At 71.6% G+C, this 115,343-nt stretch carries 91 protein-coding genes and 2 pseudogenes (1 of these 93 only partly in view); 57 read left to right on the top strand and 36 right to left on the bottom strand.

Translation table 11 applies throughout. The features are described 5' to 3' along the window. The 4 genes in view from QEZ54_RS21480 to QEZ54_RS21465 are tightly spaced (at most 30 nt apart) and all read right to left on the bottom strand, a layout consistent with a single transcriptional unit that may run on beyond the window. Positions 1-546 carry the beginning of an ABC transporter ATP-binding protein/permease gene (locus QEZ54_RS21480; protein WP_281306476.1) on the bottom strand. It extends 1,341 nt beyond the left edge of the window, so the window shows 546 of its 1,887 coding nt (coding positions 1-546); it begins with the start codon at positions 544-546; the stop codon falls past the left edge of the window. A 5-nt stretch (positions 547-551) separates the two neighbouring features. Continuing rightward, positions 552-1,526 carry a hypothetical protein gene (locus QEZ54_RS21475; protein ID WP_281306475.1) on the bottom strand — a complete coding sequence of 325 codons (975 nt, stop codon included), beginning with the start codon at positions 1,524-1,526 and terminating at the stop codon, positions 552-554. A 30-nt stretch (positions 1,527-1,556) separates the two neighbouring features. Beyond that, on the bottom strand, positions 1,557-5,000 hold the full coding sequence (locus tag QEZ54_RS21470; RefSeq protein ID WP_281306474.1) for an AMP-binding protein: 3,444 nt from the start codon (positions 4,998-5,000) through the stop codon (positions 1,557-1,559). Further along, on the bottom strand, positions 4,997-6,781 hold the full coding sequence (locus QEZ54_RS21465) for a hypothetical protein (protein WP_281306473.1): 1,785 nt from the start codon (positions 6,779-6,781) through the stop codon (positions 4,997-4,999). Before QEZ54_RS21465 ends, QEZ54_RS21470 begins: the two co-directional genes overlap by 4 nt. 343 nt (positions 6,782-7,124) lie before the next feature. Between QEZ54_RS21465 and QEZ54_RS21460 the strand changes: the two genes are divergently transcribed. Genes QEZ54_RS21460 through QEZ54_RS21450 form a run of 3 tightly spaced genes read left to right on the top strand, consistent with a single transcriptional unit; the run spans position 7,125 to position 9,714 of the window. Then, on the top strand, positions 7,125-7,802 hold the full coding sequence (locus tag QEZ54_RS21460) for a response regulator transcription factor (RefSeq protein WP_281306472.1): 678 nt from the start codon (positions 7,125-7,127) through the stop codon (positions 7,800-7,802). Next, positions 7,799-9,154 carry a HAMP domain-containing sensor histidine kinase gene (locus QEZ54_RS21455; protein ID WP_281306471.1) on the top strand — a complete coding sequence of 452 codons (1,356 nt, stop codon included), beginning with the start codon at positions 7,799-7,801 and terminating at the stop codon, positions 9,152-9,154. Before QEZ54_RS21460 ends, QEZ54_RS21455 begins: the two co-directional genes overlap by 4 nt. Then, a complete protein-coding gene (locus QEZ54_RS21450; protein ID WP_281306470.1) occupies positions 9,151-9,714 on the top strand; it encodes a GerMN domain-containing protein in 564 nt (187 codons plus the stop codon). Before QEZ54_RS21455 ends, QEZ54_RS21450 begins: the two co-directional genes overlap by 4 nt. Before the next feature lie 4 nt (positions 9,715-9,718). Here QEZ54_RS21450 and QEZ54_RS21445 read toward each other — a convergent pair whose 3' ends face one another. Beyond that, the gene (locus QEZ54_RS21445) at positions 9,719-9,913 is read right to left on the bottom strand and encodes a hypothetical protein (protein WP_281306469.1); all 195 of its coding nucleotides are present in this window, start codon (positions 9,911-9,913) and stop codon (positions 9,719-9,721) included. Between the two features lie 183 nt (positions 9,914-10,096). On the opposite strand from QEZ54_RS21445, the gene QEZ54_RS21440 reads away from it, so the two are divergent. Further along, entirely contained in the window at positions 10,097-10,687 is a 591-nt protein-coding gene (locus QEZ54_RS21440) for a TetR/AcrR family transcriptional regulator (RefSeq protein ID WP_281306468.1), read from the top strand. A gap of 68 nt (positions 10,688-10,755) precedes the next feature. Further along, entirely contained in the window at positions 10,756-11,283 is a 528-nt protein-coding gene (locus QEZ54_RS21435; protein WP_281306467.1) for a hypothetical protein, read from the top strand. A 55-nt stretch (positions 11,284-11,338) separates the two neighbouring features. Here the strand turns inward: QEZ54_RS21435 and QEZ54_RS21430 are convergent, their stop codons facing one another. Both QEZ54_RS21430 and QEZ54_RS21425 read right to left on the bottom strand, forming a co-directional pair. Continuing rightward, the gene (locus tag QEZ54_RS21430; RefSeq protein ID WP_281306466.1) at positions 11,339-12,121 is read right to left on the bottom strand and encodes a hypothetical protein; all 783 of its coding nucleotides are present in this window, start codon (positions 12,119-12,121) and stop codon (positions 11,339-11,341) included. A 234-nt stretch (positions 12,122-12,355) separates the two neighbouring features. After that, on the bottom strand, positions 12,356-13,600 hold the full coding sequence (locus QEZ54_RS21425) for a M23 family metallopeptidase (RefSeq protein ID WP_281306524.1): 1,245 nt from the start codon (positions 13,598-13,600) through the stop codon (positions 12,356-12,358). Positions 13,601-13,894: 294 nt separating this feature from the next. Here QEZ54_RS21425 and QEZ54_RS21420 point away from each other — a divergent pair, with 294 nt between their 5' ends. Further along, positions 13,895-16,696 carry a BTAD domain-containing putative transcriptional regulator gene (locus QEZ54_RS21420; RefSeq protein ID WP_281306465.1) on the top strand — a complete coding sequence of 934 codons (2,802 nt, stop codon included), beginning with the start codon at positions 13,895-13,897 and terminating at the stop codon, positions 16,694-16,696. A 24-nt stretch (positions 16,697-16,720) separates the two neighbouring features. On the opposite strand, the gene QEZ54_RS21415 is transcribed toward QEZ54_RS21420, so the two are convergent. Beyond that, complete coding sequence (locus QEZ54_RS21415) at positions 16,721-18,859, bottom strand: diguanylate cyclase (RefSeq protein WP_281306464.1); 2,139 nt, start codon at positions 18,857-18,859, stop codon at positions 16,721-16,723. Positions 18,860-19,025: 166 nt separating this feature from the next. Between QEZ54_RS21415 and QEZ54_RS21410 the strand changes: the two genes are divergently transcribed. The 7 genes from QEZ54_RS21410 to QEZ54_RS21380 are packed head-to-tail and all read left to right on the top strand — an operon-like array spanning position 19,026 to position 25,943. After that, positions 19,026-20,027 (top strand): hypothetical protein, encoded by a 1,002-nt coding sequence (locus tag QEZ54_RS21410; protein WP_281306463.1) that lies wholly within the window; start codon positions 19,026-19,028, stop codon positions 20,025-20,027. Position 20,028: 1 nt separating this feature from the next. After that, positions 20,029-22,314 (top strand): molybdopterin oxidoreductase family protein, encoded by a 2,286-nt coding sequence (locus QEZ54_RS21405; protein WP_281306462.1) that lies wholly within the window; start codon positions 20,029-20,031, stop codon positions 22,312-22,314. Further along, positions 22,314-22,961, top strand: coding sequence for a 4Fe-4S dicluster domain-containing protein (locus QEZ54_RS21400; RefSeq protein ID WP_281306461.1), 648 nt, complete (start codon positions 22,314-22,316; stop codon positions 22,959-22,961). Before QEZ54_RS21405 ends, QEZ54_RS21400 begins: the two co-directional genes overlap by 1 nt. After that, positions 22,958-23,479: a Rieske 2Fe-2S domain-containing protein gene (locus tag QEZ54_RS21395; protein WP_281306460.1), complete on the top strand. Its 522-nt coding sequence runs from the start codon at positions 22,958-22,960 to the stop codon at positions 23,477-23,479. The genes QEZ54_RS21400 and QEZ54_RS21395 overlap by 4 nt, the downstream gene beginning before the upstream one ends. Further along, positions 23,476-23,778: a hypothetical protein gene (locus tag QEZ54_RS21390; RefSeq protein WP_281306459.1), complete on the top strand. Its 303-nt coding sequence runs from the start codon at positions 23,476-23,478 to the stop codon at positions 23,776-23,778. Before QEZ54_RS21395 ends, QEZ54_RS21390 begins: the two co-directional genes overlap by 4 nt. 23 nt (positions 23,779-23,801) lie before the next feature. Then, positions 23,802-24,977, top strand: a complete 1,176-nt coding sequence (locus QEZ54_RS21385) for an MFS transporter (protein ID WP_348650561.1) — start codon at positions 23,802-23,804, stop codon at positions 24,975-24,977. A gap of 36 nt (positions 24,978-25,013) precedes the next feature. Beyond that, positions 25,014-25,943 carry a phosphotransferase gene (locus tag QEZ54_RS21380; protein WP_281306457.1) on the top strand — a complete coding sequence of 310 codons (930 nt, stop codon included), beginning with the start codon at positions 25,014-25,016 and terminating at the stop codon, positions 25,941-25,943. Between the two features lie 17 nt (positions 25,944-25,960). On the opposite strand, the gene QEZ54_RS21375 is transcribed toward QEZ54_RS21380, so the two are convergent. Both QEZ54_RS21375 and QEZ54_RS21370 read right to left on the bottom strand, forming a co-directional pair. Next, positions 25,961-26,389, bottom strand: a complete 429-nt coding sequence (locus tag QEZ54_RS21375) for a hypothetical protein (RefSeq protein WP_281306456.1) — start codon at positions 26,387-26,389, stop codon at positions 25,961-25,963. An 85-nt stretch (positions 26,390-26,474) separates the two neighbouring features. Beyond that, positions 26,475-27,218, bottom strand: coding sequence for a class I SAM-dependent methyltransferase (locus tag QEZ54_RS21370; protein ID WP_281306455.1), 744 nt, complete (start codon positions 27,216-27,218; stop codon positions 26,475-26,477). A 100-nt stretch (positions 27,219-27,318) separates the two neighbouring features. On the opposite strand from QEZ54_RS21370, the gene QEZ54_RS21365 reads away from it, so the two are divergent. Next, a complete protein-coding gene (locus QEZ54_RS21365; protein ID WP_281306454.1) occupies positions 27,319-27,888 on the top strand; it encodes a TetR/AcrR family transcriptional regulator in 570 nt (189 codons plus the stop codon). Positions 27,889-27,890: 2 nt separating this feature from the next. Then, complete coding sequence (locus tag QEZ54_RS21360; RefSeq protein ID WP_281306453.1) at positions 27,891-29,291, top strand: nitrilase-related carbon-nitrogen hydrolase; 1,401 nt, start codon at positions 27,891-27,893, stop codon at positions 29,289-29,291. Between the two features lie 55 nt (positions 29,292-29,346). On the opposite strand, the gene QEZ54_RS21355 is transcribed toward QEZ54_RS21360, so the two are convergent. After that, on the bottom strand, positions 29,347-32,904 hold the full coding sequence (locus tag QEZ54_RS21355) for a ThuA domain-containing protein (RefSeq protein WP_281306452.1): 3,558 nt from the start codon (positions 32,902-32,904) through the stop codon (positions 29,347-29,349). A gap of 451 nt (positions 32,905-33,355) precedes the next feature. Here QEZ54_RS21355 and QEZ54_RS21350 point away from each other — a divergent pair, with 451 nt between their 5' ends. From QEZ54_RS21350 to QEZ54_RS21315, 8 genes are all read left to right on the top strand, one after another. Beyond that, positions 33,356-34,879, top strand: coding sequence for a sugar ABC transporter ATP-binding protein (locus QEZ54_RS21350; RefSeq protein ID WP_281306451.1), 1,524 nt, complete (start codon positions 33,356-33,358; stop codon positions 34,877-34,879). Beyond that, complete coding sequence (locus QEZ54_RS21345) at positions 34,876-35,880, top strand: ABC transporter permease (RefSeq protein WP_281306450.1); 1,005 nt, start codon at positions 34,876-34,878, stop codon at positions 35,878-35,880. Before QEZ54_RS21350 ends, QEZ54_RS21345 begins: the two co-directional genes overlap by 4 nt. Next, on the top strand, positions 35,877-36,884 hold the full coding sequence (locus QEZ54_RS21340; RefSeq protein ID WP_281306449.1) for an ABC transporter permease: 1,008 nt from the start codon (positions 35,877-35,879) through the stop codon (positions 36,882-36,884). The genes QEZ54_RS21345 and QEZ54_RS21340 overlap by 4 nt, the downstream gene beginning before the upstream one ends. A gap of 47 nt (positions 36,885-36,931) precedes the next feature. Further along, positions 36,932-38,116 (top strand): ABC transporter substrate-binding protein, encoded by a 1,185-nt coding sequence (locus QEZ54_RS21335; RefSeq protein ID WP_281306448.1) that lies wholly within the window; start codon positions 36,932-36,934, stop codon positions 38,114-38,116. 71 nt (positions 38,117-38,187) lie between these two features. Further along, complete coding sequence (locus QEZ54_RS21330; protein ID WP_281306447.1) at positions 38,188-39,051, top strand: sugar phosphate isomerase/epimerase family protein; 864 nt, start codon at positions 38,188-38,190, stop codon at positions 39,049-39,051. Between the two features lie 78 nt (positions 39,052-39,129). Beyond that, positions 39,130-40,161 (top strand): LacI family DNA-binding transcriptional regulator, encoded by a 1,032-nt coding sequence (locus QEZ54_RS21325; protein WP_281306446.1) that lies wholly within the window; start codon positions 39,130-39,132, stop codon positions 40,159-40,161. Between the two features lie 287 nt (positions 40,162-40,448). Beyond that, positions 40,449-41,213 carry a glycoside hydrolase family 16 protein gene (locus tag QEZ54_RS21320; protein WP_281306445.1) on the top strand — a complete coding sequence of 255 codons (765 nt, stop codon included), beginning with the start codon at positions 40,449-40,451 and terminating at the stop codon, positions 41,211-41,213. Between the two features lie 55 nt (positions 41,214-41,268). Further along, positions 41,269-42,498 (top strand): phospholipase D-like domain-containing protein, encoded by a 1,230-nt coding sequence (locus tag QEZ54_RS21315; RefSeq protein ID WP_281306444.1) that lies wholly within the window; start codon positions 41,269-41,271, stop codon positions 42,496-42,498. 46 nt (positions 42,499-42,544) lie between these two features. Here the strand turns inward: QEZ54_RS21315 and QEZ54_RS21310 are convergent, their stop codons facing one another. The 7 genes from QEZ54_RS21310 to QEZ54_RS21280 all read right to left on the bottom strand — a co-directional run bounded on the left by QEZ54_RS21310 (position 42,545) and on the right by QEZ54_RS21280 (position 51,889). Next, complete coding sequence (locus tag QEZ54_RS21310; protein WP_281306443.1) at positions 42,545-44,011, bottom strand: rhamnulokinase family protein; 1,467 nt, start codon at positions 44,009-44,011, stop codon at positions 42,545-42,547. A 3-nt stretch (positions 44,012-44,014) separates the two neighbouring features. After that, complete coding sequence (locus QEZ54_RS21305; RefSeq protein ID WP_281306442.1) at positions 44,015-46,054, bottom strand: bifunctional aldolase/short-chain dehydrogenase; 2,040 nt, start codon at positions 46,052-46,054, stop codon at positions 44,015-44,017. A gap of 3 nt (positions 46,055-46,057) precedes the next feature. Continuing rightward, on the bottom strand, positions 46,058-47,224 hold the full coding sequence (gene rhaI / locus QEZ54_RS21300; protein ID WP_281306441.1) for an L-rhamnose isomerase: 1,167 nt from the start codon (positions 47,222-47,224) through the stop codon (positions 46,058-46,060). Positions 47,225-47,304: 80 nt separating this feature from the next. Continuing rightward, on the bottom strand, positions 47,305-48,282 hold the full coding sequence (locus tag QEZ54_RS21295) for a substrate-binding domain-containing protein (protein ID WP_281306440.1): 978 nt from the start codon (positions 48,280-48,282) through the stop codon (positions 47,305-47,307). A gap of 93 nt (positions 48,283-48,375) precedes the next feature. After that, on the bottom strand, positions 48,376-49,392 hold the full coding sequence (locus QEZ54_RS21290; protein ID WP_281306439.1) for an ABC transporter permease: 1,017 nt from the start codon (positions 49,390-49,392) through the stop codon (positions 48,376-48,378). Next, positions 49,389-50,354, bottom strand: a complete 966-nt coding sequence (locus QEZ54_RS21285) for an ABC transporter permease (protein WP_281306438.1) — start codon at positions 50,352-50,354, stop codon at positions 49,389-49,391. The genes QEZ54_RS21290 and QEZ54_RS21285 overlap by 4 nt, the downstream gene beginning before the upstream one ends. After that, positions 50,351-51,889 carry a sugar ABC transporter ATP-binding protein gene (locus tag QEZ54_RS21280; RefSeq protein ID WP_281306437.1) on the bottom strand — a complete coding sequence of 513 codons (1,539 nt, stop codon included), beginning with the start codon at positions 51,887-51,889 and terminating at the stop codon, positions 50,351-50,353. Before QEZ54_RS21280 ends, QEZ54_RS21285 begins: the two co-directional genes overlap by 4 nt. A 246-nt stretch (positions 51,890-52,135) precedes the next feature. Here QEZ54_RS21280 and QEZ54_RS21275 point away from each other — a divergent pair, with 246 nt between their 5' ends. The 4 genes from QEZ54_RS21275 to QEZ54_RS21260 are packed head-to-tail and all read left to right on the top strand — an operon-like array spanning position 52,136 to position 55,988. Next, the gene (locus QEZ54_RS21275) at positions 52,136-53,161 is read left to right on the top strand and encodes a LacI family DNA-binding transcriptional regulator (RefSeq protein ID WP_281306436.1); all 1,026 of its coding nucleotides are present in this window, start codon (positions 52,136-52,138) and stop codon (positions 53,159-53,161) included. 3 nt (positions 53,162-53,164) lie between these two features. Beyond that, entirely contained in the window at positions 53,165-53,908 is a 744-nt protein-coding gene (locus QEZ54_RS21270) for a (Fe-S)-binding protein (protein ID WP_281306435.1), read from the top strand. A 17-nt stretch (positions 53,909-53,925) separates the two neighbouring features. Beyond that, positions 53,926-55,365, top strand: coding sequence for a LutB/LldF family L-lactate oxidation iron-sulfur protein (locus QEZ54_RS21265; protein WP_281306523.1), 1,440 nt, complete (start codon positions 53,926-53,928; stop codon positions 55,363-55,365). Further along, positions 55,362-55,988, top strand: a complete 627-nt coding sequence (locus QEZ54_RS21260) for an LUD domain-containing protein (protein WP_281306434.1) — start codon at positions 55,362-55,364, stop codon at positions 55,986-55,988. The genes QEZ54_RS21265 and QEZ54_RS21260 overlap by 4 nt, the downstream gene beginning before the upstream one ends. A 44-nt stretch (positions 55,989-56,032) precedes the next feature. Here QEZ54_RS21260 and QEZ54_RS21255 read toward each other — a convergent pair whose 3' ends face one another. Further along, on the bottom strand, positions 56,033-57,988 hold the full coding sequence (locus QEZ54_RS21255; protein WP_281306433.1) for a family 43 glycosylhydrolase: 1,956 nt from the start codon (positions 57,986-57,988) through the stop codon (positions 56,033-56,035). 11 nt (positions 57,989-57,999) lie between these two features. Beyond that, complete coding sequence (locus QEZ54_RS21250) at positions 58,000-60,363, bottom strand: family 43 glycosylhydrolase (RefSeq protein ID WP_281306432.1); 2,364 nt, start codon at positions 60,361-60,363, stop codon at positions 58,000-58,002. Positions 60,364-60,595: 232 nt separating this feature from the next. On the opposite strand from QEZ54_RS21250, the gene QEZ54_RS21245 reads away from it, so the two are divergent. Both QEZ54_RS21245 and QEZ54_RS21240 read left to right on the top strand, forming a co-directional pair. Continuing rightward, the gene (locus QEZ54_RS21245; protein WP_281306431.1) at positions 60,596-62,029 is read left to right on the top strand and encodes an L-fucose/L-arabinose isomerase family protein; all 1,434 of its coding nucleotides are present in this window, start codon (positions 60,596-60,598) and stop codon (positions 62,027-62,029) included. 342 nt (positions 62,030-62,371) lie between these two features. Further along, entirely contained in the window at positions 62,372-62,506 is a 135-nt protein-coding gene (locus QEZ54_RS21240; protein ID WP_281306430.1) for a hypothetical protein, read from the top strand. Positions 62,507-62,664: 158 nt separating this feature from the next. Here the strand turns inward: QEZ54_RS21240 and QEZ54_RS21235 are convergent, their stop codons facing one another. After that, a complete protein-coding gene (locus QEZ54_RS21235) occupies positions 62,665-63,645 on the bottom strand; it encodes a WYL domain-containing protein (RefSeq protein WP_281306429.1) in 981 nt (326 codons plus the stop codon). On the opposite strand from QEZ54_RS21235, the gene QEZ54_RS21230 reads away from it, so the two are divergent. Together QEZ54_RS21230 and QEZ54_RS21225 are read left to right on the top strand one after the other, a co-directional pair. Beyond that, complete coding sequence (locus QEZ54_RS21230) at positions 63,620-64,648, top strand: alpha/beta hydrolase (protein WP_281306428.1); 1,029 nt, start codon at positions 63,620-63,622, stop codon at positions 64,646-64,648. The two genes, QEZ54_RS21235 and QEZ54_RS21230, sit on opposite strands and share 26 nt — an antisense overlap. 225 nt (positions 64,649-64,873) lie before the next feature. Then, a complete protein-coding gene (locus tag QEZ54_RS21225) occupies positions 64,874-65,371 on the top strand; it encodes a hypothetical protein (RefSeq protein WP_281306427.1) in 498 nt (165 codons plus the stop codon). A 111-nt stretch (positions 65,372-65,482) separates the two neighbouring features. On the opposite strand, the gene QEZ54_RS21220 is transcribed toward QEZ54_RS21225, so the two are convergent. Next, the gene (locus tag QEZ54_RS21220) at positions 65,483-65,854 is read right to left on the bottom strand and encodes a hypothetical protein (RefSeq protein ID WP_281306426.1); all 372 of its coding nucleotides are present in this window, start codon (positions 65,852-65,854) and stop codon (positions 65,483-65,485) included. Positions 65,855-65,935: 81 nt separating this feature from the next. Continuing rightward, positions 65,936-66,061: a hypothetical protein gene (locus tag QEZ54_RS21215; protein ID WP_281306425.1), complete on the bottom strand. Its 126-nt coding sequence runs from the start codon at positions 66,059-66,061 to the stop codon at positions 65,936-65,938. Positions 66,062-66,190: 129 nt separating this feature from the next. On the opposite strand from QEZ54_RS21215, the gene QEZ54_RS21210 reads away from it, so the two are divergent. Beyond that, complete coding sequence (locus tag QEZ54_RS21210) at positions 66,191-66,919, top strand: class I SAM-dependent methyltransferase (protein WP_281306424.1); 729 nt, start codon at positions 66,191-66,193, stop codon at positions 66,917-66,919. A 143-nt stretch (positions 66,920-67,062) separates the two neighbouring features. On the opposite strand, the gene QEZ54_RS21205 is transcribed toward QEZ54_RS21210, so the two are convergent. After that, positions 67,063-70,776 carry a family 78 glycoside hydrolase catalytic domain gene (locus QEZ54_RS21205; RefSeq protein WP_281306423.1) on the bottom strand — a complete coding sequence of 1,238 codons (3,714 nt, stop codon included), beginning with the start codon at positions 70,774-70,776 and terminating at the stop codon, positions 67,063-67,065. Between the two features lie 241 nt (positions 70,777-71,017). Here QEZ54_RS21205 and QEZ54_RS21200 point away from each other — a divergent pair, with 241 nt between their 5' ends. The 3 genes from QEZ54_RS21200 to QEZ54_RS21190 are packed head-to-tail and all read left to right on the top strand — an operon-like array spanning position 71,018 to position 73,745. Beyond that, a complete protein-coding gene (locus QEZ54_RS21200; RefSeq protein ID WP_281306422.1) occupies positions 71,018-71,347 on the top strand; it encodes a hypothetical protein in 330 nt (109 codons plus the stop codon). Between the two features lie 17 nt (positions 71,348-71,364). Then, positions 71,365-73,176: a M91 family zinc metallopeptidase gene (locus tag QEZ54_RS21195; RefSeq protein ID WP_281306421.1), complete on the top strand. Its 1,812-nt coding sequence runs from the start codon at positions 71,365-71,367 to the stop codon at positions 73,174-73,176. Next, entirely contained in the window at positions 73,173-73,745 is a 573-nt protein-coding gene (locus tag QEZ54_RS21190) for a hypothetical protein (protein ID WP_281306420.1), read from the top strand. The genes QEZ54_RS21195 and QEZ54_RS21190 overlap by 4 nt, the downstream gene beginning before the upstream one ends. Positions 73,746-73,779: 34 nt before the next feature. Here the strand turns inward: QEZ54_RS21190 and QEZ54_RS21185 are convergent, their stop codons facing one another. The 3 genes from QEZ54_RS21185 to QEZ54_RS21175 all read right to left on the bottom strand — a co-directional run bounded on the left by QEZ54_RS21185 (position 73,780) and on the right by QEZ54_RS21175 (position 77,483). Continuing rightward, positions 73,780-75,786 carry a family 43 glycosylhydrolase gene (locus QEZ54_RS21185; protein WP_281306419.1) on the bottom strand — a complete coding sequence of 669 codons (2,007 nt, stop codon included), beginning with the start codon at positions 75,784-75,786 and terminating at the stop codon, positions 73,780-73,782. A gap of 116 nt (positions 75,787-75,902) precedes the next feature. Next, positions 75,903-76,451 carry an AAA family ATPase gene (locus QEZ54_RS21180; protein WP_281306418.1) on the bottom strand — a complete coding sequence of 183 codons (549 nt, stop codon included), beginning with the start codon at positions 76,449-76,451 and terminating at the stop codon, positions 75,903-75,905. An 18-nt stretch (positions 76,452-76,469) separates the two neighbouring features. Then, entirely contained in the window at positions 76,470-77,483 is a 1,014-nt protein-coding gene (locus QEZ54_RS21175) for a carbohydrate binding domain-containing protein (protein ID WP_281306417.1), read from the bottom strand. A gap of 169 nt (positions 77,484-77,652) precedes the next feature. On the opposite strand from QEZ54_RS21175, the gene QEZ54_RS21170 reads away from it, so the two are divergent. Beyond that, positions 77,653-78,132: an RICIN domain-containing protein gene (locus QEZ54_RS21170; RefSeq protein ID WP_281306416.1), complete on the top strand. Its 480-nt coding sequence runs from the start codon at positions 77,653-77,655 to the stop codon at positions 78,130-78,132. A 202-nt stretch (positions 78,133-78,334) separates the two neighbouring features. Further along, on the top strand, positions 78,335-79,966 hold the full coding sequence (locus tag QEZ54_RS21165; RefSeq protein ID WP_281306415.1) for a serine/threonine-protein kinase: 1,632 nt from the start codon (positions 78,335-78,337) through the stop codon (positions 79,964-79,966). Between the two features lie 3 nt (positions 79,967-79,969). Here the strand turns inward: QEZ54_RS21165 and QEZ54_RS21160 are convergent, their stop codons facing one another. The 4 genes from QEZ54_RS21160 to QEZ54_RS21145 all read right to left on the bottom strand — a co-directional run bounded on the left by QEZ54_RS21160 (position 79,970) and on the right by QEZ54_RS21145 (position 83,246). After that, entirely contained in the window at positions 79,970-80,923 is a 954-nt protein-coding gene (locus tag QEZ54_RS21160; protein WP_281306414.1) for a phosphatase PAP2 family protein, read from the bottom strand. 78 nt (positions 80,924-81,001) lie between these two features. Continuing rightward, complete coding sequence (locus QEZ54_RS21155) at positions 81,002-82,177, bottom strand: MAB_1171c family putative transporter (RefSeq protein ID WP_281306413.1); 1,176 nt, start codon at positions 82,175-82,177, stop codon at positions 81,002-81,004. Continuing rightward, entirely contained in the window at positions 82,174-82,686 is a 513-nt protein-coding gene (locus QEZ54_RS21150; RefSeq protein ID WP_281306412.1) for an ImmA/IrrE family metallo-endopeptidase, read from the bottom strand. Before QEZ54_RS21150 ends, QEZ54_RS21155 begins: the two co-directional genes overlap by 4 nt. Before the next feature lie 95 nt (positions 82,687-82,781). Beyond that, the gene (locus QEZ54_RS21145; protein WP_281306411.1) at positions 82,782-83,246 is read right to left on the bottom strand and encodes a helix-turn-helix domain-containing protein; all 465 of its coding nucleotides are present in this window, start codon (positions 83,244-83,246) and stop codon (positions 82,782-82,784) included. A gap of 154 nt (positions 83,247-83,400) precedes the next feature. Between QEZ54_RS21145 and QEZ54_RS21140 the strand changes: the two genes are divergently transcribed. Continuing rightward, positions 83,401-84,798: a hypothetical protein gene (locus tag QEZ54_RS21140; protein ID WP_281306410.1), complete on the top strand. Its 1,398-nt coding sequence runs from the start codon at positions 83,401-83,403 to the stop codon at positions 84,796-84,798. Positions 84,799-84,825: 27 nt separating this feature from the next. After that, positions 84,826-86,235, top strand: a complete 1,410-nt coding sequence (locus QEZ54_RS21135) for a hypothetical protein (RefSeq protein ID WP_281306409.1) — start codon at positions 84,826-84,828, stop codon at positions 86,233-86,235. Between the two features lie 186 nt (positions 86,236-86,421). Here QEZ54_RS21135 and QEZ54_RS21130 read toward each other — a convergent pair whose 3' ends face one another. Next, on the bottom strand, positions 86,422-87,366 hold the full coding sequence (locus QEZ54_RS21130) for an SDR family NAD(P)-dependent oxidoreductase (RefSeq protein WP_281306408.1): 945 nt from the start codon (positions 87,364-87,366) through the stop codon (positions 86,422-86,424). A gap of 82 nt (positions 87,367-87,448) precedes the next feature. Between QEZ54_RS21130 and QEZ54_RS21125 the strand changes: the two genes are divergently transcribed. The 9 genes from QEZ54_RS21125 (at position 87,449) to QEZ54_RS21085 (ending at position 96,562) form a co-directional block, all read left to right on the top strand. Beyond that, complete coding sequence (locus QEZ54_RS21125) at positions 87,449-88,021, top strand: TetR/AcrR family transcriptional regulator (protein ID WP_281306407.1); 573 nt, start codon at positions 87,449-87,451, stop codon at positions 88,019-88,021. A gap of 105 nt (positions 88,022-88,126) precedes the next feature. Then, the gene (locus QEZ54_RS21120) at positions 88,127-88,690 is read left to right on the top strand and encodes a TetR/AcrR family transcriptional regulator (protein WP_281306406.1); all 564 of its coding nucleotides are present in this window, start codon (positions 88,127-88,129) and stop codon (positions 88,688-88,690) included. Continuing rightward, a complete protein-coding gene (locus QEZ54_RS21115; RefSeq protein ID WP_281306405.1) occupies positions 88,687-89,415 on the top strand; it encodes an ABC transporter ATP-binding protein in 729 nt (242 codons plus the stop codon). The genes QEZ54_RS21120 and QEZ54_RS21115 overlap by 4 nt, the downstream gene beginning before the upstream one ends. Beyond that, positions 89,412-90,182, top strand: coding sequence for an ABC transporter permease (locus tag QEZ54_RS21110; protein ID WP_281306404.1), 771 nt, complete (start codon positions 89,412-89,414; stop codon positions 90,180-90,182). The genes QEZ54_RS21115 and QEZ54_RS21110 overlap by 4 nt, the downstream gene beginning before the upstream one ends. Before the next feature lie 272 nt (positions 90,183-90,454). Continuing rightward, positions 90,455-91,429: a calcium/sodium antiporter gene (locus tag QEZ54_RS21105; protein ID WP_281306403.1), complete on the top strand. Its 975-nt coding sequence runs from the start codon at positions 90,455-90,457 to the stop codon at positions 91,427-91,429. 94 nt (positions 91,430-91,523) lie between these two features. Then, a complete protein-coding gene (locus tag QEZ54_RS21100) occupies positions 91,524-92,003 on the top strand; it encodes an SRPBCC family protein (RefSeq protein WP_281306402.1) in 480 nt (159 codons plus the stop codon). Between the two features lie 271 nt (positions 92,004-92,274). After that, positions 92,275-93,960, top strand: coding sequence for a SpoIIE family protein phosphatase (locus QEZ54_RS21095; protein WP_281306401.1), 1,686 nt, complete (start codon positions 92,275-92,277; stop codon positions 93,958-93,960). Further along, positions 93,957-95,030, top strand: a complete 1,074-nt coding sequence (locus QEZ54_RS21090) for a cobalamin-dependent protein (protein ID WP_281306400.1) — start codon at positions 93,957-93,959, stop codon at positions 95,028-95,030. Before QEZ54_RS21095 ends, QEZ54_RS21090 begins: the two co-directional genes overlap by 4 nt. Before the next feature lie 137 nt (positions 95,031-95,167). Next, positions 95,168-96,562 (top strand): thrombospondin type 3 repeat-containing protein, encoded by a 1,395-nt coding sequence (locus QEZ54_RS21085; RefSeq protein ID WP_281306399.1) that lies wholly within the window; start codon positions 95,168-95,170, stop codon positions 96,560-96,562. Between the two features lie 221 nt (positions 96,563-96,783). Here the strand turns inward: QEZ54_RS21085 and QEZ54_RS21080 are convergent, their stop codons facing one another. Continuing rightward, positions 96,784-102,888 carry a fibronectin type III domain-containing protein gene (locus tag QEZ54_RS21080; protein WP_281306398.1) on the bottom strand — a complete coding sequence of 2,035 codons (6,105 nt, stop codon included), beginning with the start codon at positions 102,886-102,888 and terminating at the stop codon, positions 96,784-96,786. 479 nt (positions 102,889-103,367) lie between these two features. Here QEZ54_RS21080 and QEZ54_RS21075 point away from each other — a divergent pair, with 479 nt between their 5' ends. Then, positions 103,368-104,324, top strand: coding sequence for a S1 family peptidase (locus QEZ54_RS21075; RefSeq protein ID WP_281306397.1), 957 nt, complete (start codon positions 103,368-103,370; stop codon positions 104,322-104,324). A 320-nt stretch (positions 104,325-104,644) separates the two neighbouring features. On the opposite strand, the gene QEZ54_RS21070 is transcribed toward QEZ54_RS21075, so the two are convergent. Then, positions 104,645-106,036, bottom strand: a complete 1,392-nt coding sequence (locus QEZ54_RS21070) for a DUF1254 domain-containing protein (RefSeq protein ID WP_281306396.1) — start codon at positions 106,034-106,036, stop codon at positions 104,645-104,647. Positions 106,037-106,403: 367 nt separating this feature from the next. On the opposite strand from QEZ54_RS21070, the gene QEZ54_RS21065 reads away from it, so the two are divergent. The 5 genes and pseudogenes from QEZ54_RS21065 (at position 106,404) to QEZ54_RS21045 (ending at position 111,720) form a co-directional block, all read left to right on the top strand. Continuing rightward, the gene (locus QEZ54_RS21065) at positions 106,404-107,087 is read left to right on the top strand and encodes a hypothetical protein (protein WP_281306395.1); all 684 of its coding nucleotides are present in this window, start codon (positions 106,404-106,406) and stop codon (positions 107,085-107,087) included. 48 nt (positions 107,088-107,135) lie between these two features. Next, a pseudogene (locus QEZ54_RS21060) lies at positions 107,136-108,236 on the top strand (solute carrier family 23 protein); the annotation flags it as partial. Positions 108,237-108,646: 410 nt separating this feature from the next. Beyond that, positions 108,647-108,778 (top strand): annotated as a pseudogene (locus QEZ54_RS21055) (molybdopterin-dependent oxidoreductase); the annotation flags it as partial. 457 nt (positions 108,779-109,235) lie between these two features. Next, positions 109,236-110,039, top strand: a complete 804-nt coding sequence (locus QEZ54_RS21050; protein WP_281306394.1) for an S-methyl-5'-thioadenosine phosphorylase — start codon at positions 109,236-109,238, stop codon at positions 110,037-110,039. A 394-nt stretch (positions 110,040-110,433) separates the two neighbouring features. Next, on the top strand, positions 110,434-111,720 hold the full coding sequence (locus QEZ54_RS21045) for an EAL domain-containing protein (protein ID WP_281306393.1): 1,287 nt from the start codon (positions 110,434-110,436) through the stop codon (positions 111,718-111,720). A gap of 3 nt (positions 111,721-111,723) precedes the next feature. On the opposite strand, the gene QEZ54_RS21040 is transcribed toward QEZ54_RS21045, so the two are convergent. Continuing rightward, positions 111,724-112,023 carry a hypothetical protein gene (locus QEZ54_RS21040; protein WP_281306392.1) on the bottom strand — a complete coding sequence of 100 codons (300 nt, stop codon included), beginning with the start codon at positions 112,021-112,023 and terminating at the stop codon, positions 111,724-111,726. A 145-nt stretch (positions 112,024-112,168) separates the two neighbouring features. On the opposite strand from QEZ54_RS21040, the gene QEZ54_RS21035 reads away from it, so the two are divergent. Together QEZ54_RS21035 and QEZ54_RS21030 are read left to right on the top strand one after the other, a co-directional pair. Beyond that, a complete protein-coding gene (locus tag QEZ54_RS21035; protein ID WP_281306391.1) occupies positions 112,169-113,173 on the top strand; it encodes an N-acetylmuramoyl-L-alanine amidase in 1,005 nt (334 codons plus the stop codon). A gap of 181 nt (positions 113,174-113,354) precedes the next feature. Continuing rightward, positions 113,355-113,876: an NlpC/P60 family protein gene (locus QEZ54_RS21030; RefSeq protein ID WP_281306390.1), complete on the top strand. Its 522-nt coding sequence runs from the start codon at positions 113,355-113,357 to the stop codon at positions 113,874-113,876. Positions 113,877-113,912: 36 nt separating this feature from the next. Here QEZ54_RS21030 and QEZ54_RS21025 read toward each other — a convergent pair whose 3' ends face one another. Next, positions 113,913-114,089: a hypothetical protein gene (locus QEZ54_RS21025; RefSeq protein ID WP_281306389.1), complete on the bottom strand. Its 177-nt coding sequence runs from the start codon at positions 114,087-114,089 to the stop codon at positions 113,913-113,915. A gap of 300 nt (positions 114,090-114,389) precedes the next feature. Here QEZ54_RS21025 and QEZ54_RS21020 point away from each other — a divergent pair, with 300 nt between their 5' ends. Further along, positions 114,390-115,043, top strand: coding sequence for a TetR/AcrR family transcriptional regulator (locus tag QEZ54_RS21020; RefSeq protein ID WP_281306388.1), 654 nt, complete (start codon positions 114,390-114,392; stop codon positions 115,041-115,043). The last annotated feature ends 300 nt before the right edge of the window (positions 115,044-115,343 follow it).

The following is a 115,343-nucleotide window of genomic DNA, read 5'->3' as shown; positions in this document are numbered from 1 at the left end:
CGCCCACGGCCCCAGCACCAGCGCGACCACCACCGTGAACCCGGCGACCTGCGTGTACGGCCCGACCAGCGCGATCAGCCCGGCGTAGGCCGCGCCCGGGGTGCGGAACGCGAACCGCAGCTCGTGCCCGGCCTCGCCCAGCTCGTCGAGCACCGCCGGGTCCTCCAGCGGCGTGATCTCGCGGGTCGACAGCGACGCGTGGATGAGCCGCCGGTACATGTGCCCGTCGACGCGGCGGCTGAGCTGCTCGCCGATGGCCTTCTGCGCCGCCTCGGCCAGTTGCAGCGCGATCAGCGCGCCGCCGGCGGCGGCCAGCGGCCACCACAGTTCGGCCTGCCCGGCGGTGCCGCGCAGCACCGGGCCGATCCGGCCGACGGTCGTGCTGACGGCGACGGCGAACACGACCGGCAGCACGCCGCGGAACACGCTGAGCGCCAGCGCCACGGCGGTCCCGGCCGCCCCGGCGGCGGGCAGCTGCCGGGCGATGCGCAGCCGGGCGGCGGCGGCCTCGCGCAGCTGCCCGGCGCTGGTGGTGGAAGTGGTCACCGCGGTCAGCCGAAGATCTCGTCCCGCAGGGGCGCGGGCAGCTCCAGCTCCCGGGCGCAGCGACGCATCGACACCTCGTAGGACTCGGTGACCTCGGGGCTGTCGGCGGCGGCGAGTTCCGCGTCGGTCAGCACCGTCACCGGCCGGTCCCGGAAGCGGTACTCGTCGGCGTTGCCGTGCAGGCCGGGGACGATGTAGGGCTCCGGCTCGACCGGGTGGTGGATCTTCGACTGGTCGGAGTTGAGGTCACCGGCCGCGCCCCAGCCGGTGAGCATCTGCGGCCGGTACAGGTGGCCGATGCCGAGGCGGTCGAACAGCCGCGACACCGTCTGCTCGGGGGCGCGGCTGCACTCGTACGGGAAGTGCGTCACCGCCAGGCCCTCCGCCTCGGCGTAGGTGCGCATCCGCGCGTAGTTCAGGGTGCTGAGCACGAAGTTCTCCACCACCCGGGTCCGGCCGATCTTGCCCGCCCACTTGGCCATCCACGAGTCGAGGCTGGCCCGCGGCTGCCGGTCGAGCACCAGCAGTCGCAGCCGGTCGACCGGCCAGCCGGCTTCGATGAGGCAGCGGGCCGGGTTGAACAGCGCCTCGAACGGCACGTACGGCCCGGCCATCTCCTTGGCGAACAGCACCGGTTCGCCGTCGGGCAGCTTCCACGGCGACCCCTCGCCGCCGGTCAGCGCGAACCGGCCGATGGTCTTGACCGGCTGGTAGTAGGCGCTGGCTCCGGCCATGCCGAACAGGTTCGTGACCGCCGTCGACCCGACCCGGCACCGTCCCCAGCCGAGCACCAGCAGCGGGTAGTCGCCCGGGGCGCGCCCGGCGAACCCGTCGCGCAGGGTGCGCACGATCTGGGCCGTGACCTCGTCGACGGTGGTGGTGACGACCTGGTAGCGGCCGTCGGGTGGCAGCGGGGTGCCGCCCAGGGCGGCGTCGCCGTCGGCGGCCAGGCGATGCAGCAGCGGGTACGGGTCGGTCATGTTGGCTCCAGGCGGTCGGGGTGGGCGGGTTCAGTCGAGGGCGAGCAGGGCGGCGACGTCTTTGACCGGTACGGGACGCGACACTGCCTCGCACAGCAGGGTCTCGATGCCCCGCAGCGCCCGCAGGCACGTCTCGGCGGGGACCCGCCGGGTGTCGGCCAGCAGGTGCAGGGCGCAGCCGCCGGCCAGGTGGGGCATCGCCACGAAGAACGTCATGTCGTGGCGGGCGACGGCGGCGACCTGCCGCACCGTGGTGTGCCGCGCCAGCTCCGCCAGTGCCGCCCGGTCGCGAGGGCCGGGCACCGGGTCGAAGTCGCGGCCCATCCGGGAGTCGTTGAAGTACACCGACTGGTCGGCCTGCGGGCCCTCGGCCGCGATCAGGTCGTCCAGGGCCTGCGGCGGGTAGGTGGCGTGGAAGTAGGACTCGGTGGAGTCGCGGTAGCAGCGGCGGACGGCGTCCTCCAGGTCGCCGTCGCCGACGTCGAAGACCAGCAGCGCGTTCTGGGCGATGCCCGTGGCCAGTTCCCGCTGCCGGGGGGTGTTGCGGTTGCCCGCGATGAGTTTGACCACGGCCCGGTCCCTGCCGGTCAGCGCCGCCTGGGTCAGCAGCACCGCGGTCAGCACCACCGTGGACGTCGACGCTCCGGTGCGCACGGCCAGTTCGGATGCGGCAGCGGCCACGGCCGCCGACTCCATCCGCCAGGTGACCACGGGCAGCTCGCCGCCGTCGTGGTCCGGGCCGTCGAAGATCCGATGCGGTACCAGGGGCAGCCGTTGCCGCCAGTGGTCCAGGGACTGCCGGGCGCGGCGCTGCCCGGCCGGTGACGCCTCGTAGGCGGCCTGGTCCAGTGGCTGCCAGCCCGGCGCGGGCAGGGCCCGTTCGCCTTCGACGAGGACGCGCAGCTCGGCCAGCAGCAGCTCCAGCGACCAGCCGTCCAGCGACACGTGGGAGGCGGCCACGGCGACGGCTTCGACCTGGCCGTCGACGCGCAGCAGCGCGAACCGCACCGGCCACTGCCGGTCCAGGTGGAACGCCGCGGCGGCCAGTTCAGCGGCGGTGGCCTCGGCGGTCGCGTCGAGTTCGGCGGCGGTGGTGTCGACGATCTGCGGCTCGTACGCGCCTTCGGGCCGCAGGTGCTGGTGGGGGCCGTCGGGGCCGTCGGTCATCAGGCTGCGGAGCACCTGGTGCCGCAGGATCAGCTGGGACCAGGCGGTGGCGACCCGTTCGGCCGGGACCGGGGCCGACAGCCGCAGCACCCGTTTGATGTTGAAGTTCGCGCTGGCCTCGCCGAACCACTGCATGGGCCGGAACATGGCCGTCTGGCCCCAGGTCAGCGGGGCGGAGGCGGCCGACGTGCCGCTGAACCGGGCCTGGATCGCCGCGCCGGAGACCACCGGTGTCACGGCCGCGGAGTCGGTGGGCTGCTCCGCCCGGTTCACGGTGCCGACCGCCGGGGCGGGCGCCGGGTCGGCGTCCAGCGCGGCGGCCAGCGACCGGACGGTACGGCGGTCGAACAGGTCGGCGATGCCGACCGACAGGCCGAGCTCCTCGTCGAGCCGGGTGACGACCTCGACGACCCGCATCGAGTCCCCACCCAGTTCGAAGAAGTCGTCGTCGGCGCCCAGCCGGTCCACGCGCAGCACCCGGGCGACCACCGCCGCGACCGCCGTCTCCAGGTCACCCGCCGGGGCCGTGTACACGGTGCTCAGCGCGGGGCGCACCGTCGGGGTGTCCGGCAGCCGCCGGGTGTCGACCTTGCCGTTCGGGGTGAGCGGATACCGCGCCACGTACAGGAAGCGGCTCGGCACCGACGCCTCGGGCAGCAGCCCGGCCGCGTGGGCGCGCAGGGTGGCCGCCGCGGGTGGCGGCTGCTCCTCCGAGCGCAGGTAGGCGACCAGTTGCAGGTCGTGGCCGTCGGGCTCGGCGATCACGACCGCTTCGGCGACGCCCGGACAGCGGCGCAGCGCGTCCTCGACGGCGGGCGGTTCGACGCGCTGGCCGCGGATCTTCACCTGCCGGTCGGCCCGGCCCAGGACGTCCAGCACCCCGTCGGGTCGCATCCGGCCGAGGTCGCCGGTGCGCAGCAGCCGGGTGCCGTCGCCGGCCGGGTGCGGGATCCACCGCTGGGCCGTCAGCGCGGGCTGGCCGTGGTAGCCGCGGCCGATGACGGCCCCGCCCAGGCAGATCTCGCCCGCCTCGCCCAGCGCCACGGGCAGGCCCTGCTCGTCGACGATGTGCACCTCGGCGTTGGGGATCGGCGCGCCGACGGGCAGCCGCCGCCCGACGCTGCGGTCGGCGCCGATCCAGTACCACGTCGCGCCGACGGTCTCGCTCATGCCGTAGTGGTTGCCGAACCCGGACATCGGGCTGCCGGTGATCCACTTGTCGAACTCGGGGGTGAGGTAGAGCGGCTCGCTGCCGATCATCACTTGCCGGGCCACGTCGTCGACGCCGCCCAGGGCGGTCATCGCCCGTACGTGCGAGGGGGTCAGCTTCAGGAAGCCGCACGGGGCCGAGGCGGTCAGGGCGATCAGGTCGTCGAACGCGACCGGCTCCGGGGCGACCTCCAGTTCCCAGTCCGCGACGAGTGCGGTGAACAGCGTCATCACCGAGCCGACGAAGTACAGCGGGGCGTGCAGCACGGCGCGCTCGCCCGGCTGGAACGCGAACTCCTCGGCGCACCAGGCCACGTAGTTGACCAGCTGCCGGTGGGTGCCGAGCACGCCCTTGGGCGCGCCGCTGGTGCCGGAGGTGTACATGATGAACGCCAGGTTCTCGACCTGGCAGCCGCCGTCACCGCCGTCACCGGACGGGTCGGGCAGGTCGGTGACGTCCAGCACCGCCGCCGGGTAGCCGGCCGGCACCAGCGCGGCGTGCGCCGGGCCGGTGAGCAGGACCGGGTCGCCGGCGTCGGCCAGGATCCGGGCCCGCCGGTCGGCGGGGTCGTGCACGGACAGCGGCAGGTACGCCGACCCGGACGCCAGCACCGCGAGGATCGCCACGACGGCCTCGACCGAGCGGGGCAGCAGCACCGCGACCGGTGTCTCGGGGCCGGCGCCGTGCGTCCGCAGCACCCGCGCGGTACGGCGTACCCGCGCCAGCAGCTCACCGGCGGTGACCTCGACTCCGGCGCAGCGCACCGCGATCCGGCCGGGATCGGCCGCCAGCGCCCGGTCGATCAGCACGTGCAGCGGCGTCTGGTCGACCGGGCGGCGCGGCCCGGCGGCGATCGACAGCACGGAGTCGACCGCGGCGTCGGCCGGCTGGGGCCGCGCACCGGCGACCGTGCCGACGCCGGCTGGGCGCAGCGCGGCCGGCCGCAGGTCGGTCCACAGCCGGGTGATGTGCTCCAGGCACACCTCGGTCTCGCCGGTGAAGACAGGTGTCCATCCGCCCGGCACCGGCCGGTCCGTCGGCCACAGGGAGTACTGGTCCTGGCCGTTGACGACCACGTGCCGCTGGCTCTGGTTCACGCCGGCGCGCCGATCGCCCGCTCCGCGGCGGCCAGCCGGTCGACGGGTTCGCGCCAGGACTCCTTGGCGTACCAGTCGCCGCTGAAGGCCGTGATCGTCGGGGTCCAGCCGCCGTGGGCGTCGGCGTAGGCGGCGATCTCGCGCCAGAACACGTCCACCAGCGCCGAGTAGCGGCAGGCGACCCGCAGGTCGGCGAGGGTGAACGGCGGGCCTTCCATCCGCACCAGCCGGATGTCGAACGCGCCGCGGTACTGGCGTCCCCCGACGGTGAAGGGCTGGCGCCACATCGCGGCGCCGGGCGCCCGCAGCGTGTAGCGGACCCGGGCGGTGGTGTGGCCGCCGTGGCGCAGGTCGCCCCATTCGCCGATGTCGGGCACCAGCGGCGGGAAGAAGTAGTGCCGCTGGCGGGGTACCTGCGCCCGGTCGAAGTTGCCGGGCACGAAGTGCCAGCGGTTGTACATCATGCGCTGGGCGACCTGCCAGAGGATGTCGGTGACGGCCGGGGCGGGCAGGTCGGCGGCCATGTCGGGGCTGGGCAGCACGCAGCAGAAGAAGTCGGGCTTCTTCAGCTCGGCCACCTCCTGGCCGTACTCTCCGGCGGCTCCGTCCAGGCGGGACAGGTCCCGCACCCCGCTGGACATGCCGTAGTCGGCCCGGCCGTCGATGACCGCGCCGAGCACGATGCCTTCCAGGATCCGCGCCAGTTCGCCGTCGTCGCCGACGGCGTGGGCGGTCCGCAGCGCGGCGGCGGTGGCCTGCCGCACCCAGGTGGCCGCGTCGGTGTCGGCGGCCGGGCCGTCCAGGCCCCCGGCCAGCGAGAGCAGCGTCTCGGGCAGCTCCGCCTGGGTGCGCTGGCCCTGGTCCCAGGGCATCAGGTACTCGTCCTTGGCGTAGGTCAGGCCGTTGACGCGCCGGTAGCGCATCTGGCCGCCGCCGTCGACGAGTTCGACGAGGTCGCCCGCGAGCGCCGCCAGCTCGGCCAGGGTCGCGGTGCTCAGCCGGCCGTCGGCCTGCTCGCCGAGGGCGTTCAGGTACGCGGCGCAGCGGGTGGTCAGGGTCCGGCGCAGGCCGACGGCGCTGAGCTGGCGTCCGTTGAACTCCTCGAACCGGACCGCCCGTCCCGTCCGGAACAGCAGCTGGATCGCGGCGACGAACAGCCGCTCCTCCGGGCTCCAGTCGGCCGGCGGCCGCCCGCGCAGCGCGGGCAGCACGCCGTCGCGGATGAGGGTGCTGGAACCGGAGTCGGAGCGGGAGAAGACCCGCCGCTGGATGTAGACCAGGACGGTCTCGACCCGTTCGACCCAGTCGACGACCTCTTCCAGCCGCTCGGGCAGGGTGCCCTCGGCGTGCCAGGTGTGCAGCATGTGGTCGAGCTCGTGCCGCTGGTGGTCCTCTTCGGCCTGTGCCGGGAGGTACTCCTCGTCGATCATCTCGATGATCCACTGCGGCAGCGCGAGTTCGGCGACCACCTCGTCGGCGGGCGCCTCACCGGGTTCGTGGACGGACAGCTTGCCCAGTGCCGAGTGGCACAGCACGAACTGGGCGGGCGGCGCGTCGGCGCCCGGCGCGGTCAGCCGCAGCTGCGGGCGGCCGAGCAGGTGCCGGACGATCGCCTGTTCCCGCAGGGTGAGGCCGTCGAACGCGGAGCGGAACGGAATCTTGCCGCCCATCGTGAGCAGGCGCAGCACCGCGGCCTGGGCGCTGCCGCCGAACAGCGCGGCGGCGTCGCGCACGTCGCCCAGCTCCTGGCTCCACTGGTCGAGTTTCGTCGTTCGTCTCACGTTCCCACCTTCGGCGACCGGACATGGCGAGGCCAGGCGGCGTACGTGGGCGGCGAGGCAGGCGAGGGCAACCGCCGCGCGGTGCTCGGTTCTCTGCGCACGGCGTCGAGGCAGCCGACCTGGGAAGTGGAGTCCGCAGCAGTACTGCGGTCGCAAAGAGACGTCGTTCCACCCCGATGTGGGAACGCTCCCGCCATGCAGTCTCGATCATATGAGCAGATGTGTCAATGTCATTAACAGTGATCTTCGCAACCGAATCAGGTCCTATGACTATTTCATGACAATTACCGGCAACTCGGCCCGGCGTCAGTCCGGGCCGACACCACCGGGTCATGATGCGGTGGTGGCGGCTGTGCTGGTGATCGAGGATGACGACCGGATCCGGCTCGCGCTGGCGATGGCGCTGGAGGACGAGGGGTACGCGGTCCGGGCCACCGCCACCGCCGAGGACGGCCTGGCCCGGCAGCGGCGCGAACCCGCCGACACCGTGCTGGTCGACCTGATGCTGCCCGGCCTGGACGGCATCGAGTGCATCCGCAGGCTGCGCCGCGACGACGACGTGCCGATCGTGGTGGTCAGCGCCCGGCAGGACACCGGCGACATCGTCGCTGCGCTGGAGGCCGGCGCCGACGACTACCTGGTCAAACCGGTCGCCACCCCCGAGCTGTCGGCCCGGCTGCGGGCGCTGCGCCGCCGCGCCGGGCTGCCCGCGCCCCGGATCGAGCAGGCGCTGGTCTTCGGCGACCTGCAGCTGCGCCCCGCCGCCGGTGAGGTGTCCCGGCGCGGGCGGGCGATCGCGCTGACCCGGACCGAACTGCGGCTGCTGTGCGAGCTGGCCGCCAACGCCGGGCACGTGCTCAGCCGCCAGCAGCTGCTGGAGCGGGTGTGGGAGTACGACTTCGGCGACGAGCGCCTGGTGGACGTCCACATCGCCCGGCTGCGCCAGAAGATCGAGGACGATCCGGGCGTGCCCCGGCTCATCGTCACGGTCCGGGGCCTGGGCTACAAACTCGTCCGATGAGGCGCCCCGGGCTGCGGGCGAAGGTCACCGGCGGGTTCGCCGTCGGCGCGCTGCTGGTGTCGGCGGCGATCGCGGTCGGGTCGTACCAGCTCACGCAGCGTTTCCTGCTGGCCGAGCGGGAGGACGCGGCGGTGCGCACCGCCATGGTCGACGTCGGGATCGTGCAGGCGGCCGTGGACGGGGACGACCCGGGGGTGCTGCAGGTGCTGCGGTCGCTGGACACCGGGGGCAACCGGCGGGTGCTGATCCGCCGCGACGGGCACTTCTACTCGCGTACCGTCGACGCGGGCCTGACCACCAGCATCCCGGCCAGCCTGGTGGCGCTGGCCGAGCACGGGCGGGGCGGGGTGCAGCGGACCCGGATCAGCGGGCGTACCGCGCTGGTGGTCGGGGTGCCGGCCGGGGCGACGATCACGCTGTACGAGATCGACTTCATGCAGGAGCTGGACCGCTCACTGAAGATCCTGGCCCTGATCCTCGCCCTGCTGGCCACCGCCACCACCGGCGCGGGCGCCCTGCTGGGCTGGTACGCCGCGCGGCGAGTGCTGCGGCCGCTGGCGACCGTGGCCGACGCCGCCCGCGAGATCGCCGCCGGTGACTTCAGCGCCCGCCTCGACCCCGACACCGAACCCGAGCTGGCCCGGTTGACCGCGTCGTTCAACCAGATGGTCGAGCAGCTGGCCCGTCGGGTGGAGCGCGACCGGCGCTTCGCCGCCGACGTGAGCCACGAGCTGCGCTCTCCACTGCAGACCATCGCCGCGGCCGCGAGCGTGCTGCACAACCGCCGCACCAGTCTGGACGAGCGCACGGCCACGGCGGTCGGGCTGCTCACCGACGAGGTGGGCCGGTTCCAGGCGCTCGTCACCGACCTGCTGGAACTGGCCCGGGGCGACCAGCCGCCGGAGGTGGCCCCGGTCGACGTCGCGGCGCTGGCCCGGCAGGTCTGCCGGGCGCGGGGGCTGGCCGCGGACCTGGTCACGGTCGAGGCCGGGGCCGACCCGCAGTGGCGGGTGGACCGCCGCAGGTTCACCCAGGTGCTGGCGAACCTGCTCGACAACGCCCACGCCCACGGCGGCGGCGCGGTCGCGCTGCGCATCGGGCACCAGCGCGGCACGCGGGTGCTGGAGGTCGACGACGCCGGGCCCGGGGTGTGCCCGGCCGACCGGGATGTGATCTTCGGCCGGTTCGTGCGGGGCGCGTCGGCGGGCGCCCGGGGCGGCAGCGACGGCACCGGTCTGGGCCTGGCGCTGGTCGCCCAGCACGTCACCGCGCACGGCGGCCGGGTCAGCGTGGGCGAGCGCCCCGGCGGCGGCGCCCGGTTCCGTATCGAACTGCCTCAGGAGCGGCGATGATCCGCGCGTACGCCACCGCGGCCTGGCTGAGCGGCCTGGCCCTGTCCGCCGCGGCCTGCGGCGTGCCGACCGAGGACAGCGCCCGTCCGCTGGCCCCGACCGGTGACGCCCAGGCGTTCACCGAGCCCGTCGCCCGCGCCGCCGGACCGGCCAGCGAGCACCTGTACCTGGTCAACAACGGTTCCTTGATCAGGGTCGAGCGCAAACTGTCGGCGCCGCCCTCGATCCAGCAGCTGGTGTCGGATCTGATGGCCGGCCCGACCGAGGCCGAGGAGGACGTTGGGTTCACCAGTGCCCTGCTGGGCACCCACATCATCGGCGCGGTCGAGGCCAGGGCCACCACGGCCGTGGTCGACCTGTCCAGCACCCGCGAGGACACCGGCCGCAACGACGACGTGCTGGCCTTCGCCCAGGTCGTGTGCACCCTCACCGCCAGGCCGGGGGTGAAGCGGGTGGCCTTCACCCGGGAGGGCCACCCGGTCGGCGTGCCGCGCGCCGACGGCGCGCTCACCGACACCCCGCTGACCTGCGCCGACTACACCAGCCTGCTCACCTGGTGAGCCGTCACATCATGTGCCAGACGCCGTACGAGCACTCCATGTAGCGGCCGCTGAGCTCGCCCGCCCAACCGTGCGGATACCAGGCGCCGTTCCATTCGCACATGGTCGCGGGCTTTCCCGCCTGCGCCGGGACCGTGGTGGCGGTCAGTCCGGCCACGGCGGTGACGACAACGATGAGCAGCAACCGCAGGGTACGCACATCGACCTCCTCGAAAGTATTCCCCCAGGCAAACATATCCTCGCATGCATCGATGCATATGGGTATGGCGCCGCATCCGCGAAGATCACGCCAGGCCGCCTCGCACAAACAGAATGGCTCCTCTCCTTGCGGATCGCGACAAACAGAGTAATCATTCTGTTTGTATCCGTACCGGAGGTGGACGTGCCCAAGCTCACCGACGCGCGCCGACAGATGCGGCGCGGTCAGATCAACCAGGCCGCTCTGCGCTGCTTCGTGCGCAACGGCATAGAGCGCACCTCCATCGCCGACATCACGGCCGAGTCGGGCCTGTCACCCGGTTCGATCTACGCGCACTACCGCAGCAAGGCCGAGATCGTGCAGGCCAGCGCCCAGCACCTGCTGCAACGACGGCTCGACACCCTGACCGGATTCGCCGCCAGCGACGTGCCGCCGAGCCCGGCGCGGCTGCTGGACCACCTCGCCGCCGCGATCGACCCGGACGAGGCCCGCGTCGGCCTGCAGACCTGGGGCGAGGCCACGACCGACCCCGCCATCCGCGACATCGTCGTCACGATGACCGACCGCATGCGCGACGCGATCGCCGCCGCCTGCGCGGCCTGGCTGGTGAAGGTCCACGGCGGCGACCCGGCCGAGGTGCCCGCCCGCGCGGCCGGGCTGGCCCGCCAGCTCATGGCTCTCTACCAGGCTCAGCTCATCCGCAGCGCCCTGTCCGCCGAGTCCGGCGGCGGCCACGGCCCGACAGACGGCGACCTGCTGGCCGGGGCGGCCTGATCCGCGTCCGACCGCACCACCGCCCGGTCGTCCGGCCCGGCACGACCCCTCACGAAAGGCCCCCCGCCATGCGCGACCCCGACAAGCCCTACTTCAGCTTCCGGACGGCGGCCATCCTGCCGATCGTCCTGTTCCTGCCGTCACTGGTCTCCTTCGCCGTCAGCGAGCCCGGCGTCGTCTGGCCGGAGTACTCCGGCGTCTTCTTCCACCTGGCGATCCTGTTCCTCATCGCGCGGATGGACGCACCCGTCTGGGCCAAGGCCGCCGGCTACGGCTGGATCACCCTCGACGTGCTCACGGGCATCATGGCCATCAACGGCGTGCCATACGAGACCACCTGGCCGGTCCGCCTCGGCGGCCACGTCTTCGCCGGGATCTGGATCGCCCTCAGCTCCGTCTACGCCCGCCACGCCGCCATCCGCGCCGTCGGCGTACTCACCGGCGTGTGGCTGGGCGGGTACTCCTTCGTCGCCGACATCGCGCCCGAGGAGGTCATCTACCCGGCCGGGCTGCTGATCATCGTCTGGTTCGCGCTGCTGGCCGCCCGGTACCGGCCGGCCGAAGCGCCCGAACCCGGCCTGGCCGCCGCCGCGTGATCAATGCCCGGGGCGGGCCGCCACCGCGGTTCGCCCCGGGCACCCCGGCGGCGGATCAGCGGGACGCGCCGACCCGGGTCCGCACCGGGCGCGACGGGCGCGCCGGGACGGGCAGCGCCGCTTCGGCTCCGCTTCCGGCCTCGGCGAGGCGGCGCTGCAGGTAGTCGGTGGCCGCGTAGGCGAACAGGACCGCGCCGAGCATCTCCATCAGCTCCTCGGCCGAGGCCGCCAGCAGGTACTGCAGGTACGGCAGGCCCGCCTGCATCTCGCCGGTGTCGGGATCGCGGCCCAGGAACGCGCCGACGGCCTCCATACCCATCGCGCCGCCGACGTAGACGCAGCCGGCCAGCACGATCAGCCACCGGGTACGCACGGGCAGATGGAAGAGGAAGCGCAGGTACGACACCGCGAACGCCAGCACCAGCGGGGCGACGAACACCATCCACGACAGGTACGACGCCGAGCCCAGTTCGAGCACGCCGGACCGGCTGGCCACCTCGTGCGCCTGGGCGACCTCGTCCAGCGACAGCACGGCGAAGACCAGGCTCAGCGCCCGCCAGTGCCGCACGTACCGCCGTCCGGCGGTCCTGGCCTCGGTGCCGATCTGCCACAGCACGCACGCGGCGAGCATCAGCACCGCCGAGGAGAACCAGGTCGGCAGGTTCTTCTCCTTGTCCACGTTGAAGAACATGGTGAACCAGCCGAACCGCGGGAAGGGGTCGTGGATGCCCAGGCCGTGGTAGATCGCGTTGCTGCCGAGGCTCAGGACGTGCAGCACCGCCACCGCGATCAGCAGCCGGCGTACCAGCCGGTCCGCGTGCGGGAGTCCGATGTCCATTCCTGCCTCCTGGCTTCAGCGGGCGGCGGCCGCGTCCGGTGCGGACACGGCGGTGGCCCAGCGCCAGCCACTGTCGCACCGGTGCGGCACCGCGGTGCCGATAATTCATGTGATAACGGACGATTGTCACATGAATGTCATACTTCGGCTCGTTGACGCGCTCCCCCGCCTGCCGGGTCACCCGGTGGTGGCGGCCGCCGCCCGGCCCCCGGCGGGACCGGACGGCGGGCCGGCTCAGTTCGGGTAGAGGTACTTCACGCCGTTCAGGGCGAGCACGCTGGTACGCGAGCCGGTGACGCCGGAGTTGAGGTTGCGCCAGCCGTTGTAGCTGCTCGCCTCGTGCACGTAGCCGCCCGCCATCGTGTAGATCAGCTTCTCGCCGTTGCTGTACGCGGCGGCGATGGTCGCACTGGACACCCCGGAGATGCCGGTCCAGTTGTTCGCCCAGCCGGCGTTGCTGGCCGCCTCGTACACGGAGCCGCCGTTGACCACGTAGAGGATCTTCACGTTGCCGGCGGCGATGGCGGCCACGGCGGAGCCGGGCACCCCGGTGTTGAGGTTGCGCCAGCCGTTGGCGCTGTGCGCCTCGTGCACGTAGCCGCCGACGATGCTGTAGATGTACTTCACCCCGCCCAGCTGGATCACCGAGATGGACGAGCTGCCCACCCCGCCGATGCCGGTGTTGAGGTTGCGCCACCCGTTGGCGCTGCTGGCCTCGTGCACGTAGCCGCCGATGACGGTGTAGACGTACTTGACCCCGTCCAGGGTGATCGCGGCCAGCGCGGTGCCCTGCGCGCCGTTGATGCCGCTGTTCAGGTTCGCCCAGCCCGCGTTGCTCGCGGCCTCGAAGACCTGGCCGTTCTTGAGGCTGTAGAGGATCTTCACGCCGTTGAGCTGGATCGCGGCGGTCGCGGTGCCGGTCACCGGGCCGTAGCCGCCGGAGACCGGCAGCATCCGCCAGCCGTTGGCGCTGCTGGCCTCGTACACCTGCGTGCCGTTCTGGCAGTTGGCGCTGGTCGCGTTGCGCGCCGCCGACACCGCGCCCTCGACGTAGATGGGCCCGGTCGCGGAGCTGCCGTCGGAGGTGATGCCCGACGGTGAGCCGTTGAAGTACGCCTCGGTCTTGCCGCCGTCGCGGCTCACCTCGTAGTGCAGGTGCGGGCCGGTCGAGTTGCCGGTGCTGCCGACCCGGCCGAGCTGCTGGCCCTGCGCCACGGACTGGCCTGTGCCGACCATCGGCGACTCGATCATGTGCAGGTACGTGCTGCGCCAGCCGCCGCCGTGATCGACGACCACGTAATTGCCGCCGCCGCTGCCCCAGCCCGCGAACGCGACCGTGCCGGCCGCCGAGGCGAGGATGGCGCGGCCGCTGCTGCCGCCGCCGGTGAACGTCATGTCGATGTCGTAGTCGTCGTGACCGTGGTAGGTGGCCAGCCGCCACGTCTCTCCACACGGGAACGGCAGCTGGAAGAAGGGCATCGGACCGGCCGCGCGGGCCGGGCCGGCGCCGACGGCCGGTACGGCCAGCAGCACGGCGCACACCCCGGCGAGGGCGCGCGTGACTCTTCGGGACATGGGGGTCGCCTTTCGTTCAGGCCGCGGCCACCGGCCTGACCACCGAAGGGAGGCAGGACGTCGGAGCGCCCGCGTACACATCGATACGGCCCGGGATGTCGGGCGCGCCGGATGGTACGGTGACCGGCCTACAACCCGTGCACATCGCCGTACAACCGGCTGGCCACGGCCACCGGCGCCCTGCACGCTGAGGTGAGGATGTCCGTCCACTTCGACCTTCTCGGCCCGCTGACGGTGTCCCGCGACGGCCACCCGGTCGCGCTCGGCCCGACCAAGCAGCAGCAGATCCTCGCCGCGCTGCTGCTGCGGCCGACCGAGGCGGTCAGCACCGACGAACTGGTCGTGCTGCTCTGGGGCGACCAGCCCCCGGTGTCGGCGGCCGCCAACGTCCGCACCTACGTGCGCGGCCTGCGCCAGGCGCTCGACGAGGGGCAGCCCGGCGAGCGCCGCCTGGTCACCACCCCCGGCGGCTACCTGCTGCGGGTGGAGCCGAACGAACGGGACCTGGACCGGTTCGACGCCGCCGCCGCACGGGGCCGGGCGGCGCTGGCCGCCGACGACCCGGCGGGCGCGCAGCCGGAGCTGGCCGCGGCCCTGGGCGTGTGGCGCGGACCCGCTTTCGCCGGGCTGCCGCTGCCCCGGCTGCTGACCGGGCGGGTGGCCCAGCTGGAGGAGCGGCGCCTGCTCGCCGAGGAGGACTACGCCGCGACCCGGCTGGCACTGGGCGAACCGGCCGCGGTGATCCCGCGGCTGCGGGCCCTGCTGGAGCGGCATCCGCTGCGCCAGCGGGCCTGGGCGCAGCTGATGACCGGGCTCTACGGCATCGGCGACGTGTCAGCCGCGCTGGCCGCGTTCCGGCAGGCCCGGCAGGTGCTCGCCGAGCAGACCGGGATGGACCCCGGACCGGAACTCGTCCGCCTGCACGACGACATCCTGCACCAGCGCATCGTGCCCCGGGCCGCCGCGCCGAAGCCGGAGCCCGTCGGGCCGCCGACGGCGCAGGCCCCGCCGCGCCAGCTCCCGCTGGCCCCACCCGGCTTCGTGGGCCGCGCCGCCGAGCTCGCCCGGCTCGACGACGCCCTGGCCGCCCCGGCGGGCGGACCGGCCGCGGTGGACATCACCGCCATCAGCGGCATGGCGGGCGTCGGCAAGACCACGCTCGCCCTGCACTGGGCCCACCGCGTGGTCGACCGCTTCCCCGACGGCCAGCTGTACGTGAACCTGCGCGGATACGACGACGCCGACGCCGTGTCCCCGGCCGACGCCCTGGTCGCCTTCCTGGAGGCGCTCGGGGTGCCGGTCAACCGGATCCCGAGCAGCACCGACGCCCGCGCCGGGCTCTACCGCGGGCTGCTCGCCCCGGCCCGGATGCTCATCGTGCTGGACAACGCCCGCGACGGCGCGCAGGTGCGCCCGCTGCTGCCCGGCGCGGGCCGGTGCGTCGTCGTGGTGACCAGCCGGGACCAGCTCGGCGACCTGGTGGCCGCGGCGGGCGCGCGGCCGCTCACCCTGGACGTGCTCACCGCCGCCGAGTCGGTGAGCATGCTCAGCAGCAGGATCGGCGCCGCCCGCGTCGCCGCCGAACCGGCGGCCACCGCCGAGATGGTGGAGGCGACCGGGCGCCTTCCGCTGGCGCTGTCCATGGTGGCCGCGCGGGTGGCCGCCAAACCGGCGTTCGCGCTGGAGACCGTCGCCGCGCAGCTGCGCCCGGCCGAGGACCGGCTGGGGGCGCTGGCCGACGGTGACGTCCGGCGCGTGTTCTCGTGGTCGTACCGGGCGCTGAGCGAGCAGGCGGCGCGGCTGCTGCGGCTGCTCGGGCTGCACCCGGGGCCGGACCTGACCGGTGACGCGGCCGCCGCGCTGCTGGGCGTCACCCGCGCGGCGGTGCTGCCGCTGCTGGGCGAGCTGACCCGGCTGCACCTGCTCGCCGAGCACCTGCCGGGGCGCTACAGCGTGCACGACCTGCTGCGCTCGTACGCGTCGGAGCTGGCGCGCTCGCGCGAGCAGGTCGACGAGCGGCAGGTCGGCCACGCCCGCATGTACGACCACTACCTGCACAGCGCCCACCCGGCCGCGGTGCTGCTCCAGCCCACGTGGACCCCGGTCGTGCCGCTGCCGCCGCTGTCGGACGCCTACGTCGCCGCCACCGACCGCGCCGCCGCGGCGGCCTGGTTCCACGCCGAGCACGCCGTGCTGCTGCGGGTGCTGCGGCAGGCCGCCGAGACCGGCTTCGAGCGGTACGCCTGCCAGCTCGCCTGGGCGCTGGCGGCGTACCTGGCCCCGCACGGCCTCTTCCAGGAGCAGCTGGCGGCCCAGCAGGCGGCGCTGGCCGCGGCCGAGCGGATCGGCGACCGCGAGGCGCAGGCCCTGGCCAACCGGATGCTCGCCCGCGCGCTGATGCGCCTGGGCGAGCACGACGCCGCCGAGCACCGGGTGCGCCGGGCGCTGGAGCTGTACGAGGAGCTGGGTGACCTCGACGGCCTGGCCCTGACCCTGCGGCACTACACCGAGCACTGCACCGAGCGGGGGCGGCTGGAGGAGGCGCTGGCGCACAGCGTCGAGGCGCTGCGGGTGTCGCAGCTGCTGGGCAACCGCTACGCCGAGGCGCGGGCGCGCAACACCATGGGCTACCTGCGCGCCCTCAACGGCGACTACCGGCAGGCGGCCGAGGACTGCGCGCGGGCGCTGGCCGAGCAGCGGCAGATGGGCGACCGGGTCGGCCAGGCGGCGACGCTGGACAGCCTCGGCTTCGTGCACCTGCGGCTGGGCGATCCCGGCCGCGCCGTCGAGTGCTTCGAGCAGTCGATCGAACGCTTCCGCGACTCCGGCAACCGGTACCACCAGGCGCTGACGCTCTTCCGGCTCGGTGCGGCGCACGAGGCGGCGGCCGATCTCGCCGCGGCGGCGCAGGCCTGGCGGGAGGCGCTGTCGATCTTCGAGGAGCTGGGCGACCCGGCGGCGGACGAGGCACGGCGGCGCCTGGCCGGGGTCACCGGCTGAGCCGATGCCCGCCGCCGACGGTGTTCAGGGCGAGGCGGGCGTGCCGAGATCGGCGGGCGGGCCGGGCGCCGGGGACGCCTCGATCAGCCCCTCGTCGACGAGCGCGAGGAAGGCGTCGACGACGACCGGGTCGAAGCGGACGCCGCGGTCGCGCAGCAGGCGCCGCCGGGACTGGACGCGCGCCTCGCCGCCGGGCGCGGCGGTGGCCCCCAGCGCCCACGCGTCGCAGACGGCGATGATCCGGGCCTCGATCGGGATGTCGGCCCCGGCGCTGCCGGTCGGGGCGCCGGAGCCGTCGTACCACTCGCGGCGGGCCGCGACCAGCTGGGCGAGGTCCGGGCGGTCGGCGAGTTCGACCAGCAGCCGGGCGGCGCACTGGGCGTCCCGCCCGCCGGAGTCGGGGTCCGCCGGGGCGGCGCCCGGGGCGGCGAGGTCGAGGATCCGGCCGATGTCGCGGACCCGGGCGGCGGCGGCCGTGTTGCGCTGCGCCGTCTCGTCGAGCCCCAGCCGCCGGGCGGTCAGCCGGGCCCAGTGCGAGACCGCGGCGCCGGGGCTGCCGTCGCCGAGCGCGCGGTCGATCCGGTCCGACATCCACACCAGCGCGGCGGGCAGCCGCAGGTCGGTGTCGAAGACCTGCGGGGGCTGCCAGGCCGAGGTGACGACCTGGTCGCGGCCGAAGTCCTTGGCCCGGTACACGGCCGTGTCCGCGGCGTTGACCAGGGCGTCGATGTCGACGTGGCCGTCGTCGGCCGGCTCGGCGGTCGCGACGCCGACGGAGGCGGTTAGGCCGATGCGGTCGCCGCCGGGCACCGTCACGGGGGCGCCGGCGACCGTCGCGCGCATCCGCTCGGCCAACTCCACCGCGCCCGCCTCGTCGGTGCCCGGCAGCAGGCAGACGAACTCCTCCCCGCCGTAGCGGCAGACCAGGTCGCTGGCCCGGGAGGCCCGGCGCAGCCGCTGCGCTATGTCAATCAGTACGGCGTCGCCGACCAGGTGCCCGTAGGTGTCGTTGACCGCTTTGAAGTGGTCCAGGTCGACCAGGACCAGGCTGAGCGGGGTGCGTCGGCGGGTCGCCCGCTCGGCCTCCAGCCCGATCATCTCCTGGAAGAACCGCCGGTTGTGCAGTCCGGTGAGCTGGTCGGTGACGGCGGCGGTACGCAGCTGCTGGGTCAGCCGGGTGCGGTCGCGGGCCGCGACGACCTGGCGCACCAGCAGCCCCAGCAGCAGCAGGACCGACACGGTGAGCGTGACCTCGCTGAGCCTGCCGACGAGGATCAGGTCGGCGGCGGCCAGCCCGCCGACGGCCAGCACCGCCACCACGGCGGGCAGCAGGGTGATGTCGGGGTCGAGGATGCCGGGCTTCTCGGTCTCCCTGCGGCGGGCTGCCACCACGGCGGCCAGGCACAGCAGCACCGCCTCGGCCTGCCAGCCGAGGTTGACCCAGCTGGAGCTGGCGTACTCGCGCACCACGGTGATGTAGGCGTAGGACGCGTCGGTCACCGCCGACACGCCGAACCCCGCACCGACCAGGATCATCGAGGTCGGGATGCCCTTGGACCCGCTGAGCAGCACCGCGACCAGGATGCTGACGATGCTCACGGACAGCACCGGATAGATGAAGGTGACCAGGGTGGCGGCGTTCCAGTCGCTGGGCAGCAGCGGCCCGATGACCAGCTGCCAGCCGATGGCGGCGGCCCCGGCCGCCACCAGCAGCGCGTCGATGAGGCCCTGGGTGCGGCCCACCAGCACCAGCCCCAGGCCGATGACGATCGCCGACAGCGCGCACACGTATGACCCGAGGTAGGCCGCGTCGGCGACCGACGGAACCGGGGCGCCGTCAGGGCTGACGTACGTGTAGACCGCCCAGATGGACTCGCCCAGCAGCCACAGGAGGTTCGACCCGACCAGCAGCCGCCACGCGGTCCGGACCCGCTGGCGGGTGCGGCGGGCGGCCCAGATGCTCAGCCCCGCAGCCACCGCGATGGGCCCGAGGTAGAGCACCTCGCCGACGAAGCGGGACGCGTCAGGCGAGTGCCGGGTGGCGATCAGCAGCAGGGCATAGAGCACCAGCCAGGCAGCCCCGGCCAGGGCAGTGCCCAGCTCGACCCGGTCGACGGCTGGATGGCGCGACGGGGCCGTGCTCGCCTCTTCGCCGGTCGTCACGATCTCCTTGACTGCTGCGTGGAAAATCCCCCTTCTACAATTGTGCACGAAATGTCGGCCATCAGGTCCGGGTGGCGAAGCCCGTACCGGCGCATGACCGGCTCGGTCCGGGACTTCGGTTCACAAAGCGCATGTCCAGAAGAAGCCGTTTTAATACGATCTGGTTATGCGTCCCGTGATCGCCGGCATCGTGACAGCACTGGTCCTGTGCGCGGCGGTCTACACGGGCAGCCGCGGACTGCGCAGCTTCGACTCCGCCCTGGTCCCCTACGCCGTGGCCAGTGTCTTCCTCGCCTTCGGGATCGCCTACCGGTACACCGTGTGGATCTCCTCACCGGGCGCGCGCCGGCTGTTCCGCAAGGGCTGGGGCGCGGCGCTGTCGTGGCGGAACCTGCGCCGGGCGCCCACCGCGCTGCCCCGCATGATCGCGACATACCTGGGGTTCCAGAAGTTCCTCGGGGCCCGGTCGCGGGCGCGCTGGGCCGCGCACCAGCTGCTGTTCTGGGGCTGCCTGCTCGCCGCGGCGATCACGTTCCCGCTGGTCTGGGGCTGGTTCACCTTCACCTCCGACACCGGGGCCGGGCCGACGTACACGATGAACGTCTGGGGTTTCGGGGTGCTGCGCTTCGACGCGCTGTCGATCCTGGGCTGGCTGCTGTTCCACGGCCTGGACATCGCCGCCGTGCTGGTCATCGCCGGGGCGACGTACTTCCTGGTCCGGCGCATGCGCGACCGCGAGGCGAGCACCGGCCAGCGGTTCGGCTACGACTTCGTGCCGCTGCTGGCGCTGATCGTCATCTCGGTCACCGGGCTGCTGCTCACCTTCTCCAGCACGCTGCTGCACGGCGGCGGCTACGAGTTCCTGGCCGTGCTGCACATGGCGGCGGTGGTGCTGACGCTGCTCTACCTGCCGTTCGGGAAGTTCTTCCACATCGTGCAGCGCCCGGCCGCGGTCGGCATGCAGCTGTTCAAGTACACCGGCGCCGGGCAGGTGCAGCCCTGCCGGGTCTGCGGCGAGCCGATCGACACCGCCGAGTACGTCGACAACCTGCGCGCCACCATGCGCGACCTGGATCTGCGCTTCGACGCGATGGCCCTGACCTGTCCCCGGTGCAAACGGCTGCAGCGGGGCCAGGCGTACCGGACCGAGGTGAAACGAGGCTTCTGACGTGACCATCCCACTCGATCCGACGATCACCCCGCCGGGCACGTCGCGCTTCCGCGACGCGGGCGGGGTCCCCGCCGACCGGTGGCGGGCCGTGCGCGGCGAGGAGACGCTGGTCGCCACGCACTGCTGCTTCTGCGGTGTGCAGTGCGGGATGTACCTGCGGGTGCACGACGGCAAGGTGTTCGGCGTCGAACCGCGCGACCACGACATCAACCGGATGCGGCTGTGCCCGAAGGGGCTCAACGCGTACCAGCAGGTCAATCACCCGGACCGGCTCACCGCTCCGCTGCTGCGGCGCAGCCGCACCGACGACCTGCGCCCGGTCTCCTGGGAGCAGGCCCTGGACCACGCCGCCGACCAGATCCAGCGCGTCCAGGCCGCGTACGGCCGCGACGCGTTCGGGATGCTGGGCGGGGCGAGCCTGTTCAGCGAGAAGACGTACCTGGTCGGCAAGTTCGCCCGGGTGGCGCTGCGGACCCGGCACGTGGACTACAACGGGCGGCTGTGCATGGTCAGCGCGGCCGGGGCGAACAAGCTGTCGTTCGGCATCGACCGGGCCGCCAACCCGTTCGCCGACATCCTGCTCACCGACTGCCTGCTCATCGCCGGGTCGAACGTGGGCGAGTGCTTCCCGGTGATGACGCAGTACCTGTGGGGCGCCCGGGACCGGGGTGCGACGCTGATCGTGGTCGACCCGCGCGAGACCAGCATCGCCCGCACCGCCGACATCCACGTGGCGCTGCGCCCAGGCACCGACTCGGCGTTCTTCAGCTCGGTGCTGCACGTGGTGGTCACCGAGGGCCTGGCCGACGAGGCGTACGTCGCCGCGCACGCCACCGGCTGGGAGGAGGTCCGTCAAGCCGCCGCCGAGTACCCGCCCGAGCGGGCGGCGCAGATCTGCGGCATCCCGGCCGCGCAGATCACCGAGGTGGCCCGCATGTTCGCCACCGCGCCCAAGGCGATGGCCTGGCACGCGCGCGGCATCGAGCACCACACCCAGGGCGTGGAGAACTGCCTGACCGTCATCAACCTGTGCGTGGCCACCGGCAACCTCGGCCGGCCCGGCGCCGGCTACGGCACCATCACCGGGCAGGGCAACGGCCAGGGCGGCCGCGAGCACGGCCAGAAGTCCGACATGCTGCCCGGCGGACGGTCCATCAGCGACCCCGTGCACCGGGCGCAGGTGGCACGGATCTGGGGCATCGACGAGGCGGACCTGCCGCAGGCGGGCACCTCGATGATGGAGATGGTGCACCAGATGGGCCGCGGCGAGATCCGCGGCCTGCTGGGCATCTGCAACAACCCGTTCGTGTCGCTGCCCAACTACGCCGTGGTCAAGGCCGGGTACGACGCCCTGGACTTCCACGCCCAGTGCGACTTCTTCCTGTCCGAGACCTCCGCCAACGCGCACCTGGTGCTGCCGGTGACCACCTGGGCCGAGGACGACGGGGTGATGGCCAACGCCGAGGCGCGCGTGGTGCGCCACCGCAAGGCCCAGGAGCCCCTGCCGGGGGTACGCACGGACACGTGGGTCATGTGCGAGCTGGCCCGCCGCCTCGGCGTCGGCGACAAGTTCGCCTTCACCGGCTCCGAGCAGGTGTTCGAGGAGCTGCGCGTCGCCTCGCGGGGCACCGTCAACGACTACTACGGCATCACCTACGCCCGGCTCGACGAGACCGGCGGGATCAGCTGGCCGTGCCCGACGGTGGACCATCCGGGCACGCCCCGGCTGTTCGAGGACGGGCAGACCTGGCACGCGGACAAGAAGATCCACATGCAGGCGGTGCGGTGGCATCCGCCGGCCGACCCGTACGACGACGAGTACCCGATGACGCTGACCACGGGCCGTACCGTGGCGCACTTCCTGTCGGGCAACCAGACCCGGCGGCTGGGCGGGCTGGTCGAGCAGACGCCGCGCCCGTGGGTGGAGGTGCACCCGTCGCACGGCTACGCCTCCGGGGACCCGGTCACCGTGGTCACCCGGCGCGGTGCGGCGACGTTCCCGGCGCTGGTCACCGACGCGATCCGGCCCGACACGGTGTTCGTGCCGTACCACTGGCCGTACCCGGTGGCCGCCAACGAGCTGACCATCGACGCGCTCGACCCGCGCTCGAAGATCCCCGAGTACAAGGTGTGCGCGTGCCGGATCCAGCCCGCCGCGCACGTCACCGCCGTGCCCGCGCCGCCGGTGCCGCCGGGCCACGAGTCGTACGCCGCGACGCAGGTATCGCGCGGCGACCAGCACCCGCCCACCTCGTCCCAGGGAAGGGGCACGTCAGAACCATGATGGGACGCACCATCATCATCGACCCGGGCCGCTGCATCGGCTGTCAGGCATGCGTGTCCGCGTGCCGGGAGTGCGACTCGCACCGCGGCAAGTCGATGATCCACCTGGACTACTTGGACGCCGGGCACAGCGTCGCGTCCATGCCGACCGTCTGCATGCACTGCGAGGACCCCCTCGCACCGTGCGCGCAGGTGTGCCCGGCCGAGGCGATCCTGGTCACCCCGGACGGGGTGGTGCACGACGCGGACAAGAGCCGCTGCATCGGCTGCGGCAACTGCGTCAACGCCTGCCCGATGGGCGTACCGAAGATCGACCTGAAGGCGAAGCTCCAGTTCAAGTGCAACCTCTGCTACGACCGGACCTCGTACGGCCTGGCGCCGATGTGCGCCACTGTCTGCCCGACCGGCTCGATCTTCTACGGCACCGTCGAGGAGCTGCGCGCCGAGCGCCCGAACGTGGCCGTGGCCAGCACGTTCGACTTCGGAGGCAACCTGCTCACCACCGGCGTGGCCATGGTGGTCCCCGCCGACCGGGGCGACGTGCCCGTGCCCGGCGGCGTCGGGCAGCCCGCCGGGCCGACCCCCGGCCCGCAGCCGTTCGGTTCTGTGCCCACCTCCGCCGACAACGTGCTGGGAGAGCCCCTGTGAGCCTCGACGAGCAGGCACCCGCCGAGAGCGTGGCGCAGCTGCGCGAACGCATCGCCGCCGACTCGCTGACCAGCCGCCGCGACTACCTGCGCCTGGCCGTCACCGTCTCCGGCGGCCTGGCCGTCGGCACGGCCGCGGTCGCGTCCGGGCTGTTCCACCGGCACGGCGACGGCACCGCCGCGCCCAAGCTCGTCGCCGAGCGGCTCGAACCGGGCCAGTCGGTGGCGTTCAGCTACCCCGGCGAGGAGGACCGGGCGGTGGCGCTGCGGATGGCCGACGGGACGCTGGCCGCGTACTCGTCGGTCTGCACGCACCTGGCCTGCGCGGTGCTGTGGCGGGCCGACCAGGGTGAGCAGGGTGAGCTGTACTGCCCCTGCCACGAGGGCGTGTTCGACCCGCGGACCGGCCAGGTCATGGCCGGTCCGCCGCCGCGGCCGCTGCCGCGGGTGCTGCTGGAGGAGCGCGGCGACGGCATCTGGGCCGTCGGCACGCTGCGATCGGGACAGGAGTCGGCGTGAGCGAGCAGCGTTATCCCCTGATCAGACCGACCAGCGGGTACGGCGACCCGCGCGTGCGCAGCACCGGACCCGGACCCGGCGCAGGCGCCGAGACCGATCCGGAGCGCTCGGCGATGCTGTCGGGTCGGGTGGCGCTGGTGCTGTCCATCCTGGTCGGGCAGTTGTGGGCGATCGGGGTCGGACTCAACGCCTGGATGATGGGCCAGACCCGCACCGCCTGGTGGACCGCCGCGTTCAGCGTCGCGTCGTTCCTGGTCGCGCTGGGGGCGTGGCGCATCGGCGATCGGCGCGACCGGTGAGCGCCCCGAGCCGGACCGGCGCGGTGACGCCGGTCCAGATCGTGCCGCGCGGGGCGTACCTGAACCTCATCCTCGCGGCGCTGGGCTTTCTGATCACCGCGTGGGCGTGGGGTCTGATCTCGCCGCTGTCGGCGTACTACAAGCAGACCCTCGGCCTGACCTCGTTCCAGCAGTCCGTCCTGGTGGCGGTGCCGGTGCTGGTCGGCTCGCTCGGCCGCATCCCGGTGGGCGCACTGACCGACGTGCTCGGCGCGCGCAAGGTGCTGCCCGCGATCGCGCTGCTCACCATCCTGCCGGTGCTGGCGCTCACGGTCGCCGGGAAGTCGTACCCGGCGCTGCTGGTCACCGGGTTCTTCCTGGGCCTGGGCGGCACCCCGTTCGCGGCGGCGATCCCGCACGGCAACGGCTGGTTCCCGCCCGCCAAGCGCGGCATGGCCCTGGGCGTCATCGGCATGGGCATGGGCGGCACCGCCATCGCCGCGCTGCTGACCAAGCCGATGCTCCAGATCGGCCCGAACGCCCAGTTCTACCTGGCCGCGGCGGTGCTGGCGATCTACGGGGTGGTGGCGTGGCTGGTCCTGCGGGACCCGCCAGGGCGCACCGTGCCCGCCGAGCCGTTCACGCAGCGCTTCACCGACGCCGCCCGGCAGCCGATGACCTGGCCGCTGGCCCTGCTGTACGCGGTCACCTTCGGCGGCTACGTCTCGTTCGCCGTGTACCTGGTCACCTACCTGCAGACCGCGTACGGCCTGGAACAGGGCGACGCCTCCTTGAAGGCGGCCGGGTTCACGCTGGTCGCGGTGGTGCTGCGGCCGCCCGGCGGCTGGCTGTCCGACCGGGTCGGCCCGGCGCGGGTGCTGGCCGGGTGCCTGGCCGTGGTGGTGGTCATGGCCGCCTGGCAGGCGTTCACCCCGGCGCTGTACCCGTGGGCGACGCTGACCCTGCTGATCATGGCCGGTGCGCTCGGCGCCGGGGCGGGTGCGGTGTTCGCGCTGGTCGCCAAGGTCGTCCCCAACGCGAAGATCGGCTCGGTCACCGGCATCGTCGGTGCCGTCGGCGGCCTCGGCGGCTTCGTGCCGCCCCTGGTCATGGGCGCGGTCTACGGCGCCATGGGCCAGTACGGCGTCGGCCTGCTGCTGCTGTCGCTGGTCGCGCTCGCCGCACTGATCTACACCTGGTCCATCCGCACCCGCGACTGAGTCTGCGACAGACGGCCGAACCTGCGAGAATGCGGCGTGTTCACACCTCGTGCCGCCTGGACCGACGCACCGGAGCAGCTGCGGGCGGCCGTAGCCGACGCGCTCGGCTGCGCCATCACCGGGCATACGGATCTGCAGGGCGGCATGTCGCCCGGACCTGCCGCCGCGCTGCGGTTGACCGACGGCCGCACGGTGTTCGTCAAGGCGATGTCGGCCGAGGTCCGGGCGCATAACCACCTGCTGGTCGGCCGGGAGTCGGTGGTCCTGGACCTGCTGCCGGAGTCCGTCCCGGCGCCCCGCCGCCTGGCGACCGTCGAATCAGGAGCCTGGATCGCGCTCGTCACCACCTGGGCCGCCGGAGCCGCCGGCGAGCTGTGGAGCGACGCGTCGATCGACGCCGTCGTGGCCGCGTGCCGAACTACGAGCGGGCACCGCGCCCCGGAGGGTCTGCGCCCGGTCGTGGAGCGGATCTACGACTTCGACGGCTGGGAGCGCGTCGTGGCGGCCGGACCGGCCGACGAGTGGGAGGCGGCGTACGCGCGACGGGCCGCCGACCTGGCCGTCGGCTGGGCGCGGTGGACGGCCGGTGACGCGCTGGTCCACCGCGACATCCGGGCCGACAACACGGCGGTGGACACGGCGACCGGCTCGGCGACTCTGCTGGACTGGGCGTACGCCGCCGCCGGGGCGCCCTGGCTGGATCTGGCGCAGTTGGCGGCGGACATCGTCGCGACCGGCCACATGCTCGGCGGGCAGGTGGCCGCGGACCGTGCGTACCGGCTGATCCAGACCCTGCCCCCCGAAGCCGCCCGCTACGTGGTGGCACTGACCGGCATGTGGCGGATCCGGGCCGCGACGCCCCAGCACAGCGTGCTGCCGACGATCTCGGCCTGGCGCCGCGAGCGAGTGCGGGCGCTACGCCCGCTGGTCACCCGCCTGATCACCGACCGCGTCGGCGCGGCCTGACGGTCCATCCGCCGAACTCAGACTGCGACGACGACACCCGCACCGCCGGTCAGCCCGATCGACGCCTGCGCCCGCTGCGGCGCGGGTGGGGTCCTCGCGCCGAACGTGCACAGCGCGAGCACCACTGTCAGCCCCGCAAGCACGGCCGCGCTACGCCGCCAGCCCCGCAGCAGCCACGTCGCCAGTGCTCCGGCCGCCTGCGCGCCCAGCATCACGTTCAGGGCGAGCACCAGGTTCCCATGCCTGCGCAGACTCTCCTCGAAGGGCACCACGCTGCTCGGGTCGAGGGCGTTCCTGCTGATGCCGAACATCCCCTGCAGAAGGAACCGGTTCGCCGCGTAGAGCCACACCGGAACCAGCAGGAAAGCCAGCACGTAAAAGGCTCCGGCCCGATAGTTCAGCGGCTCGGCGGGTAACGCGTCGAGGTCGTGGTCAGGTGTGCTCACGCGGTCCAGTGTCGGATACGGACGCATCTCGTGGGGGCCGCGCCCGGCTGGACCCGACCCCCGGTGAGCTGCCGCCGATGAGGTGCTAGCCGTCGAGCGGTTTGCGCCATACCGAGACGTGGCTCTCGCTGTCGGAGGTGAACGGGGATCCGTCCCAGTCGGCCACCCGCTGCTCGAACTCCAGCCCGGCCAGCCGCGCCATCAGGTCGCACTCGGCGGGCCAGATGTAGCGGAAGTTGCTGTAGCCGTAGCTGGTCCTGCCGTCGGCGAACCGTCGGTAGTGGTGCGAGGTGCCCTGCTGGGTGACCATGTCGTAGGTGTCGAAGCCGACGTGGTGGTCGGCCACCTCGAACGGCACGGCCGCCTGGCCCGGCGGGAACCGCCGGATGCCGGGCACCCACAGCTCGATCACGAAGCGGCCGCCCGGTGCCAGGTGCCGGGCGGCGTTGCGGAAGCACTCGACCTGCTCGTCCTGGGTGCGCAGGTTGCCGATGCTGTTGTACACGACGTAGACCAGCGAGAAGCTGCCGGGCACGGTCGCGGTGGCCATGTCGCCGACGACGACCGGCAGGTCCGCCTCGGTCATCTTGCGCCGCACCCGGTCGGCCATCGGCTGCGACAGCTCGATGCCGGCGACGGGGACGCCGCGAGCGGCGAGCGGGACCGCCACGCGTCCGGTGCCGATCGCGAACTCCAGTGCGGGTCCGGACCCCGCCAACCGGGCGAGGAAGTCCACGGTGGGTCCGAGCACGTTCGGGTCGAACTTCTCGGCCGACAGGTCGTCGTAGTGCTCGGCGTCGTCCTCGGTCCACAGATCGCTACTCGTCATGCGTCCGAGCTTGGCCACCCTGCCCGGTGCCCGCCACCCAATTTGGAACGGTGCCCCGGCGGACCTTTACGTGTACACCGTATACGTATACGGTGTACACGTGCCGGACCGAACGAGTACCAAGCAGCGTGTCATCGAGGTCGCGACCCGGATCCTGGAGCAGGAGGGGGCCGAGGCGGTCAGCGTGCGCCGCATCGCCGCCGAGGTCGGCGTCACCCCGATGGCGCTGTACCGCCACTTCCCCAACCGGGAGGAGCTGCTGGCCCACGTCGCCACCGCCAGCTTCGCCCAGGCCGCGCGGCAGTGGGCGCTCATCGAACGACCCACCCTGGTCGAGGCGGCCGACGCCCTCATCGACTTCGCCCTGGCCCGACCGCGCCTGTACGAGTTCATGTTCACCGCCCGCCGCGAAGGCGCCCGGCAGTACCCGGAGGACTTCCGGGAAGGCCGCTCCCCCACCGGCGCCATCCTCGCCGCCGCGATCGAACGCGACATGGCGGCGGGCCGCCTCAGGAACGACGACGTGCACGAGGTCGCGCTGACGCTGAGCGCCCAACTGCACGGGCTCATCCAGCTGTACCACGGCGGCCGGATCAACCTGACCGAGCCGCAGTTCCGCGCGCTGTGCCACCGCTGCCTCGACCGCATCCGCGAAGGGATCGCCGGCTAGACATGAAGACACCCCTGATAGCCGTCGGCTGCGCAGCCGCCACGGCCGCCCTGCTGTACTTCGGCACCGGCCTGCACCCGGTCCCGCTGCTCACCTGGCTCGCCGCACTGCCCGTCCTGTGGGCCGCCCCTCGGCTGCCCTGGTGGGGCGCGCTGCTGGTGGCGCTGGTCGCCGGGGCGGCGGGCGCGACGAACCTGTGGTCGTACTTCATGCGCGACCTGGCCACACCGGTGCCGCTGGCCGCCGGGCTGGTCCTGCTCACCGGCGTCACCCTCGGGCTGTCCACCATGGCCTTCCGGGCGCTGGTGCTCGCCGAGCGCCCGGTGGCGGCGGCACTGGCGGTGCCCGCCGTCTGGGTCACCGTGGAGTGGCTGGTCTCGCTGGGGCTGCCGCACGGCGCGTGGTGGAGTCTGGCGTACACGCAGAGTTCCTGGAGCATCGTCCGCCAGGCGGCGGCGTTCGGCGGCGTCTGGGCCGTCTCGTTCCTGCTCCTGCTGACCCCGGCGGCGCTGGCCGCCGCCCGCCGGTCCACCGTCACGCTGCTCGCGGTGGTGCTGGTCACGGCCGCGGGCCTGGGCCTGGCCCGGCTGGCCACAGCGCCCGCGGGCCCGACGGTCCGGGTGGGGCTGCTCGCCGTCGGCCAGCCCGCTGATCCGGTACGCCTCGACTCGCCCTCCGGTCCACCACTGCTCGACGCCTACGTGACCGAGGCCCGGAACCTGGCCCGCCGGGGCGCCACGACGATCGTGCTGCCGGAGAACGTGCTCCGCCTGCCCGAGGAACGACTGGAGCAGCTCACCGGCCCGCTGTCCGAACTCGCCAGGTCCGAGCACGTGACCGTGGTCTTCGGCGCGAGCATCGGCAGCGCCAACACCGCCGTGGTCATCGAGCCCGACGGCCGCCTCCAGCGCTACGTCAAGCAGCATCTCGTCCCCGGTCTGGAGGACCACCTGACGCCCGGCCACGAGCGGGCGCTACTGGCCGCCGATCCCCGGATCGGGGTCCTGATCTGCAAGGACCTGGACTTCCCGAGCGCGGTCCGGCCCTACCGCGGCGACGGCGCGCGACTGCTCGCGGCGCCCGCCTGGGACTTCGTCCGCGACGGCTGGCTGCACAGCCGGATCGCGGCCATGCGCGGCGTCGAGAGCGGGCTGGCGATCGCCCGGACGGCACGGTCGGGGCGGCTCACGGTAAGCGACTCGCGCGGCACCGTGCTCGCCGAGGCGGACTACCGGCCGGACGGGGTCGCCTCGCTGGTGGTCGACGTCCCGCTGGCTCCGGTCTCCACTGTGTACGGCGGCATCGGCGACCTGTTCGCGTGGCTGTGCGCGGCCGCTGCCGCCCTGCTGGCCGCCCTGGCGGTCCGCACCGCCGGACGGCGCCCGGGACCACCGCTCGGATGAGGTGACGGTCCCGGGCGCCGGCCCGGGCGCCCAGGGGTGACCGGGCCGGCGGGTCTCATACCTGGGTGAGCCGCCACTGCTGGTTGGCGCCGGTGTGGCAGGCCCACTGGATGACCGCCGCGTTGTCGTCGGTCGAGGCGCCGTTCACGTCCAGGCACTTGCCGCTGTGCACGGCCTTGAGCTGGTACACCCCCGTGGTCGAGGTGGTCACCGCCTGCCACTTCATGTTGTTGTTGGTGGTGCAGGTGAGCTGCACCAGGGCCGCCCCGTCGGCGGTCGAGCCGCCCGACACGGCCAGGCACTTGCCGCTGTGCACCGCCTTGAGGTAGACGTAGCCGCCGCCCGCGTCGACAGCCTGCCAGCGCTGGTTGTTGCCGCCGGTGGCGGGCCACTGCACCACGGTCGCGTTGTCGGCCGTGGACACCCCGGTGACGTCGGCCAGCTTGCCGCTGTGCTGGGCCGTCATCGTGTACGTCTTGCCCGCGATCCCGGTCGGGTTGGTGCCCACCCCGGCTCCGGCGAAGGTGAACGAGTCGACGTCGAAGTTGTTGTCCACGCTCGACTTGAACACCATGTACAGCTTGTGCGTGCCCGACAGCGCCGCCACGTTCGCCGACGCCTGCTGGACGTAGGTGTCCCAGCCGCCGGTCGCCGCGATCGGGTTGGTCGCCAGCAGGGTGCCGGTCGGGGAGTCGGCACGCAGCTCGATGCTGCCGCCGCCGGTCGGCGAGGAGACCCGGTAGCTGACGCTGGTGATCCCCTGCACGCTCATCGGATCGAACATGATCCAGTCGTTGTTGCTGACGTCGCCGATGCGGTTGCCGCTCTCCGCACCGCCCTGGGCGACGACCCGGATGCCGGACTGGCCGGTGAAGTACTCCGCCTGCTTGTGCTTGGGCTGGAGCACCACGTTGGCGTAGCCGGTCAGCCGCGCCACCGACCCGTTGCCGTTGTCCTGGTAGCGGGAGTTGAGCAGGTAGAACAGGTTGGCCCCGTCCGGGTGGCCGCCGAGGTTGCCGGTGTCGATGGTGCCGGCGCAGCCGGGCAGGTCGGTGGTGGGGTGGGCGTGGTCGTCATGGCCGAGCGCCGGGTTGGTGAACACCTGCGTGCAGTTGATGGTGCCGTCCTGCGCGTCGGTGACGCTGACGGTGTAGGCGACGTTCTGCCCGAAGTCGAGCATGCCGCCGTTGGGCGGGGAGGTGATGGTGACGACCGGGGCGTTGTTGCCCACCGTGATCGGCACGTTGACGAACGAGGAGCGGCCGGTGTTGTCGGTGACGGTCAGCTTCGCGGTGTAGTTGCCGTTGGTGGTGTACGTGCGGGTCGGGTTCGCGGCGGTGGAGTCGGTGCTGCCGTTGCCGTCGAAGTCCCACGCGAACGAGATGGTGTCCCCGGCGTCCGGGTCGTAGGAGCCGGCGCTGGAGAACGCCACGTTCAGCGGGGTGAGCCCGTTGGTCGGGGTGCCGGTGGCCTTGGCGACCGGGGCCCGTCCGCCGTGCACGTAGTCGATGCGGTACAGCCCGGAGTCGTTGTTGCCGCCGCCGAACTCCGATCCCCATTCCAGCACGTACAGCGAGCCGTCGGGACCGAAGCGCATGGCCATCGGCTTGATGAAGCCGCCGCCCGGCAGGAACGGGTTGATCTTCACCAGGTTGCCCGAGGCGTCGAAGTGGATCTCCTTGAGGTAGTTGCGCGACCACTCGTAGAAGAAGTGCACTCCGTTGTAGTACGCCGGGAACTTCGTCGCCGAGGTGCTGGCCGCGTTGTACCGGTAGACCGGGCCGCCCATCGGCGCCGCGCCGCCCTCGCCCAGTTCCGGGAACGTCGGCGAGACGCCGTAGCCGTACCAGATCTGCGGCTGGACCAGCGGCGGCAGGGTGCGCAGGCCGGTGTTGTTCGGCGAGTCGTTGACCGGGGCGTTGCAGTTGAACTTCGCCCCCACCACGCCGGTGTCGGGGTTGTACGGCGCGTAGGCCTGGTTGTTGCCGTGGCAGAACGGCCAGCCGAAGTTGCCCGCCTGCTTGATCACGTTCAGCTCGACCAGGCCCTCCGGGCCCCGGTTGGTGGTCGGGCCGCCGCGGTCCGGTCCGTAGTCGGCCAGGTTCACCCAGCCGGTCTGCATGTCGACCTCGAACCGGAACGGGTTGCGGAAGCCCATCGCGTAGATCTCGGGCTTGGTCTGGGCGGTGCCCGGCGCGAACAGGTTGCCGCTGGGGATGGTGTAGGTGCCGCCGCTCTCCGGGTGGATCCGCAGCAGCTTGCCGCGCAGGTCGTTGGTGTTGCCGGCGCTGCGGGCCGCGTCCAGGAAGCTCTTGCCGGCCCGCCAGTCCAGCGGCGCGTAGCCCTGCCAGGCCGGATCGAGGTTGGGCGGCGAGTCGTCGCCGGTGGACAGGAACAGGTTGCCGTTGGGCCCGAACGCGACATAGCCGCCGGTGTGGCCGGGCTCGCTGAACGTGCGGTCGCGGTACGCGGGCACGCTCAGCAGGACCTTCTCGCTGGCCAGGTCCAGGGTGTCCCCGTTGACGGTGAACCGGGACAGCCGGTTGACGTCGGTGGTGCTGGCCAGCGGCGAGTAGTACAGGTAGATCCACTTGTTGGTGGCGAAGTTCGGGTCGAGCGCCATGCCGACCAGGCCGTCCTCGCCGCCGGTGTACACCGACAGCTGGGCCGCCTGCACCGTCTGCTGCTGGGCGGGCTTGAACACGTTGACCTTGCCGCCGCGCTGCACGTAGAAGACCCGGCCGTCGGCGGCGATGTCCAGCGCCATCGGGTCGACGGTGTTGGAGTCCAGGGTGACCTTCTCGAAGTTGCTCCACACCGTGCCGCCGCAGTCGCCGGGCAGGTTGCCGGCCGCGTACCGCACGCCGCCCAGGATGTGGTTGCGGAAGTTGGTCTCGCTGTAGGAGGCGTCGTCGTGGCCCATCGCGGTCGCCCAGACCTTGCCGCCCTCGGCCTGCCGGCACCAGGAGATCGGGTGGTCGGGGCCCATCGCCGCGCCGCCCGGGTTGTAGGTGCGCTCGTCGGCGGTCACCAGCACGTGCACCTGGCCGCGGGCGTTGACGTCGAAGTTGTACCACTCCTCGGTGCGCTGCCAGTTGTCCGGCAGGCCGGCGGTGGACGGGTGGGCCTTGTCGGCGACCCTGGCCCAGCCCTGCAGCGAGCCGGGTGAGTGCTCGGGCATGTGCGCCCCGCCGTTGATGGTGGCGTCCCACCACGGGAACGCCGACTCGATGCCCATGTCGGTGGCGTTGTGGATGGCGACGATGCCCTTGCCGCTGCGCAGGAAGTTCTGCGTGGCCGTGCGCTGCGCGTCGTTGTCGAAGACCATGCCGGAGGTCTGGAACATGACCAGCACGTCGAAGGTGTTGAGGTTGGCCGTGTTCAGCACGGTGGAGTCCTCGCTGAACACCACCTCGAAGTTGTTGGCCGCGGCGAGCTGGTTGAACATCGTGATGCCCGCGGCGATGGATCCGTGCCGGTAGCCGGCGGTCTCGCTGAACACCAGTGCCCGGAAGGCCGGTGCGGCCGAGGCGGTGCTGGTGGGCACCACGCTCACGGCCACTGCGGTGACCAGCGCCAGCAACGCGCCGAGGACAGGTTTGCGGCGGCTCATGCCGTCTCCTTAATGGTCCTGAAAGGACGGTCGGGGTCCGTCATGCGTCCGCCGCGACGCACGACCGTGCAGCGCTCCGATGCCGAAGCGGGCCTCGACATCGACGTGCGTCAGTTCTGAACGGGAGCGCGATGCCGAGCATGGCCCGATCGAGCGGGCGACGTCAACATTCTGTCGATGCCAGTTCCAAAAGAATCAACGAAAGTTTGTTGTGCGCCAGGCAAAACTACGGTCGGCACGGAGAAAAGACCGAGAACGCTCTACATCGCTCCTGGTAGATGCATCAATGCTGAACCGTGACCATTTCACGCTGGTTACGGGCTTGCTAGATCGAGCATCAACGTTTAACGTCCGACGCCAAGACTTCCGATCGGCGGAGCAAAAGTTCTTGCCACACCAGCGAAAGTTCGACGGCGCTCCGGCCCCAACCCGAACTGATCGAGGAGGTGCAGTGCAGCCAGACAGTGACAGCGACCGGCCGCTGCTGCGGATGCGCGGGGTCGGCAAGGCGTTCTTCGGGGTACGGGTGCTCGACGGCGTCGACCTCGACCTGCACCCCGGCCAGGTGCACGCACTGGTCGGCGAGAACGGCGCCGGCAAGTCCACCCTCATGAAGATCGCCAGCGGGGTGTACCAGCCCGACGCCGGCACCCTGGAGCTGTCCGGGCAGCCGGTGACGCTGCCGGACCCGCGCGCCGCGCAGACCGCCGGGATCGGCATCATCCACCAGGAGTTCAACCTGCTGCCCGAGCGCACCGTCGCGGAGAACGTCCACCTGGGCCGCGAGCCGCTGCGCCGCGGGCTGGTGGACCGCCGGGCCATGCAGGACCGCACCGCCGAGCTGCTGGCCGGCGTCGGCGAGACCGCGATCGAGCCGCAGGCGAAGGTCGGCCGGCTGAGCGTGGCGCAGCAGCAGGTCGTCGAGATCGTCAAGGCGCTGGCGCTGGACGCGCGGGTGCTCATCATGGACGAGCCCACCGCCTCGCTGGCCGAGCACGAGGTCGAGCTGCTCTACCGGCTGGTCCGCCGCCTGCAGCAGCGCGGCATCGGCATCCTCTACGTCTCGCACCGGCTCACCGAGGTCTTCGACCTGTCCAGCCGGATCACGGTGCTCAAGGACGGCCGCCGGGTGACCACCCTCGACACCGCCCAGGCCACCCCGGACATCCTGGTCCGGCACATGGTCGGGCGCGAACTGTCGCACTACTTCCCCGAGCGCGCCGCCCCCGGCCGCGCTGGCGCGGCGCGGCTGACGCTGACCGCCGCCGGCAACGACCGGCTGCGCCCGGTCGACCTCGAACTGCGCGCCGGCGAGGTCCTCGGCGTCGGCGGGCTGCAGGGCTCCGGCCGGTCCGCCCTGGCCCGGGCCGTGTTCGGCATAGACGGGTTCCGCACCGGGCAGCTGCTGCTCGACGGGGTGCCGGCGCGGGTGCGCTCGCCCCGGCAGGCGGTGCGGGCCGGCATCGCCTACGTCACCGAGGACCGCAAGGGCGAGGGCCTGGCACTCAGCCAGTCGGTGCTCGACAACGCCCTGCTGGCCCAGCGCGCCGTGCGGCCCCGCTGGTACGGCCGCACGGCTCGTACCACCACCGTGCGCGAGCTGCTCGACGCCGTCGAGGTGCACGCCGCGGGCACCGGTCAGGAGATCCGCTACCTGTCCGGCGGCAACCAGCAGAAGGTGATCCTGGCCCGCTGGCTGGCGATGAACCCGCGGGTGCTGCTGTTCGACGAACCCACCCGCGGCATCGACGTCGGCGCGAAGGCCGCGATCCACGACCTGATCCGCAGGCTCGCCGACGACGGCGCCGCGGTTCTGATGATCTCTTCGGAGCTGCCGGAGCTGATCGGGATGAGCGACCGCATCGTCGTGATGCGCGACGGCGCGATCGCCGGCGAACTGCCCGCCGGGGCGAGCGAGGAGGCCGTGATGAGCCTGGCCACCGGGGCCACCACCAGCACGGAGGCGCCCGCATGAGCACGGATTCCGTCCGCACCCGGCTTCGGCTGCCCCACCTGGACGCCACCAACGGCGTATGGCCCGCGCTGGCGGTGGCCCTGATCGTCGGCGGCGTCCTGGTCACCCTCGACGGCAGCTCGCCGTTCAGCGAGTCCAGCACCATCAGCCTGCTGCAGCGGGCCGCGGGGCTGGGCATCGTCGCGGTCGGGCAGACCATCGCGATCCTGGCCGGCTCCCTCGACCTGTCCGTGGCGTACGTGATCAGCCTGACCTCGCTGGTCGCCGCCGAGACGATGGCGGGCGCCGACGGCATGGTGCTGCCCGCGATCCTGCTCGTGCTGGCCGTGTCCGCCGGGATCGGGCTGGTCAACGGACTGCTGATCACCAAGCTGCGGATCAACGCGTTCATCGCCACGCTCGGCGTCGGCCTGCTCATCAAGGGCTACCTGGAGCAGGGGTACGCCGGACCGGCCGGCAGCGTGCCCGTCTCGTTCCAGCACCTGGGCTACGACCGCCTCGGTCCCGTGCCGCTGTCGTTCCTGCTGTTCGCCGCGGTCGCCGCCGCGGCCTGGTTCACGCTGCGCAGCACCCGCTACGGCCACCACCTCATCGCGACCGGCGGCGGGCTCGACGTGGCCCGGCTGTCCGGGGTGCGCACCGACCGGGTGCTGATCCGCACCCACGTCATCTGCTCGCTGTGTGCCGGGATCGCCGGGCTCTACCTGGCCAGCCGGCTGGGCGCGGGTGCGCCCCGGGTCGGCGCGGAGGGCGGCTACGACCTGGAGTCGATCGCCGCCGTCGTGCTCGGCGGCACCGTGCTCGCCGGAGGGCGGGGCGGGGTCACCGGCACCGTCGGCGGGGTGCTGCTGCTGGCCGTCATCGACGGCGTGTTCAACCAGCTCGAAGTCGACTCCTTCTTCAAGCAGATGGTGCGTGGCGTCGTCATCGTCGCCGCCGTCGCGGTGTACGCGCTGCGCCTGCGCCGCACCTCCGACCGGCGCAAGGCGGTTACCGCATGAGCACCGAACTGGCCCCGCCCACCGCCCCGGCCGTCGCCCCGGGGCTGGGCCGCGGCGGGCGAAGCGGCTGGGGTGCGGGCAGCATCCGGCCCGTGCTGATCATCCTGGTGCTGCTGCTGATCGCGGTAGGCGTCCGCCAGCCCGACTTCTACGACCCGCCGGTGCTGCTGGCCTTCCTCAAGCGCGCCGCGCCGCTGATCATCCTGGCCGCCGGGCAGTACTTCGTCATCGTCGCGGGCGACTTCGACCTGTCGGTCGGCTCCCTGGTCACCGCCGAGGTCGTGATCGCCGCCCGGCTCATCGACGGCGACCCGGCCGCGACCTGGCCCGTCATCGCGCTGCTGCTCGCCTTCGGCCTGCTCGTCGGCCTCGTCAACGGCACCGTCACCACGCTGCTGCAGGTGCCCTCGTTCATCACCACGCTCGGCATGTACCTGGTCCTCGTCGGCGCGGTCTACACCTGGACCGGCGGCTCACCGCGCGGGGCGCTGTCGGAGGAGTTCCGGATGCTCGGCCGCCGCGGCATCGACGGCGTACCCGTGCTGGGACAGCTCCCGTACGCGGTGCTGGTGCTGGCCGGCGTCGCGGTCCTGGCCGTGCTGGCGATGCGGTCGGACTTCGGCAAGGTGCTGCTCGCCGTCGGCGACAACCCGAGGGCGGCCCGGGTCACCGGGGCCCGCACCGCCCGGGTGCGCACCATCGCTTTCCTGGCCAGCGGCCTGTGCGCGGCCGTAGCGGCGATCCTGCTCGGCGGCTTCGGCGGGGTGTCCTTCCAGGTCGGGCAGGGCCTGGAGTTCACCGCGATCACGGCGGTGGTGCTCGGCGGGGTGGTCCTCGGCGGCGGGCGCGGCTCGGTCGCCGGGGCCATGCTCGGGGCGCTCACCCTGCAGACCCTGCTCACGCTGCTCAACCTGCTCGGCGTCGCCGGCGCGCTCAGCTCCGCCGTGCAGGGCCTGATCATCCTCGTCGCCGTCGCCGTCGGCACGCTGCGCCGCCGCGCCTGAACGCCCCACCGCACCGCCTGACTGAACTGACACCGAAAGGAACGCCCATGAGGAGAAGCACACCCGTCCTGCTGGCCGTGTGCACCGCCGTGGCGGTGGGCCTGGCCGCCTGCACCAGCGACGTGCCCGGCGCCTCGCCCAGCGCCGGGCCCACCGGGGCCGGCACCGGCGAGACGTCGAAGTTCTTCGTCCAGGCCGACCACGACAACGAGCTGGCGCTGCGTACCAAGACCGCCACCGGGCCCGCGGACAAGCCGTGGGAGCAGGCCCTCGAGCCGACGACCGTGGACACCGCCAAGTACAAGAAGGCAGGCCCGTACCACCTGTGCTTCTCCAACGCGGGGGTGGGCAACCCGTGGCGGCAGGTCGGTTTCAAGAACATGCAGGCCGAGGTGAAGCTGCACCCGGAGATCAAGACGTTCACCGTCACCGACGCGGAGAGCAAGGACGACAAGCAGATCTCCGACATCACCGACCTGCTCGGCAAGGGCTGCGACGCGCTGATCGTCTCCCCGAACACGACCGCGACCCTGACCCCGGCCGTCGAGCAGGCCTGCGCGAAGATCCCGGTCATCGTGTTCGACCGCGGCGTCAACACCAAGTGCCCGGTCACCTTCATCAACCCCATCGGCGGGTACGCGTTCGGCGCGACCGGTGCGGAGTTCCTCGCCGACAAGGTCAAGCCGAAGGGCAAGATCCTGGCGCTGCGCATCCTGCCCGGCGTCGACGTGCTCGAAGCCCGCTGGGGCGCGGCGAAGGTCGTCTTCGACAAGTCCGACCTGGACGTGGTCGGCGTCGAGTTCACCGACGGTGACGCGGCCAAGACCAAGACCATCGTCACGAACTACCTGCAGCGCTTCGGCGACATCGACGGCATCTGGATGGACGCGGGTGCCACCTCCGTCGCGGCCGCCGAGGCGTTCGAGGACGCGGGCAAGCCGTTCCCGGCCATCGTCGGGGAGGACCAGCAGGACTTCCTCAAGATGTGGCAGGACAAGAAGCTCACCGCGATCGCCCCGACCTACCCCACCTACCAGTGGCGCACCCCGGTCATCGCCGCCTTGCGGATCCTCAACGGTGAGGCCGTGGCGAGCCCCTGGAAGCTGCCCCAGCCGACCATCACCCAGGACAACCTGAGCCAGTACGTGCAGGCCGACATGCCGCCGCTGCACTACGCCATGTGCGGCTGCGCCACCCTGCCCGGCTACCCCGGGGACTGGGGCGGCAAGTAACCCCTCGTACCGACACGGCGGCCGCCTCCCTGCGGGGCGGCCGCCTTTCTCGCCTGCGAAAGAGGTGCACCGTGTTCGCCATCGGCGCCAACCCGTGGATCTGGACGTCACCCGTCGACGACCGCGCCCTGCGTGAGCTCCTCCCCCGGATCGCGGCCTGGGGCTTCGACGCCGTGGAGATCCCCGTCGAGAATCCGGGCGACTGGTCCCCCGGCCCGGTCCGCGACCTGCTCGCCGAGCACGGGCTGGCCGCAGCGGCCGTGCTCGCGGTCACCCCGCCCGGCCGGGACCTGGTCTGCACCGACGCCGCGACGGTACGCGGCTCGCAGGACTACCTGCGCCACCTGGTCGACGCGGCCGCCGTCCTCGGCGCGCCCAGCGTGTGCGGGCCGGTGTACGCCGCCGTGGGGCGGCTCTGGCGCATGTCGCCCGACGAGCGGTCGGACTGCTACCGGCAGCTGCGCTCGGCGCTGGAGCCGGTCGCGGAGTACGCCGGCGAGCGGGGCGTCGCGATCGGGATCGAGGCGCTGAACCGGTACGAGACCTCGGTCGTCAACACCATGGCACAGACGTTGGAGGCGATCGACGGCCTGCCCGGCCACATCGGGATCATGCTCGACAGCTACCACATGAACATCGAGGAGTCCGATCCGTACGCCGCGGTCGCCCTCGCCGGGCCGCGGATCGTCCACGTCCAGGTGTCCGGCAGCGACCGGGGCGCGCCCGGCAGCGACCACCTCGACTGGCCGCGCTGGCTGGGTGCGCTGGCCGCGACCGGCTACCGCGGCCCGATCTGCATCGAGTCCTTCACCGGCGAGAACGAGGCCATCGCGGTGGCCGCCGCCATCTGGCGCCCTCTGGCCCCCACCCAGGACGCTCTGGCCACCGCGGGCCTCGCCTACCTGCGCCAGGTGACCGCCGCGCTCCATCCCTGACGGTCCGCAGGCGCCGGGCCTGCCGCGGCTGCCCTACGATGGGTCCGCTGATCCCGTGATGAAGGACCGGTCCCGCTCATGGACACCGCGCCGCCCGCCCGCCTACCCACCCTCGACGACGTGGCCGAGCGGGCGGGAGTGTCGCGTTCGGTGGCGTCCCGGGCGATCAACAATGTCGGCAATGTCAGCGCCCCGAAGCGGGCGGCGGTGCAGCGCGCGGTGCGGGAGTTGGGCTACGTCCCGAATCCGTCCGCCCGGGCGCTGGCCACCAACCGGGTCGGCGCCGTGGTCCTGGCGGTCGCCACCGACGTGCCGGGCATCTTCGCCGACGCCTTCTTCGCCCAGGTCATCTACGGCATCAGCGTCGCGCTGGAGCCCACCGACTTCACGTTGACCCTGGTGCTGGCCGGGCGGCCCGAGGGCCGGGACAAGCTGCGGCAGATCGTGCGGTCCCGCCGCGCCGACGGCATCATGCTGATGAACCTGCACGGCGATGATCCACTGGTCGGGCTCGCCGAGCAGACGACGGTGCCGGTCGTGTTCGGCGGGCGGCCGCTACGCGGCGAACCCCGCTGGTACGTCGACACCGACAACCGGGGCGGGGCACGGCTGGCCACCGAGCATCTCGTCGAGGCAGGCTACCGGCGGATCGCCACCATCACCGGGCCGCTCAGCCTCGAAGTCGCCGAGGCGCGCTACCGCGGCTTCCGGGACGCGATGGCGGTCGCGCAGCTGCCGGCCGAGCGGGTCGAGCACGCCGACTTCAGCGAGGCAGGTGGCGCGGCGGCGATGACCCGGCTGCTGCAGGCGCATCCGGACCTCGACGCCGTGTTCGCCGCGTCGGACAACATGGCCGCCGGTGCGCTGCGGATCCTGCGCGCCCACGGCCGCGCGGTCCCCGGCGACGTCGGCGTCGTCGGCTTCGACGATCTGCAGACGGCGCAGCACACCGATCCTCAGCTCACCACCGTCCATCAGCCCATCGGAGCGCTCGGCGCGGAGATGACCCGCATGCTGCTGTCCATTCTGGACGGCGCGCAGCCGACGCCGCTCATCCTGCCGAACCGCCTGGTCGTCCGCGGCTCGACGCGCCCGGCCGCCCACGGCTGAACGGCACAGGGTGGACGTGATCCGGACGAAGACTGGTAGCGCTTCCAGTCTGAAAGCTACCGGAGTACCGCCGTCGCACAAGTGCCAAGTTGTGTCGCGATACACATAGCTGCTCTTGACAGTGTTTTAATCCATGCACATCATTGCGATGACGCCGCAGGATCGCCGGAAGCCACTGGAACCCCTTCCAGTAGCCGTTCACCCGCCCGGCCGCCCGCCGCCCCGGTCCGCAGTCCCGTCGATGGCGCACCGCTTGCCCGCGGTCGCCTCCAGAGATGGAGCAGGCAATGAGACTCCTCACCCGCACCCTCGTGGCCGCCGCGCTGGCGCTCGCCGCCGTCAGCGCCTCGGTCCACGCCCCGTCCCCCGCCTACGCCGCGATCGGCGGCAGCTTCACCGACAACTTCGACTCGTTCAACACCGGCCGCTGGCACAAGGCGGACGGCTGGAGCAACGGCAGCATGTTCAACGTCGGCTGGCGCGCCGACCACGTCTGGACCAGCGGCGGCGTCACGGGCATCAACCTGGACACCGCGACGTGCCCAGGCGGCTGCTCCGGCAAGCCCTACGCCTCCGGGGAGTTCCGGACCAACGACCTGTACTCCTACGGCCGGTTCGAGGTACGGATGAAGGCGGTCAAGCGCTCCGGCACGGTGACCTCGTTCTTCACCTACACCGGGCCGAGCGACAACCAGCCCTGGGACGAGATCGACATCGAGATCCTCGGCAAGAACACCACCCAGATGCAGACCAACTACTTCACCAACGGCGTGGGCGGACACGAGAAGGTCATCAACCTCGGATTCGACGCCGCCGCCGGATACCACAACTACGCCTTCGAGTGGTGGAACCAGGGCACGATCAACTGGTTCGTGGACGGCCGACTGGTCCACCAGGAGACCGGGTCGCGCGGTCCGCTGCCCACCCGTCCCCAGCGCATCATGGCGAACCTGTGGCCGGGCATCGGCGTCGACGGCTGGCTCGGCCCGTTCAGCTACCCGGGCACACCGCTGACCGCCCGCTACGACTCGGTCACCTACACGAAGTACTGACGCCGCCACCGGCGAGGATTGACAGGCGAAGCTTTTTTTCACAAGATCGATCACCATGAAGCTTTTCTCATCCGCAGGTCGCGCCCGCCGGGCGGCAGCCGTGCTGGCGACGGTCACCGTCGCCGGCACCCTGCTCGTCGCGGCACCGGCCGCGGCCGCGGTCCACAGCGCGTCGGCCACCATCGGCGGCTACCCGGTGTGGGCCCACTTCACCAACCCGACCGCAGGGCGGGACTACACGATCATCAACGAGCTGCAGCGGCTCATCGACCGCGCCCCGGCCGGGTCCACCATCAAAGGCACGATCCACTCCCTCAGCATCGACTCGGTGGCCGACGCGCTGCTGCGGGCGCAGACCCGAGGGGTGACGGTCATGGTCGTCATCGACGGCAAGAACGCGCCCTCGACCGACCCGGCCGTCACCACGATCAAGAAGCTCGCCAACCACAGGTTCTGCACCAACGCCAGCGGCGGCAACGGGTGCATCAGCACCAGCGCCGACGGCGACATGCACACCAAGATGTTCACCTTCACCGCCACCGTCGATCCGGCCGGTGTCGCGCGCAGCAGCGTCTCCTGGTTCGGGTCGGCCAACCTCACCTACGCCACCGGCACCGACGCCTTCAACAACACCATCACCGTGTACGGCGACGCCGCGCTGATGAACGGCCTGAACGCCAACTTCTCCGACCTGTGGAACCGCCGCCACTACTCCGGCGACGACTACTACGACAGCGCCTCCGGCCGCGGCTACTACCAGGCGACCGCCGCCGACGCGTACGCCTCGCCCGAGGGCGAGGGCCAGACCGACACGATCGCGACCCGGCTGAACGACCTGACCCCGAACAGCAACTGCCGGCTGCGCGTCGGCATGGCCTCGGTCACCAGCGGCCGCCCCAAGGTCGTCGACGTCGTGAAGGCGTACCGGGCGGGCGGCTGCGCCGTCTGGATGGCCGTCGGGACCGACTCCGCAGGCGGTGTCGCGATGACCCAGTCGGTCTACAACGACCTGCTCACCGCCGGGGTCAACATCCGGCGCAAGGACGACATCCACAACAAGTTCTTCCTCGCGTACGGCAGCTACGGCGGCACCTACCAGTACCGCGTCTACACCGGCTCGCAGAACTGGACCCAGGACGCGCTCAACGAGAACGACGAGATCTTCGTCAAGATGGGCCCGGAGACCGGCAGCGTCCACCCGCTCTACGACGCGTACTACACGCACTTCAACGAGGCGTACAACACCGGCGTGACCTGTACGAAGAGCAACTACCCCTGCCGCTGAGGCACGCCGCCGCCGGGTGGTCGCCCGGCGGCGGTGCTCCGGTCCGCTACAGGTGGATTCTGGCTTCGGCGAGCTGCCAGGCCTGCGCGTCACCGCTGGCCGTGTACGCGACCACCGACGTGTGCGCGCGGACCAGGCCGCGCAGCTCGTCCAGCCCGCCGGTCACCGCCCCGAGCGCCCGCGCCTGGACCAGCGTGTTGCCCAGCGCGGTGGCCTCCACCGGCCCGGCCAGCACCGGCAGCCCGCAGGCGTCCGCGGTGAGCTGGCACAGCAGCGCGTTGCGCGCCCCGCCCCCGACGACGTGCACGACCTCGACGTCCTGCCCGGACAGCGCGCGCGCCTGGCGCACCGCCCGGGCGTGCGCGAGCGCCAGGCTGTCCAGGATGCACCGGGTCACGGCGGCGGGCGACCCGGGCACCGGCTGGCCCGTACGCCGGCAGGCCTCCCGGATCCGCGCGGGCATGTCGCCCGGCGGCAGGAACACCGGGTCGTCCGGGTCGATCACGGCGGCGAGCGCGGGCTCGCCCGCCGCCGCCCGCAGGAGCGCGTCGAGGTCCGTCGCGGTCCCCGCCGCGTCCCAGGTGCGCACCGACTCCTGCAGGAGCCACAGGCCCATGACGTTGCGCAGGTAGCGGACGGTCCCGTCGACGCCGGTCTCATTGGTGAAGTTCGCGGCCCGGCTGGCCTCGCTGAGCACCGGTGCCCGCAGTTCGACCCCGACCAGCGACCAGGTTCCGCAGGACACGTACGCGAACCGCGGCGTCGCCGCCGGGACGGCCGCCACCGCCGACGCGGTGTCGTGCGAGCCCACCGCGATCACCGGCACCGCGCTGGACAGCCCCGTCTCCTCGGCCACCGCGGGCAGCAGCCGCCCGATCTCCTCGCCCGGCTGCCGCAGCCGCCCCAGCAGCGCCGGGTCCAGCCCCAGCGCGGCCAGCAGCTCCCTGGACCAGGTACGCGAGGTCGCGTCCAGCAGTCCCGTCGTGGACGCGTTGGTGATCTCCGCGCCGCCGTTGCCGGTCAGCCAGTAGGCCAGCAGGTCCGGCAGCAGCAGGACCCGCCGCGCCTGCGCGAACGCCGGGGTGTCCCGGGCCGCCACGAGCTGGTAGACCGTGTTGAACGGCAGGTTCTGCAGCCCGGTGGTGCGGTAGAGGTGCTGGGCGCCGACCTGGGCGTGGACTGCCTCCATCACCCCGGCGGTGCGGCGGTCCCGGTAGCTGACCGGGTTGCCGATCAGGGCTCCGGTGCCGTCGAGCAGCCCGTAGTCGACGGCCCACGAGTCGATGCCGATCCCGTCCAGTCCGTCGGCCGTGCGGGCAGCCGCGGTGAGCCCGTCGAGGACGCCCTGGTAGAGGGCCAGGGCGTCCCAGTGCAGGGTCGCGCCGAGGCGGACGGGCCGGTTGGTGAAGCGGTGGACCTCGGTGAGGTCGAGCCGGTCCGGGCCGACCTGGGCGAGGATGACCCGGCCGCTGGAGGCGCCGAGGTCGGCCGCGGCGACGGTTACGGTGGCCATGGCTCAGCGCAGGAATGCGGCGGCGACGCCGGCGTCGACGGGTACGTGCAGGCCGGTGGTGTGCGAGAGGTCACCGGCGACGAGGGCGAACACGGCGTTGGCCACATGCTCTGGCAGCACTTCGCGTTTGAGCAGCGTCCGCTGGGCGTAGAAGGCGCCGAGTTCGGACTCGGGTACGCCGTAGACGGCGGCCCGCTGCGCGCCCCAGCCCCCGGCGAAGATCCCGGAGCCGCGGACGACCCCGTCGGGGTTGACGCCGTTGACCCGGATGCGGTGCTCGCCGAGTTCGGCCGCGAGCAGCCGCACCTGGTGGGCCTGGTCTGCCTTCGCCGCGCTGTAGGCGATGTTGTTGGGCCCGGCGAAGACGGAGTTCTTGCTGGAGATGTAGACGATGTCGCCGCCCATGCCCTGGTCGATCATGGTACGGACGGCTTCGCGGGCGACCAGGAACGACCCCTTGGCCATCACGTCGTGCTGCAGGTCCCAGTCCGCCTCCGTGGTCTCCAGCAGCGGTTTGGAGATCGACAGCCCGGCGTTGTTGACGACGAGGTCGACGCCGCCGAAGGCCAGCGCGCACGCGTCGACCATCGCGGTGACGGCGTGCGCGTCGGTGACGTCGGCGCCCACGCCCACCGCGACGTCCGTACCGCCGATCTCGGCGGCGACGCGGTGCGCGGCGTCCGCATCGCGGTCGGCGACGACGACGCAGGCGCCCTGCGCGGCCAGCCGGTGCGCGATGGCGCGGCCGATGCCGGAGCCGCCGCCGGTGACCAGCGCGATCCGGGCGGCCAGCGGTGCGGGTTTGGGCAGCCGGGCGAGTTTGGCCTCCTCCAGCGCCCAGTACTCGATGCGGAACTTCTCCGACTCGTCGATGGGCTGGTAGGTGGAGACGGCTTCGGCGCCGCGCATCACGTTGATCGCGTTGACGTAGAACTCGCCCGCGACGCGGGCGGTCTGCTTGGTGGCGCCGAACGAGAACATGCCCACGCCCGGGACCAGCACGATGGCGGGGTCGGCGCCGCGCATCGGCGGCGAGTCGGGTGCGGCGTGGCGGGCGTAGTAGCGCGCGTACTCCTGGCGGTAGTCGGCGTGCAGCTCCGTGAGGCGCGCGGTCGTCTCTTCCAGCGACGCCGTGGGCGCCAGGTCGAGGACCAGGGGCTTCACCTTGGTACGCAGGAAGTGGTCCGGACACGACGTGCCCAGGCCCGCCAGCCGGGGGTGGCCCTCGCGGGACAGGAAGTCGAGCACGACGTCGCTGCCGTTGAAGTGTCCGACCTGCGGCCGGTCGGTGCTGACCAGGCCCCTGACGACGGGCGCGAGGGCGGCCGCGCGTGCCAGCCGCTCCTGCTCGGGCAGCGGCTCATAGCCGGGCACGATGGCGCCGAACGGCTCCGGCTTGCCCCGTTCGTCGAGGAACGCCTGCGCTCGGGTGATGATCTCCAGCGTGTTCGCTTCGCACTCGTCGCTGGTGGCACCCCAGGCGGTGATGCCGTGCCCGCCGAGGATCACGCCGATGGCCTGCGGGTTGTCCCGGTGCAGCTGGGCGATGTCGAGGCCGAGCTGGAAGCCGGGGCGCCGCCACGGCGTCCACAGCACCCGGTCGCCGAAGCACTCCTGGGTCAGCGCCTGGCCGTCGGCGGCGGCGGCGAACGCGATCCCGGCGTCGGGGTGCAGGTGGTCGACGTGCGCGGCGTCGACGAGGCTGTGCATCGCGGTGTCGATCGACGGTGCCGCGCCGCCGCGCCCGTGCAGGCAGTAGTCGAACGCGGCGACCATCTCGTCCTCGCGCTCGACGCCCGGGTAGACGTCGGCCAGCGCCCGTACCCGGTCCAGGCGCAGCACGGCGAGCCCGGCCGGGGTGAGCGTGCCCAGGTCACCGCCGGAGCCCTTGACCCAGAGCAGGTCGACGTCGGTGCCGGTGACCGGGTCGCGGTCGGTGCCCTTGGCGGAGGTGTTGCCGCCCGCGTAGTTGGTGTTGCGGGGGTCGGCGCCGAGCCGGTTGGAGCGGGCGACGAGTTCGGCGGGCGTGCTGTCGTACGGCATCGGTCAGGCTCCCCATCCGGCCTGCTGGCCGCCCACGCGCTCGGTCTCGATCCGCTGCTGGTAGCCGCTGCGGTGGTAGGCGGCGATCGGGTCGGGGTCCAGGCCCGCCTCGGCCCGCATCTCGGCCAGCAGCGGGCGTACGTCGGTGGCGTAGGCGTCCATGAGCACCGCGTGCGCGGCCAGCACGTCGCCGCCGGACTGCGCGGCGGCGAGCGCGTCGGCGTCCACGAGCAGCGCCTTGGCGGTGGCCTCCTGGACGTTGAGGACCGAGCGGATCAGCGCGGGCACCTTGGCTTCCAGGTTGTGGCACTGGTCGAGCATGAACGCGACGTTCGCCTCGGGCGCGATGGCGTCGGCCCGCACCAGCTCGTGCATGATCCGGAACAGCTGGAACGGGTCGGCCGCGCCGACCATCAGGTCGTCGTCGGCGTAGTTGCGGCTGTTGAAGTGGAAGCCGCCCAGCTTGCCGAAGCGGCGCAGCACGGTGACCAGGAACTCGATGTTGGTGCCCGGGGCGTGGTGGCCGGTGTCGACCAGCACCTGCGCCCGGTCGCCCAGGGCGACGCAGTGCGCGTAGGAGGTGCCCCAGTCGGGCAGGTCCATGCTGTAGAAGTGCGGTTCGAACAGCTTGTACTCCACCAGCATCCGCTGATCGGGGCCGAGGCGGTCGTAGGTCTGCGACAGCGCGTCGGCCAGGCGGTCCTGGCGGGCGGCGATGGAGTCCTGGCCAGCGTAGTTGGTGCCGTCGGCGAACCACAGCGACAGGATCGACGAGCCGGTGGCGTCCATGATGTCGACGCATTCGAGCAGGTGGTCGAGGGCCTTGCGGCGGACCCGGGGGTCGGGGTGGCAGACGCTGCCCAGCTTGTAGTCGTTGTCCTGGAACACGTTCGGGTTGATCGCGCCGATGGCGATGCCCTGGTCGGCGGCGAAGCGGGCCAGGTCGGCGAAGTCGTCCACCCGGTCCCACGGGATGTGCAACGCCACGCTTGGCGCGGCGCCGGTCAGCCGGTGCACCACCGCCGCGTCGGCGATCTTCTCGTACGCGTCGCGGGGCACCCCCTGCTGGGCGAACACCTTGAACCGGGTGCCCGAGTTGCCGTACGCCCAGGACGGCGTCTCGATCGGCATGGCCCGCAGGGCCGCTTTGACGGCAGCGTGGTCGTTCATCATCGTCTCCTGTGCTACGCCGAACGGGGCAGGAGGTGGTGCGGGCGGTGCGGCTCGCGCCGCCCGCACCACGGCCCGCGTTACTTGATGGTGGCGACGTTTTCCTTGGTGACCAGCAGGACCGGGTTGAAGACCTCCCGCTCGGCCGCGTTGCCGAAGGTGATCGCCTCCTTGTTCAGGGCCTGCCCGGCGAGCTTCACGGTCAGGGCGCCCATCGCGGTGGGGTCCTGCGCGACGGTGGCGGCCAGGCCGCCGCCCTTGATCGCGGTCAGCGCCTCCGGGTCGGCGTTGAAGCCGACGGTGACGATGTCGGTGACCGGGTTCTTCCCGGCGTCCTTGACCGCGTTGGCGGCGGCGACACCCATCGGGTCGTTGCAGGAGAACACCCCGGCGACGTCGGGGTTCTTGGCCATGATGTCCTTCATGACCTTGTAGCCCTCTTCGGCCTTGGAGTTGCCCGACAGCTCGGCGACGACCTTGAACCCGGCCGCCTCGATCGCCTCCTTGAACCCGGCGTTGCGGCGGGCGGCGTAGACCGCCGACGGCTCGCAAGTGATCGAGGCGACGTTCTTGCTGGTCTTGCCGTTGGCCGCGATCTGCTTGGCCATGTACTCGGCGGCGAGCTTGCCGCCCCCGGCGTTGTCGGAGATGACGATCGCGTCGTACGGCGCGCCGCCGCCGCCGATGTCGTCGACGATCACCGGCACGCCCTTGGCCTTGGCCTTGGCGATGATCGGGCCGAGCGCGCTGGGCTTGAACGGGCTGATGATCAGCACGTCGACGCCCTGGTCGATGAGCGCCTGGGCGCCGGTGACCATCTCGTTCTCGTCGCTCTTCTCGTCGTGCAGCTTGAACTCCCAGCCCTTGGCGGTGGCCGCCTCGCGGGTGCCCTTCTCCATCTTCTGGAAGAACTCGTACTGCATGTCGTAGACGGAGAAGCCGACGACGATCTTGTCGTCCTTGGGGGCGCCGGGGTTGTCGGCGTTGGAGTCGGTGCAGCCCGCCAGGACCAGCGCGCCGACCGCCACGAGCGGGACGAAGACCTTTTTGAGCATCATGCGATGCTCCTTCCGTGCGAAACGTGGACGGATACGTGGGTTAGTACGTTTCAATTTCGCCGTGCACGCGACGCCGGGGCGCCGCGCTGTGGTTCACCGGGCCAGGCCCGGTCTGGGCGTTCGCCCGCCCTGTCCGGTCACCGCGCGCCGCAGGGATCCGGGCGCGGCGAAGCGGGTACGGAGCCCGTCGATGGTCAGGGCGACGATGAGTACGCCGCCCAGCACGATGCGCTGGTAGGCCGACGGCACCCCCTGACTGACGAGCATGTCGTTGAGCACGCTGACCAGCAGCACCGCGGAGAAGGTGCCGATGAGCGTGCCCTTGCCGCCCTTGAGGCTGGTGCCCCCGAGGACGACCGCGGCGATGACTTTGAGTTCGAACCCGTCCTGGGCGGAGCCGTCGGCGGTCCACACCCGGGTGATGTAGGTCAGCGCGGCGATCCCGACGCTGAGCCCCACCAGGGCGAAGACGAAGAACCGCAGCCGGGTCGCGGAGATGCCGCAGAACCGGGCGGCCTCCGGCGAGGAGCCGTAGGCCAGCACCCGGCGCCCGGTGGCGGTGCGCCGCAGCAGCACCCAGGCCCCGCCGTAGACGGCGAGCATGATGACGAAGGGCAGCGGCAGCCCGGCCACGTTCAGTCCGCCGATCTTCACGAACGGCGAGCCGATCTGGTCGTAGGGCAGGGTTTTGGGGCCGTCCTGGGTGAGGATGTAGGCCACGCCCCGGAACACGAACAGGGTGCCGAGGGTGGCCACGAACGGCGGCACCCGCAGCCGGGTGATCAGCCCGGCGTTGACCAGCCCGCACGCGAGCCCGGTGGCAAGCGCCGCCGCCACGGCCAGCGCGGTGCCGCCGGCGGCGTACCCCATCAGCGACACCACGCTGCACAGGGCCAGCTGGCCGCCGACGGACAGGTCGAACGCGCCGCTGGCGATCGCGAACGTCATCCCGGCCGCGACGATGCCGAGGTAGGCGCTCTCGCGCAGCACCGACTGGGCGTTGTCGAGGCTGAAGAAGTCGGGGGTGACCACCGGCGCGACGGCCAGGAGCAGCAGCAGGATCGCGGTGATGCCCCAGGTGTCCCAGAGCTTGCCCAGGGAGGTGTTCATGACGTCGCCGCCTCTCGGGCCGGGGTCGCGATGGCGGTGGCGTCGGCGCGGCGCAGGCCCTTGAGCGCGAGCGCGGCGATGAGCAGCAGCCCGACGCTGATCCGCTGGTAGGCCGGTGGGGTGTTGAGCAGGTTGAGCCCGTTGCGGATGGTCTCGATGAGCACCGCGCCCAGGACGGTGCCGACGATGGACGCCCGCCCGCCGAGCAGCGCGGTGCCGCCGATGACGACGACGGTGATCGCGTCGAGTTCGAAGCCGAGGCCCAGCTGCCCGTTGCCCTTCTGCAGCTGGCTGGAGATGAGCAGGCCCCAGGCGCCGCCGGCGGTGCCGACCAGCACGTACACGGCGATGCGGATGCGGTCGACGGGCAGGCCGGAGACGCGGGCGGCCTCGCGGTTGGATCCGATCGCGCACACCCAGCGGCCGAACCGGGTCCGGTTCATGGCCCACCAGGCCGCCGCGGTGGCGGCGACGACCAGCACGATCGGCATCGGTACGCCCAGCGGGCGCCCGCCGACCAGGTACTTCAACCCGGCGGAGCTGATGATCTGGTCGTGCCCGCCGGAGTACGCCAGCGACACGCCCCGGACGATGACGAGCGTGGCCAGGGTGGCGATGAACGGCGTGACCCCGAGTTTCGTCACGACCAGGCCGTTGGCCAGGCCGATCACGGCGCCGACGCCCAGCGCGAGCGCCAGCGCGACGGCCAGGGGCTGACCGGCGATCAGGGCGCTGCAGCAGACCACTCCGGCCAGGGACACGGTGGAGCCGATCGACAGGTCGAACTCCCCCATCGCCAGGCAGAACGTCATCGCCAGGCCGGGCAGCGCCACGATCCCCGCGGCGACCAGCACGTTCTCGATGTTTCCACCGGTCAGGAAGCTGTCGGTGGCGACCGCGAGCACGATGACCACGGTCAGCAGGGGCAGCACGAGCGGTGCCCGGCGCAGCAGGGCGGTCATGACACGGGCTCCGGCGAGAAGATCCGCCTGCCGGTGCTGGCGCACGTCATGACGTTCTCCTCGGTGCGGTCGGCGCCGGTCAGGTGCCCGGCGACCCGGCCACCGGCCAGGACGTACACGCGGTCGCTGATGCCGAGCAGCTCGGGCAGGTCGCTGGAAATCATGATCACGCCGGCTCCCTCCGCGGTGATCTCGTTGATGAGCTGGTGGATCTCGACCTTGGCGCCGATGTCGACGCCCCGGGTGGGCTCGTTGAGGATCAGCAGCCGGCCGCCGGGCGCCAGTGCCCGCCCGAACAGGACCTTCTGCTGGTTGCCCCCGGACAGCTGCCCGATGAGCTGGTCCGGGCCGGTGGCGCGGACGGCCAGCCGGTCGCGGTAGGTGGCGAAGACGCCCGACTCCGCCGCCGGGGACAGCAGCCGACCGAGCGCGCCGCGGACCTTGTCCAGGACGGAGACGGTGAGGTTGTCGCGAACGCTGAGGTCGGGCAGGATGCCGGCCGCCTTGCGGTCCTCGTGCAGGAACCCGATGCCCGCGCGCATCGCGTCGGCGGGGCCGTCGGGGCGGTAGGGTGCGCCGCCCAGCAGCATCCGGCCGCCGGTCACGGGCAGGGCACCGAAGACCACTTGGGACAGTTCGGGCTGGCCGGCTCCGGCGACGCCGCCGATCCCGACGATCTCCCCGGCCCGTACGGTGAGCGACACCTCGCGCAGCTGGCGGCCCGCGCTGACCCGGTCGAGCTCCAGCACCACGTCGCCGGCGACGGCGTCGCCCCGGGGGAACAGCGCCTCGACGTCGCGCCCGACCATCCACCGCACCAGTTCGTCGGTGCTGGTCTCCGCCAGCGGCACGGTCCGCACGTGGCGGCCGTCGCGCAGCACGGTGACCCGGTCGGCGACCGCGAACACCTCGTCGAGGCGGTGGCTGACGTAGATGACGCTGCGCCCCTCGGCGCGCAGGCGGCGCACCACGTCCAGCAGCCGGGTGACCTCGTCGGCCGACAGCGCGGCGGTGGGCTCGTCCATGACGATGATGCGTCCGTCCACCGACAGCGCCTTGGCGATCTCGACGAGCTGCTGCTCGGAGACGGTCAGGCTGCTCACCGGTGCGGTCGGGTCGATGGCGACGCCGAGGACGGCGAACAGCTCCGCGGCGCGGCGGTTGATCTCGGCGTAGCGGATGCCCCGGGTGAGGGGGTGGACCGGCTCGCGTCCGGAGAAGACGTTCTCGGCGACGGTGAGGTCGGGGTAGAGGTTGAACTCCTGGTAGATCACCGCGATGCCCGCGTGGACCGCGTCGGCGGGGCGCCGGGGGCGGTAGGCGGCTCCGTCGAGGGTGACCGCTCCGGCGCTGGGCCGGTGCAGTCCGCCGAGGACCTTCAGCAGCGTGGACTTGCCCGCGCCGTTCTCGCCGACCAGGGCGTGGACCTCGCCGGCCGCCACGTCGAAGTGCACCCCGTCCAGCGCCCGTACGCCGGGGAACTCCACGGTCAGGCCGTCGACCCGCAGCAGCGCCGGTGTTCCGGTGTCCGCCACCGCCGTCCTCCCTTCGCAGCAACCTGCGCTAAGATCGAATTGAATCGTTTCGGGCTCGAGTGGAACGTACGCTACGATCCGGTTGCCGGGCTGTCAACAGTCCAGTCCCAACAACCGCTCCCAGCGCCCGTTTCGTTGGCACGCGACAAGATCCGGGGCACGGTTGACACGTTTCAGTTCCGGCGTACGCTGAAGCCGCTCCGGGCCCCGGGGCGGTCCCGCCCACCGTCACACCACCGAGGAGCCATGGCCACCGTCAGCATCAAGGAGGTCGCCCGCCGGGCCGGGGTCTCCATCGGGACCGTGAGCAACGTGCTCAACCACCCCGACGCCGTGGCCGTCGCCACCCGCCGCCGCGTGCTCGACGTCATCGCCGAACTCGGCTACGTACGCAACGACTCCGCCCGCCAGCTGCGCGCCGGTCGCAGCCGCACCGTGGCGATGGTCGCCCTCGACCTGGGCAACCCGTTCTTCACCGACGTCATGCGCGGCGCCGAGATCGCCGCCGAGACCGCCGGGGTCAACGTCATGATCTTCAACAGCGGCGAGGACGTCACCCGCGAGCGCCGCCACCTGGACATCCTCAACGAGCAGCGCGTCCTCGGGGTGCTGATCACCCCCGTCAACGAGACCCACGACGCGCGCCTGGACCAGCTGGTCGAGCACGGCATCCCGGTGGTGCTGGTCGACCGGGGCTCGGGCAGCCACCACCGCTGCTCCGTCGCGGTCGACGACGTCCTCGGCGGGCAGCTCGCCGCCGACCACCTGCGCGAGCTCGGCCACCCGCGGGTCGCGTTCGTCGGCGGCCCGCTGTCGATCCGCCAGGTGTCCGACCGGTACGCCGGGTTCACCGCCGCGCTGGCCGGCGGACCGCAGATCCGGCTGGTCGCCACCACCAACCTCACCGTCGCGGCCGGACGCGCCGCCGGCCAGGAGATCGCCGACCTGCCGGCGGCCGAGCGCCCGACGGCCGTGTTCTGCGCCAACGACCTGCTCGCCCTGGGCCTGCTGCAGGAGATGACCAGCCGCGGCGTGCGCGTGCCGCACGACGTCGCCATCGTCGGCTACGACGACATCGAGTTCGCCGCCGCCGCGGCCGTGCCGCTGTCCTCGATCCGCCAGCCGCGCGAGCAGCTCGGCCGCGCCGCGACCCAGCTGCTGCTGGAGGAGGTCAACGAACCCGACAAGCACCAGCACCGGCACGTCGTGTTCCGCCCCGAACTGGTGGTACGCCAGTCCAGCGAGCCCGTGCCGACCAAGCGCAGGAAGTAGCGCATGCGCATCGCCCTGTTCGTGACGTGCCTGTCCGACACGCTGTTCCCGCAGGTCGGGCAGGCGACCACGGCGCTGCTGGAGCGCCTCGGGCACGAGGTGGTCTTCCCGCAGGGCCAGACCTGCTGCGGCCAGATGCACCTCAACACCGGCTACCAGCGCCAGGCGCTGCCCCTGGTCGAACGCTTCGCCGACGTGTTCGCCGACGCCGACGCGATCGTCGCCCCCTCGGGGTCCTGCGTCGGCTCCGTGCGCCACCAGCACGCCGCCGTCGCCCGGGGCCTGGGCCGCAGCGGGCTCGCCGAGCGGTCGAACGCCGTCGCGGCGAAGACGTTCGAGCTGTGCGAGTTCCTCGTCGACGTGCTCGGGGTGACCGATGTGGGCGCGTACTTCCCGCACCGGGTGACCTACCACCCCACCTGCCACTCGCTGCGGATGCTGCGGGTCGCCGACAAGCCGCTGCGGCTGCTGCGGCAGGTACGCGGCCTGAACCTCATCGAGCTGCCCGACGCGGAGCAGTGCTGCGGCTTCGGCGGCACGTTCGCGCTGAAGAACGCCGACACGTCCACCGCGATGCTGGCCGACAAGATGACCCGGGTGCTGGCCACCCGCGCCGAGGTCCTCACCGCCGGCGACTCCTCGTGCCTCATGCACATCGGCGGCGGGCTGGGCAGGCTGTCGGCCGGCACCCGTACCCTGCACATCGCGGAGATCCTCGCCGCCACCGAGACGGGTGCCGGCTCGTGAGCGAGGTCTTCCTGGGCATGCCCGCGCACGCCCCCGCCGACGTGGCCGCCCTGCACGCGGCGCGGCCGTTTCCCGCCGCCGCCCGCGACGCGCTGGCCGACCCGCAGCTGCGCCGCAACATCGGCGCCGCCACCGCCACCATCCGCGGCAAGCGCGCGCACGTCGTGGCCGAACTCGACGACTGGGAGCAGCTGCGCCTAGCCGGCCAGGCCGTCAAGGCCGCCACCATGTCGCGACTGGACGAACACCTGCGGCGGCTGGAGCAGGAGGTCACCGCGCGCGGCGGGACCGTGCACTGGGCCCGCGACGCCGCCGAGGCCAACCGGATCGTCACCGGCCTGGTCCGCGCGACCGGCGCCGACGAGGTCGTCAAGGTCAAGTCGATGGTGACGCAGGAGATCGGACTGAACGAGGCGCTCGCCGAGGCGGGCATCGCCGCGTGGGAGACCGACCTCGCCGAGCTGATCGTCCAGCTCGGGCACGACACGCCGTCGCACATCCTGGTCCCGGCCATCCACCGCAACCGCGCCGAGATCCGGGAGATCTTCCTGCGCGAGATGCCCGGCGCGGACCCGGCGCTCACCGACGACCCGCGCGCGCTGGCCATGGCCGCCCGCGCCCACCTGCGCCGCAAGTTCCTGACCGCCCGGGTCGCCGTGTCCGGCGCCAACTTCGCGGTGGCCGACACCGGCACGCTGCTCGTGGTCGAGTCCGAGGGCAACGGCCGCATGTGCCTGACCCTGCCGGACACCCTGATCACGGTCATGGGCATCGAGAAGGTCGTGCCGACCTGGGCCGACCTGGAGGTGTTCCTGCAGCTGCTGCCGCGCTCGTCCACCGGCGAGCGGATGAACCCCTACACGTCGGCGTGGACCGGGGTCGTCCCCGGTGACGGACCGCAGGAGTTCCACCTGGTCCTGCTCGACAACGGGCGTACGGCGGTGCTGGCCGACGAGGTGGGCCGGGAGGCGCTGCACTGCATCCGGTGCAGCGCCTGCCTGAACGTGTGCCCGGTCTACGAGCGCACGGGCGGTCACGCGTACGGGTCGGTGTACCCGGGTCCCATCGGGGCCGTGCTGACGCCGCTGCTCACGGGTACGGCGGGCAACCCGTCGCTGCCGTACGCGTCGACGCTGTGCGGGGCGTGCTTCGACGCGTGCCCGGTACGCATCGACATCCCGTCGCTGCTGGTGCACCTGCGCTCGCGTACCACTCAGGAGCGGGCGCTGCCGTCGGCCGAGGCCGTCGCGATGGCCGCCGCGTCCTGGGTGATGGCCTCGCCCTGGCGCTTCGGGTGGGCGGGCAGGCTGGCCCGGCTCGGGCGGCTGTTCGCCCGGCGCGGCCGGATCCGTCGGCTGCCGCCGCCGCTGTCGGCATGGACCACCGCCCGCGACGCGCCCGCACCACCGCCGCAGACCTTCCGCGACTGGTGGCGTGAGAACAGAGGACAGCCGTGACGCACGCATCGGCCCGCGACGAGGTGCTGGCCAGGATCGGCCATGCCCTGTCCGGCACCCCCGCCCCGGTCGAGGTGCCTCGCGCCTACCGGCGCACCGGCGAGCATCCGCCCGGCGCGCCGGAGCTGCTGCGGCTGCTGACCGACCGGCTCGTCGACTACCGGGCGACCGTCCACGCGGCGTCGCCGCAGACGGTGGAGCCGGTGCTGGCCGCGGTCCTGGGCGGGCTGGATCGGGTGGTCGTGCCGCCTGGCCTGCCGGTGGGGTGGCGGCCCGCGGGTGCCGTCGTCGACGACGGGACCCTGTCCCCCGCCGAACTGGACCGCGTCGACGCCGTGCTCACCGCGTGCACCGCGGCGGCGGCCGGCACCGGCACCATCGTCCTGGACGGCTCCCCCGACCAGGGCAGGCGTGCCATCACCCTGGTCCCGGACCGGCACGTGTGCGTCGTCCACGCGGCGCAGGTGGTGCAGACCGTGCCTGAGCTGCTGGCCCGGGTCGACCCTCGGCGGCCGCTGACGTTCATCAGCGGCCCGTCGGCGACCAGCGACATCGAGTTGCAGCGGGTCGAGGGGGTCCACGGTCCCCGTACCCTCATCGTGGTGCTCGTCGCCGACGGGTGACGGCCGCCGAGGTCCTCCTCGGCGGCCGTCCATGGCTCACGGGTTCACTTGTAGTAGCAGGACTTCACCGTGCCGAAGATCGGGTCGCCGCCGAACGCGGTCTGGTTGCACCCGGTGCTGCCGGTCGCGGTCCGGTAGAGGAACGCGCCGTTGGCGCCGTAGGCGACCGCCTTCGTGCCGGTGAAGGTGCAGGTGCCCGTCTCGCCGACGGCGCAGGCGGTCCAGCCGTTGCCGGACGGCTGCGGCGAGGTGTCGCAGTGCTTGACCGTGCCGAAGATCGGGTCGCCCCCGAACGCGGTCTGGTTGCAGCCGATGCTGCCGGTCACCGTCTTGTACAGGTAGGAACTGCTCGCCCCGTACCGGACCACGGCCGTACCCGACACCGAGCAGGTGCCGTTCTCGGCCGCGGCGCAGTAGGTCCAGCCGCCGCCGGTGCCGCTGCCGACCGTGGTCTGGAACTTCAGGCTCCGGTTGGTCTCGGCCGTCCAGTTGACGCTGCTGTTCTTGTACGCGCTGCCGCCCGACGGGTAGGGCGCGTTCTCGTTGAACGCCCAGCCGTACAGGCCCGACGTGGTCGTCGAGCGGGCCACGATGCCGTACCGGGTGCCCGCCGTGACGGAGATGTTCGGGTAGACGGTGACCGAACGGGGTGACCAGCCGATCGACGCGGCGGGGACGGTCACGGTGTAGAGCGCCGAGCCGGTGGGCTGGAACGACGCGTCGGCCTGGTAGATGTCGAAGGTCAGCCCGGCGTTCGGGTTGCCGGTCTGGAACGTGGTCAGCGACGCGCTGGTCAGCGTGCCGCTGCGGGACGGCACGAAGGTCTGGATGCGCGACACCGGGCCGATGTCGGCCCAGCGGCGGAAGCCGTCCACTCCGTCGTGCTGGTCCAGATCCGGGACGGTGTCCTGCACCCCGGCCGAGCCGGTGGTCAGCGCGAGGGTGACCGTGTTCTGGCAGGTCATGCTGCTGATCGCGGAGCCGGAGAAGGTCAGCGGGGCCCAGTAGAAGTTCGCGAGCGCCTCGTTCGGTGCCGCGCTGTTCCACAGGTCGCTGCCGTAGAGGTAGGCCGTGCCGCTGGTCAGGCTGATCGGCGTCACGAACGACGGCTGCCCGCCGCACGAGTTCGTGCTGATCTTCGTGCCGCTGGACCAGGTGCCCAGCGGCGAGCTCGCCGTACGGTAGGACGTCCCCGTGCCTGAGCAGTAGCCGCAGTTCGGGTCGGAGTAGGTCAGGTAGTAGGTGCCGTTGCGCTTGAACAGCGCCGGTGCCTCGGTGGAGCCGGGCGTCACCCGGACGTGGCTGCCGGTGCCGGACAGGTAGCTCGCGTCGAGCCGCTCGACGACGATCCCGCCGCCGCTGACCCAGTCGGTGTAGGCCAGGTACGCGGTGCCGTCGTCGTCGACGAACGTGTCGTGGTCGCCGTTCTTGAGGCCGCTCGTGGCCCCGCCGCTGTTGACCGCCACCGTCGGGTCGGCCGCCTGGGTGAACGGTCCGGTCGGCTGGGTGGCGGTGAAGACGTGGAAGCCGCTGGTGTTGTCGTAGCTGTTGATCCACAGTACGTACTTGCCGGTGCCGCTGTTGTAGACGACGTGCGGGCGGTAGCAGCCGTAGGTGCTGCCGTTGCAGCGCGTCTGCCAGGTCGCGGTGGTGGCGTCGAAGAGCTGGCCCCGGTCGGTCCAGTGCACCAGGTCGGGTGAGGAGTACACCTTGAACCCGCAGAAGGGCGTCCCGGCGGCGTTCCACTGGTAGCCGCAGTCGTAGCTGGTGCCGTAGAGGTAGTAGACGCCGCCGAACAGGGCCAGGTCGCCGTCGTGGGCGTCGACCGCGTTGCCCGCGGTGTCGAAGCGGATGGTCTGGTTGCCGGCGGCGTCGAAGTTGGTGATGGTGGTCGTGTAGGCGGCGCTCGCCTGCTGGGCGGGCCCGGCGAGCAGCTGCGCGGCGATCAGCACCAGCAGCGCGCCCGCGTGGGCGAGCCGGGTTCTGTGCGTTCTGGACATGGGGACTCCACTCAGGGGGCGAGGTAGCAGTTCTTGGCGACGCCGTAGACGGGATCGAGGCCGAAGGCCGTGTTCGTGCAGGGCGTGCCGCCGGACAGCGACCGGTAGGTGAAGCGACCGGCCGCGCCGTAGGCGACGGTGCGGAATCCGCTGAACGCGCAGGTGCCGTTCTCCGCCGCGCACGCCGCGCCGTAGCCGACCGGTCCGCCGGTCGGCACGTAGCAGGCCTTGGCGCCGTCACCGGGTGGGGTGCCGCCGAAGCTGGACGCCGAGCACAGGACCGGTGCGCCGGCCTGGCGGGTGTGGAAGCTGCCGCTGGTGCCGTACATGACGGTCGAGGGTCCGGTCACCGCGCAGGTCGCGCCCTCGGCGGCGCACTGCTGCCAGCCGCCCGCGGGCGCCGCGGTGCTCGCGAGGTAGCAGGATTTCAGCACGCCGGGCAGCGGGTCACGGCCGAAGGCCGCGACGCCGCAGGCGGTCCCGCCGCTGGCCACCCGGTACGCGAAGGAGCCGCCGGAGCCGTACGCGACGGTCCGGGTGCCGGTGAACGAGCAGGCAGCGCCTTCGGTGGCACACTGGGCGTACCCGGACGGCCCGCCCGCCGGTGCCACGTAGCAGGACTTCAGCACCCCGACCGCCGGGTCGCCGCCGAACGCGGCGATCCCGCACGGCGTGCCGCCCGTGACGGTCGCGTACCGGTAGCCTCCGGCCCCGTAGGCCACGGTGCGGGTGCCGGTGAACGCGCACGTGCCGCCCTCGCCCGCGCAGTAGGTGTACCCGGCGGGCAGCCCTTCGGGCACGTACGCCCCGGTGGTGTTCACGTCGGTGGTGAACTTCAGGTCGCGGGCCGGTTCGGCCGTGAAGCCGCCGCCGCTGCTGGTGCTGTAGCTCTCCGACCCGCCCGGGTACGGGTTCGCGTCGTTGTACTCGAACCCGTAGCACCCCTGCGTGCTGCTGGTGTGCAGCCGCGCGGTGTAGCTGTGCCCGGCGGTGACCGCGACGTCGGGGTGCACGGCCAGCACCGAGGGTGCCCAGCCGACGGTGGCCGGGGCCAGCGCCGACGACTGCAGCAGCGCCCCCGTGGCGGTGTCGACGATGTCGACGGTCAGCGGCAGGTTCGGCTGGCCGCGCTGGAACGTGGTGACGGCGACGCTGGTCAGCAGGCCCGTGCGGGACGGGGTGAAGCTCTGCTGGCGCCACACGTTGCCGGCGATGTCGCAGTAGTGGCGGAAGCCGTCGAAGCCGCTGTGCTGGTCGCGGTCCGGTGCGGCGGTGTAGGCGCCGGTCGGCGCGCCGGGCAGGGTCACGCTGGCGGTGTTGTCACAGGTGAAGTTCTGCAGCGTGCCGGCGCCGTCGAAGGTGAGCCGGCCGAGGTGGAAGTTGGCCAGGGACTGGTTGGGGTTGCTGCCCGCGGGCAGGTTGGCGACCCACCGGTCGGAGACGAAGTAGTAGTCGGTGCCGCCGGTGCGGGTGATCGGCAGGACGGCCAGCGGCTGGCCGCCGCAGTTGTCGGCGTTGACGATGCGGGACCGGTTGCGCGGCTGCGGCCGGTTGTTGTTGATGTCGAACCCGTTGGGGTCGTACCACACGCCCGACCAGGGGCCGAGCATCGAGGCAGCGGTGACCTCGCCGGTGGACCCGGCGCAGTAGGCGCAGGTCGGGTCGGACATGAGGATGTGGTAGACGCCGTCGCGCCTGAACGCCGCGAACGCTTCCACGTTGCCGAGTCCGAGGCGGACGTACTGGCCGGTGGTGTTCAGGTAGTCGGGGGTGAGCTTCTCGACGACCAGGTCGGCGGTCAGCCCGGCGCCGACGATCGTGGTGTTGTGGATGACGTACGCGCTGCCGTCGCTGTCGGCGTACAGGGCTTCGTCGACGGCGCCGCCGACGGCCAGCGTCGGGTTGGTCCGGCGGGTGAACAGGCCGGTCGGCGTGGGGCTGGTGAAGACGCCGTAGCTGTTGCCGATGCCCATGTCCGCCCACATGACGTAGGCGGCGGTGGCCTGGTTGTAGATGACGTGCGGGCGGAAGCAGTACTGGCACTGGCCGGGTGCGACGATGTAGCCGCGATCGGTCCAGTGCACCAGGTCCGCCGAGCTGTAGGCCTTGAAGCCGCAGAAGCCGCCGCTGTTGGGGCCGGCGTTGTAGGTGTAGCCGCAGGTGTAGCTGGTGCCATAGAGGTAGTACAGGTCGCCGACCTGCAGCAGGGATCCGTCGTGGGCGTCGAGGGCGTTGCCGTCGGTGTCGAATCGGCTGAGCTGGTTGCCCGCGCTGTCGTTGTTGGTCACGGTGATGGTGACGTCGGCGCGTGCCGCAGCGGGTACGAGCCAGATCACCGCCATGACCGCGCAGGCCACTGCCAGTAGTCGCCGCATGGGGTACTCCTTCGATGTGGTGGGACGGCCACAAGAGCACATGCAGTTATTGAAACGTTTCAGGAGCGAATGTTTTCAGCCTAAGGTCGAAAACGTGAACGGGTCAAGGCCACAGGCTCACAACCCGGATCGTCGCGCCGGATATCCGAAGGATGTTCTTGACAGGACAGTCGCGTCGCCCTACCGTCGTGGCTCAAACTTGAAACATTTCAAAGCTGCGTCAGGAGCCAGCATGCTGACCGAGCCGCACTCCGGCCTCACCCGGATCGCCCCCCGCAAGACCCGCGTCGGCCTGGTCTCGGGCGGCCTCGGCGCGTACTGGCCCCAGTTCCCGGGGCTGCTGCCGCAGCTGCAGGAGTCCGCCCGGCGGGTGGCGCAGCGGCTGTCGCGGCTGGACTGCGAGGTGATCGACGCCGGGTTCATCTCGGATCCGCAGGACGGTGCGGCAGCTGCCGAGACCCTGCGGCGGGCCGACTGCGACCTCGTGATCGGCTTCCTCACCACGTACATGACCGCCAACATGCTCGTGCCCGTGGCCCAGCGCACCGGCGCCCCGGTGCTGCTGCTGAACCTGCAGCCCACCGAGGCGATGGACCATGCCACCTTCGACACCGGCGCGTGGCTGGCCTACTGCGGCGCCTGTCCCCTGCCGGAGATGACCAACGCGTTCCGCCGCTGCGGCATCGACGTGCGCTCGGTCTCCGGATACCTCGAATCAGACGCGGCCTGGCTGCGCATCGAGCGCTGGATCAAGGCGGCGGGCGTGCGGGCGGCGTTCCGGCACGGCCGGCACGGGCTGCTCGGCCACCTCTACCCCGGCATGATGGACGTGTCGACCGACCCGACCCTGGTCTCGGCCCAGCTCGGCGGGCACGTCGAAATTCTGGAGATCGACGATCTGCGGGTACGGACCGAGAAGGTCACCGAGGACGAGACCCTGGCCCGGATGGACCTGGCCCGGGAGGTGTTCCAGCTCGACGGCACCGTCGCCGACGACGACTTCCGCTGGGCCGCGACCGTGTCGGTGGCGCTGGACCGCCTGGTCGAGGACTTCCAGCTGGACTCCCTGGCCTACTACCACCGCGGCCTGGACGGCGAGACGCACGAACGCGTCGGGGCCGGGCTGATCCTCGGCGCCTCGCTGCTCACCGCGCGCGGCATCCCCGCCTGCGGCGAGTTCGAGCTGCGTACGTCGCTGGCGATGCTGCTCATGGACCGCCTGGGCGCGGGCGGCTCGTTCACCGAGCTGCAGGCGCTCAACTTCACCGACAACGTGGTGGAGATGGGCCACGACGGCCCCGCGCACCTGGCGATCAGCTCGGGCAAGCCGATGCTGCGCGGGCTGGGCGTCTTCCACGGCAAGCGCGGCTGGGGCGTGTCGGTCGAGTTCGACGTCAGCCACGGGCCGGTGACGCTGTGCGGGCTGGCGCAGGACCGGTACGGGCGGTTCTCGCTGGTCGCCTCTGAGGGCCGGGCGGTGCCAGGTCCCCTGCTGGCCATCGGCAACACGTCGTCGCGGATCGACTTCGGCCGCGACCCGGGCGAGTGGACCGACGACTGGTCGGCCAGCGGCATCGCCCACCACTGGGCGCTGGGCACCGGCCACCGCGTCGCCGAACTGCGCGCGGTCGCCGAACTGCTCGACCTGCCCATCACCGTCGTCTGAGAGCGCATCCAGCATCGCCCGAGACGACCGCCGGAAGACCGTCGAGACCCGGTCGGCCTGCCCGAAACGCTCGCCGACCGGATCCGCACCGACGTCGCCCGTTCCAGCCGACCCGTTCGCGGCCTCGGCGGCAAAGGGCGTGGTCGATTTGCGGGCAGGGTTCACATCATCGGGTGATGGATACGCTCGACACCGTTTGGTTTCCGACGAACCTGGACGCAACGGCGGAGAGGGCGAGTTCCTCGATCGGCTTCGGTGGAAGCGGCCGGGTGGACCGCCGATGGGCTCTGCGATGGCCCTCCAGGATGGGCGGTTCAAGGCGGCGGCGACGATAATGCGGCAATGTCGCGGATACCGGCCGAGTTCGTACCACCGTGGAGTCTTGAGCCCGCCAGCGTGTTCGACATCGTGTGCCTCGGCCTGATGCTGCTGGCGATCGTTGTCTGGGTTCTGTGGATGGTGACGCGCAAGAACTGATCGCCTCCACCGACGCCAGTCAATTCGGGAACCACTCGTCGCGTCTCGGGTGGCTGACGTTCTTGAGAACCGGAGACACCTGCTGATCGTGAGTGTGCGTCGGCCTGGCCTCCGACCAACTGCCCGAAGACCATCGATGTCGTGCCTGAGGACCTCGGTCATCGTTCTGCCGTACCACGTCCGTGCCGGTCTGAGCCGTATCGCTCGACGAGCGTGCCGCCGATCGAGGCCAGGTGGTCTCGCACAGCCGGAGGACCGGTCACCTCGATCCAGTCGACCAGCCCGGCAAGCTCGCCGGCGAGCTTGTACTCGTCGTTGCCGCGGATCACGACGTCGATGCGGCCGTCGGCCGTGGCACCTCCCACCACGAGCCGACCGCCGAACCCCATCCGGAGCACGCCCACCGCGTGGGGTGCGCACACCGCCCGGGCCTCGACGGGTGTTCGCATGCGGTCGACCTCGTCCGCGATCTCCCGCCAGCTCTCGGCAAGGTCGAAGTCATCGGGCCGGTCCACGGGATCGCCGGTCGGGTCGACGGACGACACGCGGTCGACCCGGAAGGTCCGCCTTCCGGCCTCGGTGCTGGAGACGAGGTACCACGACGGACCTTTGGCGACGATGCCCAGCGGGTGGACGGTTCGCTCGGTTTGGCTGCCTTCGCGGTCGACATAGCCGAGCCGGACCTGGACGCCGCGGATCACCGCGTCCTGAAGGTCGTCGAGGAAGCGAGGCGGTCGGGGCTCGACACGGCTCGACCCCCACCGCTGCGGGTCCAGGACGAGCGACGACGCCGCCGCCTCGGCCTGCAACCGGAACGGCTCCGGCAGGGCACGGACGAGCTTGCGCAGCGCCGCTCTCACGGCCGGCGTGACAGCCGCGGCAGGGCCCGCGACCAGGAACAGGGCGCGGGCCTCACCCGCGGTCAACCCGGACAGGTCGGTGCGGGCGCCGCCCAGGAGGCGCCAGCCGCCGCCCCGGCCCTGCACGGAGTACACCGGCACGCCGGCCATGCCCAGGGCGTCGAGGTCGCGGCGGGCGGTGCGCTCGGAGATCTCCAACTCCCGGGCTACCTCCGCCGCGGTGACCTGCTCGCGGTGCTGCAGCAGGAGGAGGATGGCCATCAACCGGTCGGCTCGCACACCGGCAACACTCGCACACGAAACCGGTCAGGAGGTGACCGGTATTCGTCGGCACGATGCCGACATGACGATCGATTTTCCCGAGCCCACCCTCATTTCGGTCAACGGTGTGGACCTCGAAGTCTTCGAAGCGGGCCGAGAGAATGCCGGAAGGCCCGTCGTGCTCTGCCACGGCTGGCCGGAGCACGCCTTCTCCTGGCGCTACCAGGTGCCGGCCCTGGCCGCGGCGGGCTACCACGTCATCGTCCCGAACCAGCGGGGTTACGGCGGCTCGTCCCGCCCCGCCGAAGTGACGGACTACGACATCGAGCACCTGTCGGGTGACCTGGTCGCCCTCCTCGATCACTACGGCTACGAGGACGCCGTCTTCGTCGGCCATGACTGGGGCGCGTTCGTCGTCTGGGGCCTGGCCCTGCTGCACCCGGACCGGGTCAACGCGGTGGTAGCGCTGAGCGTGCCCTACCAGGAGCGCGGAGAGGTGCCCTGGATCGAGTTCATGGAGGCCGTGCTCGGCGCCGACTTCTACTTCGTCCACTTCAACCGGCAGCCGGGCGTCGCCGACGCCGTGCTCGCCGAGAACACGGCCCAGTTCCTGCGGAACCTGTACCGGAAGAACGTGCCCCTCGCGGAGCCTCAGCCGGGTAATGCGTTCATCAACCTGGCCAGAGCGCAGGCCCCGCTCGGTGACCCCGTCATGAGCGACAGCGAACTGGCCGTCTTCGTCTCGGCCTTCGCATCGACTGGGTTCACGGGCGGTATCAACTGGTACCGGAACCTGGACCGCAACTGGCGCCTGCTGGCTGACGTGGACCCGATCATCCGCAAGCCCGCCCTCATGATCTACGGCGACCGCGACATGGTCGCGAAGGCTGAAAGACTGTCGGAGTTCGTACCGGATGTGGAAGTGGTCAGCCTGGACTGCGGTCATTGGATCCAGCAGGAGATGCCGCAGGAGACCACCGAGGCGATGCTGAAGTGGCTGGACCAGCGGGATGCCGCCTAGCATTCCGGCACGACGTCCGCTCTACGATCCACTGTGGGCTGGCGGATCGTAGTCGCTGGTCAGGCCTCCTGCGCTGCGGGTTGGTGGCGTCAGCCGCCAACCCGCTGTCTCAACCCACCTCCGAGCCAGGACGATGCCTCGAAGATCCGGGCGTTGCGGTGCCGGGCGGCGCCGCGCAGAATGTGAGCCACTCGACGTCGATCATCACCTGGCACGGGAGCCCTGTTGCGTCGCATCATCGTCCTGGCCGTCACCGCGGCGGCGGCCCTGTCCCTGGCGGCCTGCTCGGAGCCGACCGGCACCGCGTCCGCGCCGGGCCTGACGGGCGCCCCCTCACCCCGCCCCAGCAGCACGGTCTCGGCCGAAGCCCGACAGATGGCGCGCCTGACCAGCACGGCCTGCACCGATACCTTCGCCGCCTACAAGCTGAGCCAGGATCCGAAGGTGCTGGGCGAGCTGGAAGCCGCCCGCCGCGACAAGGGCAAGGCGAAGGCGGCGCTGACCGCCTGGCGCGAGCGGCTGTCCGGCTACTCGGCCACACTGACCGCCGCCGAGGCCAAGCCGGTGGACCCCAAGCTCAAGGAGCGGCTGGCCGACGAGCTGGCCGCCGTGCGGCAGCTGCTGGCGAAGGGGACGTCGGTGCAGGGCGCCGTCGACGCCATGGCGACGTCGGCGTACCAGAACCTCGGTGTGGAGCTGATCCGCTACTGCGCGGCGCTGTAGCGGATCAGGCGGCACGTCGCGGATGCCGGCCGACTTCGTCGACGGCTGCCCGGTACATGAACTCGCTTTTCGTAGCGGGCGGCAACGGCCCTGACTTGCTTACCCCTGACGTCAGCTCCTTTGTCGGCGTTCAATGGCAGCTCGGACGGCCAAGCGTCCCGCTGCCGAAAACGCTGAAACACTCGAGTCGGCATCGTGCGACCTGGCGCTGGTGAGCGTGGCCCGGACTCCCGCGCCCGCGAAGGCCGACGGCACGCCGCTGCTTGCCACCTGGCTGTTCAGTTCATCGCGAAGGCCGGCCGCGACCGCGGCAGCGAACTCGGCACGAAGCGGGTGGGCCAGGCTGACGAACTCGAACCCGGTCGTCCTGCCCTCAAGCTGCTCGATGTCGACCACGATCTCGGCATAGACCGGCCGCGCCCCGGTGCTGGGCGAAAGACGCACACGAATACCCAGTACCGGTCCACTGAACAGGGACGACATGACGTACTCCCGACGACTCGGCGACTTCCCCGGACCCTACCGGTCGAGACCAGGTGGCGACTTCTCGCGCTCAACGCCTGATCACGCGCTCCGCCCGAACCCCGCCCGGGGGTCACGCCGCTGGTCCCACCAGTCGCGCAGGAAGCCCTCGGCGTACCCGGCCGTGCAGAACCCGTACGGTCGGTCGACGATCCGCGTTGCGATCATCAGCGGATAGCAGGGGCGCCCGTAGTCGGCCTACCCGGTGGGGAGCGTCACCGGCAAGGGACACGAGTCGATGTAGGGGCCACGGGATCCAGGCAGGCTCACTAAGCTGAACCGGCGGAAGGAGGCCGGATGAACCGCGACATCCGCGACGTCGAGGACGTGCTGCGGCTGCTGGACGGGCTGCTCGCACCCGGTGCCGACCGGTGGACGCCCGGCGGCGGCGCCGACTGGTGGGACGGCTTCTACGCGGACCGCGACCGGCCCGTGCCGTTCTTCGCCGACAAGCCCGACGAGAACCTCGTGTCGTACCTCGACCGCGGGCTGGTCGCTTCCGGCCGCGCCCTGGACCTCGGCTGCGGCCCCGGTCGCAACGCACTGCACCTGGCCGCCGCGGGCTTCCAGGTCGACGCCGTCGACCTGTCCCCCGCCGCGATCTCCTGGGCCCGTGACCGGGCCGCCGCGGCCGGGCTCGACATCGCGTTCCACTGCGGCGACGCGTTCGCCCAGACGGCCCCGTCCGGGCCGTACGACCTCATCTACGACTCGGGCTGCTTCCACCACCTGCCGCCGCACCGCCGCGTCAGCTACCGCGCCCTGCTCACCCGGGCCCTTGCCCCCGGCGGCCACTTCGGGCTCAGCTGCTTCGCCGCCGGGGCGATGGGCTCCGAACTGCCCGACGCCGAGCTCTACCGGCACGGCGGGCTGCAGGGCGGCGTCGCATACACCCCGGAGGCACTGCGCTGGATCTTCGCCGACCTGACCGAGGTCGAGCTGCGCCGCATGCGCGACGAGCCCGCCGACTCGCCCCGGTTCGGCGAGCAGTTCCTGTGGACCGCCCTGTTCCGCCGCGACGGCTGACCCGGTCCGATGTCTGGCGCTGATGGCGCCGGAGGTCCGATGGCCAATGTGCGGCCATCGGACCTCCGGCGTCAACGCCCGAGCACCCGGTCAAGCATTTGTGGTGGTTTCAGGGTTCAACGGGTTGGCACGGACTCGCGATGTCAGGCGGGTGCGGTGAAGGTGTAGCTGCCCGAGGGCAGGTAGTAGGACGCCGCGCCGGAGCCGTAGCCGAAGGGCACCGCCTGGGCCGGGGCGCTCACCACGGCCGCCGACGTCGCGGGGACCTTGACCAGCGCCGTCACACCCGCGGGCACGGTGACCCGGAGGGTGAACGTGCCGCCGCTGCTGGTCCAGTCGCTGACCGCCTGGCCGTACGGCGTCTCGTACGCCGACTTCGCCGAGCTCAGCCCGCCGCCGGGACGCGGCGCCACCAGCAGCGACTGGTACCCCGGGCTCGCCGGGCCGAGCCCGCCGACCTGCCGGTAGAGGAAGTCGCCGGCCGACCCGAGCCCGTAGTGGTTGAACGAGTTCATCCCGACGTCCTGGAAGCTGCCGTCGGTGCGGATGCCGTCCCAGCGCTCCCAGATCGTGGTCGCGCCCCGCCCGAGCATGTACCCCCAGCCGGGGTACGACGTCTGCAGCAGGATCTGGTACGCGATGTCGGCCCGGCCGTTGTCGGCCAGCACCGGCAGCAGGTTCTCCACGCCCAGGAACCCGACGGTCAGGTGCCCGCCCGATGCGGCCACCTTCGCCACCAGCTTGTTCACCGCCGGTCCGACCAGGTTGGCCGGGAGCAGCCCGAAGGCCAGCGCCAGTACGTACCCGGTCTGGGTGTTGCCGGCCACGGTGCCGTCACCGGCCACGAAGCGGCTGGTGAACGCCGCGGCGACCTGGTCGGCGAGGGTGCCGTAGCTGGACGCTTCGGCCGTGTGCCCGGTCGCGGCCGCCATCTTCGACACCATCCGCGCCGAGTGGGCGAAGAACGCCGTCGAGATGATGTTGCGGGCGGTGTCGTCGTTGACGTTGAGCCAGTCGCCGTAGCCGCCCTGGTCCCGGATCAGGTCCGCGGCGGCCGTGCTGCGCAGGTAGTCCACCCAGCGGGTCATGGCGGTGAAGTGGTCCTCGATGACCTGGGTGTCGCCGTAGCGCTGCCACATCGTGTAGGGCACGATCACCCCGGCGTCGCCCCACCCGGCCGTGCCGGCGCCGCAGCACACGTACGGCGCGGTGTCGGTGAACGCGCCGTTGGACTGCTGGGCGTCGGTGAGGTCGTCGGCGAACTTGTCCAGGAACCCGGTCACGTCCACGTTGAACGTCGAGGTGGCCGCGAAGCTGGCGATGTCACCGGTCCAGCCCAGGCGCTCGTCCCGGTTGGGGCAGTCGGTGGGGATGGACAGCATGTTGGACCGCTGGCCCCATACGATCGCGCTCTGCATCTGGTTGATGAGGCTGTTCGACGTGGTCAGCGTGCCCAGGGCGGCGCCGGACGTCCAGGCGGCCTGGCCGGTGATCGCACGCGCGGTCGGCGTGCCCGGGAAGCCGGTCACCTCGACGTACCGGTACCCGTGCACGGTGAACCGGGGTTCGAACAGCTCCTCGGCGCCCGTGCCGGCCAGCGTGAACCGGTCGGTGGCCAGGCCCGGGACCCGCAGGTTCGCGGTGTAGAGCGTGCCGTCGGCGTTGAGCACCTCGCCGTGGCGCATGGTCACGGTGGTCCCGGCGGCGCCGGTGACGCGCAGCTGGTTCCAGCCGGCGAAGTTCTGGCCGAGGTCGAAGATCCACACTCCGGGCTGCGGCTGGGTCACCGACACCGGAGTGAGCTGGCGCTGCACGGTCACGCCGGGGTCCACCTGGGACACCAGCTTGGGCAGGGTGCCCGAGCGCACGGCCACGGCCGCCCAGGATGCGTCGTTGAATCCGGCCGTGTCCCAGCCGGCGACCGCCTTGCGGGCGTCGTACTGCTCGCCCAGGTACAGGTCGTCGGCGGTGATCGGGCTCTGTGCGTAGCGCCAGGTGCCGTCGGTGGCCACGGTGGTGCTGGTGCCGTCGGTGAAGGTCAGCAGCAGCTTCGCCGAGTACCACGGCTGGTTTCCGTAGCGCTGCGAGCCGGCCATGCCGATGCTGCCGGAGTACCAGCCGTCGCCGAGCCAGGCGCCGAGCGCGTTGCTGCCCTGCACGATCTTGCCGGTCACGTCGTACACCTTGTACTGCAGGCGCTTGTTGTAGTCGGTCCAGCCGGGTGCGAGGACGTCGGTGCCGACCTTCGCCCCGTTGAGCCGGGTCTCGTGCAGGCCCAGTGCGGTGGTCAGCAGCCGGGCCGAGGCTACCGGCTTGCTCACCGTGAACGACTTGCGCAGCAGGGGCGCGCCGCGGCGTACCACGACGTTGGCGCCCCACGGCCCGCTGCCGTACGCGGTCAGCGCACGGGCGGCCACCCAGGCGCTGTCGTTGTATCCGGCCTGCTGCCAGCCGGACGGGTTGGTCTGCGAGGCCTTCCACGAGGCGTCGGTGTTGATGGTGGAGACGCCCGGGACGGTCAGCTGGGCGATGACGGCGGTCGGTGACTGCGTGGTGTTCTGGCTGGCGATGGCGATGGCGTTGGTGCCGGTGGTCAGGCGCCCGGCCAGGTCGATCACCGCCGCCTGCTTCCACGAGTCGGTGACCCGCGCCGAGGTGCTGACCTGTACGCCGTTGACCCACACGTCGGCGGTGTCGTCGCCGGTGACCACCAGCGTGCCGCCGGCGGGGACCGAGGACAGGCTGAAGGTCCGGCGGAAGTACCGGGTCATCGGCGGCAGCCCGGCGACCGGGTCGCCCTCGGGATACCAGATCCAGGTCGAGCCGTTGAGCCCGACGGCGGAGCCGGGCTGCCCGATGAACACGGACTGCCATTCCGCAGCGGAGTTGAGCAGGCCCGTCTCGAACGTCTGGGTGCCGCTCCACGGGCCGACGCGGCCCTGGACGTCCCATACGCGCACGCGCCAGAAGTAGCCGCGCATCGAGGCCAGCGCCGGGCCGCCGTACTGGACGTCGACGGACTTCGTGCTCGCCACGCGGCCGCTGTCCCAGACGTCGCCGGTGCCGGCGCCGGCCAGCGCGGCGGTGCTGGCGACGATGACCTGGTACGCGCCCTGGCGCTGCTGGAGGGCCGAGGCGCCGAGCTTCCAGCCGAGGCGGGGCTTGGCCGCGTCGACGCCGAGGGGGTTGGCGCGCCGCTCCACGGTCGCCCCGGCCACGCTCAGCGGCGAACCGGCCGCGGTGTCCGGGCCGAGCACGCTGGAGTTCCACGGCGCCATGCCGTAGGTGCCGAGGTCGGCGGCGGCGGGCCAGCCGCTGTCGTTGAACCCGGGCTGCTCCCAGGCGGCGGCCGGGCTCTGCGACGCCTTCCACGACCCGTCGGTCGCGAAGTCCACCGTGGTGGCGCCGGTGACGTGCACCCGGCCGATCATTCCGGCCGGTCCGGCCGTGGTGTTGCGGGCCGCCACCGCGAGGGTGTTGGCGGCGCCGGGACGCAGCGCGGCCTGCAGGTCGACGTAGAGCGCCTGCTTCCACGAGTCGATCATGCGGGGTGAGCCGGCCAGCGGGGTCCCGTTGAGCCAGACGTCGACCGTGTCGTCGCCGGTGATGACCAGCTGGGCGTCACTGATGGTGCCCGACGGTGCCGTGAAGACCTTCCGGAAGTAGCGGTCGGCGGCGGGTGCGCTGCTGGCGGGGGATCCTTCGGGGTACCAGATCCAGTGGGCGCCGGAGACGCTCACCGGGGTTGCGGCCTGGGCGGGGACGGTCCAGGCGACGACGGCGGCGGAGATCGCGACGAAGGCGGCCGTCGCGGCCGCGCACCATCGCCAGTGCCGTTTCATCAGCAGATGCGGCATAGCTACTCCTGAGGGCGACAGGACCCGGAAATGGCATGCGCGAAGCTTGGGACGGCTCGCCGCCATATCCGGGTATTGAAACGTTTCACTGGGTTACCAGTGCAGCAACCGTAGATGTCACCCTGATGGGAGTCAATACCTCGAAGCTGCCGACATCTCGGATGCCCGCGGGGTCCACCGCGCGGCCGCCCCGTCCGGTGAGGAGGTAGAGCACGGTGCGGTGTCGAGGTAGGGTGCCTGCATGAGCGGGGAGGTACGGGCCGATCCCGTCGAGCTGGCAAGGGTCGCGCAGTCCTGCTTGGACGGCTCGCAGGATCTCGCGGCGGCGCTGCGCGCCGCCAGGGCGGACACGGTGCTGTCCACCGCCGACTTCGGCAACGTGGCGAGCGCCGGCAGCCTGAGCGAGGCCTACCACGGGGTGGAGGGCATCGCGGGCACGGCGGCCGAGCGGCTGGGGGCGGTGCTGGAGGTCGACAACGAGAGCCTGCTGCGGGTGGCGTTCGCCTACCAGCAGGCCGACGAGGAAGCCGCGCGCAAGCTGCGGCGGCAGTACCCCAACATTCCGATCTGACCACGGGGAGGTCGCCGATGGGAGTCCCACCGGAGGACCAGGAGTACTTCCCGCCGATCACGGCGGCCGAGTCGACCTGGCAACTGCACGCGAATCCGGGCCGGATCAGCAGCGCCGCGTCGGCGTGGCGGCGGTTCGGCAAGTCCGCCACGACGCTGGGCGACGACCTCGAGACCGACGCCAAGAACCTGGTGGGCTCCCAGTGGTCGGGCCCGGCCCGCGACAGCTACGTGGCGCACAAGACGAAGCTGGTCTCCAGTGTGGACGCGCTGCAGGCCAACGCGGACAAGCTGGCCGGTCACCTCGACGGCGTCGCCGGGCTGCTCCAGCGCTACCAGGGGGCGCTCGACGCCGAGTACGCCAAGGTGCGGTTCCGCGACGTCGGCGGCACGTTCCATCCCCGCAGCGAGCAGGAGCAGAAGCTGATCATCGGCGCCATCGCCGAGGCCGGCACCTTGCGCAGCGAGCTGGAACAGGCCCTGGCCCAGCAGCTCAGCGGGTTCGACCACGCGGGCTGGAACAGCATCGCGGTCGACTGGGGCACGGTCGTCGCGGGCACGACCGACCCGTTCACGCTGCCGCCGGAGGCGACCGACGGCGTCTCGGTGATCATGGTCGACGGGCGGGCGGTCGTGAACACCGGCACCGGGGACAACAACGTCAAGGTCCGGATCGACCCGCGGACCGGCGACGTCATCATCACCGTCGACGGCGCGGACCACTACTACCCGCCGGGCACCCCGGTCACCATCCGCGGCGGCGAGGGCAACGACACCATCGAGGTGCCGAAGGGCTCCAACATCAGCGTCACGCTGCTCGGCGGAGCGGGCAACGACACCATCCGCGGCGGCGACGGCAGCGAGAAGATCTTCGGCGGGCACGGAACCGACGATCTCTACGGCGGCCGCGGCGACGACTACGTCTCCGGCGGCTCCGGCATCGACTACATCGACGGCCAGGACGGCAACGACGTCCTTTCCGGCGGCTCCGGCCAGGACACCCTGTACGGGCTGGGCGGCGACGACCAGATGTCCGGCGGCGAGGACGACGACTACCTCGAAGGCGCCAAGGGCAACGACACGGTCTACGGCGGGGCGGGCAAGGATGTGCTCTCCGGCGGCCAGGGCGACGACCGGCTGGCCGGCGGCACCGGCGACGACGTCTACTACGGCGGGCACGGCAAGGACAGCATCATCGCCGGCGGCGGCGCCGACACCGCCTACCGCCAGGACGAGGACACGGTCGACGGCGTGACCTCGGACGTCAAGGTCGAGATCAGCGACAAGGCGCAGTTCATCAAGATCGAGGGCTCCGACGAGTTCAAGGAGCGGGTGCTGGCCGACCTCGACATGTACCGGGCCTCACCCACCGGCCAGCAGATGCTGGAGAACCTCGAGGACAAGCGCGACCCGAACTTCTGGCTCGGTGAGAACACCCTGACCATCAAGGAGCTCACCGACGAGAACGGCTACGCCAACAAGGGTCACAAGCTCGCCAACTCCGACTCCGTCATCCAGTACAACCCCGGGTTCACCTTCGACTCCGAGCGGGGCCGGCCGTCGGTGGTGCTCTACCACGAGCTCGGGCACGTCTACGACTACTGGAACGACACCTTCCAGGACGAGACGATCACCGGCGGGCCCGACGACGGCATCAGGAAGGGCGAACGGCAGGCGGCGGGCCTTCCCTTCGACCACGACGGCGACCCCGCGACACCGGACCAGCTCGACCCCGACCACCCCATCCAGTACACCGAGAACGGACTGCGCAAAGAGATGGGCATGCAGGAGCGCGACACCTACGCCACCTACCCGGGAGACGGCTGGTGACCCGCCCGCGCCGCGCCGCCGCCCTGCTGCTCGTCGCGGCGACACTGGCCGCCTGCTCAGGCGATCCCGACCTGGACCTGACCGTGCGCACCGCCACCGGCGGCGGGCAGGTCTCGGTCGAGTACACGCTGGCCAACCGGTCCGACGTCCCGGTGGTGGTCTACGACGGGGGCTGGACCGACCCGCAGCGACCGGGCTGGTCGCGAGGGCCGACGGAGATCAGCGTCCGCGACGACGGCGTGATCGAGTTCTCCCGGAGCATCATCCACGCCTGCCAGACCCCCGGCACCAGCGAATGCGGCGGCGTCCGGGAGCCCACCGAACGCATCCGCGGCTCCCTGCTCGAACCGGGTTCCAGCAGGTCGGACAGTTTCCGGGTGCCGCTGCAGGTGGAGCCTGACCATCCGGTGTCCGCCCAGCACACGCCGATCCCGCTGAGCGGCCGGACGGTGGTGTTCTGCGTCGGGTTCACCGAGGTGACCGACGAGCACCCGCGCACGGCCGACGGGCTCTATCCGCCCGGCAGCCCGCAGACCATCGCCTGCGGCGAGCCGTACCGGGTGCCGTGAGCCCACGGCCGTGCGCGGGTGCTGGTCGGTCCGGTCAGTAGACCTCCAGCTCCGCGAACTGCATCCGGTACGTGGGATCGTTCGGGTTCGTGTTGCGCAGGCTGGTGCCCACCACCCGGACGTACCGCGCGCTCTGCGCACCGAAGACGATCTGCTGCGCCGACGCGCCGCCCGGGGCGGGGTAGCCGACCCGCACCGTCGCCGTCGACCACGTGCTGCCGTTGCTGGACACCTCGACCCGGAAGTCCGCCGGGAAGCCCTGGCCGGCATTGCCCGCGTCGGCTCGCGGATAGAGTGTCACCCGCTCGACCGAGCGCAGGGCGCCGAGATCCACCCGGACCCATTCCTGGTGGTTGGCGCCCAGGTCGGCGTTGGACGACCAGCCCATGGAGGTGGGTGTCGAGGTCCTCAGCCCGTCGTTGACCATGGCCAGGCCCCAGCCGGAGAACTCCGCCGAGCTGCTCGACGTCCGCGCTCCGCCGGCCGCCGTGTTGGTGGCCCCGATGGTGGTCTCGAACTTCGAGGTCCGGTTCGACTCGGCGGTCCAGGAGGCGCCGTCGTCGTTGCTGTACGCCTCACCGCCGCCCGGATACGGCGCCGCGTCGTCGTAGGTCAGGCCGTAGCACCCGGAGGTCGCCGTCGACTGCACCAGGATGCCGTAGCGGACGCCCGCGGTGACCGCGATGTTCGGGAAGACCGTCACGTTGCGCGGCGCCCAGCCGACCGACGACGCGGGCACCGTGGTGGTGGCCAGCGTGGTGCCGGGCTGGAGTCCCGCGTTGACCGACACGATGCTCACCTGCAGGCCCGCGTTGGGGTTGCCCTGCTGGAACGTGGTGTACGAGGCGCCCGTGAGCGTCCCGCTGCGTCCGGCGACGAAGATCTGCATCCGGCGCAGGCCGCCCGCGCGGATGTCGCACCAGGTGCGGAAACGGCCCGCCGCTCCGCTGGACTGGTCCCGGTCCGCCGCGGGTGCCGCGCTTGAGGCGGAGCCGGTCGCGAGCGCGAGCACCACGGTGTTCTGGCAGGTGAACGGCTGGACGTCGCCGTTGGCGGCGAAGGTCAGCGGTGCCCAGTGGAAGTTGGCCAGTGCCTCGTTGTTCTGCCCGTTCCACAGGTCGCTGCCGTAGAGCCAGGACGTGCCGGTGGTGGTCGGGATCGCGGCGACCAGTGACGGCTGCCCGCCGCAGGAGTTCGCGTTGACGCTGACCGGGGCCGACCAGGTGCCCAGCGGTGCGGAGGCGCGCTTGACCCAGGTCTGGGTGCCGGTGCAGTAGGCGCAGGTCGGCCCGTAGACGTAGTAGTAGACGCCGTCGCGCTTGAACATCGACGGTGCTTCGGTGTGCAGCGAGTTCAGCCGGGTGTAGCTGCCGGTGCCGCTGGTGTAGGCCGCGTTGAGCCGCTCGATGATCTGGTCGTGGCCGCTGCGGATGTCGGTGTAGGCCAGGTACGCGGTGCCGTCGTCGTCGATGAACAGGTCGTGGTCGCCGTTGACGAAGGAGCCGGGCGTGCCCATGAGGGCGATGGTGGGCTCGGCGGTCTCGGTGAACGGTCCGGTGGGCGTCGCGGAGGTGAAGACGTGGTAGCCGCTGGCGTTGTCGTAGCTGTTGATCCACAGTACGTACCGGCCGGTCCCGGCGTTGAACACGACGTGCGGGCGGTAGCAGCCGTACCGCGGCGGGGCGCACCTGCCCTGCCACAGCGTGTTCGCGGCGTCGAAGAGGTACCCCTCGTCGGTCCAGCCCACCAGGTCGGTGGAGCTGTACGCCTTGAATCCGCAGAACGGCGTGCCGGTGGTCGACAGGGCGTACCCGCAGTCGTAGCTGGTGCCGTAGAGGTAGTAGCGGCCGTTGAAGAGGGCGAGGTCGCCGTCGTGCGCGTCGACGGCGTTGCCGCCCACGTCGTAGCGGGTGACCTGGTTTCCGGCCGGGTCGAAGTTGACGATGGTGGTGGTGTAGGCGGCCGCCGCCGGGCTGGCGGTGACGCCGGTCAGTCCTGATACGAGCAGCAGGAGCGTGACGAGGCACGCGGGTCGTCGCATCGGTGGCTTCCTCTCGGCGGTCGAAGTATTGAAACGTTTCATTCATTGGCAGTGCGTTCAAGTTAGGTCTGGACTTCCCGGCTGTCAACGGCCCGCCACGGCCACGGCTCGGTGGACTACTCGGCCCAGGCCCGGATGTGCCCGTCGATCAGCGCCGCCCGCCGCTCGACGGTTGCGGCGGGCACGTCGACCAACTCGATGCCGCACTCCAGATAGGCCTGCCGGTGGAAACGCTCGAACTCGACCGACTCGGCCAGGCTGATCCGGCGCACGGCCGTCGGCGTGATGAACCCGAGCAGGTGCACGAAGAACGCCCGCGGCTGATACGTCCGCTCCCCGACCATGCGCTCGACCTCCGCCGCCAGGACCGGCGTCACCGGCGACCCGAGGTAGCGGGCCAGCGCCAGCGTGCAGATCGGCGACCGGTCGAAGAGCTGGACCCCGGCCGCCGACGGTGCGGCCTGCTCCAGGCGCTCCCGCTGCAGGAGCGCTATCGCGTCGATGAACCCCGGATCGCGCCAGGGCTCATCGCGGCCCAGGGCTTGCAGGCGTACGTTCACCTCGGTCGCGGCCTCGTCGATCACCGCGTAGCCGCGCTCGCGCAGCGCGCCCAGGACCGTCGTCTTGCCCGCGCCCGGCGCGCCGGTGATGATGTATCGCCGCATCAGGCAAGTCTGCCCGCCTCAGGTCAGTGGCAGCTGCCAGGTCATGGCCCGCACCGGCGCCGAGCGCACCGACTCCCCCGCCGAGTTCAGCGCGGTCACCTCGAACGTGTACGACGTGCCGGGCCGCAGCCCGGTCGCGGTGAACGCGGGCCCGTACGACCAGCCGACCGGCTGACCGTCGCGGTAGATCCGGTACCCGTCCGTGGCGGGCTGCACCGCCTCCCAGGCCAGCCATACGTCGTACGCGTGCGGGGTGGCGACCAGCATCCGGGTCGGCGGCGGCGCCTGGGCCTGCGCCGCCGCCGTGTTGACCGACACGGGTGCGGTCAGCGCCGACTGCCCGGCCCGGTTCACCGCGCTGATCCGGAACTCGTACCCGGTGCCGGGCACCAGCCCGTCGACGACCTCGCTCGTGCCGCTGGCCGTCCGCAGCAGCGTCCCGTCGCGGTAGATCCGGTACGAGCCGGCGCCCGGCGAGCCGATCCAGCTCAGCCGGACCGAGTGGCTGGTCGTCTCGTCCGGGATAGGTCCCTCCGGCGCCACCGGCGCGCGCACGGCGCTGTCCGGTCCGCTCAGTACGACGTCGTCGGCCTGGTACGGCGCCTGCGCGTACCAGCCGTGCAGGTAGATCCGGGCGGTGTCACCGGTCGCCGTGAAGCTGGTCGACAGCTGTGTCCAGCCGGTGCCCGGCGGCGCCCATGCCATGCCCTGGTCGTGGCCGAGGAACGCGTAGCCGCCGCGCACCCAGGCGGTCAGGGTGTAGGTCGCCCCCGGCTGGACCGGCACGGTCTGCGTGCAGCGGGCCTGGCTGGACTCGGTAGGTGTGCCGCTCAGCGAGCGCGCGCCCGTGTGCGCCGGTCCGAACTGGCTGGTGCCGGGCTCGCAGCTCCACCCCCCGACGGTGGCGTGATCGGAGTATCGCGCCTGCTCGAACGAGCCGTTGGCCACCAGGTTCGGCTCTGCGGCATGGGCCGGCACCGGACCGATCAGGGCCGCACCGGCCAGCGCCGCGATGACGGGGAACCGCCGCATGGCCACTCCAAGCTGTTAGGTTTCTTGCCTAATTGCGAGGCACATTAGTGGTGCAATCCGCACGCGTCAATGAACACTTTCGGGTGATCAGCGCCGACTCACCCCACCGGGGCCGTCGGATCATCGACCGTCGCTGGCATTGCCGCGAGACCGGACCGACTCTGCGGACATGCAGAACAGATTCGGCAAGTGGGTGGCCGCAGCGGTCGTCGCGCTGATGGCCGTGGTGCTGACGCCTAACGCGGCGTCGGCCGGCCAGGGATGGCACCGGCTGATCCAGAACCAGTGGTCCGGCAGATGCCTGGAGATCAGCTACGGGTCGACGGCCGACTTCGCGCCGGCGGGCCAGTACTACTGCTACGGCGGTCCCGTCGAGCAGTGGAACTACGACACGCAGACCGGCTGGGTGGTGAACGTCAACAGCAACAAGTGCCTGGAGGTGCCCTGGTCGAACGGGAACGACTACGTGCAGCTCGGGCAGTACGCCTGCCACGGCGGCAGCAACCAGCTCTGGACTTTCAACCCGTACAACGGGCTGATCGCCAACAGGTTGACCGGCAAGTGCATAGAGGTCTTCAGCACCGCCGACTTCGCCGGGGCCTACCAGAACACATGCAGTGGCGCTCCTGGCCAGAAATGGTGGTGGTAACCGCCTACGGGTGACCCTCCCGTAGCGACGGCCTCGGCTCTCAGCGCGCGCCGCAGGAGCCGAGGTCGTCGTCAGTGGTGTCAATCGTCGGCTTGGCATGCCATTACCGCGTCGCGGCCCGCCCCATGCCCATCCGAATGCGGATCACACTCTGTTGCCCCGCCTTGGTGTGAGCCGGTGCGCGCCTGGGTAGTGTCCCCCCGTGCCCGCTGTGCCATCACTTGTCATCGCTGACCGGTATCGGCTGCTCCAGCCCCTCGGCCAGGGCGGGATGGGCGTGGTCTGGCTGGCCCGCGACGAGACGCTGCACCGCGACGTCGCGGTCAAGGAGGTCGTGCCTCCGGCCGGACTGACCGAGGACGAGCGGGCCGAGATGAACGCGCGCTCGCTGCGCGAGGCACGCGCGATCGCCAGGCTCAGCCATCCCAACGTGGTACACATCTTCGACGTCGTCACCGTCGACGGTCGGCCTTGGATAGTGATGGAGTACCTACGCGGAAGGTCCCTCGCCGCGCTGCTGGCCGAACAGGGGCGGCTCGACCCGGCGAAGGTCGCCGCCGTCGGGCTGGGCGTGCTGGCCGCGCTGCGGGCCGCGCACGGTGCGGGCATGCTGCACCGCGACGTGAAACCGGCCAACGTCATGCTCGACGACGACGGCCGCGTGGTGCTCACCGACTTCGGCCTGGCCACGCTGCCTGGCGACCCTGCCGTCACCCGTACCGGACTCATCCTCGGCTCGCCGTCCTACATCGCCCCCGAACGGGTCGAGGGCGGCGAGGTCGGACCGGCCGCAGACCTGTGGTCGCTGGGCGCGACGCTGTATGCCGCGGTCGAGGGCCAGTCGCCGTACGCCCGGCCGAACGCGATGGCCACGCTCGCCGCCCTGGCCACCGAGGAGCCGCCCCCGCCGCGGCTGGCCGGACCCCTCAAGCCGCTGCTGGAGGGCCTGCTGCGCAGGGATCCGCGCCAGCGTATGGGCGCGGCCGAGGCCGAGCGGCTGCTGCGGCGGCTGTCGGCCGGTCAGCGCGGTGGCAAGCGCCCCGAGGGCGTCGCGGGGGCGTTCGCGCCAGGACGTGCCGCCACGCCCGCGCCGCGCTCCGCGACCAGCTCCGCGGAGCGGGCCGTCGGCGCTGCCGCGGTGCCGCCCGCGACGGGCGCAGCACCGGTGGCACGCTCCCGCAAGCGGCGCGCCATGGCCCTGGGCGCCGTGGCAGCGGTGGTGCTGGCCGTGCTGGCGGCCGCGATCGTGCCGCGGCTGAACAGCGAGCCACGCGGCACTGCCGCCGCCGACGGGTCGCCATCGGCGACCGCCGCCTCCTCGGCGGCAGCCTCGTCCAGCCCGTCGCCCACGCCTACCGCACTGCCATCGCCATCACCAGCGGGTTCGGTACTGCCGAGCGGCTGGCACCTCTACCGCGACCGCACCGGCTTCGCGGTCGCCGTGCCGATCGGCTGGAAGGTCACCCGCGACGGCACCATCGTGCGCTTCACGGAGCCCGACGGCGGACGGCTGCTACTCGTCGACCAGTCCGACAGCCCGAAGAAGGACCCCGTCGCGGACTGGAAACGCCAGGAGGCCCGCCGGACCGCCGCCGGCGACTGGGACGACTACCAGCGGATACACATCATCAGCGTCGACTACTTCATCGCCTGCGCGGACTGGGAGTTCACCTATCGCAGCAGATCCGGGCGGGTACATGTGATCAACCGCGGGTTCGTGACCGGGCCGAAGCAGGCGCACGCCATCTACTGGTCCACCCCCGAGTCGCGGTGGAACGACAACCTCGACGAATTCGCCCTGATCACGGCGAGCTTCCAGCCCAATCCGGTGTGAGGGTCAGCTTCCGTCGGCGCGGCTCGGGCCGTAGACGTCCGGGCCTGGGCCGCGGCGTCGCCACACATAGGCGACCAGGGCGTATGCGGCGAGTGCGACGAGCAGGCCGGCGAGCACGTCGGCGACATAGTGGTACCGGGTGTAGACGGTGGCGACGGTGAGCCCGATGGTGAGCGGCAGCAGCGGGTACAGCACCCGCCTGCCCCAGATCCGGGCCGCGGTGAACGAGACCGCCCACGCCACGGCGACATGTGCCGAAGGGAAGCACGTGCCGACCGGATCCGCCAGTGCCATCAGGTGCTGCTGGGCGGGCGCCAGGACGTAGCCCGGCAGAGTCGCGGGCTCGAGCTGATCGGCCAGCGAGTAGGCCGGGCCGCGTACCGGCACCGCGAGGAAGCCGAGGTAGCAGAGGTAGGCGGCGAGGCCGACGGTGGTGACCAGGCGTTCGAGGTCGGCATGGCGGCGGCGGGCGAGCAGCAGCAGTGGTGGGACGACGATGTATAGGTAGTAGCTCATGTAGCAGGCGTAGACCAGCTCGGTGAGCGGGCGGGACGCCGCCGCGCCCAGCCACAGCGCCGGGTGGCCCCCGAACAGCCCGACCTCGGCCCGGTTCATCTCGTCGTCGAGGAACCGCCCGTGCACGGCCAGCGCGGTGCCGCCGACCATGGTGTAGCACACCGGCGCGGCGATGACCGGGTAGGTGAGCCGCAGCGCGGTGAGCGGACGGCTGCGCGGGCGGCGGACGTGGGCGGCGATCAGTGCGGCGGCCGCGACGGCCGTGGCGGCATACGCCGCCAGGTAGGCCCACCAGTGCGGCACCCGCTGGTGGCACAGCGCGACCGTCGTACCGGCGGCGGCGAGGTAGCCGAAGAAGACGATGTCCAGCGGCCGGACCGTACGCCGGTGCGTTGCGGCCACGGTTCGCGGCCGCACGGCGACCGGAAGCGATGTACGCACCTGCCCCGTTTACCCAGCCATTCGCCATCTGAAACGACGCAACATCGCGAACGCGGCGCGCAGGCCCCTTGCTCGGAGTCAGCTGAGTCGGGCGAAGGCGACAGCTACCTGCGTGGTGAATGCGATCTCGGCATCGAGGTCGGCCCGGCCAGCCGTTTCCGGTGCGGGCGCGTCCGGATCGACGGGACGTCCCGCGGCCCGGTCCCGCAGCGCCCGGCTGAGCAGGGCGGCTTCGGCCGCCGGCGGGTCGGTGGGGTCGAGCGGCACCGTGCGCGCCTGGCCGATCCGCTGGGCGGCGGTGGTGAGGTAGGGGCGCAGGTGCAGGCGCCCGTCGTTGATCTCGATGACCAGGCGGGTGATCCGGTAGCGCAGGTTGCTCGGGCGCAGGGCCTGCGGCCGCAGGGCCAGGGCCAGCGGTGACGGCTGCGGGTCGAGGGTGGACTGCGGGAACGCGCGGTGCAGCGCCAGCCACAGCGGATACAGCTGCCGGTACTGCCGGCGCAGGCTCCACCACCCCGAGAGGCGAGGTGCCCACGTGGAGCAGGTGGCGCCGACGAGCAGCAGGTAGAACATGCCGGCCTGGGTGACGCGGGTGACCAGGGCGTTGGACCAGGGCGGGGTGAGGCCGACAGTGCCGCCCAGGGTGAACAGGGCCTTGTTGGTGATGAACAGCAGCCCGAAGGCGCTGCCGGCGGCCATCAGCCGCAAGCCGTACCGCATGCTGCGGTGGTCGACGACGGTGGCGTGGCGCAGGCACGCGTAGACGATCTCGGCCTGGGTGAAACCGGTGGTGGCCAGCATGACGGCGTAGTACGGGCGCATCCAGGCGGCGCGGGCGTAGACGTCGGCGAACTGCGGCACTTCGCGGTCGATCGGGGCGAGCGCGAAGAAGACGACGAGCAGGGCGATCGCCGCGACGAGGACGAGCAGGCGGATGCGGCTGCGTTCGCCGACGTGGTCGGGGTGGCTCGCCCATTGCAGCACCCAGATCTGGGCGGTGCCGGCGGCGACCAGCCCGAGGCAGTCCAGGAGGAGCTGGGCCAGGTGCGGGATGCCGGTCGCGGCGTCGATGGCGGCGTAGATGTCGAGGTTGCCGACGAGGTGGACGCCGACGAGGGCCAGCATCAGCACGGTCGTGGTGTGCGTCGCGGCGGTGCGGGGGCGCCGGATGAGCGCGTGGAGCCTGACGGTGACGACCGCGGCCAGGATGAGGATGGCGACGATGTTGAACGTGTCCTGCATGTAGTTGGTCATGCGAGGGTGTCGTCGGTGTAGTTGAGGGCGGTCTTGAGCCGCTCCGTGACGGGGTCGGCGCGGCTGCCGGCCCGGCTGGCGCGGCGGCGGTGGTCGGCGAAGTCGAGCAGCAGGTGCGAGGCGAGTTCCTCGGCTTCGCGTTCGATGTCCTGGCGGTAGGAGCCGCGGCCGAGCATCCGGATGACGACGGCGGGATCGAGGTCGGGCAGCAGCAGCCGCGCGGCGTCGGCGTCCATGGCGGGGCCGGGGTGGTCCAGGACGAGGTGGGCCAGCTCGTGCCAGATGATCGCTTCCTGGTGCATGGCCGGGGTGCCGGACTGGTAGAACACGTAGTCCTGGAGTCGCCCTTTCACCCACAGGCCGGTGGGGGCGTCGGCGGCGGCGGCGAACGGCAGGAGCAGGATCGGGCGTCGGCGCAGGTCGCCGAGGCGGGCGCAGAATCCGGTGATGTCGGTGACGGGCGGCGGCCCGTTCATGATGCGCCTGCACAGTGCACGGACGTGCTTCATCGCGGTGGCTCCCCCGTGTGGCCCCGGGGTGGAGACCGCTTCCCCGGCCTGTCGAACTCTAACCGAATCCGTCGATGTCCGTCGCGGGTGGACGATCAGGCGGGCGGGGTCGGCCCGTCGTCGGCGGGGGCGAGGCCTTCATAGCGGCGCACCTGGTCGAGCAGGGCGGTGACGGTGTCGAGCCCCTGGGGGGACAGCCCCGCGGCGCGCAGGGCGAGGTCGCGTACGCCGGCATCGCGCATGGCCGCGAGCAGGGCGAGCTGCGCGTCGATCCGCGCGGTGGTCTCGTCGTCGCCGAAGTAGTCCACTTTGACGCCGAAGAACGCGGCGAGGGCCTCGACGACGTCGAAGGAGGGCTTGGCCCGTCCGCCGGCGCGGAGTTTGGACAGGTAGCTGTGGTCGATGGTGGGCCCGTCGGTGGCGGCAGCCCTGCTGTTGACGGCTTCGGCGACCTGGCGGTTGCTGTAGGGGCGGCGATCGGGTCCGTGAACGGTCTCGAATAGATGGTTGAGCTTGTCCGCGAATGTCCGCCTGAGGGCAGGTTCGGAACTGTCGTTCACCAGAACTCCTCTCGCGAATCGGTTGACAACGATGGCGGTCGAACCCTTAGATTACCGGTGTTGCCTATAGGCAACACTCGGCAAGACGGCCTTGCCTACAGTCCCCACGCCTTGCCGCGTGCCTGCTCACCCCACCCCGAAAGCGGACACCCCCATGCTCACGCGCCTCAGACCCGCGTTCTGCGCGGCCGCGATCATTATCGCGGCCGCCGCCGCGCTCCTGACAACCCCCACCCCGGCCCGCGCCGCCCTGCCTGACTACTCCTGCGGCACCGTGACCAGTACCGACACAGCGCTGGCGACCCAGCTCAACGGCGTGCTCACCGACAGTCTGCGCAACGCGATGACCGCCTACCGGGTCTCCTGCGCCCGGGCGATCATCGGCGCGGTGACCGGCCGCGGCCTGCCCACCCGCGCCTCGGTCATCGCCGTCACCACCTCGATCGTCGAGTCCAGCCTGCGCAACAACCCCAACCAGGAGGACTTCGACAGCGTCGGGCTCTTCCAGCAGCGGGCCAGCTGGGGCACGTTCGACCAGCGGATGGACCCGGCCTGGGCGACCAGCGCGTTCCTCAACAAGATGCTCACCTTCGCCTGGCAGACCATGCCGATCGGCGAGGTGTGCCAGGCGGTGCAGGTCTCGGCGTACCCGGACCGCTACCAGGTGCAGGTCGCCGACGCCGAACGGATCGTCGCCGCGATCACGGCCGCCGCGCCCGCGCTGTCCTCCCAGGGCTCGGTCGTGTTCGGCGGCAACCTGTACAAGTTCGTCCGGGCGGGCGACGGCACACTGCGGTACTGGTACGGCAGCGGCGGCCCCTGGAGCGGCCCCAACACCGTGCCCGGCGCCGCGGGCTCGGTCGGCGACCCCGTCGCAGCCGTCTCCGGCGGCAACCTCTACGTCTTCACCACCGGCGCCGACGGCGGCATCAGGTACTGGTACGGCAACGGCGGCCCCTGGACCGGCCCCAACGCCGTGCCCGGCTCTGGCGGCAGCACCTCGCTGTCCAGCACCGTCTTCGGCGGCAACCTCTACGTCTTCGCCACCGCCGCCGACGGCACGGTCCGCTACTGGTACGGCAGCGGCGGACCCTGGTCAGGCGCCAACACCGTCCCCGGATCCGCGGGCACCGCCACCGGAAGCGGCCTGACCAGCCAGGTCTTCGGCGGCAACCTGTACCTCTTCGCCACCACCACCAGCGGCAGCGTCCGCTACTGGTACGGCAACGGCGGCCCCTGGTCGGGCGCCAACACCGTCCCCGGCTCGTCCGGCAGCGGCGCCCTGGCCAGCGCCGTCTTCGCCGGCAACCTCTACCTGTTCACCACCGCCGCCGACAGCACGGTCCGCTACTGGTACGGCAGCGGCGGCCCCTGGTCGGCAGCCAACACCGTGCCGGGCTCCAGCGGCAGCTCCAGCCGCGGGCTCAGCGGCGCCGTCTTCGGCGGCAACCTGTACCTCTTCGCCACCACCACCAGCGGCACCGTCCGCTACTGGTACGGCAACGGCGGCCCCTGGTCGGCCGCGAACACCACCGGCACCACCAACCCCTGACCCCTCCCCCAGGAAAGGCAGACCATCATGCGTACCGGCATCACCCGTCGGGTCGCCGTCGCCGCCACGCTGCTCGCGGCCGCCTTCGGCACCCTCATCACCGCGTCACCGGCGCGGGCGAGCCTGCCCGCCGTCGACCCCTACCAGCCCTACGTCGCCGCCGCGGACTGCACCAGTTCCAAATACGCCAAACCAGGCGTGGTGGCGTTCCGCGACATGACGCTCAGCCGCCTCGGCGGCGGCGACAGCGGCATCGTGGCCTGCACCGGTTACGAGCACATGGAAGGACGGGCCTGGGACTGGACCAACTACACGTCCAACCCCGCCGACGTCGCCCGGGTCCAGACGATGCTCGACTGGATGTTCGCCACCGACGACGCCGGCAACCAGCACGCCATGGCCCGCCGCCTCGGCATCGCCTACGTCATCTGGAACAAGCGGATCATCAACATGTACGCCGCGGACAAGACCTGGCACGCCTACACCGGCGACAACCCGCACACCGACCACGTCCACTTCGCCTTCTCCTGGGCCGGCGCGCTCCAACAGACCACGTGGTTCACCACCAGCCCCCGACCCGACGAGTGGTACCCCGGCTACGTCCCCAGCGGCTCCTCGCAGGGCTCCGTGGTGTTCGCCGGCAACCTCTACAAGTTCGTCCGCGCCGCCGACGGCGGCATCAAGTACTGGTACGGCAGCGGCGGCGCCTGGTCGGGCCTCAACACCGTGCCAGGGTCGGGCGACTCCGGCACCGACCCGGTGGCGGCCGTCTTCGGCGGCAACCTCTACGTCTTCACCACCACCGCCGACGGCCAGGTCCGCTACTGGTACGGCAACGGCGGCCCCTGGAACGGCCCGAACACGGTGCCCGGCTCGGCGGGCACCTACGCCGCAGGCAGCCTGGCCAGCGCCGTCTCCGGCGGCAACCTGTACATCTTCAGCGTCGCCACCACCGGCACCGCGGTCCGCTACTGGTACGGCAGCGGCGGCCCCTGGTCGGCGGCCAACACCGTCCCCGACTCCAGCGGCACCGCCAAGATCGCGAGCGCGGTCTTCGGCGGCAACCTCTACCTGTTCTCGACCACCTCCACCGGCAGCGTGCGGTACTGGTACGGCAGCGGCGGCCCCTGGTCGGCGGCCAACACCGTGCCCGGGTCCGGCGGCGACAGCGCCGTGGCCACCGCGGTGTTCGCCGGCAACCTGTACCTCTTCGCGACCGCGTCCGACGGCACGGTCAAGTACTGGTACGGCAACGGCGGCCCGTGGTCGGGGCTCAACACCGTCCCGGGCTCGTCCGGCAGCAGCAACCGGGGCCTGAGCGGCGCCGTCTTCGGCGGCAACCTGTACGTCTTCGCCAACTCCACCGGCGGCAGCACCCGCTACTGGTACGGCAACGGCGGCCCCTGGTCAACCGCCAACACCATCGGCGCCGCCTAGCCGCGATGCCCGTCAGGGTTGATCACGCTGAGCACTGGCAGAAGGCCTCCGGTCGACCGCGGGTTGCTGACGCCCGCGGTCGACCGGAGGCCTTCATCCGCCGCTACCACCGCGCGTATCTCGTGCGTAGCGCCAGGGTCGTGGCATCGCCCCGTCACCTGGGGTCGACGGACCATACCGTGAAGATCACTTCTGCGAACGCGAGAGCCGGTGCGGTATCGGCCAGGTGGCGACTTCGGTGACCGCCTCGGATCGTGACCACAGGTGTCGCGCAAGGTCGGGGTCAGTGGCCGCGCCGGAGAGTTTCTCGAACGTCGGCCGGGCGGGGCCGAAGGGGCGGCCCGGGCCGATGTGGCGGCCGGTGGGGGCGGCGGTTTCGGTGGCGGCGTAGAGGATCGGGGCGACGGCTTCGTCGACGGGCCGGCGCAGGGCGAGTCCCAGCAGCGTACTGACTGCGCGGTCCAGTGGCGGCGCGTCGCGGTCGAGGCCGGTCTTGGCCATGCCGGGATGGGCGAGCAGGCTGCGCACCGGCGATCGGGCGTCGCGCAGTCGGCGGTCGAGCTCCAGGGCGAACAGCACGTTGGCGAGTTTGGACCGGGCATAGGCGCGGCCGGGCGAGTAGCCGCGTTCGGCGGCGAGGTCGTCGGGGTCCAGGCGGCCGAGGCGGTAGAGGCCTGAGCCGACCGTCACCACGACCGGGTCGCGCCCCGCGCTCAGCCGCTCCATCAGCAGTGCGGTGAGGGCGAAGTGCCCGAGGTGATTGGTGGCCAGCTGGCTCTCGACGCCCTGCGGGCTGAGCCGTCGCGGCACGTTGCCGATGCCGCCGTTGTTGATCAGCGCATCCACGGTGACGGCGTCGGTACGCAGGTCGTCGGCGAACGCGTGCACGGTGTCGAGGTCGAGCAGGTCCAGGCGACGGACCTGGAGATCGGCTCTGGGCTGGTCGGCGATCAGCCGGTCACGGACGTGGCCGCCCTTGGCGGTGTCGCGGACGGCCATGATGACGCGGCCGCCGTTGGCGGCGAGGTGGCGGGTGATCGCCGCACCGAGGCCGCTGCTGGCGCCGGTGACGACGAAGGTGCGGCCGGTCTGGTCGTTGAGGTCGGCCAGCGTCCAGTCTGCGTGATCCATAAGTGCTCCCAGCGCTAAGCGGATTACTTATCCGATTGAAGGGCAGCCGAAGCGGATTGTCAATCCGGTTAGGTAGACTGGCGTGGTGACTCCGCCGCTTCGCGCCGACGCCGCACGCAACCGCGACCAGGTCCTGGCCACAGCACGCCTGGCGATGGCCGAAGGCGATCTCGCCCTGCAACTCAACGACATCGCCCGCCGGGCACGGATGGGCGTCGGTACCGTCTACCGGCACTTCCCGACCCGACGGGCCCTGGTCGAGGCCCTCGCCGACGACGCCTTCACCACTCTGATCGAGGAAGCTCGCGACGCGAGTCGGCACGACGACCCCTGGACCGGGGTCGAGGTCCTCCTGCGCGCGCTGCTCCTGCGGCAGCTGACCGACCCCGCGTTCGCGGAAGTGATCTCCACCGGTCCGGATCAAGACGCCGCCGCACTCACCACCGCGCACCGCGATGCGTTCCGGACATCGGCCCGCGCCGTGCTCGAACGCGCGCGACAGGCACATTCCCTGCGCCCCGACCTCACCGACGACGACCTGCACCACCTGGTATGCGGCACCGCGTTCGCCCTGCGGATCGGCGACGATCCGACCGCACGAATCGACCGGTACCTGCGGGTACTGCTCGACGGCATCCGCACCGGCCAGGCATGACTTCAGGCGGGCGCCCGTCCGCCACTTCCCTGAAACCACGGCGGCGGGAAAGCGCAACCCGAGCCGCAGATTGAAATGTTAGTGACTAACATTTACGGTGGGGTGGTGGACAGCGAACCGGGGGGCCGCCGCGGCCGTACCCGCATGCTCCTGCTGGAGTGCGCACTGGATCTGTTCGAGCGGCAGGGATACGAGCGCACGACTGTCGGCCAGATCGCCGCGACTGCCGGGGTCACTGAGATGACGTTCTTCCGCCACTTCGCGGCCAAGGATCGCCTGGTGGTCGAGGATCCGTACGACCCGGTGATCGCCGGCGCCGTAGCGGCCCAGCCCCGGACGATGGCGCCACTGGCCAGAGCGGTCGCCGGGTTGCGCGCCGCCTGGGGCCGGCTCCCGGAGCCGGAGAGCACCACCGTCCGGCGGCGGGTGCGTATCGCGGCGGCCACGCCGCCGCTGCGGGCCGCGATCTCAGCCAACAATGCCGCCACCGAGCAGATACTCGTCGATCAGCTCGTGGCCGACGGCGCCGATCCGGGTTCGGCGCGGGTGGCGGCCGCCGCGGTGCTGGCCGGCATCACCGCGGCGCTGCTGGACTGGTCCCAGCGCGACGGCGTCGCGTTGACCGACGTGGTGTCGGCGGCGCTGGACACACTGGAGGGACGGCGATGACGGCAGCCCGCATCGAGGTGTGCGGCCTGACGCGCCTGTTCAGCGGCGGCGCCGGGGTTCAAGGCATCGACTTCGACGTGACCGCGGGCGAGATCCACGCCCTGGTGGGCCTCAACGGCGCGGGCAAGACCACGCTCATGCGGCTGCTGCTCGGTATGCTGCGGCCCACCGCGGGCACCGTACACATCGACCGGCAGCCGCTGAGAACCGCTGACTGGTCGAACGTCGGACATCTGGTGGAGACTCCCCTGGCCTACGGCGAGCTGGACGGGCGGGCGAACCTGATGCTGGCCGCGCGCCTGCACGGCGCCGACGCCGGGCGAGCGGCGCGGATGGTCGACGATGTCCTGGCCGAGCTGAACCTCACCCGTTACGCCGCCGTGCGGGCACGCCGGATGTCGCTGGGCAACCGGCAGCGCCTCGGCCTGGCCGCCGCGCTGCAGCACCACCCCCGGGTCGTGGTGCTTGACGAGCCCACCAACGCCCTGGACCCGGCCGGTGTCATCCTGCTGCGCGAGGCCCTGGTACGGCGCGCCGCCGAGGGCGCCGGGGTGCTGGTGTCCAGCCACCATCTCGACGAAGTGGCGCGGGTGGCGCACCGCATCACCGTCATCAACGCCGGCCGCGTGATCGGGACGCTGGACCCGCGGGGCGTCGACATCGAACGGTCGTTCTTCGCGCTCGTCCACGCCGACGACACGTGCCACGATCGGAGCGTGCGGTGAACCTGTCCATGCTCGCGACCGCCGTCGCGGTCGAGGGCCGCAAAGCAGCAGCGTCCCGGGTGCTGACCAGCTCCGCGATCCTGCTGATCGTCGGCGTCGCCGCGCTGGCCGCGGCCACGACAGCGGCTGCCGGCAGTGGCAACGAGCAGCTGGCGGCCAAGCTCGGGCCGCTGGCTGCCACCGGTGGGTGGCCGGCGGTGCTGAATGTGGCCACGCAGGTCACCGCCGCGGCCGGGCTACTGGCCTACGGGGTCGGTTTGAGCTGGATGTTCGGCCGCGAGTTCACCGACGGCACCGTCACCGGCCTGTTCGGCCTACCCGTCACCCGGCCCGCGCTTGCTCTGGCGAAGCTCGTCGTGTTCCTGCTATGGGGTGCGGCGACCGCGGTGGCGCTGACCCTGGCCGTCGGACTGGTCGGGTTCGCCGTCACGGGTCAGCTGCCGCAGCCCGGCGACGTGGCAGGTCTGGGTCGTCTGCTCGCCCTAGCCGTGATGACCGCGGCACTGGCGGTTCCGGCGGCCTGGGCCGCGACCCTCGGCCGCGGGCTGCTCCCCGCGATAGCGACCATCGTCGGCCTGATGGCGGTCACCCAGATAGTCGTCGTGGCCGGTGCCGGCGGCGGCTGGTTCCCGCCAGCGGCACCGGCGTTGTGGGCCTTGCTTCCCGCGACGGTGGGTGGGGCCGAGCTGCTGTTCGCGGCGTTCTTTCCGCTGCTCTTCGGCGGGCTGACGCTGCACGCCTGGCACCGCCTGCAGCTCGATCGGTAACTGAGCGTCGGTCGACGAGCATGCTGCGCCGTCCGCGGCGCTGCCCGGCACGCAGGTGCCGCGGCTGGCCGTCCCGCTTTGCCGGCAGCAGGATCCGCTGCTGCACGGCTGGTCGACGAGGTCGCCGCGGAGGATCCGGGCGTCACCGTTTCCGCAGACCCTCGCGTGGGGTGCCCGCCGCCGGGCATGTGTGCGCTACGGTGTGGGCCGGTGTGCCGGGAAGTCTGGTCGGCGAGCAATGCCCCGTTCCTCAACCCGTGGTGGAGCACGCCGTGATCATTGAAGCTCTGCTGTCCGTCGCCGGTCTGGTGCTGCTGACCTTCGCCGCCGACCACCTGGTGCTCGGTTCGTCGCGGCTGGCCGCCAGGATGCGGATCAGCCCGGTCGTGGTCGGTGTCGTCGTCATCGGGCTGGGCACCAGCGCCCCGGAGTTCCTGGTGTCCGCGCTGGCCGCGGCGCGCGGCGACACAGGCATCGCCGTCGGCAACATCGTCGGCTCCAACATCTTGAACCTGACGCTGATCCTCGGCGTGGCCGCCCTGATCACCCCGTTCGCGGTGGCCTCGACGGTGATCCGGCGGGAGGTGCCCCTTGCGGTCGGGTCGGTGCTGGTGTTCGCCGTTGCCGCCTATACCGGACTGTCGCCGCTGACCGCGCTGCTGCTCACCGCATGTGCCGCCGGCGCGCTGTTCGTCCTCGTCCGCTGGGCCAGAAGCGGCGGCAACCAGGAACTCACCGCCGAAGTCGCCGAGTTCGAAGCCGAAGGCGGGGCGGCGGTCGTCGCGGCCGCCAAGCGCCCGGCCGGCTGGATCGAGCCGGTCCGGACGGTCCTGGGCCTGGCAGGGGTGCTGGCCGGTGCGCAGCTGCTGGTCGCCAACGCCTCGACCATCGCCGAACAGCTCGGCGTACCGCAGATCATCGTCGGGTTCACCCTGGTGGCGCTGGGCACGTCGCTGCCGGAGCTGGTCACCACGATCCAGGCCCAGCGCCGTGGCGAGACCGACCTGGTCGTCGGGAACCTGTTCGGCAGCAACCTGTTCAACAGCCTCGCCGGCGGCGCGTTCATCGGCTTCGCCGCCGGCACCGACCGACCGGGCACGACCACGCTGCCACTGTTGTCGGCGATGCTGTTCACCGCGCTGCTGGCATGGGCGCTGCTGCGGCGCGGACTGCGCCTGACCCGCGTCGACGGCTTGGTGCTGCTGGGCGCCTACTGCCTCACCCTGCCGCTACTGCTGACCTTCTGAACAGTAGGAACCGGGCAGGCGGAACAGCCTGCGGGCAGTTTCGTAGCCCAGTACATCGGGTATCGGAATTTTGCCCGATTTACAGGAGGTTGCCGTGAGCACCGTGACCGAATCAGTCGACGTGCACGTCCCCGTGCACACCGCCTACAACCAGTGGACGCAGTTCGAGTCGTTCCCGAACTTCATGGGCGGGGTGGAGTCGATCAGGCAGATCGACGATATCCACAGCCACTGGGTCGTCAGCGTCGCAGGCGCCAAACGCGAGTTCGATACCGAGATCACCGAGCAGCACCCCGATGAGCGCATCGCCTGGAAGAGCACCAGTGGTGACACCCGGCACGCGGGAGTGGTCACCTTCCACCGGCTCGGCGACAGCGACACCCGGGTGACCGTGCAACTGGACTGGGAACCGGAAGGCCTGGTGGAGAACGTCGGCAGTGCCGTCGGAGCCGACAGCCGCCAGGTGAAGAAGGACACCGAGCGGTTCAAGGAGTTCATCGAGCAGCGCGGTCAGGAGACCGGTGCTTGGCGCGGCAACGTCACGGCACCGGGCTCCCAGCCTGACGCCCGGTGACACCGGGTTGAGCGCGACATCGTCGATGTCGCGCTCAACCGCGCTGGGGGGCGGTCTGCCGTGACTGGCCAGACCTTGGGCCCACGTCTTGCACCCCGGGCCCGCGCGGGTTCTCGCGCAGGTCATGAGCAGCCGCTGTGCCCCAACGCTGCCCGAACCGACGACCAGCGACCGGGTGGGCCAGGTCACAGTTAACCGCACCGCGAACGGGGTACATGTTCGCAAACCAGCGGATCTCGGCACGGCCGCTGCGACATGGCAGGGTAGGGGCATGAGCGACGAGATCAAGACCGCGGTGACACAGCCGTCCGCGGTGAGCGATCATCCGGTTTCGCCCCTGCTCGATCCCGTGACAGCCGACGCCGCTGAGGCGACCGGCCGCGCCGACGACGACGGCTCGGTCGATCCGCTGTGGGCGCTGCTCCTGAACGGCTCCGAAGAGATGATCTTCGCGGTGGACCGCGGCGGCGTCGTCCGGATCGCCAACACCGCCGCCGAGCGCACACTCAAGCTACGCGCCGGCCGCCCCGTCCCCCGCGGTCCCCTCGCCCAGGTTCTGCAAGGACCGCCCGGCACGTTCGAGCTCGACGTGCACGACAGACGCCTGCACGGCCGCGGCGCCACCACCGGGCAGTGGACCGCCTGGTACGTCCGTGACGTCACCGAGCAGGTCATGCGGATCGACGCGCTGCTGGCCGAGCGGTGGCGTTCGGCATTCCTGGCCGAAGCGGGCCGGCGCCTGGGCTCGTCGCTGAACCGCACCCGGGCCGCGCGGACGACGGCCCTGCTCACCGTCCCGGCGCTGGCCGACTGCGCGGTAGTGCTACTCGACGACGACCGGACGCTGCCGTGGTACCGGGTCGATGACGACGACGAACGGACCGAGGCCAGCGGGTCGCTGACACGTGCGCAGCTGGCGCCGGACAGCGCCCTTGACCAGGCGCTTTCTGGTCTCACCGTCCAGGACGATCCGCGCCTGGGCGACGACGTCGGTGACCTGCTCCCGGAAGGGTTCGGGCCGGTGGGCTCGGCGATGGTCGTTCCCCTGCCCGGCCACGGGGCCCCGGTCGGTGCGCTGCTGCTGGCCCGCCATGCCGGGCGGGCGCCGTTCGAGTCCGCGGAGGTCCACCTCGTCCGGCAGTTCGCCGCCAGAGCCGGTGCGGCGATCAGCGCCTGCGCCCTGTACACGGCGCAGGCCGACGCCGCCGACCTGGTGCGCCGCAGCCTTGAGCCCGCGGCACTGCCCAGCGTGCCGGGCCTGCTCCTCGGCGCGGCGTACCGGCCGGCCTGGGAGCGGCTGCGCATCAGTGGCGACTTCTACGGGCTGCGCCCAGGACCGGACGGCATGACGTGGCTGTTCGTGCTCGGCGACGTGTTCGGCAAGGGCATCGAGGCGGCCATCCGCTCGGGCAACGTCCGGCAGAGCCTGCAGGCGCTGTGGCTGACCGGCTCCCGCCCGTCCCGCCTGCTGGAGCTGCTCAACCGGGCCACGATGGTCGACGCGGACCCCACCTTCGCGACGTTGATCGTGGGCGAGATCGCCACCGGGCCGGACGGGGGCATCACGGTGACGCTGGCCACCGGCGGCCATCCCCCGCCGCTGCTGCTGCGGACCACCGGCGAGACGGTGCCCGTCGAGGTGACCGGCACGGCCCTCGGCGTCAGCGAGCAGGCCCGCTTCGGCGAGACCGAGATCGTGCTGGGACCCGGCGACACGATCGTGCTGTACACCGATGGCGTCACCGAAGCCCGCGGGCAGTCCGGCCAACCGTTCTTCGGCATCGACCGGCTCGTGGAGGAGCTCTCCGCGTACCGGGGCACCCCCGCGGCCGTCATCGCCGAACGGGTGGCGCAGCGGGTCAACGACTGGACCCGCGACCGGCTGCAGGACGACGTGGCAGTACTGGTGATCCAGGTGCAGCCACCCGCCTCTCACCTCCTGGAAGGGCAGGCATGACCGCCGCGGTATCGGCCGAAGACCGGGCGCACTACTTCGAACTGGTCGGTCACGGTGCCGAGGTCCCTGCCGTCGACTTCGCCCTCGCCCTGTCCGAACGCGACGTGGCACCGCAGGACATCCTCCTCGACCTGGTGGTCCCGACCCAGGCCAGAATCGGCGACCTGTGGGCACGCAACGAGTGGAGCGTGGCGCAGGAGCACGCCGCCACCCACATCAGCGACCAGGTGGTGGCGGCGCTGGCCACCCGCCGCCGGGCCGAGCACGCCGGCCGGCGCGGTGTGCTGGTCGTCGCCTGCGTCGACGGCGAATGGCACGCGCTGCCGGCGCGGCTGTTCGCCGAGGTGATGCGCTGGGACGGCTGGGACGTGCGGTTCCTCGGCGCCAGCGTGCCCACCCCACACCTCGTCTCCTACCTGCACCGGCACGGGCCCGACGTCGTCGCGGTCAGCTGCTCGGTGCCGACCCGCCTGACCTCCGCGCAGCGGGTCATCGTCGCCGCGCAGGATGCCGGCGTTCCGGTGCTGGCCGGCGGCGCCGGGTTCGGCCCCGACGCGCGCTGGGGCACGCGGCTGGGCGCCGACCGGGTGGCCGCCGACGCCCGGCACGCGGTCGAGGTGCTGCGGTCATGGCCGTCACCCGCGGTCGGCGACGTGGGCGCGGTGCGCGGATCCTTCGTCAGCGACGACGACCACGTGCTGATCGCAAAACGCCGCCCGCAGCTGGTCGCCACCGCGATGGCGGAGCTGGCGCAGCGGATCCCCGCCGTGGCCCGCTATACCGACGCCCAGCGCGAGGCGACCGAGTACGACCTGGACCAGGTCGTCGAGTTCCTGTGCGCCGCGCTGTTCGTCGACGACCCGCAGCTGTTCACGACGTTCATGTCCTGGATGGGCACCGTCCTGACCACCCGCCGGGTGCCGCTGTCCGCCGTCGCCTGCGTGCTCGACACCTACCGGCGCGAGCTGTACGACTTCCCGCGCGCGTTGGCCTACCTGGCCGCAGGCAGGCTCTGCCTGAACGAGACCGGCCTGGAGGCGGGGGCACCGAAGTCCGCCGCCGCGGTCTGAGCCGCGTCGTACGGCAGCACGGTCGTCGTGCCGGCTTTCGGACACGGAACTGTCTCAGGGCTGGCTGCTGATGTCGCGGCACCTGCCATCCTCTGTGGATGAATCCGCTATCGCGACGGCTACCGGCCGTGTTCCTCGTGGGAGTCCTGGCATTCGGAGCCTCGCTCGGCGCGGCGGCTCCAGCCCGTGCCGCCGATGCCAAGCCCCGCTATGCCACGCTGCACCTGTGCGACCCGACCGGCTGTTACTTCGCCTGGCGGGTGGTCGACTCGGATGGGGACGGCTTCTGCGACGCCGACGAACTGATGGCCGGCACCAACCCCCACGACGCCGAGAGCCACCCGCTGCTGACCGTGGTCGTGCAGTTGGCCATTGACCGCAAGCTGCCGTCCTTCGAGGCAGGCCTCGGCGCGTTCCTGGCCGTACCGCAGCAGATCCTCGACGCACGGGCCGAGGCCGGCATCGACGTTCTCGGCGCCTTCGACATGGGCTCCCGGCGCAAGACGATCGAGCACCTCGGCATGACCTTCGGTGAGGTCGACACCAGGGGCGTCGACCTGGATCCGACGCACGGCTTCACCCTCGGGCTCAACGGCAGGGGCGGCAAGGGCTCCATGCCGGGTGTCAAGGTCGGCGGCATCGACGTCGCCCTGCTCTCCCAGGAGGGCGCCAGCTTCAGCTCGCCGGGGGTCGGCAGCCTGATCAGCGTCGGCAAGGACCAGCGGCAGTACACCTTCGGCCAGGAGCACGGCGGGGTCAAGAGCAGCAGACCGACCGAAGACGGCACCGGCACCCGCTACGAGTTCAACGACGGCACCACCCGTACGTCCAGGAGCGACGGCGAGGGCGGCGCCGTCGTCACGACGACCAACTCCGACGGCTCGGAGGGCCCGACCACGGTCGTCCAGCACCAGGAGACCTCCACCGGCGCGCGCGAGAAGAGGTCCACGTTCCTGCCGAACGGCGACACGACCAACGTGACCTACGTCGACCTGCACGAGCACCCGGACGGCAGCTCGAGCGGCCTCGAGGTCAGCACGACCTTCGTCCGCGACGACGACGGCAACGTCATCGGCACGGTCGTGGTCACCACGGCCACGTACATCTCGAAGGACGGGTCCTGGGGTTCGACCTCGCAGGTCGTCCAGAGCTGCGACGCCAACGGCGAGAACTGCACCACCGACGACGCTCACTATGAGGACAGCGACGACCCCGACGACGAGGAGTACGTCGACCCGGACGCCGACACCACCATCGTCACGTTCGAGATGGTCGACAAGACGCTGCGCATGCGGGGCGCCGCGATCACCGTGGTCGACGGCTGGACGGCGCCCGGGTTCGAGAACGACCCGGCGAACCCGAACGACCCGGGCCTCGTGTCGCTGATCGACTCCGACCTCGCCACCGGGTACAGCCTGCTGTCCCCGCCCCGGGTCACCACGGCACAGCCTGAGGGACGTCCCGACCTGCCCAGTCCCAGCGAGGCCGCGCCGACCGGCGGTGGCGGCACCTGCGGCGGCCTGTGCGGTTAGCGCAGACGGTGGTGGTCCCGCGACGGGTGTCGCGGGACCACCACCGGCCGTCGGCCAGCAGCCGATCTGATCCCCTGCGGGATGCTGCCCGCAGGGGTCGACTGCTCGTTTCGCTCGCCGGGCCGACCACTCGCAGCAGTGCGATACGAGGACCCGTGCTCGTCGCTGATGGACGCTGAGCGACCCTGGTCCTTGCTGCTGACGATCGGCGTCCGGGCCGGTCAGCCTGTGCGCACGGGACCGCCCAGCTGCGCGCTTGCCGGAGCCGAGAATCCGCCGCCGTTGGCGGCGATCACCTCCAGGCCCAGCCAGCTGCCCGCGTCCGCTTCGGCCGGGGTGTACGAGCGCGCCGTCGCTCCCGAGATGGCCCGGCAGGAACTGGTACTGGGCGTTGAGCAGCGCAGCCACTGGTAGTGATAGGTCAGTGCGAAGGCCGGGCCGGTCCCGCCGGCCGCCCACGCTCCGGGGTCGGCGACCAGCGTCTGGCCCACCGCCGGGTCGCTCGGGACAGTGGGTGCCGTCCGGTTCGATGGTCCGCAGGTCTGCAGCGTCAGGTAGTGCCAGCGGTCGCAGGATATCGTGACCGAGTAGCTCAGTGAGGAGTTCGCGCTGATGTCCGGGCTGCCGAACACCACACCGACGTACTCGCTGTGGACGCCGGGCCGGTATGCCGACGGTAGGTCCAGCGGGTAGGGCACGCCGTCGGACGGGCCCCAGCAGTGCTGGGTGGTGATGCCCGGGCCGACGACGATCGTCTTGGTCTGGCACAGCGACAGTCCGTCGGCCTGGGCGACGTCGAAGTCCCGGCCCTGCGGACCTTGGTTCCACAGCAGCATGCTGCCGCCGTCGACCGATACCGACGGCTCGTCGGGGATGAGGATGGAGGCGTCGATCGACCTCGTGGGGTCGACGCCGAGACCGAGGCTGCCGGAGACGCTGAGGACGACGGCCTCGGCGTCATGCGAGTCGATGATTTTGCATACGCCGGTCGACGCGCCGGCTATCCCGAGGTTGACGTTGACGTTCGCGCAGGTTCCCGTACCGAGGCCGGTGAGCTGGTTGACCAGGGCGGTGACCCGGTTGACCGCCAGGGCGGCCAGTCCGGGCTGGGTCAGGGCCGCGGCAAACCGCTGGTCGTAGGTTCCCGAGCGCAGGTTCTCGACCCACGCGGGCTGCCTGAGCCCGTCGACCACGGCCATGCCCCGGCCCTGGCCGGTGAGGTTGACGTGCGGGCCGAACCAGATCCACGTTCCGGGCAGGGTTCCGGTGAGGTGGATGAGGCCCTGGTTGTCGAATGTTCCGCTGTCGACGAGGAACCCGTGGGTGAAGGCGCCGTCGGGGTTGTCGAGGCGGACGCTGCCGCCCGCCTCGTTGGTGAAGGCGCAGTCGGCGCAGGTGAAGTATCCGTTGGTCTGGAAGTTGAGCGTGCCGTGGTTTCGCAGGACGAGCCCGGATGCCAGCGCCGGGGTGACCTCCAGCGTGATGGTCGCGCCGGCGCCGATGACAGTTGGCGTGGCGTCCGGCTTGGTGTCCAGCAGGGTGTGCTCACCGAGTACCACGTCGGCGACGTCGAGGTCGGCGGCGATCTTGGCGATGCTGCGGTAGGTGTTGCCCGGCTGGCTGATCTCGCGGCCGTGGACTCTCATCGTGCCCGGTCCGGTGACGCGGCCGTTGATCGTACCGGCGGTGAGCGATGCCACCGGAAACGCTGGATCGTATCCGACGTGCAACGTTCCGCCCTGGACGGTGATCGAGCCGGCCAGCGTCCCGATCACCCAGACGTTGTCGAGGAAGTCCACCGCGGCGGTGGTCGCCGTCGGACCTTCGAGGATGACCTGCCCGGCGCCGCCGCCCACGGCTCCGCCGGTCAGGTCCGCGGCGTACAGCTGGAGGATGCCGGACTGGGCGGTGAGATCGCCGGAGTTGCGCAGCAGCCCGGCACTGATCACGTTCCGGGCCGGTCCCGGGTGGGTGACCGTGCCGGTGTTGGTGAACGATCCCGGGCACAGGCTGATCCAGCCGCCGATCACGTCGCTGAACCGCAGCGTGCCGGCGTTGAGCCAGGACGCCTGACCGCCGCCGCAGGGCTGTGCGATGCCGGGGATGAGGCCCGCGTGGTAGTCGGTGAGGGTGACGTCGACCAGGCCGTTGTTGACCACCTGGACGGCGCCGGAGACGGTCACCGAACCGGTGATGGTGACAGTGGTGTCCGTGCCGATGACCGTCGGCGTCCCGTCGGACTGCGGGGCGAGGTCCGCGTAGTCGCCGAGGATCGCGTGCGCGACCTCCAGATCGGCGGCCACGGTGGCGACGCTGCCGTAGATGTAGCCCGGCTGGTGGAACTCGTGCCCGGTGACCTGGAGGGTGCCGGGGCCGCTGACGCGGCCCGACACGGTGCCCGCCAGCTGGGTCTGCACCGGATACGCTGGGTCGTAGCCGACATGCAGCGTCACCGAGGCCGGAACGACGACGTCTCCCGACAGGATGCCGAGCACCCAGACGCCGTCGCCGAAGCGGACCGCGGAGGTGGTCGTGACCTGGCCGTCGAGCAGCACCTGCCCGGCGCCTCCGCCGACGGTGCCCGCGGTCAGGGTGGCCGAGTAGAGCTGCAGGAAGCCTGCCTGCGCGTCGACGGTCCCGGTGTTGGTGAACTGTACGGCGGCCACTGCGGCGCGGGCCGGGCCGGGATGATGGATGGAACCGGTGTTGGTGAACGAGCCGCGGCACAGGCTGACCATGGCGCCGATGGTGTCGCTGAACTGGAGGACTCCCGCGTTGTGCCAGGTGACCGGGGTCTGGCCGGTGCAGGGCTCGGACAGGCCCGGGGTGCCGCCCGTGCGGTAGGTGCTCAGGGTGATGTCGACGCGTCCGTTGTTGACGACCTCGACGGCACGGCCGAGGGTCACGCCGCCGGCGACGTACACGGTCGTGCCGGCGCCGATGACGGTCGGCGTGCCGTCGGCCTGGGCGGCCAGGGTGGTGTGGTCGCCCAGTGTCACGGTGGCGATGTCCAGATCGGCGTACAGGGTGGCGACGCTGGCGAAGGTGTTGCCGGGGCGGCTGAACTCGTACCCCCCGACCTGCAGGGTGCCGTCACCGGAAACAGTGCCGGTCAGCGATCCGGCGCCCGTCCACTCGACCGGGTATGCCGGGTCGTAGCCGACGTGCAGCACGGCTCCGGCCGGGACGACGACGGCACCGGCCAGGTCACCGACGACCCAGACGTTGTCGGCGAAGCGTACGGCCGACGTCGCGGTCACCGGACCGTCCAGCAGGACCTGGCCCGCGCCGCCGCCGACGGTTCCACCCGACAGCGCCGCCGAGTAGACGTGCAGGATGCCCGCCGTAGCCCGAAGCATGCCGCTACTGGTCAGCCGGGCGGCTGTGAGCACGTCGCGGGCCGTGTCGGGGTGGCTGACCGTGCCGGTGTTGGTGAACGAGCCGGAGCAGAGGCTCACCCGGCCGCCGCCCGCACCGCTGAACAGCAGCGTTCCGGCGTTCAGCCAGGACGCGGGGGCCGGTACGCCGCACGGCTGGACGACCTCGGCCGAACCGGTCGAGCTGTCCACGCGGATGGTGCCGTCGTTGCGGAGCACGATCGCGCCGTCGAGCACGACGGACCCGGTGACCACGACCGTCGCCGAAGGGCCGACGGTGATGCCCGGACCGGTGTAGGTGCCGCCGCTCCACACGGCGTCGGCCGCGAAATCGGCGCCGTCGGCGGTGCTCAGCCCGGCCGTGACCGTGACGGCCCGGTAGGCGGCAAGTCGCCGGAGCGCGGTCGCCGGGATGGCGATGCTGCCGCTGCCGCGCGTACCGGCGGGCAGGCAGGCGATGTCGGCGGAGGTCGGCACCCGTCCGGCCGACCAGTTCTCGGGTGTGCTCCACGCGGTGGTCCCGGCCGCGCCGGTCCACACGTCGGTCGCGCCCCCGGTCGGACAGGTGGTCGCCGGTGTCGTGACCGGTGCCGAGGTCGCCTCCGCCCCCGTGCCGTTGGCATTGGCCGCGGCCACGACGAACGTGTACGTGGTGCTGCCGGTCAGCCCGGCGAAGGTGACCGGTCCGGCCGCGGCCGTACGTGACGGCAGGGCGGTGGTGCCCTCGTAGGGCGTGATGAGGTACTCAAGGACAGGGCTGCCCCCGTCCGAGGCGGGCGGGTCCCAGCTGACGGTGATGCGGTCGGAGCCCGCCGCGGCCGCCGTGACGTCAGGCGGGGCGCTGGGCCGGTCGCTCGCCGTCGCGGTAGCCACGGCGGCCGGTCCCTGGCCGAGGCTGTTGACCGCTGTGACGGTCACGGTGTAGGTGATGCCGTTGATCAGCCCGGTGACCGTGGCGGTCGTCGTGGCGGCGTCGGTGGTGAGGCTCGACTGCGGGACTCCGCCGGCCGTGGTGGTGATCGCGTATCCGGTGATCGGCGCTCCGCCGTCGGAGGCCGGCGGTTGCCAGCCCACAGTCAGCCGGCGGTCGCCCGGCACGGCGGTCACGCCTCGCGGGGCACCCGGCCGGTCCCAGGTCGTCACCGCGGCCGACGGCGCCGAGGCGCTACCCGAGCCGCTGGCGTTGCGCGCGGTAACCGTGAACGTGTACGCGGTCCCGCCGGTCAGGCCGGTGATCGTCGCCGAGGTGGACGCCGGGCCGACCGCCACGGTCGGTTGTGCGGCTGCACCGGCGTACGGGGTGATCGTGTAGCCGGTGATGCCGCTGCCGCCGTCGTCGGTCGGCGGCTGCCAGGACACGGTCGCGCTCCTGTCGCCGGGCGTGGCGGTCACCGACCGGGGCGCGCCCGGCACGGTCACCGGGACCACCTGAGCCGACTCCGCGACGGCGCCGCTGCCCAGGGCCGTGACCGCGGCGACCCGGAAGGTGTAGGCCGATCCGTTCGACAGCCCCGTCACGGTGGCCGACGTGGGCGCCGGTCCGACCGTCATGGTCGGCTGGGCGGCAGCGCCGAGATACGGGGTGACGGTGTAGCCGGTGATCGCGCTGCCGCCGTCGCTGGCGGGCGGCTGCCACGACACCGTGGCCATGGCGTTGCCGGCCACCGCCGTCACCGACCGGGGTGCCGTCGCAAGTCCCCAGGTGAGCACCGGACTGGAGGGTGCCGACGCGGCACCGGTGCCCCACACGTTGGTCGCCGTCACCATGAAGGTGTAGCTGGTCGCCGGCTGCAGCCCGGTGACCGTCGCGCTGGTCGAGGTGGTCGTCGCGCTGGCACCACCCGGCGCGGCGGTGACGGTGTAGGACGTGACGGGCGACCCGCCGCCTGGCGGGGCCGTCCACGTCACGGTCGCCTTGCGGTCCTGCGCCGTGGCGGTGACCGCAGTCGGCGCCCCCGGCACCGAGCGCCACAGCCAGGTCCCGGCCGCGGGCTTCGCCCCGCCGCTGCCTCCGGCCAGGAGCAGTCCTCCGTCGGCGGTCGGTGCGAGTCCCGCGGAGTCACGGGCCGAGGGCGCGTGCGCCGGGGTGAGCTTGGTCCAGGTCGTACCGCCGAAGGTCCAGGTCTCCGCGCTCGCGCTGGTGGCGAGTCCGCCGAAGAGGACGATCTGCCCGGTGGCGGGGCTCGTGGCCGCGCCGGCTCCGGTGCGGGCCGACGGTGAGGTCGTCATCGACAGCTGCGTCCAGGCGGTACCGTTCCAGCGCCAGGTGTCCTGCAGCTTCGCGGTGGCGGCGGATCCGCCGAACAGAATCGTCGAGGCCGAGCCGGGGTCGAACGCCAGTGCCGCGCCGGAGCGTGCCAGGGGCTTGGCCGACGGTGTCACCTGCGTCCAGGTGGTGCCGTTCCAGGTCCAGGTGTCCTGGAGCTTGCCTACGGTGTTCGCGCCGCCGAAAAGGACGATCGTCTGGCGGGCGGCATCCCAGGCGGCTGCGGCGTCCTGGCGGACGCTCGGTGCGCCGCCGGGGGTCAGCCGCGTCCAGGAGCCGCCGTTCCACGCCCAGGTGTCGTTGAGCAGGCCGGTGGCGCCCGTGCCGCCGAAGAGGATGGTCTGCCGGCGAGCGGGGTCGTAGACCATCACCGCGCCCGACCTCGCGCTCGGCGACTGCGCGACCGTCAGCTTCGCCCATGCCGTACCGGTCCAGCGCCAGGTGTCGTTCATCCAGCCGGACGTGGCCTTGCCTCCGAACAGCACCGGTGATCCGGTCTGGTCGGCGGCCAGTCCGGGTGCGGAGCGGGCGGGGGTGGCATCGGACGACGCCTGCGCCCAGTCGTATGGCACTGCCGCCCACGCGGCGTCCGGTACGAACGCCGGGCCGGCGGCGAGCAGGAGGCCGGCCAGCAGGTGTGCCCACCTGCGCCGGGAGGGGCGGTGGCCGGAGGACCTCTTCAACGCGACATACCTCCATCGATCGCACTGATGCGCGCAGATGCGCTGAACCGCAGCGTACGGACGGGTTCTTCGCATTCTCATCAGTTCTTCGGCGCATCAGCCGGTCTCGATCGGAGCCGGTCCAGGGCGTACGGCCACGACCGGCGGTCGATCCAGCTGGCGCAGACCTCCAGCCGGCCCGGCCCGCAGGCCGCTCAGCCGCCCGTTACAGCCTGTCGGTTCGTGGCCACGCACCGTTCCCGCCGATCGCCTGATCGGTCGGCCGGCCGCGCAATCCTATGTGTACACACATCGGACGGGCATCCACGTTGCACCCAAGTCAGCCCGGTCTTAGAAACCGCAGGCCGGGTCCGCCGCCATGGCGCGCGACGACCCCGTCCCCGCATCGCAGAGCGAGACGAGTCGACCGAAAAGACGATCCAAGACATTGACCATGTCTTATATAGTTGACTTTCGATTGACTGCGAGGAGGACCACGCATGCGTACCCCGACGATCCCCGGTACGGTTCGCCGACAGCGGAGGGTCGCCAGCGCCGCGGCTCTCACCCTGACGGCGACGCTGCTGCTCCAGGGCCACCCCGCTCAGGCGGCGGGCCCGGCCGCGACGCTGGACCCGGCAGCCCAGGCCGCGCTGCGTGACCAGCTCGTCGCGTCGGCACCGGTCGGCAGCTCCGCCCGGGTCGACCCGGCCACCGGCAAGGTGGTCCTGCGGGTCCCCGGCACGGTGCCCGCCGGGCTCGCCGCCACGGCCAGCCGCCACGCCGGTCGGGTCTCCGTCGAGACCACCCCCGGCGTGATCGGCACCTACGCCGGCATCGTCGGCGGGCACGAGATAGACGGCCCCACCGGCGGCTGCACCGCCGGCTTCATGGCAGTCGACGCCGACGGGCGCGACTACGCCCTCACCGCGGGCCACTGCACCGCGGGCGGCGGGACGTGGCGACGCAACGGCAACCTCCTCGGCCCCGCGGTCGGCTCGGTGCTGGGCCAGCAGGGCGACTTCGGCGTCATCGAGCTCACCGGCTCCTACGTCGGACAGCCGCTGGTCAACAGCTACGTCAAGCCGCCGTTCCTGTCCACGCAGCCGGTCCGCCAGCTCGCACCCCTGCCCGCGGCGGACCTGCCCTCATGCAAGATGGGCCGCACCAGCCGCTACACCTGCGGATCCATCCTGGCCTACGACGTGACCGTCAACACGGCCGGCGGGCCCATCGGCGGGCTCATCGAGACCAACATCTGCGCCCGCCCGGGCGACTCCGGCGCACCCATGTGGCAGCACATCTACGTCACCAACCCGGTCTCCGCCCGCGCCATCGGCCTCGTCTCCTCCGGCACCGGCAACCTGGAGTGCAGCGACCCGGCCAACCGCACCTACTTCCAGCCGGTCGGCGAGGCGCTGGACTGGTTCGGCCTCAGCCTGATGCTCGCGCCCTGACCTGCGCGTGTCGGGGTCGCACTCGTCAGGTGCGGCCCAGTCATGGCGTGACCCGGCTGAACATCTACCGAACGCCTCACCGGGTCCGACATCCTCGGGCTCGCGGGGCTCGCCGAAAGCGGATTCACCATCTCGGCCCGCAGGTCGTGGGCCTCCTGCGGGTCGAGCCAGTTGCCGCCGTTGATCTGCTCGACCAGCGGCGAGGCGACTGCCGACGCGGCGGCCTCGGTGGCTGCTTCCTGGGTCTGGGTTTCGGTCATCGCGGATTCCCGGCTTCTCGATCGGTCAGGACGATGTGTGGCGGCGGTCCACGCGGAAGGTCAGCCGCTGGTGCGGCGTACCGCGGGCGGCTGCCAGGTTCCGTCGAGGATCGGCTGCCTGCCCCAGTAGGCACGCAGGTACAGGCTGAAGGTGGCCTGCGGTGCGGGCAGCCAGTTGGCTACTCGGTCGCTGGACGGGGCGGTCCCGCCGGCGGTCAGGGTCAGCGACCCGTCGGCGCCGCGGCTGAGGGTCTTGTTCTTGGTGCCCAGCGAGTAGCGGTCGAGCTCGTTGGGGTGGAACAGGTGCTGGTCGTTGTACAGCGTCAGCGACCAGAAGCCGTCGACGGGCGGTTCCTGCCCCGCCGGGAAGGTGATCTCGTAGGTGTGGGCGCCGTCGAGCTGCGCGCCGTCGGCGTCGTAGTCGGTATAGAAGTACTGGGTCTCGGCGGGCCGGTTGTCGAACATGTTGGATTTGGCGGTGCCGGTGCGGTCGAAGTAGTCCAGGCCCCAGACGGCGTTGTTGGTGGAGCGGTTCCAGCCGTTGCCGGCCGGTCTGCCGTTGTGCTCCCAGCGGAAGAACGGTGCGATCAGCTCCTGTTCGGCCTGTTCGGCGGTTTCGACCAGGGTCTTGGCCAGGTCGGTGTCCTCGGCTGCGGCGTCGAGCAGCAGCCGGAACTGGCCGAACAGTGCCTGCTCGCCGGGCAGCGGCGGCGCCTCGTCGAGTGCCTGGGCGAGCTGCTCGAAGAACCTGTCCGGCAGAACCCACTTGGTCTCGCCGTGGCCGTCGGCGGCCGGACCGGGGATGGTCGGGACGTTGGACCAGTCGGTCGTCTGCGGATGTCCGTCGTACTCGGTCAGCGGGTAGCAGCCGATCTGGTTGATCAGCGGTTGGATCGCGGCCCTGTCCTGCGGGGTGTCGTCCAGGAACACCCGCGGGATCACTGCGGCAAGGCTCGTGCTGGAGCGTATGACCGCCTGTATCCCGTCGGGTGCCTGGCCGTTCCAAGCGGGGCCGGCGAGCAGGTAGAGGCCGGGCGGGGTCGCGTAGGGTTTGCCGAGCTGCCCGAACTGGTCGGTGCGGGCGTCGTAGAGCGCGTACACCCAGAACCGGTCGCCGAAGTCGGGCACCTGCAGCACCACGGGCTCCTCGTCGAGCGAGAAGTAGCCCAGGCCGTAGACGACGTCCTGGTTGGGGCAGGTCACGAAGGTCTCGGCGGAGTCGATGTAGTCGTTGAGCATCGCCAGCCGCCCGCGTGGCGCGGCGGGCAGGACGCCGTTGAGTCGCCCTGGCTCGGGTGCCCGCGTGATCGCGGCCCGCCGGTTGATCATGTTGACGATGGGCCATCCCCACAGGTATGCCATCCGGGCCAGGGTCTGGGCGTAGCCGGTGTGCATCCGCACACCGGCCGCCGTGCTGGTCTGCGTATCGGTCGCTTCACGTCCGTCGCTCACCGTCTGCCCCCGTCGCCTCGGCATCGAATCCGCCCCGGTCGGTCGATCCGTCCGTCTTGACCGTAGCGACCAGCAGGGTGGGGCGCTGACGATCGGACGGACTGGGCCGTCGCGCTCTCGCGGCGACGCGACCTGCCGGAACAGGCACTACTGGGCGAATTCGCCGCATTATGCTCGCCGGTGTGCGGGCGGTCGTCCGCGGATACCGACTGCGGGGGTCTTCATGGCGGAGCCGGACCACCCGTCAGCGGGCGGCGGCCCGCGCGTCGACCCGACAGACGGCCTTCAGCACAGTCAGGCACCGCAGTCCGCGTCTTCACGCGTGCTGGACACGGACGGACAGGTCCACGGCGCGGCGCTCACTGCCGTGACCGACCCCGCAGCGGCGCGGCGGGCGGCGCGGCTGGCCGTCGCCATGGGAGCGGCCCACGCGGTGCTGTTCACTGCCGCGTTCCTGATCCTGCACGAGGTTCCGGGCACCGGCGACCCCGACCAGACGGTGCTGGAGTACTACCTGGCCCCTGACACCCGCCACCGGGTCCTGCTGGCCGGGATCTACCTGATGCCGCTGGCGGCGATCACGTTCCTGTGGTTCATCACGACGCTGCGCATGTGGATAGCCCACCAGGGCCGCCCCCAGCACGTGCTGTTCTCGAACCTGCAGCTCGGTGCCGGGCTCAGCTACATCGTGCTCGAACTGGTCGCCGCTGCGGCGTTCAGCGTCGGGGCGGCGGTGGCCCAGTTCGGCGACGGCGTGGCAGACCCGGCCACCATGCGCGGCTTCGCGCAGCTGGGCAAGCTGGTATCGGTGATCCTCGCCATGCGCATGGCAGCCATGTTCGTGCTCACGACCGCGTCTCTGGGCCGACACACCAAGATCGTGCCGAGCTGGTTCCTCATCCTCAGCATCGGCGTCGGGTTGACGCTGTTCCTGGCGGCCACGCTCGACACCTGGTTGCTGCTGCTCTTCCCGGGGTGGCTGCTGGTGCTCTGCGGGATCCTGCTCGCCCGGCTGCGCCGTGCCGCCGAAACGGCGGTCCCCGCCGGCTGAGCACATGCCACCACCACCGACGACCGGCCCGAGGAATGGACCTACGAGATGACCGGTGACCCGACGCCGAACACCGCCGCCAGGCGGCTGCGGGCGATTCCCCGCCCCACCGGCCGCGACGCCGTCGCGGGCTTCGTGACAGGGCTGTTCTCCATACCCGAGGGGGTGGCCTACGCCAGCATCGGCGGCTTCTCCGCGCCGCTCGGTCTGTGGTCCGGTGTGGTCCCGACCATCCTCGGCTCGGTCTTCGCCCGCACCGCCCTGATGGTCACCACCCTCACCAGCGCGATCGCGCTGTCGGCGCGCAGCGTCCTGCTGGCAGCAGGGCTCGACACCGGCGACATCGGCGCGATCGCGACGCTCACCGTCCTGGTCGGCGCCGTGATGCTGATCTTGGGACTGCTTAAGCTCGGCTCGGTCATGTCGTACGTGTCGACGGCCGTGATGACCGGGTTCACCGTCGGCATCGCACTGCAGATCATAGCCGGAGTGATCAAGGACGCCACCGGCTACACCCCTGGCAGCTCCAACACCGTCGGCAAGCTCATCGACGCCCTGATCCACCTCGGCCGGTGGAAGACCCCGGTGGTGATCGTGGCCGCCGCGACCGTCGCCGCGTGGCTGCTGTTCCGGCTCTGGCGACCGACCAGGGCCCTGGCTACGCTGCTGTCCCTGCTGGTGGTGACGGCGGCGACCGTGCTGCTGGGCACCGACGTCGAACGCGTGGCCGACATCGCCGCCATCCCCCGCTCGCTGCCGCCGCTCACCCTGCCCGACCTGAGCACGATCCCCGCCCTGGCCACCGGCGCGGTCGCGATCGCCCTGGTCGCACTCGCCCAGGCGGCGGGCATCGGCGCCGCGGTGGCCAACCCCGACGGCTCCCGGCCGGACGCGTCCAAGGACTTCAACGCCCAAGGCGTGGCCAACCTCGCCGGCGGGCTGTTCGGCGCCCTGCCCACCGGCGGGTCGCTGTCACGCACCGGCATCGCGCAGAGCTCCGGCGCCCACTCCCGCTGGGCGGGGATCTTCGCCGGCCTCTGGCTGGCGGTCATCGTGCTGCTGGTCGGCCCGTACGCGGGCCTGATCCCGATGGCGGTCATCGGCGGGATCATGCTCGTCATCGGCGCCGAACTCATCGAGAAGCGCCGCCACGACATCATGCTCGTGCTGCGCACGTCCTGGCCCTCGGCCATCGCCATGATCGTCACATTCGCAGCCACGACCGCGCTGCCGCTGCAGTACGCGATCTTCCTCGGCGCCGCACTGTCGATCCTGCTCACCTCGATCACCGTCACCCGCTCCAGCAGGCTGCTGGAGTTCCGGCGCAACGACGGCGGCTGGGAGATCAGCGACCCGCCCGCACGCCTGCCCTCAGGCCGCACCACGGTCCTGCACTACGACGGCGCGGGCTTCTTCTCCGAAGTCGGCCGTATCGACCAGGACTGGCCCGACACCGCCGGTGTCACCGACGCCGCGGTCGTACTGTCGGTCCGAGGCTCCCTGGACGTGCCATCGGCCACCTTCCTCAAGGCCCCCCACCACACGCGGCCGACCGGCTCACCCTGCTCGCCCTGCAGGTGCACGGGCAGCCTCTCGAGCTCGACCACGGCTACCCGTGCCGGCTCATCGCCCCCAACCGGCCCGGCGTGCTGCAGACGAAGTGGGTCGCCAGTATCGAGGTGCTGCCATGACCGTCCGGCCCGCCTACTCCGGAGCGACCGTGTGGACCCGGCGCCTGCTCGTCGCCGTCGGGGTCCTCGCCGCCGGATACGGCCTCATCGGGGTCCTCACCGACCCCAGCGTCTCGCTGCCGAACTACGCCCGGTACGCGGTGGCCGTGCTGCTCGGCCACGACCTGCTGGTGATGCCCGCCGCGATCGTGGCCGGGCTGCTGCTCACCCGGTGGCTGCCCGGCTGGGCCCGACCTGTGGTGCAGGGCGCGCTGCTGGTCACGGCCACCCTGACCGTCGTGGCGGTACCGCTGCTGCTCGGCCACGGCCGCCGATCTGACGACCCTTCCGCGCTGCCCCGCGACTACCACCGCGGCTACCTGATCTGTGTGGCCGGGATCTGGCTCGTCACCGCAGTCGTCCTGGGCCTGCGGGCCCGGCGCCGCACCACCGCAACCGATCACGATGGAGAGAAGAGATGACCGTTACCGCCACCATCGGCGTCATCGGCGGGTCGGGCCTCTACAGCCTGCTCGACGGCGCCGACGACATCCAGGTCGACACCCCGTACGGCCCGCCGTCGGACGTCGTCACCGTCGCCCAGGTCGCCGGGCGGACCGTGGCGTTCCTGCCCAGGCACGGCCGCGACCACCGCCACCCGCCGCACCGCATTCCCTACCGCGCCAACCTGTGGGCACTGCGCTCGCTGGGCGTACGCCAGATCCTCGCCCCGTGCGCCGTCGGCGGCCTGCGGCCTGACCTCGGCCCCGGCGCCTTCGTCCTGCCCGACCAGCTGATCGACCGCACCAGCGGGCGCGAGCACAGCTTCGTCGAGTCCGGTGCGGTCCACGTCAACTTCGCCGACCCCTACTGCCCCACCGGTCGGGCCGTTGTCACCGCCACCGCGGGGAAGAGCGGCCTGCCGATCACGCCGACGGGCACCATGGTCGTCATCGACGGTCCGCGGTTCTCCACCCGCGCCGAATCCCGCTGGTACGCCGCAGGCGGAGGCACGGTCATCAACATGACCGGCGCACCCGAAGCCGCACTGGCCCGCGAGCTGGCGCTGTGCTACACCGCCGTCGCGCTGGTCACCGACCACGATGCCGGGGTCGACGGCGACCACGGCGTGACGCAGGACGAGGTCTTCCGCGTCTTCAAGGACAACACCGAACGCATGCGCAACCTGCTGCTGGCCACGATCGTCGGGCTGCCCGCCGAATGTGACTGCCCGTGCGCCGCGTCCCTCGACGGCATGCTGCCGCACTACCTGCGGCCCTGACTCCGCCGCGACACCCGGCCGGTTCGCACCCGGACCGGCCGGGAAGGCGTCAAACGTCTGGACGTCGTCTCGACGGGCGGTCGCGACGATCACCGTTCGTGGGTGCAAGCCTCGGCGCTGGACGGCACCGCGCCCGTGGCCACCGCGCCCGGCTGCCGGAGCCTGAGCCCGCCACACCGGCTGACGTCGCCGATCCTGTGGCCGGCCGGGAGACTGGCCTCGTATCCGCTCAGTGAGCAGCTGTTCTGCCGCGCCATCGCGCCTGAACGGCTAGAGTCGGTGTTGGCGTTCGCCGCTGCTGGATGTCGGCGCAGATCGGCTGTGCGGCCGGGACGGGCCCGGCACTCGGCACTGCCCAGCGAGCGGGGCCCACAGCGCCGCACGTCACCATGGGATGTGGCACGTGCATCAGGCACCAAGGAGACAGCCGCAGGCGTCTGACCGGGCCCGCGACCCGAGCCTTGACGACATCATCGGCAGGCGGTTGCTTCGCCCCGTGTTCCAGCCGATCGTGGCGATCTCCGACGGCCGCGTCGCGGGCTACGAGGCCCTCATCCGCGGCCCGGCTGACAGCGTCCTGCACTCCCCCGCCCAGCTGTTCGAAGCAGCCAGACCTGCCGGGCGCACCGCGGAGCTCGACTGGATCGCACGCTCCGCGACGTTCCAGCACGCGCTGGACGCCCGCCTTCCTGAACACCTGCCGCTGTTCGTCAACGTCGAACCGGCGTCGCTGCGCGCCGCCTGCCCACCCGACCTGATCGCGGTCAACGAACGCGCCTACCGCGAGCTGCAGGTCGTCGTCGAGATCACCGAGCGGCAGCTCGACCACGACCCGGCCGCGCTGGTCGCCTCGATCACCAGACTGCGAGAGCGGTCAGCCCGCATCGCCCTGGATGACGTCGGCGCCAACCCCTCGACTTTGGCCACGCTGCCGCTGATCGCTCCCGAGGTCATCAAACTCGACCGCGGCATCGTGCACAGCCGCGGCAGCCGCCTGGCCTCCCGTGTGGTCAACGCCGTCCTGGCCGAGTCCGAACGCACCGGCGCTGTGATCCTGGCCGAGGGGATCGAAACAGACCGGGACCTGACCGTCGCCGCCTCGATGGGTGCGACCCTCGGACAGGGCTGGTTCTTCGGCTACCCGGGCGCGTTGCCGCACCACCACCCGCCAGCCGGCCCGGAGCTGCCGCGGATGCCGACGGGTGATCTGGCCGCGAGGACTCCGTTCGAACACGCCCGCCGCTTCCGCACCGCCCGGTCGACCACCAAGGAACTGCTGATCCCACTCAGCCGACACATCGAGAGTCAGGGTCTGTCCAGCGAATCCTCGGTGCTGCTGTCGACGTTCCAGCACCACCGGTACTTCCTACCGACCGCGCGGCGCTACCGGAACCTGGCCACCCGCGCCTTCGTCGTCGCCGTCTTCGGCACCGACATGCCCGGCGAGCCGTGCCCCGGCGTACGCGGCTCAGCTCTGCGTGCCGACGACCCGCTGGTAGCCGAGTGGAATGTCATCGTGATCGGCACCTACTTCGCCTGCGCCTTGTTCGCCTGCGACCGCCGCGCGCCTTCGACCAGCGAGAACAGCCGCGAATTCGACGTCATAGTGAGCTACGACCGCGACCTCATCATCGACGCCGCCCGCACCCTCGTGTCACGACTGCCCGCCGTCACGGGGTGATCATCACCCGAGAGGGACGCCTTCGTCGGTGTGAAGGTTGCCGGCGCCGGACTTCCGCTGATAGCCCCAGCCGGAGATGCAGCCGACGTCGGTGAACGTGTTTTCGATGTAGTTGCCGACGCAGGTGTACATGCTGAGGTCGACCTTGCAGCCGTTCCGGTGGCTGCAGGTGCCGCCGGCGTGGCCGGTCTCGGTGCCGGCGGTGATGTTGACGGCGCAGCCGCTGGCGGATTTGAGGAACGTGGCGGCGTGTGCAGAGCTGGCGAACGCCGGCACCCGGGCCACGGCGGCTGCCGCGATCACGGTGACGGCACGAGGGGCTTGCCGGGACAACCGGGCAGTGAAGACATCTTTCGACTCCGAGTTGTTACATGAAACTCGTCGACATACGACATTGAGCTCGATTAATGTCTGGCTGCTTCTCTTTAGTCCCTGCATGGGAGGTCCCGTGTCCGTCCAATCCCCCCTACGTCGCCGACTGGCAGCCATCACCGGTGGAGTCGCACTGGCCCTCGGCGCCGCCCTGGCGGTGCCTACCGCCGCCCACGCCAGCCCTGACTACGGCCCGGCCGCCTGGGTGCCCGCCAGCACCAGCAACTACACCGACGCCAACCGCGAGTCCGACTACAACATCAACTACGTGGTCATCCACACCGTCCAGGGCTCCTACTCCAGCGCCATCAACTGGTTCCAGAACCCGTCCGCCCAGGTCAGCGCACACTACGTCGTCTCCAAGACCGGTGCGGTCACGCAGATGGTGCGCGAGTCCGACATCGCCTGGCACGCCGGCAACTGGACCTACAACACCCAGTCCATCGGCATCGAGCACGAGGGCTACGTCGAGCAGGACGGCTGGTACACCGAGCAGATGTACCAGGCCTCAGCGGCAATCGTCCGAAGCGTGACCAGCAAGTACGGCATCCCCCGCGACCGGGCGCACATCATCGGCCACAACGAGGTCCCCGGCGCCACCCACACCGATCCCGGCTCGAAGTGGAACTGGACCTACTTCATGCAGCTGGTCAACGGGACCACCCCGCCCGCGTGGTCGCAGACCGTGGACAACTCGACCGCAGGCCGCTTCACCGCCTCGGCGAACTGGAGCACCTCCACCTATTCGACCCAGCGCTACGGCGCCGACTACCGGTACGCCAACCCCCAGGCGATCTCCGATGCCGCCTGGTACAAGTTCAACATCCCGGCCACGGCCAGCTACAAGGTCGAGGTCTGGTACCCGGCCCTGCCCGGCTACAACGACTCCACCCCGTACGTCGTCGTGACCACCGGCGGCAACCAGTCCGTCGTGGTGAACCAACAGGTCACCGGTGGTAGCTGGCGCACCCTGGGCACCTTCACCCTCGCCGCCGGCGACTACAACGCCGTCGGCGTAAGCCGCTGGACCAACGGCACCGGCTACGTCATAGCCGACGCGGTACGCCTGACCCGCGTCTAGCACCGTCGGTGCTGGAGCGGGCACCGCTCGTTCCAGCACCGACGGCCCTATGCCAAGGGCACTTCCCACTGGGCCGGTGGATGCCAGCCGGTCGAGGCCAGAAGCCCCGCAGTGCGGCGACTCTTCCCATCCATCGACTTCCATTATTTACTGTGTCGTACGACGAATCTGGAGGTTCAACATGGAGATGTGGCGACGGGTCCTCGCGCGGGCATTGTGCGGGGTGACGGTCCTGGCAACGGCCGTGGTCGTGACACCGGCGCCCGCTCACGCCGTCGGCGTACGGGCCGCCGTGGTCGATGCGGCAGAGGCCTATCTCGGCACTCCCTACCGGCTGGCGTATGGCTGGACGTGCGGAGTGCAGGCGGTGGACTGCGAGTGCCTGAACCGGCACGCCATCTGGGACGGTACGGAGCGGGCCACCGGTCGGGGTCTGCAGTTGAACTACTGGCTGCAGGGTCAGATCAACCAGGGCCGCCGGGTCAGCACGCCGAGGCCCGGGGACCTGGTGTTCTGGGACACCGACCCTCATGACGGCATCCGTTACGGCGGCGATCTGGACCATACCGGCATCTACGTGGGCGACAACAAGGTCATCGACGCCAACGCCTACTACGGCTACGCCAAACGCGACACGGTCACCCTCGGCGGCACCGAACCCGATCCGCTGTTCATCGACGTACTGACTCCCAACGGCTACTGACAGCTGGGGTGCTACGGCTTCTGCAAGTCGCGCGGTTCACCGGTCGTCGCGCAGGAGCCGCAGTACGCGGTCGACCGGCATGCGAGGGACCCGGTTTCCGTCGCGGCCGATCATGTCGCCGTCGACGAACAGGGCGTTCAGCACGGCCTCATCGACGGCTTGCGCGCATGCGGCGAAGAACCTGCCGAGGTGGGACCAGGGCACCAGCGTCATCTGCTGCTGCGCTCGGTGACGTCGTCGGGGTACTGCGACCCGGTGGTCTGCTGGGGTGCGGCCGACAGGGCCAGGAACAGGTCGCCGGATAGTTGCCACTGGGCCGCCATGCCCACCTCGACGCCGGGTAGTCGGTGATCGCGTTGCAAGGGCTGGGATCGCCGGGCAGGACAAGCCCGGCGCGCCTGGCCCGCATGCCGTTGTGTTCTTATTCTTCGTACATGGTCGCAAAGAATACGCGTCCGGATGGCGGCAGCCCAGGCGTTACGGTGTACTCATCAACGGTGGACGGGAGCGAGGATGGCACGCCCAAGACGTCAGGACGAGCGCCGCGCTCACCTGTTGGCCGCCGCACGCGCGGCGATCATCGGGCGCGGGCTGGCCGATGTCCGTGTCCGTGACATCGCCGACGCCGCCAAGATGTCACCGGGCACGGTGACCTACTACTTCCGCGAAGTGCAAGACCTGTTCCAGGACGTCTACGACGAGGCTGTCGAACGCTTCTACCTGCGTCGTGCCCGCGCGAGTGCGATGCACGACGACCCAAGGCACCGCCTCGCCGCGATGATCGAATCAGGATTGCCCACGGGACCCGATGACGAACTGTGCTGTCTGCTCTACGAGTTCTCGCCCCAGGCACGACTTCGTCGTGGCGAGGCGACTTTGAGACGAAGCCTGTTCGACCGCCAGGCCGAGATATACGAAGCCATCCTCAACGACGGCGCCCGCCGCGAACTCATGACGCTGACCGCACCCGCTGTCGATGCCGCACGCAACCTCGTCGCCTTCGAAGACGCCTACGGGTACCACATCATCGCCCGAACGTCGCTGGGCCGCAGCGAGGCTCTACGCCTAATGCGGCAGTACGCGGCCATGGTGACCGGCCTGACTACCGTCGACGATGCATCACGCTCGTCCCTTGATCGGCCAGCTGTCGGCGCCGATGGACTTTGACGGAAGGGCATCAGGCCGTGCGGGCATCGGTGCGCCTCGAAGCGCCGGGCGACTCGTCGCACAGCTGAGCCGTGATCAGCCTTGTGCCGCGATCGGGTCGACCATGCGTACGACCGCCGACCGGAGACCTCGGTCGCGACCGTGCATAGCGTCAGCATCCAGGCGATGTCTGCCGGCCTGGGTGGGACCGGTTCTCGCTCGCGCGAATCCGGGCGGGCAGTGCAGTCGTCGTCGCTGTGAGCATGATGATCGTTGCCGGTGCTACACGGTCCGGATCTGTTGGGCGATGAACGCCGCGAC

Source organism: Catellatospora sp. KI3, from assembly GCF_029948125.1.
GTDB lineage: Bacteria > Actinomycetota > Actinomycetes > Mycobacteriales > Micromonosporaceae > Catellatospora.
The sequence above is the reverse complement of the archived record's forward strand: the minus strand, read 5'-3'. Positions and strand labels throughout refer to the sequence as shown.

Excerpts from the sequence above, each read along its gene's own strand:
- QEZ54_RS21195 (WP_281306421.1), top strand. The coding sequence starts at position 71,365 with ATGGGAGTCCCACCGGAGGACCAGGAGTACTTCCCGCCGATCACGGCG.
- QEZ54_RS21335 (WP_281306448.1), top strand. The coding sequence starts at position 36,932 with ATGAGGAGAAGCACACCCGTCCTGCTGGCCGTGTGCACCGCCGTGGCG.
- QEZ54_RS21180 (WP_281306418.1), bottom strand. The coding sequence starts at position 76,451 with ATGCGGCGATACATCATCACCGGCGCGCCGGGCGCGGGCAAGACGACG.
- QEZ54_RS21355 (WP_281306452.1), bottom strand. The coding sequence starts at position 32,904 with ATGAGCCGCCGCAAACCTGTCCTCGGCGCGTTGCTGGCGCTGGTCACC.
- QEZ54_RS21045 (WP_281306393.1), top strand. The coding sequence starts at position 110,434 with ATGTGGCACGTGCATCAGGCACCAAGGAGACAGCCGCAGGCGTCTGAC.
- QEZ54_RS21210 (WP_281306424.1), top strand. The coding sequence starts at position 66,191 with ATGAACCGCGACATCCGCGACGTCGAGGACGTGCTGCGGCTGCTGGAC.
- rhaI (WP_281306441.1), bottom strand. The coding sequence starts at position 47,224 with ATGAACGACCACGCTGCCGTCAAAGCGGCCCTGCGGGCCATGCCGATC.
- QEZ54_RS21170 (WP_281306416.1), top strand. The coding sequence starts at position 77,653 with ATGCAGAACAGATTCGGCAAGTGGGTGGCCGCAGCGGTCGTCGCGCTG.
- QEZ54_RS21130 (WP_281306408.1), bottom strand. The coding sequence starts at position 87,366 with ATGGATCACGCAGACTGGACGCTGGCCGACCTCAACGACCAGACCGGC.
- QEZ54_RS21115 (WP_281306405.1), top strand. The coding sequence starts at position 88,687 with ATGACGGCAGCCCGCATCGAGGTGTGCGGCCTGACGCGCCTGTTCAGC.
- QEZ54_RS21020 (WP_281306388.1), top strand. The coding sequence starts at position 114,390 with ATGGCACGCCCAAGACGTCAGGACGAGCGCCGCGCTCACCTGTTGGCC.
- QEZ54_RS21420 (WP_281306465.1), top strand. The coding sequence starts at position 13,895 with ATGTCCGTCCACTTCGACCTTCTCGGCCCGCTGACGGTGTCCCGCGAC.
- QEZ54_RS21425 (WP_281306524.1), bottom strand. The coding sequence starts at position 13,600 with ATGCCCTTCTTCCAGCTGCCGTTCCCGTGTGGAGAGACGTGGCGGCTG.
- QEZ54_RS21295 (WP_281306440.1), bottom strand. The coding sequence starts at position 48,282 with ATGATGCTCAAAAAGGTCTTCGTCCCGCTCGTGGCGGTCGGCGCGCTG.
- QEZ54_RS21245 (WP_281306431.1), top strand. The coding sequence starts at position 60,596 with ATGCTGACCGAGCCGCACTCCGGCCTCACCCGGATCGCCCCCCGCAAG.
- QEZ54_RS21175 (WP_281306417.1), bottom strand. The coding sequence starts at position 77,483 with ATGCGGCGGTTCCCCGTCATCGCGGCGCTGGCCGGTGCGGCCCTGATC.
- QEZ54_RS21140 (WP_281306410.1), top strand. The coding sequence starts at position 83,401 with ATGCTCACGCGCCTCAGACCCGCGTTCTGCGCGGCCGCGATCATTATC.
- QEZ54_RS21315 (WP_281306444.1), top strand. The coding sequence starts at position 41,269 with ATGAAGCTTTTCTCATCCGCAGGTCGCGCCCGCCGGGCGGCAGCCGTG.
- QEZ54_RS21265 (WP_281306523.1), top strand. The coding sequence starts at position 53,926 with ATGCCCGCGCACGCCCCCGCCGACGTGGCCGCCCTGCACGCGGCGCGG.
- QEZ54_RS21255 (WP_281306433.1), bottom strand. The coding sequence starts at position 57,988 with ATGTCCAGAACGCACAGAACCCGGCTCGCCCACGCGGGCGCGCTGCTG.
- QEZ54_RS21240 (WP_281306430.1), top strand. The coding sequence starts at position 62,372 with ATGTCGCGGATACCGGCCGAGTTCGTACCACCGTGGAGTCTTGAGCCC.
- QEZ54_RS21150 (WP_281306412.1), bottom strand. The coding sequence starts at position 82,686 with ATGAAGCACGTCCGTGCACTGTGCAGGCGCATCATGAACGGGCCGCCG.
- QEZ54_RS21410 (WP_281306463.1), top strand. The coding sequence starts at position 19,026 with ATGCGTCCCGTGATCGCCGGCATCGTGACAGCACTGGTCCTGTGCGCG.
- QEZ54_RS21345 (WP_281306450.1), top strand. The coding sequence starts at position 34,876 with ATGAGCACGGATTCCGTCCGCACCCGGCTTCGGCTGCCCCACCTGGAC.
- QEZ54_RS21250 (WP_281306432.1), bottom strand. The coding sequence starts at position 60,363 with ATGCGGCGACTACTGGCAGTGGCCTGCGCGGTCATGGCGGTGATCTGG.
- QEZ54_RS21305 (WP_281306442.1), bottom strand. The coding sequence starts at position 46,054 with ATGCCGTACGACAGCACGCCCGCCGAACTCGTCGCCCGCTCCAACCGG.
- QEZ54_RS21155 (WP_281306413.1), bottom strand. The coding sequence starts at position 82,177 with ATGACCAACTACATGCAGGACACGTTCAACATCGTCGCCATCCTCATC.
- QEZ54_RS21430 (WP_281306466.1), bottom strand. The coding sequence starts at position 12,121 with ATGGACATCGGACTCCCGCACGCGGACCGGCTGGTACGCCGGCTGCTG.
- QEZ54_RS21270 (WP_281306435.1), top strand. The coding sequence starts at position 53,165 with ATGCGCATCGCCCTGTTCGTGACGTGCCTGTCCGACACGCTGTTCCCG.
- QEZ54_RS21095 (WP_281306401.1), top strand. The coding sequence starts at position 92,275 with ATGAGCGACGAGATCAAGACCGCGGTGACACAGCCGTCCGCGGTGAGC.
- QEZ54_RS21340 (WP_281306449.1), top strand. The coding sequence starts at position 35,877 with ATGAGCACCGAACTGGCCCCGCCCACCGCCCCGGCCGTCGCCCCGGGG.
- QEZ54_RS21230 (WP_281306428.1), top strand. The coding sequence starts at position 63,620 with ATGGCCATCAACCGGTCGGCTCGCACACCGGCAACACTCGCACACGAA.
- QEZ54_RS21320 (WP_281306445.1), top strand. The coding sequence starts at position 40,449 with ATGAGACTCCTCACCCGCACCCTCGTGGCCGCCGCGCTGGCGCTCGCC.
- QEZ54_RS21205 (WP_281306423.1), bottom strand. The coding sequence starts at position 70,776 with ATGCCGCATCTGCTGATGAAACGGCACTGGCGATGGTGCGCGGCCGCG.
- QEZ54_RS21370 (WP_281306455.1), bottom strand. The coding sequence starts at position 27,218 with ATGACGAGTAGCGATCTGTGGACCGAGGACGACGCCGAGCACTACGAC.
- QEZ54_RS21455 (WP_281306471.1), top strand. The coding sequence starts at position 7,799 with ATGAGGCGCCCCGGGCTGCGGGCGAAGGTCACCGGCGGGTTCGCCGTC.
- QEZ54_RS21215 (WP_281306425.1), bottom strand. The coding sequence starts at position 66,061 with ATGATCGCAACGCGGATCGTCGACCGACCGTACGGGTTCTGCACGGCC.
- QEZ54_RS21290 (WP_281306439.1), bottom strand. The coding sequence starts at position 49,392 with ATGAACACCTCCCTGGGCAAGCTCTGGGACACCTGGGGCATCACCGCG.
- QEZ54_RS21285 (WP_281306438.1), bottom strand. The coding sequence starts at position 50,354 with ATGACCGCCCTGCTGCGCCGGGCACCGCTCGTGCTGCCCCTGCTGACC.
- QEZ54_RS21450 (WP_281306470.1), top strand. The coding sequence starts at position 9,151 with ATGATCCGCGCGTACGCCACCGCGGCCTGGCTGAGCGGCCTGGCCCTG.
- QEZ54_RS21325 (WP_281306446.1), top strand. The coding sequence starts at position 39,130 with ATGGACACCGCGCCGCCCGCCCGCCTACCCACCCTCGACGACGTGGCC.
- QEZ54_RS21185 (WP_281306419.1), bottom strand. The coding sequence starts at position 75,786 with ATGCGACGACCCGCGTGCCTCGTCACGCTCCTGCTGCTCGTATCAGGA.
- QEZ54_RS21275 (WP_281306436.1), top strand. The coding sequence starts at position 52,136 with ATGGCCACCGTCAGCATCAAGGAGGTCGCCCGCCGGGCCGGGGTCTCC.
- QEZ54_RS21220 (WP_281306426.1), bottom strand. The coding sequence starts at position 65,854 with ATGTCGTCCCTGTTCAGTGGACCGGTACTGGGTATTCGTGTGCGTCTT.
- QEZ54_RS21400 (WP_281306461.1), top strand. The coding sequence starts at position 22,314 with ATGGGACGCACCATCATCATCGACCCGGGCCGCTGCATCGGCTGTCAG.
- QEZ54_RS21360 (WP_281306453.1), top strand. The coding sequence starts at position 27,891 with ATGAAGACACCCCTGATAGCCGTCGGCTGCGCAGCCGCCACGGCCGCC.
- QEZ54_RS21475 (WP_281306475.1), bottom strand. The coding sequence starts at position 1,526 with ATGACCGACCCGTACCCGCTGCTGCATCGCCTGGCCGCCGACGGCGAC.
- QEZ54_RS21090 (WP_281306400.1), top strand. The coding sequence starts at position 93,957 with ATGACCGCCGCGGTATCGGCCGAAGACCGGGCGCACTACTTCGAACTG.
- QEZ54_RS21135 (WP_281306409.1), top strand. The coding sequence starts at position 84,826 with ATGCGTACCGGCATCACCCGTCGGGTCGCCGTCGCCGCCACGCTGCTC.
- QEZ54_RS21075 (WP_281306397.1), top strand. The coding sequence starts at position 103,368 with ATGCGTACCCCGACGATCCCCGGTACGGTTCGCCGACAGCGGAGGGTC.
- QEZ54_RS21050 (WP_281306394.1), top strand. The coding sequence starts at position 109,236 with ATGACCGTTACCGCCACCATCGGCGTCATCGGCGGGTCGGGCCTCTAC.
- QEZ54_RS21025 (WP_281306389.1), bottom strand. The coding sequence starts at position 114,089 with ATGACGCTGGTGCCCTGGTCCCACCTCGGCAGGTTCTTCGCCGCATGC.
- QEZ54_RS21030 (WP_281306390.1), top strand. The coding sequence starts at position 113,355 with ATGGAGATGTGGCGACGGGTCCTCGCGCGGGCATTGTGCGGGGTGACG.
- QEZ54_RS21435 (WP_281306467.1), top strand. The coding sequence starts at position 10,756 with ATGCGCGACCCCGACAAGCCCTACTTCAGCTTCCGGACGGCGGCCATC.
- QEZ54_RS21310 (WP_281306443.1), bottom strand. The coding sequence starts at position 44,011 with ATGGCCACCGTAACCGTCGCCGCGGCCGACCTCGGCGCCTCCAGCGGC.
- QEZ54_RS21200 (WP_281306422.1), top strand. The coding sequence starts at position 71,018 with ATGAGCGGGGAGGTACGGGCCGATCCCGTCGAGCTGGCAAGGGTCGCG.